We start from the raw sequence: 114,581 nt of genomic DNA on the forward strand, positions 1-114,581 counted from the left end.
CCGTGACTTCGCAGCGCTGGATGAACTGCGCGACTTCGAGCGCAAGCCGAACTACATGACCTACCTGTAGGAGCGGCGCGAGCCGCGACCGCGAAACCACAGCCACAGCGCAGCTTTCGACGTGGTCGACATGCCGCGGTCGCGACTCGCTTCGCTCCTACAAGGGCCGGAATATCGCCACGTCGCCGCATGCGTCAACAATGGCATGCGGCGCACTCGGGACCCGAAATCCGACCTCAAGAGAGAGCCACATGATCACTCTGTAGGAGCGGCGTAAGCCGCGACCGCGAAACCACAACCACGGCGCGAGTTTCGACGTGGTCGATATGTCGCGGTCGTGACTCGCGTCGCTCCTAGGGGCTGCGAGGTCGCAACGTCGCCTCGTACTTCAACTGCAACGCACAGCGCTGACCTCGATCGATGACCGACCGAACTCAAGCCCCGATCGCGGGATCACTGAAACTCGCCGCGCCATTTTCCGCATGCCCGGCAAAGCGCCGCAGGTAACCGGTATCGGTGTCGGAGGTGATGCTCAGGTCGTACCACCGCTGACTCGCCGCCAGCGGCCAGTGATCGCTGAGCTGCGCGCCGGGCGCGAGCGCATACTGACGCGCGGCGGCGGTGCTATAGCGATTGGGTTTCAGGGTCAGGCGGCACGCGGCCTTGCCGGTGTTGACGAAATTCAGGACCAGACGCTCGCCAGCGGCATCGTGACGCACCGAGATTTCCGGATTGGCGCCGGTCGCGCTCAGCGCCTTGTTGAGATCGCCGCGGAACGCGCGCAGGAAACCGTTCGGACCAAACGCGGACAGGTCGTAGATGCCGCCGCTGTACTGCCGGGCGCTCCAGTAATCCGACAGTGCGGTGCCGGCGTCGAGCGTGTAATACCACGGGCCATCGGTGCGATTGCCGGCGTAAACGTTGTAGCAGGCGCCGGCGATGCCGTCGTTGCCGAAGTCCAGCCAGTAGCGGCCGCTCGAGGCCTCGATGCGGCCGTCCACGCGCAACTCGTACGGCAGCGCGCGCGCCGGGCGTTGGCCGCGCTCCTGGCGCGGCATGCGCGGCTGCGCCGGTGCGCTGGGCTTGGCGAGTTTGCAGCTGGCATCGGCGTTGGCCATGCTCGATGCGGTGTTCGGCAGCGCCGGCCACGCCGCGTTGGGATTGGCGAAGTCGAACGCGGTGCTCAGGTCGCCGGCCACGGTGCGGCGCCAGGCGCTGATGTTGGGTTCGGCGATGCCGAAGCGCGCTTCCAGGAAACGCAGCACCGAGGTGTGATCGAACACCTGCGAATTGACCCAACCGCCCTTGCTCCACGGCGAAATCACGAACATCGGCACGCGCACGCCCAGGCCGACCGGGATGCCGTTGTAGTTCTCGGTGGCGGTGTCGACCGTGCTCTTGCCCAGGTTGGCGTTGATCGCCGGCAGCGGCGCCGGCAGGTGATCGAAGAATCCGCCGTTCTCGTCGTAGTTGATGATGAACACGGTCTTCGACCAGACCTCGGGATTGGCCACCAGCGCCTCGAGCAGGCGCGAGGTCAACGATTCGCCGTAGGCCGGCGTCGCCGCCGGGTGCTCGCTCATGATGTAGGACGGCACGATCCACGACACCGCCGGCAGCGTGTTCTCGCGCACGTCCTTGGCGAAGTCGGCGATCAGGTATTCGCCGCGCGACTGGGTCGCGTTTTCCGCGGTGGAACCCGGCGACCACGCCCGCCCGCGCTTGTACAGCTGCGAATTCGTATCGAGCTTGCGGAAGTTGGCGAAGTAGGCCAGCGAGTTGTCGCCGTAGTTGTCGTGTTCCTGATACACCCGCCAGGCGATGCCCTTGTTCTGCAGGCGCTCGGCGTAGGTGGTCCATTTGTGGCCGGCGAAGGTCGGCTTGTCGCGCGCCATGTCGGCGGTCCAGTTGCCGTCGTCGGCGTTGTTGACCGCCTGCGCGCCGAAATCGCCCACGGTCATGCCGCTGGTGCCGGCGAACAGGTGCATGCGATTGGGATTGGTCGGGCCGTGGTGCGAGCAGTAATACGCATCGCACACAGTGAACGCATCGGCCAATGCGTAATAGAACGGCATGTCCTCGCGGGTGAAGTGGCCCATGCACATCGGGCCCTTGACCGAGATCCAGGCGTTGTAGTCCTTCCAGCGCGAATACGCGCCTTTCCAGCTGTGGTCGATGTCGGCCAGGCAGTGCGCGGCGGTGCTCGCGGTGTCCAGGTGAAACGGCAGCACCACGTTGTTCGGATTGGTCGCGGTCTTGGGTTGTTCCCACACCGTCTTGCCGCCGGGCAGCGGGATCGGCCGCGGGTCGTCGAAGCCGCGCACGCCGCGCAAGGCGCCAAGGTAATGATCGAAGGAGCGGTTTTCCTGCATCAGGATCACCACGTGCTGCACGTCCTGAATGGTGCCGGTCACGCGCGCGGCCGGCGTGGCCAGGGCGGCGCGGATCGAGGGCGGAAGCAGGCTCAGCGCGGCGGCGCCGCCGGCGAGTTTGAGGAAGTCGCGACGATTCGAGGAAACCAAGGCCTTGCTCCGAAGCTGGGCGGGCACGGCATCCTGCCGTCGGGAAGCGGATCAGCGTGCGGATCGCAGGTTGCAGGATCATGGCATTGCGGTGAGCGTTGCCAGTCACGCTTTGGAAATTGCGACCTGCGTTGTCGGAGCGATTCAGCATGACGATCGCCGCGGCGTTGCATTGCGTGTGTGTTGCCTCGCTTACATGCCTGCATGACTGCAACAGTGAAACGAAACTGTACGGCCGCGAATTCTTTCGTATTCCGGCGAGCGAGTTGCGCGATGACTGCCGGTGCAGACGCGGTGTGAGTTGCGATCGTGCTGATTGCGCCAATTGCGTGACGTCGCGGACTTCGCGGTTTACCCACGCTGTTCGGGGTTCGGGGTTCGGGGTTCGGCGTTCGTGTTGTTTCGTGGTCGCGGCTTGCGCCGCTCCTACAGTGGGGTGGCGCGCATTCGTCGTTCGCTATGGCGGCGCGGCGGCGACTCGACTCAGGCCTGCAACCACAGCGTCATCAACCGCCGCGGATGCGCGACATAGCCGGCGCGCTCGTAGATGCCGCGCGCGTGCGCGTTGTCGTCGTTGACCTCCAGCCGCAACGCGTCCAGGCCTTCGGCCCGGCACAGTGCTTCGACTTCGGCCAGGGCGCGCTTGGCCAGGCCGCCGCCGCGATGCGCCGGCAGCACGAACAGTTCGTCGAGCAGGCCGAAACGGCCGCCGAATTCCAGGCTGAAACAAAAGCCCAGCACGAAGTAACCGGCGATCTCGCCGTCGCGCAGGATCAGGCGCAGGCGCCCGGCATCGGCGTCGGCAACCAGCACCGACAAGGCGCGGCGCAGGGCCGGTTCGTTCCAGGGCAGATGTTCGACTTCGTAGAACGCCCGCAGCACCGGGATCAGGCGGTTCAGATCGGACTCGGTCGCGGCGGCGAAGACGTAGTCGCCGCTGTTGGCGGCGGTGGGATCGTCGGGGTTCATCGCAGTCGGGTCTCCTCGCCGTAGCGGTCCAGCCACGCGGCCGTGGCCGGGTCGCGTTGATGGCGAGCGCGCAGCTTCGACCATTGTTCGCGTTCGTGCCGCAGGCGTTGCTCGGCTTCTTGCTGCAAGCGCTGCATCGCCTCGTAGTCGGACGGCTCGCCGCCGGAGAAGCCGCGCCGGTCTTCGTGCTCGCTCGCGAACGCGCGCACGTCAGACGGCAGCGCGCACCAGCCCGAGCGATGCATCTGCGGCAGCTGCTCCGGTGTGCGGCACGCCGCAGTCGGGCCGGATGCGGTGTCGTGATCGGGTGCCGATGGCTGGCACCCGATCAGCAGCGCCAGCGCCAGCGTGCAAGCGCACGCATGGACGCCGGCGCCAGTGCGCCGATCAGTCCGCACGGCCGGCGAACTCGCCGGTCGCGGTGTTGACCAGCACGCGTTCGCCGTTGCTGATGTACTCGGGCACCATGATCTCCAGGCCGGTCGACAGCTTGGCCGGCTTCGGGCGCTTGGTCGCGGTGCCGCCCTTGAGTTCCGGCGGGGTTTCGATCACTTCGATCGCCACGCTGGCCGGCAACTGCAGGGCCACCGGCTGTTCGTCGATGATCTGCACGTAGCAGCCGCTGAGGTCGTCGATGATGTAGCCGGCGTCGTCGCCGACCACGTCGGCATCGAGCGTATACGGCGTGTAGTCCTCGTCGTCGAGGAACACGAACGCATCGCCGTCCTTGTACGAATAGGTCACCTGACGACGGCTGAGCTCGACTTCCTTCAGCTCGTCGTCGCCGCCGACGCTGAGGTCGTACTTGGTCCCGCCGGGCACCGAGTACATGGTGAAACGGAACTTGACGTTGCCGCCGCGGCCCTGCGGCGAGCTGCGTTCGATATCGCGCACCTGGTACACGGTGTTGTTGTGCTCGATTACGTTACCTTTTTTTACGTCGTAGGCTTTCATGGGTTTCTGGCCGGGAATGGGGAATCGGGAATGGAGAATGGGTAAGGCAGGACGCGGCGAATCTGGGAGTGGAGACGGAACCGCTTTGACGATTCCCGATTCCCCATTCCCGATTCCCGCCGTTACTTAGGCGCCAACCGGGTAGCGCCATCCAGGCGGATCGTCTCGCCGTTGAGATAGCGGTTGCCGAGGATGTAGGCGACCAGATCGGCGAATTCTTCCGGCTGGCCCAGGCGCGAGGGGAACGGGATCGAAGCGCTGAGCGATTGCTGCACCGAGTCGGGCATGCCGTCGACCATCGGGGTCCAGAAGATGCCCGGTGCGACCGTCATCACCCGGATGCCGAAACGCGACAGCTCGCGCGCCATCGGCAGGGTCATCGCGACCACGCCGCCTTTCGACGCGGAATACGCGGCCTGGCCGATCTGGCCCTCGTAGGCGGCGACCGAGGCGGTGTTGACGATCACGCCGCGCTCGCCGTCGTCGCCGGCCGGGTTGTGCTGCATCAGATTGGCCGCGGCCTTGGCGACGTTGAAGCTGCCGATCAGGTTGACCATGACCGTGGTCTGGAACTGCGCCAGCGGCATCGGCGATTCCTTGCCGAGCACGCGGCCGGCGCCGAGGATGCCGGCGCAGTTGATGGCCGCGTTGAGCCCACCGAGAAATTCCTGCGCGGCGGCGAGGTTGGCGACCACGCCGGCCTCGTCGGTGACGTCGGTCTTGAAATAGCGGGCCTGGTCGGCGCCGAGCGCGGCCACGGCCTGCGCGCCCTTGTCGTCGTTAACGTCGAACAGCGCGACCTTGCCGCCGCGGGCGACGAGGTGCTGGGCCACGGCCAGGCCGAGGCCGGAGACGCCGCCGGTGATCACGGCGCGGGCGTTGTCGAGTTGCATGGGCGGTCCTGAAGGCGGAAAAGTCGCCATTCTAAAGGACCGGGCGAATCGGGGGCGGGGCCGATGGCTGGCGGGGGCGGGCGCCGCCGGGGCCGGCCACGCTGGCAGCCGCCGGCTGGGTCTTCTGGCGGTCCGGTCGCGATCGCCCCGGCCGCGGTGGCGGCCGGGGCGAGCCCGATCAGCGCGCAGTCGCGCGCTCGAACTGAGGATCGGAGAACAATTGCTGCAACAGCTTCTGCACCGTGGCCGTGTAGTTGTCGAACGCCGCGGGAATGGCGATCGGTCCCATGAACGAGGACGGCCAGTGATGCTCGGCGGTCAAGGTGCGGTCGTAGACCTGCGAATCGCCGCGCTTGATCACGAAGCGCGCCTGCACGATCGCATGGCCGTCCCCGGCCGCGGCGCCGCCGCCGTTGAGCCGGTTCTGCAGCAGTTCGCCGCCGATCTCGAGTGCGGCGTTGTCGTCCAGGCGCCCAGCGGTCTTGAGTTCGGTGCTCAAGGCATCGCGCAGGTAAGTCGAGAATTTGCCGTCCTCGCCGCCGCTCAGCGTCGAGCCGCGCACGTTGAGCGGCTTGCCGTCGAGCTTTGGATCGGCGGAAAACGCGCCGACCCGCAACGGTGCCGCGCCGCTTTGACGGCTCAGCACCTCGGCGTTGGCCATGCCGGGCTGGTACTTGCTCGCGACCATGCTCACGCAGGCGCTTTGCAGCGCCAGCGTGGCGATCAAGGCCATGCGGAACAGTGCGTTCACCGGCTTATTCCGCGTCGAACGCATGCTTTTCCGACAACTGCTTGAGGCCGTTCCAGACGATCTGGTCCATGACCTGATGCGCCGCGACCTGCGGGGCGACCGGGGTCAGGCCGGCCGGGCCGGCCTTGTTGCCGATGGTCGAATGGATGGCGTGACGCACCACCGCTTCGGTGGTCTTGCCGTTGGCGGTGTAGCTGACGGTGGCGTTGTAGCCGTCGGTGACCAGCGAACCGGCCAGGCCGAAGGTCAGGCCGGTGCCGAAGCCCTTGGCGGCGGCGTTGTCGGTGACCGGCACGTTGTCGATCATCACCCGCAACTGGCCGGCGCCGGGCGTGGCCTCGCCGCTGACCTGACTGAACAACCCGGACTCGGTGGCCGCCGCCAGCGTGCGCGGCCGCAATTCGGCGGTGGCGCGGGCATTGGCGTTGCCCTTGGTGCGGAACTCGGCCAGCACCTGCACCGGCCTGGGCGTGGCCGGCGCGGCGATGTCCTTCTTGGCGACCGTCGGCAGCGCCGGATCGACATACATCTTCATGCTCAGGCAGCCGGTCAGCGAAATGCTCAGCGTGAGCGCCGCCAGCGCCGCGCGCAGGGCGCGCGGTCGGATCGCGATGGACATTGGTTTGAATCCCCTGTTGATTGTTTGCTTGATTTCCCCGGAACCGCCGTGAGCGGTCCGACGGGCTTTATAGCGTGACGCCGTTCCTTTTCCAATAAGCGAAACGCCACAAATACGCCGGCGATTCTTGCGATCACGGCGAAGCTCGGCTCAAGGCACCAGTGCGGTGTCCAGCCCGATGGATTTATGTGCTGGCGATCGTGATCGCGGGCTTACAACGTGCGCAGATACCAGGTATTGCAGCCGCGCAGTCCGCCGTAGCCCATCGGCGCTTCCAGCAACTGGAAGCTGTTGCTTTCCAGCAGGCGTTGCGCGTCGCTCATGCGGTCCAGGGTTTCGGCATAGCACTGGCCGAAACCGAAGCCGCGCGCGGTCAGCAGGCAGCGCTCCAGCAGGGCCTGGCCCAGCCCCAGTCCGCGCGAGGCCGGCGGCAGGTAGAACTTGCGCAGTTCGCACACCCGGTCTTCGCCGCCGAGCAGCGGCGCGACCCCGGCGCCGCCGGCGAGGCGGCCTTCGCGTTCGACCACGTAGTAGGCGCTGCGCGGCAGGCTGTAGGCGCGCTGCATGGCATCGATTTCGCTGTCGGCGACCGCGCCCGCGCCGAACTCGGCCATCACCTGGCGGATCAAGCTGGCGACGGCGGCATCGTCGCGCGCTTGGATCGGACGCAGTACGACGCCGGGCGGCAGGGTCATGGCGGTTTCCTTATCGCGGATGGCGCATCCTCGCTCAAGCCGGCGCGCTTGCGAAGGGCGCCGCTGCGTCACTGCGCCGTAATCGAGCCCCGGACTTCGACGGCATTCGCATTCCGCGCACCGACGCGCCGCGCTGGCCGGGCCTGCATGGTTTTGACGTTGCGGCGCCGCGCGCGGGCCGGTCGGCGACGAGCGAGTTCGGGCGATCGCTGTTTGATTGCATGCAGCGACCTCGCGAACCGCGAGCGAATGCCGCCCGATCAGCGCATGGCCGATCGATCAATGATACGAAGCGACAAGTTGCGCCGGACTCACCCCCAGCACCCGGCGCATGCACCGCGCCATATGGCTCGCATGCGAGAACCCGGCTTCCAGCGCGATCTCGCCCATGCGCCGTTCGCCCCGCAGCAATAGGAAGCGCGCGCGTTCCACCCGTCGCTCCAGCACATAGCGATGCACCGGCAGGCCGGTGGCGTTTTTGAACAGCGGCTTGAAGTGGGACAGGCTGAAACCGGCCACCCGCGCGAGTTCGGCCAGCGACAGCGGCTGATCCAGGTGCGCTTCGATGTAGTCGAGCACATGACCCAATCGCCACGCCGGTAGCGCGCGCGCCGGCCGCTCGTGCTCGGGCGCGCTTCGGGTCTGCAAGGCGAGCAGGCGCGCGGCCAGGGCGCCGGCGAGGCTGTCGGTGAACAGGCGTCCGCCGGGGTAAGCGTCGCGCTCCTCGGCCTGCATCATCCAGCCGATGCGTTCGATCTGCGCATCGCGCACATGGATCGACGGCGCCAGGCCGTCGCTGCGCGCGCTCGCGCCCATCGCGTCGGCGGTCGCGCTGAGCAGCGACGGCGTCAGCCGCAGCAACAGCGAGGTCGCGGGCCGGGACAGGATCCAGCGGGTCGACGAGCCCGCCGGTACCACGCAGAACTGGCCGTGCAGGCGCAGGCCCTGATGTTCGCGCCCGTCGCGGCGATACGACACCGGCACCGGCTCGCCCAGATGCAGGCACAGCACATGGCGGCCGTCCAGCGGCGAATCGAAATGCCCGCCCGGCACCGGTGAGGTCAGCACGTCGAGCAAGGGCGCGCGGTCGGCGCCAACGATCGGCGGCGGTGGGGCGGTCGTGGGGCGGGGGTAACAGGCGGGCCGGTCGCTCATCGCCTGATGCTTGGCTTGAGCCACACCGCCGGCAAGTGCCGAAAATCATACGTGCGTGTCCGCCACCGGCCGTGGGTGCGCGCGCGTTCGCGATCGGCTCGCCACGATGGGCTCGGTCAATCGTCGCCGGAGAGTGGAAATGCAACGCAGGCAGTTCATGGTCGCCGCCGCGACTTCGTTTTTGCTCGGAGGCGTGATCGGTTCGGTGAGCGGTTGCACGCCGCTGCGCGATGCGCGCCGTGGCGCCACCGCGACCGGCCCGGTCGGGCCGCTGGACGCGGCGGCGTACCGCGCCTCGCGGCGTTTCGCCGAGCTGCCGTTCGGCCGCATCGCCTATATCGAACGCGGCGAGGGCGCGGCCGCGTTGTTCCTGCACGGCGCGCCGCTCAACGGCTACCAATGGCGCGGCGCGATCGATCGCCTGGCGCCGCATCGGCGCTGCATCGCACCGGACTTCATGGGCCTGGGCTATTCGGAAATTCCCGCTGCGCAATCGCTGGCCGCCGACGCCCAGACCGCGATGCTCGCCGCGTTGCTGGACTCGCTGGCGATCGACGCGGTCGACCTGATCGCCAGCGACAGCGGCGGGGCGGTCGCGCAGTTGTTCGCGGTGCGTTATCCGCATCGGGTGCGCTCGATGCTGCTGAGCAACTGCGACGTCGAACCCGACAGCCCGCCGCCGAAGGTGATGCCGGCCATCGAGATGGCGCGCGCCGGCACCCTTGCCGACGCCACCGCGCAATGGTTGACCGACAAGGCGCTGGCGCGTTCGACCTTCGGCGCGGCGGTGTTCCGCGATCCGGCCGGGTTCGCCGACGAAACCATCGAGTACTACGTCAGCCCGCTGGTGGCCTCGCCGCTGCGGCGCGCGCAATACCACGGCTTCCACATCGCGCTCTGGCCCAACCCGCTGGCCGGCATCGAAGCCTCGCTGCGGCGCTGCGCCGCGCCGGTGCGGATCGTGTGGGGCGCGAGCGACGACATCTTCGCCCAGTCCGACGCGGACTACCTAGACCGGCTGTTGCCGAATTCGCGCGGCATCCGACGCGTGGCTGGGGCGAAGCTGTTCTTCCAGGAGGAGTTTCCCGAGGTGATCGCCGAGGAAGCCTTGCGTTTGTGGAAAGGCTGAGTTCGCCCCGCCTCAAATCTCGAAGCGATACGACAGTTTGACCAGCAACTGCTCGCTGTCGCGCAATTCGAACGCGTCGCGGAACTGGCGGCGCGTGTCGAAGCCGCTGCCGTCCTCCAGCAGCGAGCCGCCGCGCACGTAAGCCACGTACAGGTACGACAGCGGCGCAAGTTCGTAGCGGTAGCGGATCTGGAACCCGAGATTGCGCAAGCCGAAGTCGGCGAGCCGGGTATTCACCGCGATCGGTTCCCCGTCCGGCGCTACCCGCCAGCTCTTGCGCGCCTGCGCATCCAGGCCGATCGCTTCCAGTCGCACCCGCAGTTCCTGCCGGTCGTTGATCAACCAGGCCGCGCCGGCATTGAGCATGAGCTGGTTGGAACGGTAAGTGCCCAGCAATCCGACTTCGCGCCGCCACAAGGTCCAGTCCGGGTGGTGTTCCACTCGCACCCCGGTGAACAGGCTCAGCCGGTCGTTGATGTGATAACTCGGCTCGAGGTACACGCTGCGCAGCCCGCGATTCCAGCCGCTGAGGCCATCGGCGTCGTACTGCATCTCCAGGTTGAACGCCCACGGGCTGTCGCCCTGGCGCGGACGGAAACGTTCGAACACCGCGAACACGCGCCGCGGCATGTCGACTACGCCGTTGCCGCGGGTGATCAGGTCGTCGTGGCCCGGGCTCAGCGTGCCGACCTCGATGAATTGATTGCCGCCGTCGCGACGTTCGCTGCGCCGGTTGACCGCGAGCGCGTCGGCGATATGCACGCCGTTGTCGTTGACCCGGTGCGATACCGAGTAATGCCAGTCGTGCGCGGTGAACGGCGAATCCGGCGGCAGCGCGGTTACCCGCCGGCCGAGGTCGTAACGCAGATAGTTGTAGTTGTTGCGTTCCAGATAGCCGAAGTCGTTGAGCTGCAGGTCGCCGCCCAGATGCAGCGCGTACAGCTGATGGCGCCAGCCGTTGCCGCGGTCGTAATCGATCCGCACCTGCGCGCCGCTGTCGCGCAGCCGGCGTCCGCGCTCGTCGACGCTGGAACCCACCACGGTGCTGCGCACCGCCCAGCGTTCGTTCGGGGTCCAGCGGTGATCGAATTCGTACACGGTCGCTTCGCGATCGAGAAACGGCCGCGTCACCTGGGTGACCATCGCGCCGACGCCGTGACGAAGAAAGTCGCGGCTTGCGCGCACGGCGTAGAAGTCGCGCCCGACCGAGTCCGCCTCGCTCGCGGCGAACACGCCGTAGTTGATCCCGCCCGCGCTGCCGTTGAGCTTGACCGCCGCGGCGACATCGCCCGAACCGATCGCGTCGTCGCTAAGGCCGCCGACGCGGCGGGTGTAGATCAGCCGGTTGTTGGGATTGAGCGAACCGAACGGGACTTCGAAGAAGCCCTGGTTCTCGGTGAAGAACGGGCGCTTGTCGTCGAAGAAGGTTTCGACCGCGCCGAAGTTGACCACCAGCCGGTCGCTTTCGACCTGACCGAAGTCGGGATTGAGCGTGGCGCTGAGCTGGAAACGGCCGTTGGGCTTCCAGAACAGGTCGGCGCCCGCGTCGAAATCCGAATCGCGCCCGACGAAATCGCGCACGCCGTTGACGTAGGGCGTGATGGACAGCAGCGATTGCCCGTATTCGGGCACTTCGATCTTGTTCAACACCGACAAAAACCGGGTTTCGGTCAGGCTCACCGCCGGCCACGAGGCGCGTTCGCCGGTGGCGCCGATCACCCGGTCCAGGGCGATGCCGAGCAGGCGCTTGCCGTCGCGCCCGTCGCGCATCGGCGCGATATGCCAGGGGATCAGCATTTCCGCCGACCAGCCGGAGTCGTCCTCGCTGACCGCGTGTTGCCAGTCGCCGTCCCAGTCGTCGTTGAACTGGTTCTCGTTGCTGACCGTGGTGTCGACGATGCCGTCGGCGAGGGTCAGGGTGAAGTTGTAGCCGCCGCGGCCGTCGCCGTCGAAATCGACGTACAGATTGACCCGGTCGACCGCGGCCTCGCTGTTGTCGCGCTGGGTGCGCTGGCGCGTGCGCGGCACCGAGGCGTCCTGCAGATTGCGGAAACTCACCGCCAGGCCCTGCGGCGTCGCCAGCACCCAGGCCTGGGTCGGTTGCGGCGCGGGCAGGCGGGACAGCGGCTGGGTCAGGCGGAAATCGGTGATGCTGCGCGCGTCCTGCCATTCCTCCGGATCGAGCCGGCCGTCGACGACGATGGCGCAGCAGGCGGGTATCGGTGCAGCCATCAAGGTGGCGAAGATCAGCAAGGTGCGCATAGGAATCGGAATCGAGGGCAGAGGGGTAGCGCGCGCGGTCGCGGGGACGCGTGCGGCGGGCGAATGTGGAGCGGGGCGCGCGCGAACGAAGCGTGCGATCGCGTAACAGCGAAGATCAGCGCGCGGCGGTCGGCGTCGACCGCGACGGCACCTCCGGTTCGACCAGCGGCAAGCTCAGCGACGATGCATCCAGCCGCACCGACACCCGCGTGCCCGGCCGATAGCGCAAGGTGTAGCCGGGGTCGCTGGACAGCAGCACCAGGCCGATGCGATGGCCGGCCTTGAAGCGGTAGTCGTTCGGCTGCAGGGTCCAGCGCAAGCGATAAGGTTCGCCGGCGCGAATCGCCTCGCTGCGTTCGCGGCCATGGCGATTGCGCACATCGATCCAGCCACGCGTCACCACCTGATACGGCGTCGATGCGCTGGTGTAGGCGTAGATCGGCCGACAGCCCGAGTTGTTCGGCAGACTGTCGCCGAAGCACCAGGTCTGCGCGGTCGCGGCGAAACCGGTGATGCGCGTGTCTTCGCCGTAATCCACCAGCAATGCGGTGAGATAGGGCGAGGGACCGTCGAGCGTGGCCTGCAGGTCGATCTGCGCTGTGCCGGACAACTGGGCGTCGCGCGTGAGCGGTTCGCTCAGGAACAGCAGTCGATTGGGATCGTCGCGATCGGGCTGGGCGATCAGTTCGGTGGCGCTGCGCGAGGGTGCGTCGACGAATGCGGCTTCTTCGGCGTGGGCGCCGTTGCGATGCTCGGGCGCGCGCCGCAGCGTAAGCGCCGAACCCGCATCCGCCTGCGCCTGCAATTGCCAAGTGATCGCACGCGCGCCCGGACGCGGCCACTGCGGATACGGCTGCCACTGGCCCGGAGCGGTTTCGAGCTGGACCTGCGGCCATGCATCGGTGCCGCTGGCGACGCCGTACAGCGCATGATCCAGCCACGCCTGCACCGCATCCAGCCACGCCTGTCGGCGCACGTTGAGGATGTCGGCGTGACCGGCCTGGTACAGCCACAGCCGGCGTTCGACCCGATGCCGCCCCAATGCGTCCCACAACTGCGCGAACTGGCTCGTGCGCGCGTTCCAGTCGGACAGACCGGCGATCTGGAACACGCTGATGTCGTGGCGTCTGAGCCGGTCGATATGTCGGGTGAAATCGCGCTGCGCCCAGAACCCGTTGTAGTCGCCACTGATGCGATCCATGCGCTGCTCGATCGACGCGATCGCGGCCGCGCACTGCGCCGGCCGCGCGCGGGTCAGCACCACCTTCGCGTGCAGGTCGGCGTCCTCGCCGGGAAAACCATCGGGTTCGACCACGCCGCCGTTGGCGCGGTAATAGTCGTACCAGTTGGAGGTCACCACGTTGGCGACGATGGTCTTGAGCCCGTCGACCCCGGTCTGCGCCACGCCCAGCGCGAGCGTGGCGTTGTAGGCGTTGCCGACCATCGCCACCGCACCGGTCGACCATTCCGCCCGCGCTACGCGGCCATCGCCGTAGGTGGCGCGGGCGCGGCCGGTCAGCCAGTCGACCACCGCCTTCATCGCCTCGATCTCGTCGGGCCCGGTCAGCGAAGGGCAACCTTCGGAATCGCCGGTGCCGAGGCTGCTCGCGGCGACCACGGCATAGCCGCGGGCGACGAAATAATTGTCGTAGTTGGAACGCGCGTAATCGACCGCGGGCTTGGCGTGGGTGGGCGGCGTCCACGGCGACAGCCGCGGTTGGTCGGCGATGTCGACCGGGTGATGCGGCGCTTCGATCAGGCCGCCGAAATACGGGCTGGCTTCGAAGATCACCGCCACCTTATGAGCGCCACCGGACTGGCGCGGCCGGGTCACGAACACCGCGACCCGATCGCGACGGCCGTCGCCGTCGCTGTCCACCGAGGTTTCCACATGCACCACTTCGCGGATCGCGTCGGCATAGGAATACCGCGGCTGGGTGCGGCCGTCGCGGACCACCGCCAGGGTGTCGGCGTAGGCCGGCATGACCGCGGCGGTGAGCACGATGAGCAAGGCGAGCGACGACGGCAACCGCATGGTCAAGTCCTTTTGATGAAGAAGCACGGCGACGGTCTAGGCGACCTTGACCAGCATCTTTCCGAGATTGCGGCCGCTCAACACACCGAGGAACGCATCGACGATGCCGTCGAAACCTTCGACCACGGTTTCCACCGGCAGCAGCCGGCCCGAGCGCAGATGCGGGACCACGAAGTCCTGCAGCTCGCCTTGCAGATGGCCGTAGTTGCGCACCAGAAACCCCTGCAGGCGCAGGCTGCGCTCCACCACTTCGAACAGATTGCGCGGCGCGGGCGGCGGCTGCGTGCTGTATTGCGCGATCGCGCCCGACCAGGCGATGCGGCCGTGCGGGCGCATCTGGCCGATCGCCGCTTCCAGATGATCGCCGCCGACGTTGTCCAGATACACGTCGATGCCGTCGGGCGCGGCCTGCGCCAGTTGCTCGGCGATCGGCGCGTCGCGGTAGTTGAAGGCCGCATCGAAGCCGAGCACCTCGCGCAACTGCGCGACCTTCGCCGCCGAGCCCGCGCTGCCGATCACCCGGCCGGCGCCGAGCAGATGCGCCAACTGGCCGGCCATGCTGCCCACGCCGCCGGCCGCCGCCGAGATGTAGAGCGTTTCGCCCGCGCGCAACTCGGCGATGCGGGTCAGGCCGACATACGCGGTCAGGCCGGTGCCGCCGAGCACGCTCAGCCAATGGCTCAGCGGCACGCCGTCGAGCGCCGGCAGAATCCGCGCCTCGTCGTAGCCGACCAGCGCATGCGTGCGCCAGCCCTGGCGATGGAACACCAGATCGCCGACCGCCAATCGCGGTTCGCGCGAGGCGATCACCCGGCCGACCGAGCGGCCTTCCAGCGGCGCGTGCAGCGGCCACACCGCATCCATGCACTCGCGCATGTACGGATCGACCGAGAGATACAGGTTCTCGACCAGCGCGGTGCCCGCGCCGGGTTCGGGCAAGGGTTGCTCGACCCAGGCGAAGTCGTCCGCGACCGGTTCGCCTTGCGGCCGGCGAACCTGATGCACCGCGCGCGATCCGGACGGACTGACTTGGGAAGAACTCATGCAAAGGCTCCAGGCGAAAAGGTCATGACTGGCTCGCGGCCAGGATCGTGCGCTGACGGGGGCGAAATCCGATCGCGATCCACACGCTGGCCAGCGCGAACGCCGCCATGGTCGCGCCGACACACAAGAACGCACTATCGAGCGACACCCGCGCGGCGTGGCCCAGCCACGGCATCAGCGCGATGGTGCCGATACCGATCGCCAGCAACCGCAGCGAGGCCATCTTCGCCTTGTCGCCGGCATTCGCGTGTTGCTGCAGCGTGGTCAGCAGCCAGGTCAGGCTGTTGAGATTGGCGAAGCCGCCGACGAAGAACGCGAGAAAGTGCGTGGCCGGATCGCGGCTGAGCGCCAGCAGCAGCGCCGTGCCGGCCTGGACCAGCAGCCACAGCGGCAGCAGCGATTGCCGCACGGTGTGGCGGGTCAGGGTGGAGGCCACCAGCATGCCGATGCCGAAGGTCGCTTCCAGCGCGGCGATGTACCAGCTTTGTCCGCCGTAGGAGCGATGCACCAGCGGTACCACCAGGGTGCTCAGGCCATTGGCGAAGAAGAAATCCGCCGCGCACAGCGCGACCATGCCCAGCACCACGGTTTCGTTGCGGTACTGGGCGAGCATCTGCCGCCAGTCGCGCAATGCGTTGGGCAGCAGCGAACGCAACCGGCTGCCGGCCAATAGCGCGCGGTTGGCGTCGGATGCGTCCAGGCGGATCGACGCCATCACCGCCGCCGCCACGCAGGCCATCGCCACGTCGACCAGCAGCGCCCGCGCTGGCGGCGCCACGCTCAGGATCGCTCCGAGCAAGGCCATGCCGGTCAATGCGCCGCCCTGGATGGCCGCGCCGAGCAAGCCGTTGACCCGCACCCGCAACGCATCGTCGATATGCCGCGCGGAAAACTTGAACAAGGCCGCGCGCTGCATGTTGTCGAACACCGCCAGGGCCAGCGCCGCCGCGCCGATCGTCGGCACCGAGGCCGGCGTGCCGGCGATGTCGGCCAGCACGATCGCCAGCACCGTCGCGGCGCGGGCCAGGCCGCAACCCACATAGACCCGCCGGGAATCGAGCGCGTCGACCAGCGGCCCGCAGAACGGCAGCACGCAGACCGCGCCGATGCCCTGCAAGGTCAGCACGATCGCGAACGCCTGCGCGCTGCCGGTCAGCGCGAACAGCATCTGCCCCAGCGCGAGCACGTACACGCCCATGCCGATGCTCGATAGCAGGATCGAGAGAAGCAGCGCGCGGGCCGGGCGGTTGCGCCAGAGCATCAGCCCAGCCTGCGGTCGATGACGGTCTTGACCTTGCCGCTGACCGCGTCGCGGCGCAGCGCGCCTTCGGGGTGGCATTCGACCACCAGCCCGAACACGCTGTCGCCGAAACCGAGCAGGGTGCGCAGCTGATGGAACTGCGCGATCAGATGCGCGCGGACCTGATCGGGGTCGAGCGTGCGCGCCGATTCGATCCGCGCGATCAAGGCCTCGCGGCCGTCGCGCTGGTCGATCTCGACCTGCAGTTGCGACACCTCGAAGGTCTCCAGCGCGTCGTGCAGTTCGCGGTGGCGCACGGTCGAGCCGAGGAACTTGATGATGCCGTCGGATCGCCCGAGGTATTCCATGACCCGGCCCGACAACCCGCAGGCGCAGTCGCGATGGAACAGCCGGCCGATGTCGCCGATGCGGTAACGCACCAGCGGCGCTTCGAACTTCTGCAGGCTGGTGATCAGCAAGTGGCCGACTTCGCCGTCGGGCAGGGCGTTGCCGTCGTCGTCGACCACTTCGAGCAGGTTGTAGTCGTCGCAGATGTGATGCAGCGTGCCGCCCATGTGCGGGCACTGGAAGCCGAGCTGGGCGCCGTCGTTGGCGGCGAGCACGCTCGCCACCACGCTCGTGTCCAGATGCTCGCGCAGCCAAGCCTTGTCGGACTCGGCCATCGGCGTGCCGCCGTACAGCACCTTCTCGATGCGCAGCTCCGGGTCCTGCGCCTTGGCCTTGCGCAGCAGCGGCATCAGCAGGGTCGGCAGGCCGATCACGATGTTGGCGCGGAACCGGTGATGCAGCATCAACAGGTCGTCGACGGTGCAGGCCTGGGTGGTGGTGTAGCACTCCACCGCCATCTGCGAGAACTCGCAACTGCTGGTGATCGAACCGCCGTACAGACTGCCGGCGAACAAAGTGTTGATCACCCGGTCGCCCTTGCGCAGGCCCAGCACGGACCACAGCGGAATCGCCTCGCGCACCATGTTCGCCCAGTCGCTGCGCGAGTACACGATGTAGCGCGGATCGCCCGAAGTGGCGCCGCTGCGCAACACCTCGCCGCTCGGCGGCGCGTCGCTGTACAGGTTGCGGTTGAGCGGCAGCGTATTGGCGTCGAGTTGTCGCTTTTCCAGGATCGGCAGTTGCGCCAGTTCGGCCACGCCATGGATCTGCGGCAGATCGCGGTAGTACGGCGTGCGCCGGGCCTGGCCGATCAGATAGCGCAGCTTGGCGTCGAGGCGCCCGCTGCCGTGCGCGTCGTCGGCTTCGCGCGCATCGGCCAGGCGGGTGCCGGCGAGGTACTCGCGACGGATCAGCGCCCGCGTCCACGACGCGCGTGCATCCAGCGCCGCGACCGAGCGCAGGAAACCGGCGGCGTCCTCGCGCACCGGCACGCCCAGCCGGATCGGCAGATTGCCGGCGTCGTCGAGGTTGTCGCCGTAGAGATCGGGTTCGTTCCAGATCGCCGCGCCCGACGCCGAGACCGGCACGAGGTCGGGCACGTGGATCGCCGGATGTTCGGTCTGCGCGCGCTCGTCGAGCACCGACGCATCCGGCAACGGAAAGCCGTAGTCGCGCAGGATCGTGGTCAGGCCCTGCCAGAACGTATCGCGGCGCGAGCGGATCAGCACGTGGTTGCCCGCGGCCCAGGCGAACAGCAGCCCGCGCAAGGTGTTGGCGACGCGATGATCGTCGATCACGACCGTGCCCACCGGCGACAACAGATCGACGTCGTTGCTGTCGATCAACGGCTGCCACGGGTATTGGCTCAGCCCGCCGAACCACAGGTCGAGCGCCTCGGTCAGTTCGGCGCTGGCGAACAGACCGCCGATCGAACTGAGGTCATGCACGCGCAGCAAGCGCGCGAGTGGCGAGTCCGGGTCGGCGAGCGCGCGTTCGGCGCGCTGGACCGCGAGCAGCAAATCGGTGGGGTAATGGCGTGGCGAGGGGAAAGGGCGGTTCACTGCGGCGCTCCGGCCTGAATCGAAATGGATTGGGCGCACTCGTGCAGGAAATGCCCCAGCGCTTGCGAATCGTGATGCGAGGCCTCGACGAACACCGGCGCCAGCCATTCCTGATAGGTGATCTGATCGGGCAGCGGCTGTTCCGGCGCCAGCTGATGCAGGCGATCGACGCAGGTGTGTTCGCGCAGCGGCGCCGGCACGTCGATGCGATGGCCGCTTTCGCGCGGCAGATGATGGCCAGGGAACACCAGCCAGCCGTGATAACGGCCCGAGCGCGGCAATGCCGGCGGGCGTTCCAGGCCGAGGCGGATGGCGATCTCGTGCGACGGCAGATGCAGGCCGCTATGGCGCTGATGCGCATCGACCACCCCGGCGCCGCCCATGCGATTGGCGACTTCCAGGAACACCAGCTCGCCGTCGCCCGTCTCGAACATCTCCAGATGCAGGCAGCCTTCGCGGATGTCCAACTGGGTGATCACCTGCTGGGCGAACGCGCGATAACGCGGCTCGTCCGGCAACTGGTACGAACCCAACGGTACACCGTAGGCGAAGTCGACCGGCTTGTTGACGTAACGGCTGACCACCAGATCGACCAACACACCGTCGTGGATCAGCCCGTCGGCATGCAGCAGCTCGCCTTCAATGTATTCCTCGAGTTGATAGTCCACGCGCTGCGCGAGCTCGCGCCAGGCCGCGACCGCGTCCGCCGCGCTGGCATGCACGCTGACGCCTTCGCTGGATGCGCCTTGCCGCGGCTTGACCACGGTCTTGCCCGACCAGGGCAGCTGCGCGGCCTCGTCGGGCGCGGAAACGAACCGCGGATAGCGCAGGCCCGAGTCGGCCAGCGCCTGCTTCATCCGGACCTTGTCGCGCACCCGCTCGATCTGCGCCAGCGAGGCGCCGCTGAGCCCGAGGTGTTCGCGCACGTGCCAGGATTCGATCATGCCGAATTCCGACAGCGACAGCAGCCGCTCGAAACCGTCCTCGCGCGAGGTGCGCGCCACGATGCCGGCGACCAAGTCCTCGCCCTGATCCAGCACAAGGCGGGTGCAGCGCAAATCGGCAGGCAGATCGGCCATGCGCGCCGGCTGACCGATGTAGGTCACCTCGTGGCGTTGGTGATCGATGCCCAAGCGGTAATGGATTTTCCGATACGGCACCTGATGAATGATCAGGATCTTCATTGTCGGCACTCCAGCGCGGTGATGCCCCAGCTGAACCCCATGGCGCTGGTGGCGAGCAGGACCCGATCGCCGCGCGCGAGGCGGCGCGCGTCGACCAGATCGCGCAGCGCGATCAAGGTGTCGGCCGAACCCATGTGCGCGAGGCGGTGGTAGTTGAATACGCTCTTCTCGCGCGGCAGTCCGATCGCCGCCAGCACGCGTTCGTGCATGCTCTTGTCGCCGTGGTTGATCAGCAGATAAGCGAAGTCGTCGATCGTCAGGTCCAGCGTGTTCAAGGTGTCGTCGAGCAAGCCGACGAAGTTGTCGACATAAGCTGTCGCCAGACCTTCGCGATGTTCGCCGCGACGGATCACGATGCGCCCGTCGCGGCGTTCGCCGAAGTAATAGTCCGACCAGCTCGGATCGGTGCGCATCGCCGAATGCAGCAAGGCGAAGCTGCAGCGCTCGCCGCCGCCCAGCAGCATGGCGCCGCCGGCGTCGCCGAAATTGAACAGCGCCTTGGCCTGCGGATCGGCGTAGTCGACCATGCGGCTGAGCCGGTCGCCGAGCAGCACCAGCGCGTAGCTGTCGCGATCGCGTCGGTCGAGCGCCATCCGGTCGAGCGCGATCTGCGCCGCGGCCATGCCGGCGTTGCAGAAGTTGCCGACCTCGAAGCAATGCGCCCGCTCGATGCCCAGTTCGTGCGCGACCTTGGCCGCCGGCGACCAGAACGGCGTCTCCCATTCGCCGGCCCCGGCGTAGATCACCTGCGCGATCGCCGCCGGGTCCACGCCGCTGCGGCGCATCACCGCGCGCGCCGCGTCCAGCGCCAGTTCCCAGGAGTGTTCGTCGTCGCCGAGCACCGGAAAACTATCGCAGTGGGTGATCTGCAGAATATCGTCCACCGGCACGCCGCAAGCGGCGTGCATGCTCGACACCTCGGCGCGGGCGCTGGGGAAACTCAGGTCGAAGTCGACGATTCCGTTCATCGGGCGGGTCATGGCGTCAGTGCAGTTCGATGCTGATTCGATGCACGGTGCGATCCACGCCGGGCTCGACGTCGGTGACCGCGTGCAGCGTGGTCTGGGTCTTCCACGCGACCAGATCGTTGTTGCTCCACTCGTGGGTGTAGACCCGCTGCGGCGCCTGGATCAGTTCGTCGATCAGGGCGAAGAACGCCGCGTTGTCGTTGGCGTCCAGGCCGATCACCGAGTCCAGATACTCCGGCGCGCCGTACAGGTACTTGCGGCCGGTGTCGGGATCGATCTTGACCAGATCGTGTTCGACCTTCGGATGCTTGGTCTCGATCCAGGCCTTGAACTCCGCCACCGACAGGCCGACGTGTTCGGCCTGGATGCGCAGCCGCTTGGACACCGTGTGCAGCGCCTTGCGTCCGTCGATCCGCGCCTTCCATTCCTCGGGCAGGCGGTCGTAGACATCGGCCGCGTTGGCGAACAAGGTGTGCCCGCTGTCGCTGGGCACCTTGATCCCGTGCAGCAGGGTGTACGGCGCCGGATTGGCCACGAAGGACGAATCCTGATGCCAGAAATTGCCGACCCGGGCGATGCCGATCGGCTTGTTGTCGCGTACCTCGTTGGAGGAAATCATGATCTCCTCGAACTCGGGATGACGGTATTTGTCCAGCACGAACGGGATCGGCCGGCCCAGCCGCGCGGCCAGTTCGAGCTGCTGCTGCGGGGTCAGCGCGATGCTGCGCACCACCACCAGCTCGCGCTGATGCAGTTGCTCGACGAACTGGTTCCACAGCTCGGGCTGCTGGAAGTCTTCGTAGGTCACACCGGTGAATTCGGCACCGATGAAGGGGGTGATCTGGTTCAAAGCCACGGTCGTTCTCCTTGCGATCGGTGGGTTATTCCTGCTCGAGGCACAGCTGCAGCGTGCTCACGAAGGCTTCGATCTGTTCCGGCGTGCGGAACGGGGCGATGGTGACGCGGAAGCGTTCGGTGCCCTTGGGCACGGACGGATAGGTCACCGGCGCGACGTAGATTCCGAACTCGTCGAGCAGGCGCCGCGACACCCGATGCACGCGTTCGCCGCCGGGCACGATCACCGGCACGATGTGGGTGCCGCCGTCGAGGAAGCGCAGCCCGGCCTTGCGCAGCGCGTTCTTCAGCCGGATCACGTTGTCCATCACCGCGCGGCGCAGGTCGTCGCCGCGCTGCACGATGTCCAGGCCGGTCAGCGTCGCGTCGAGCACCGCCTGCGGCATGGTCGAGCTGAAGATGAAACCCGGCGCATGCGAGCGCACGTAATCGATCGCGCTGTCGGGGCCGGCGACATAGCCGCCCAGCGTGCCCAGTGCCTTGCTGAAAACGCCTTGGACGAAGGTCGCGCGGTGATCGTTGAGCTCCTCGGCCAGGCCCGCGCCGGTCGGGCCCATCAGGCCGATCGCGTGGGTTTCGTCGAGGAAGGTCAGCGCGCCGTGCTTTTCGGCCAGATCGAAGAACGCGCCGAGCGGCGCCACGTCGCCGTCCATCGAATACACCGACTCGAACACGATCAGCTTCGGCCGCTCGCGATCGTACCCGGCGAGCATGCGGTCGAGCGCCTCGTAATCGTTGTGTGGAAACACATGCTTGGTGCAGCCGGTGCGGGCGATGCCCTCGATCAATGAGCGATGGTTGTTGCGGTCCGAGAACACGACCATGTCGGGGATGGCCGCGATCAGCGTGCTCAAGGTTTCGAAGTTGGCGGCGTAACCGCTGGAGAACACCAGCGCGCGGCCCTTGCCGTGCCATGCGGCGATGCGCTTTTCCAGTTCGGCGTGCGAGACGCTGGTGCCGCCGATGTTGCGCGAGCCGCCGCTGCTGGTGCCGTGCAGTTGGGTCGACTCGATCTGGGCCTTGATCAGGTCGGGATGCTGGCCGAGCCCGAAGTAATCGTTGCCGCTCCACACCTGCACGACCCGGCCGCCGTGCGCGGTGTGGCCGGGGTGTTCGCTGATGTGCGAGAACTCGTAGAACGTGCGGTACAGGCCGTTTTCACGCAGATCGTCGAGCTTCTTCTGCAACGGTGCGAACAGCGCCGTCGCGACGTCGAACGTCTTCAACGGAGTTTCAAATACGGCTTCCATGGCGTGCGATCTCCCGGTCGAGCGGCCACTGCGGTGCCGCCGACTTCATGAGTACGAAGTGGGTCTGTGGGGATGGGGCGGGGGAGCGCGCTCCGAACCTTGCGGCTCAGGCGCGGTGCTGCGCGTTGGTCGCGGTCAACACCGAAGGCGGTGCGGCGCGGTCGGTTCGAGGGATTTCGATCTTGCGGACATAACGTTCCTTGTCATGGCTCGGTCATGCTGAGTCTGTCCTTTGCCTTTGCGAATACTGCCAGTTGCGCAGCGGCGTGAAAGTTACTTCGCGCTATTTTCATATGCCACCGAATAATTCGGGAACTGTGACGGCATATCGATCATTCGTCGTAGACAAAAAATAGTTGTGCATCGGTTGTGCTTACGAACGGTATCGCGCTCACTCAATCGCGATCTCTTGCATGAATAACCATCTTTTTCCTGGAGATTTGCGCGGAAGCGTTCATGGTCTTGATGCGAGTGAGAGATCGGTCGGGTGGTTGCATGGGTGAAACACGATGGCGTCGACGCGACCGATACGCGTGCGCTACGCGAGACGGATGCGTATGCGTATGCGGCAAAACATCGAAAGACATCGAATGAAAAATGCGCCGGTCGTTGCGTCTTGGCGACCATCGCCATCGCCGTCGTAGCGAATGCATGCAAGGCGATGGCCGGGCGTTGCGGCATTGGATGATTGCGCATCCGCATCTCATCGGATGAGTCGCCCGATCCGTGTCGCGGGACAACATCGAAACCGCGATGGCATCGATGACCAACTGCGTGCGCTCGCCTCGCCGGCAAGATCCGCTTATCGACGCGGGCTGGTGTCTTGGATTGCGCATACGGCGGTCATCCTTTCGCAACACCGCCGACGCAAATCCGACCCGATACGCAACGCCGCGCCGACCGAGCTGGGCCGCCGCGCCGTGCCGTCGTCGATTCGCGTCGACCCGCCGCGTGGCCACTGCATGGATCGAAACCTGCGCTACGTCACGGTTGTCCCGCGCCGTGGCCCCTGGCCGCGCCCGACCGCGTTAGCAGTTGGAACATCAGGTGGTGAAACAGGGGAGTGGACATGAAGACAGCACTGACCGTGGCTGGAATGCTCGTGTGCGTCGTGGCCGCCGCCGCGCCGCTGGACGTCACCAAGCCCGCCGATCAAGGCGCCGAGCTGCAGCGCAAGCTACTGGCCACGCCCAACCCCGCGCCCTCGCGCTTTCCGAGCTTCGACCCGCACTACCCGCCGCCGCCGGGGACGCCGGATGTATTCCAGCTCAGCCAGGACTACCCGAAGACCTTCAAGCAAGAAACCTTTCCGTGGATGGCGATCGACTTCAAGGCCTTCCCGACCGAGTACATGGGCGCGGTGCTGAGCTACTGCCTGGAAGGCAATGTCGACGTCGATTTCAAGGTGCAGGACAACAAGGTGCGCAAGTGGTACCACGCGCCGTGGCTGCACGACGACGGCGATCAATTCGGCGCCGGCCGCGAGTACCACCACGGCATGACCCGCGAGCGCAAGGCGCGCCCGTTCGAACTGCATCGCAGTCAGAGCGCGCCCGGGCAGAACTGGGCAGTCGGCTTCTATAACGACCGCGGCGGCACCGCGCTGGGCAAAGTCTGGCGTACCGCCAGCGGCTACCCCGATCCGTACGCCTCGACCTTCCCCGAGAACAGCGTCGCCTGCAAATTGCTGTTCACCGACGCCAGCGTCGAACAGATCCCGTACCTCGTCGGCAGCAAGACCTGGACCGCCAACATCTACCCCGACACCGCGTACAACAAACCGCGCGTCGACAAACCCATGCGCCTGCTGCAACTGGACGTGGCGGTCAAGGACCCGCGCGTGGCCGACACCACCGGCTGGATCTACGGCACCTTCGTCTACGACGGCGGCGGCGCCGGCAAGACCGTGTGGGACCGCATGGTGCCGGTCGGCCTGAGCTGGGGCGACGACCGCCAGGACCGCACCGACGCCAACCGCGACGGCGTGTTCGTCAACACCTCGCTGACCCAGGCCCGCATCACGTCTTCATTGGTCGAACAAACCGGCTGGGACTACGGCAACCGCGCCTACGTCCGCCACCATGGCCTCGGCGGCCGCGTCAACGGCCCGATCGACAGCCCGGTGTCCTCGTGCATCTCCTGCCACGGCCGCGCCGGCACCTACGTCGGCACCACCATCGGCCCCAAGAGCGGCCAACCGATGGCGATGGCGTACTTCGCCGCGAGCAAACCCAGCGATTTCCCGCTGAGCCAGTTCGACGAATTCTTCAAACCGATCCCCGGCGGCGCCCACATCGAAGTGCAGAACAACGAACGCTTCGTGACCACCGATTACTCGCTGCAACTCACCGGCGGCATCCGCAACTTCTATCAAAACCTGCGCAGCCAACCGGTCATGAAGACCTTGCATGCGCGCGGGGTGTCGGCGATGGCGGCGAAGGAGCTGCAGGCGGAAGAGCCGTTGCCGAAGGTAGCGCGCGATGCGGATTGAGGCGGGCGATGCAACAAAGCTGAGAACTGCGGCCGACTATGACGGTATCCGTAGTGCGAGCACGGACGTGTCGGAGCGGATATGGAATCCAATCGCGGTATATCGACAGCGGTAACCTGCGGACTGTGTATCGCCTCGGCGCTTGCGGGTGCCGGGGCCTATGCGATCGCGTCCGGAAAGACGGGGAGTGCTTACAAAATACTTTGGAGTGCCGAAGCGGCCGGATGGGCTTCCGCGTTGGGAGCGTTGTTTGCGGCGATTGTCGCGTTGAAGCTGGGCCTGGACGCCATGCGGCAACAGGCGGCGAGTCAAGCGCTCAAGCGCAAAGCCGCAGCCGCGATCTTCATGCGATCGCTGACCGTCGCGATCAACTGGATCAGAACGGTTGACGAGATGGAAGCCAGATGGGCCATCCGCGGCGTGACAGCGGCGGATGTCGACTCGGCGATTCGGGAGTTCGATGCAATGGCCGATCTGATACCCGTGGAATTGGCGCCGTTGTCGCTGGAATTGGATGAGGTCGCCGTAAAGCAACTGGCCCTGGCGGATTTGGCTGTGCGCGAAGCGCGCAAGGGCATGCCCCGTAGTCAAGCCGCGCCGCAAGCGCGGTGGGACGAAGTGCTTGATTACCAGCGTGAGATCAAGACGCATGTCTACGCGGCTGGCGAGCGGGTGCACAAGGAATGTTATGGGCGCGATGCTCCTGTTTCCTGGATGCCATGAACACCGGGCAGGGCGCGCGCATATCTGTACACTGCACTTCGGGTTTTCTTGTTGTCGGCGCTACCTGAGGTGACTGTGGCTATCGTTGATCTGAATGCAGAAGAGTTGGTAATGATTCGCGAGGCGTTGCACTACTCAAAGCGCGCCAAGCGCGACGGCCCCGCGCCGAAAAGCCTGACCGAACAATCCATTCGCACGATAGACAGTGCGCTGGCCAAGTTGGCGGACGCGAAAGAGCAACCGCACCAACAGTAAATCGGCGCATGAAAAAAGCCCCGCTTGGCGGGGCTTTTTTAGTTCGCAGATCGCAAACGAGCCTTACGATGCGCTCGGCGCCGAAGGCTGCACTTCCGGCCGCGCCCGATTGAACCGGGCCGACAAGGTCTTGCGCAGGCCTTCCAGCCCTTCGCCCTTGCCGGAAATCTTCAAGAACGCATAGCCCTCCAGCGCATTGCTCATCAGGTCGCTGCCCAGCGCCATGTGGGTGTCGTTGGCGCGCTCGAACAAGCGCGTCAACCGCACCAGCCGCGGCCGCAGCGCATCGAACGCGGCCAGGTCGCGACGCATCGCCTCCAGGTCGAAATTGCGCGGCAGGATGTTCGGGTTCTGCTGCATCACGTCCACCGCCTGCCGGCAGAACGACTCCGACTTCTCGCCCATCTTGGTCAACTGCCGGCGCTGGTCCACGTTCAAGCCGATCAACGGCGCCAACTGCGCTTCCAACTGCGTGAGCGCCGCATCCACGGCGTCCAGCGCCTCGGCGGACAGATTCAAATCGATCAGGTTCTGACTCATCTTCGTTCCTTGATAGTCCATGTCAGTACGCCGGCCGACACGGCCGACGCGCGCAGCCTAGACCGCCGTCCGCGCGCCGAAACCCGGCCCGCGCCCGCCCGCGAGCCCGCATTCACGCCTCCGAAAGCTTGCGCACACCGCATGCACCCTTGCGTGCGCAGCGCCGATGCCGGCGCGCAAGCCTCCAAGCATCGCGCGCAAGCCTTCGCGCCCGGTCGCAAGGCTCCCAGGCTTGCGATCGCAGACCTCGACGCTCCGACCGCAAGGCTCGCGATCCCAAACGCAAGGTGCAACGCCCCGCGCGCAAGCCTCCAAGCCCGCGCGCAAGCCTCGGACCCTTGCGATGGCAAGCCTTTGCTCTCCACTCGCAAGGTTCCGAGCCTTGCGGCCGGCCCTCAAAGCCTTGCGCACCCCGCCGCGAACCTTGCGCCCGCAACCGCCGACGCGGCGCCTGCGATCCCGGCCCGCAACCCCCGCCTATCGCGTGCCGCGAATGCAGCCATCAGGCACACGCCTGCGCCGCAGCATCCCAAACCCGAAACTTTTTCGGCCGACGCCCGGCCCGGACGCCGGACAACCGCAGCGCCACGCCCCAAACGCCGCCATTTGCGCGGCACGACCGCCGCCCCAACGACGACGGCCGAGCTTGCGAGGGCCGCTAAGCCGGCCGCACCGATTCCAGGCTGCAGTCGACCTGATCCGCCCAGGTCCGGAACACTGACGCCAGCGCACGATGCCGCGATTGCTCGTGCGGACGGGTGGAGGGGCAGGGGGACGTAGCCGGATCGAGCGTGCGGGCCGCGCTCAGCAACTGATCCTGAAACTCCCGCAACTCAAAAAACGCATTCAGCGGCAGCGACACACTGAAACTGTCCAGATCGCCGGCGGACGAAGCCTTCGGGGGCATAGGGCACTCCTTCTTCCTAGGACACAACACCAGGGCCCGCGCTGCGCTAAGTCGCAGGCGGGAAGTCGGGAGGCTCAAAACCGTACAGAGACGGCGGGCTTATTCCCCTTGCGGGTGTTGTATTCGCCGCCCTCCCGACGCAGGAACGCGCCGAGCTTGTGCCCGAACAGCAGACACAAAAAACCCACCGGATATTTCGGAGGTGGGAACCGCTCTGTAAGGAGTTTTGAGTCTCCGGGAGCAAGCATCCGACTATCAGATATGCTAGTCAAGTATCCCGGTAGAGTTGATTTTCAAGGAATGGCGATGCAGTTCGAACTCGCTCGCACGCGTGGCTCAACGCGTCCATTCGTTTTGACGATGAACCATTTGATGCAGGCCCGGCATGGGTAACGGTTTCTCCAACCTCATTTGGGAGTGGGACTACCACACCGACACGCGCGAACTTCTTGCGCTCTACGCGCTCGGCGACGCGCTTGTATCTCTCTCACTGCAGGCCGATCAGCAAGCGGCCGAGATACCCGATTGCGCTTACTGTGACTTGACTCTGGATTTTGGTGCTGCGTATCAAAAATTTCTGGAGCTTATCGCCGGTCATGCGCGACCTGAGCTTCTGCTGGCGTTGCGTGGCATCTCAGACACTTTAGATGAGTTGACTCCCGACGAGAGTCAATGCTTCACGAGCGAAATTTTCCAGCTTGAAAATTGGAGAATAGTACGTGAGCGCTCGGTGGCCGCGCTTGAGGCCATAGAATGGCCGGAACTGTCTAGTAATCGCCATTTTCTGGAGACACTTCAAAAAATAGGTTGGAGTGAGGGGTCTGACAAGGACGTGTTCTAGAAGTAAGAACACGGTGAAAAGTGCAGCTTATGAAGAATTTACTTATGCGAGCGATGGTGGAGTCGGTCGGCAGGAGTTGCCGCATGATTCCGTAATCCTAGGCCGCCACACACAAAATGATACGACGAGATGGCATTCACGCATTACAAAACGCTGGCACTCATCGCGTTCGCGCTGATCGTTGCCTCTGACATGGCAGCAGCCAAGAAATGCGTGCTTCCTGTTGCGGATGGCGGTGACGTCCAACCCTCTGCGGCGTCGTTGATCGGCAAGATCGTCCGCGCAGATCCGGGGCAGGTGATGCTCAAAGTCGATGGCAAGTCCAAGCCCGTTCGAATCATGGTCGCTCCGGATACGGAACTTTTCACGGTGTACGGCGGTGGCATCGATGCCGAGGACCTCGCGCCGGGACAGCACGTCATGGTTTGGTTCGAGGGCTGCGTGCTCCCAAAGCACGCAGAGCCCAGGGCTGCCGTCCTGCAGGTATGCTCGCTCGCCGCAGAGCCTTGCCCCACCTAGGCCGTGAAGCAGGGCCGCTCTCCAGTCAGGCCAACAGGAATCTGAAGTAATCTCGCTGCGGGATTCATCGCCCAACATGCGGCTCTCGGCCCGGCGGGTGTGGCCGTGCCTCAGCCACTCGGCTTACTTACGAAAGAACTCCCAATGCCAGTGATCGAAGATTGCGAACATCTCTGGAACGGTACGGAACCCGGCTGGGTGGTGTTGCGCACGGTGGAAGACCGCGTGCATCTGGTGGCGAACTTCGAAGCGGGAGCGGATGTGCGAGACCTCAAGGCCCTGCGGGCGATCCTGCCATCCCTCGCCGCTGCGCCAGCGGCCACGGTTTTTGCCCTAAAGGGTGTACGCGAGTTCGACCTGGGTGAGCACGAGTCGATGGAAGCGCATCGCCTCAAGACGCTATGCGCCACTCATGGTGTATCGGTGACGTCGCGGGGCTGGCGCGAGGTCAGCCATGGATTGTTCAATGAGTCCACCCAGGTGTATTGGCTTATCGAAGATTCCGCGACCTGCGAAGCCGTGGCGCTCAAGGCGATAGCGCGCGGCGTACCCGTTCGCGAAATCCAATATTAGTTCGGCGCAATCATGGGCGGCGTAAGTTCGATCGTAAGGGCGCATTCAAGGCGAATCTATTCGCCATTGACTTGATTCGAATGTCAGGCAGCTAAATGAACTTGCAACGTTACGGACTTGTGCTGGATATACCGGGTTGATCTTGACTTGCCATTTCACTTCTCAAGACTTCAAGGGCTGGTAGGCAGGGCCGACTACGTGAGTGACGTCGTCAAACGTGCTGAGGCGATCTACGAACGATCGGAAATCATCGAGCAGATGCGGCTTTCCAGCGATCCGGCACTGCATGCGCTTGCTAAGGCGTTGCTCGACTACCGGCACGGAAAAATTGAGCGTGGTCAGTCAGTGTATCTGGATCTGCTGCGTCAGCTTCATCGAAAAATCCTGCCGTTGTTCGCAGATGCCTGACAACTTCACAGTCCTGAGATGGACCAGATTGAATCTAAGCCAGCTTTTTTAGCAAGCTCTGTCCTTGGGATTACGGCTGGAGTAGCGGCGGCTCGATACGGCAAGCTAGTCGTTAGCAAGAAGCGGTTGATCTTTCCGCAACTGGAGTAAAATGCGATGAAAGTCCATTATCTCGAAATCGTAACCAACGAAGTCGACGCCGTATGCGCCGCTTACGCATCAACCCATGGCGTCCAATTCGGCGAACCCGACGCGAGCCTCGGCGACGCGCGCACCGCGCCGTTGGCGGGTGGCGGCTTCGTCGGCGTGCGCGCGCCGTTGCGCACGACCGAGGCGCCGGTGGTTCGGCCTTATTGGTTGGTGAAGGACATCGAGGCGGCTGTCGCTGCCGTGGTGGAGGCGGGCGGTCAGATCGCCGTTGAGCCCATGCTGATCCCCGGGCACGGAACCTTCGCCATTTACCTGCAGGGCGGCAACGATCACGGCGTGTGGCAGCTTTAGTCGAGGATGGATTCGTTCGTCAGTGACAGGGCGACGAATCTTTGAACTGACTTCGCGCAACGCGCGATTCAACTCGCGTACGAACCACCGCCGATCTGCTGTCTGCTACGGCTCAATCCGAACGCACTTGCCGAAGATCTCCGACGCCGCGATCCAGCCGTTGATGAAACCGCGGTTGTTGCCGATCTGAAATTCCCCGGCGTTGATCGCCTTCACCAGATGCAGGTAGTCGTTGCTGTCGACGCGGCACAGCACGATGTCGCCGACGCGGAGCGTGGCGGTATCGACCGGGACCACGGTGCACAGTTGCCCGGACTCGATCTTGCCGGTCATGGAGCCGCCGGTGGGACGAAACGTCACGGTCTCGCCGGCCTGCAGTCTGGCGATGTAGTTCTTGGCCCAGTCCACGATCGATCTCCTTCGGCTCGGCGTCGTTATCCCATCCTCTGGCCGCGTCCGTGCTCGGCTGCGGATTGGGTCTCTTGCGCCGCTGTCTGCGAGCGGGCTTGTTCCTGCTTCATTGCGTCCATCTGTTGCAGCGAGCGGTCGAGCGGCTGATTTAGTGCTTCGACTGTCGATACCCGGGCGACGGCGTTGCGCACGTCGGTCGGGTCCTGACCTTGCACGACGAAAACGAACGAGCCCGCGGCATGGTGCGTGCCCTGTCGGCTGAGTGCAACGTGGTCGGCCGAGTCGATGCCCTGGGCCTTGGCTGCGACGAACGCGCTCATCGCAAGGCGCTCGCTGCCGGCGTCCGGCGTTCGACCCAGTTGGGCGTCGATGCGATGCACGCCCTGTTCGATCTGCGTGTACAGGCGGTGGTCCGGGTGATCCGCGGCGCGCGGATCGGAGGGATGCCGTGCATTGGCGGGCGAGGGCGTAGCGGGCGTTGTGCGCGGCGCGGGAGATGGATCGTGGGACGGCTCGGAGGCGTCGCCAGTCGTGGTAGGGCCACGCTTCGCGGTTTGCGCGTATTGTATCTCTTCAGGCGTGGTCACCGCCGCGATCACATAGGTCTTGCCGTCGGTGTCCAGGCGCAGGCTCGCGATAGGGCTGTCCTGATCGTAGCGGCGGTCGGCGTTGGGCTGCAGTTGCAGGGCCGTGGTGTCCGGGTTTAATCCGTTCGCCGCCCAGGTGGTGCGAACCGCTGTCGCACTCGCCTCGATGCGTTCAGCGCTCGGCGAGACGCCGGCATTGGCATACGCGCCCATGACGGTATCGCGTAAACGGGCCTCAGGCGTGGTCGGCGGCGGCGCTTGCACCGCTTGCGGCGGGGGGAGTGTCGCGCGCAGGACTTCGCGGGTGGCGTTCAATTCCTCGCGCAGATTTCCGCTGGCGGTGGAGTCGTAGATCATGCCGTCGCTGACCCATTCGCCGTCGGCGCGGCGCTGGTAGCGGTTGTCGTCGGAGGCGACCAGGGTGTCCACGTTCGTGCGCGCATGGGTCACGGCATTGGGCATGGGGCCGTGGGCCGCCCAGCCATTACGTGCGTAGGCGTCTTCGTAACGCGCCGCGATGGCCGGCGGGCTGTTGGCGGCATTGTGCAGCACGGTATTGGCGGCGGCTTGATCCAGCTCCGCGGCGCGCTCCGGGCCGGCGGTCTCGATGCGCTTGGGGCTCATGCCGCGCTCGACGAACGCGATGACGACTTCGCGTCGCCATTCGTTGCTGTCGGCGTCACGGGTCCAGCTTGCCGGCGTGATGCTGGGTGTGTCGCTCGCGTTGGCGGATTGAACGAACGGGTCGCGCTGTTTCGGCGGGCCGCCGAGCACCAGTTCGGCCGAGATGCTGGTCGATTTGTAGTTGAGTTCGTTGGCCAGCGCGGGACTGGCTCGCAACTCACTGCGTGCCGGATTGTCGATGCGGTCGTCGCTGGCATCGACCGGCGCCGTTCGCCGCCAGCCGCGATCGGGTTGGTCCGGGTCGTAGTTCCAGGTATTGCCTTGTCCGTCGTCCTGGCGATAGATGCGGCGGTCGTCGGTCCACTGCGCGATCTTGTCGCCTGCGAACACGCCCACGACTCCGCCGATGGCGCCGGTGACCAGCAATCCCGGGCCGGTCTCGACGCCGGCAATAGCGCCGGCCGTCACGCCCAGACCGGCGCCCGCGAAGCCGCCGACGGTGCGGCTGCCGAAATGGATCAGCTCGGAGGCGGCCGCGGTGTCGTTGCCTTCGCCTCGCAGACGATTACTGGTTCGAAGGGTGTCGGCCGCGTCGTAGGCATCGAGCGCCAGACCGGCGATGCCGAGGACCTTGCCTGCATGGATGCGCGTGGGCCGAACCCGGGTGGCATGGTCCACATCCAGCGCCTGCGCCGCGGTGCTGTCGACACGTTCCACAACGCGGTTCGCGCTGCGCTCGACCAGCAGATTCTCGCCGGTGGCCCGGTCGACCTTCGGGTGGGTGGGCAACTTCTCGGGCAGTTCCTGATGCCAGCTCTGCTGTTCTTGCCATGCGTCGCGGAGCGCGCGGGTCAGCACCGGGCCTTTCAGTCGAGCTTCGCGGGCTTGTTCCAGCGCGGCGCCCGGCAACTGTGTGCTGGTGCGACTGTCATAGAGTTCGACGCCTTCGCGATTGAAGATCCGGATGGGTGCGTCGGTCTGCGTGTGAACCGTGTCCAGACTGGCGGGCAGCTTGTCGTATATGGCGTCGCGGGCGCCTTCGGGGACGTGGCGGCCGAAGCCGTCTCTATCTAGTTTATGTGTGAATCGGCGGTCGACGCCTAGTTCGCTTTCTAGCCGATGTGCAGCAATTGCACGTACTTCAACCTCGTAGCCCTTACTTTGCAGGTCCTTAATCAGTTCGGATGTCCATTGACCGTTGCTGAGCGTTGTATCGAAGATCAGGTTTTTCTTGGCCGAGACGGTTGCATCCAGTAGTTCATCCGCCCATTGACTTGCATCAGCGTGTGTCCGTCCTGACCACGTGTACGGCGTTTCGCGGCGAAATTCCGTAACGTGGGGGTGTGCGTCACGAAGATTGTCTGGGTCGATGACAATCGCATCGTTTCGCAACTCGCCGCGAACGGTTTCAACGAGTCCGCCTTTCCCTGCTCCGGGCTGGCCACCTAGAATTACGGCCTTGGGATGATTGAGGGATGTCTTGGAGGCAAGATTCGCATCGACAAGAATTTTTTCTTGGAAGGTTTGAGCATGTTCTTGCTCAGAAATCTTGGCATCGGTCGTGTTCACATCACATCCCTGTGTATTGCTGAAAGTACGCCCGCAAGTCATGGAGATCCGACATTCCTCCGTTAACGGAATGCGCCCGGAACATCAGGACATCCTTAGCTTTCGCCTTTTCAATCGCTTCAGCATTTCCACTGGCTTCGGCTATTTTTAATTCTTCGCGCGCTTCGGAGATAAAGCTCCCTAAAGTGCCTTCAAGCGACCAGATGGCGCCATCAAATGGCATCACCCGAAAAGGGGCGCGGATGTAATCGTTTAGAGATTCTTGCAGTCGCTCGAGATGATCTGGATAGTCTTTTAGAAGTTCACGCAACCTTGGTGGAATCGGTGGCAAAGATGGCATGGGCATTCCCGTGTCTTTTAATTGGTAGGTGTGCGAGCGTCAAAATATTCTGCCAGTTCGCCGAGGTCGTATTGCGACACCAAGCAGGCATGTAGCATCAAGATTTCTTTTTCTTCCGCTCGTGCGATGTCTTGATCATCTCCGGATGCCTTGGCTTGCTTGAGTTCCTTGCGCGCTTCTGAAACGAAAGTGTCGAGCCTTCCTTCAAGCGCCCAGATGGCCCCATCAAACGGCATGACACGAAAAGGCTTTTTGGCGTAGTCACTCAAGGCTTCTTGTAGGCGTCGAATGTGATTTGGGTAGTCTATGAGAAGTTCGCGGATTCCCTGCGGAACTGGGGGTGTCGGCAAGGTGGGCATTCTCGTGTAGTCCTTATGAGCCCGTAAGTTGGCGTGTTTTCCAACGATATGATAGCGCTGGTAGCGCGTACCAGCATTGAGCAAGGGGTTAGGTTAAGAGCGCTCTAGCGGGGCCGTGGATTGGGTATGTCTTTCAGGTGCTTTCGGTGTCTGAGCTGAATGACGAGTCATTCGCGATGCCCCGGGCGCCGAGTGTGTTTCGTCCGCTCATCCTGAGTTCCATGCATCGAAGTAAGTTCGAAGTTCGGACAATAGGCCCATGTCGGCTCGTGCCGAACCAAAGGCGGATCTCTTTGCCCTAGCTAGTGCGATAGCTTCCGGGTCACCGTCGGTCTCGGCATTTCCTATCTCTTGATGCGCTTCGGCTATGAAGGTCTCCAGACTGCCCTCGAGCACCCATATCGCGCCATCGAATGGCATAAGCCGAAACGGCTTTTGGACGTAGCTGTTTAAGGCTTCCTGCAGGCGCTGGATATGGTCCGGGTAGTCCTTGAGCAGTTCGCGCAGTCCCTGCGGAACCGGTGGAGGAGGCAAGGTGGGCATTCCCGTTTCTTCCTTTGAGTGCTCGGATCGACCTGGTCCTTGGGTGTGAGGATAACGTCGGCCGAACGAGACGAGGGGAAGCAATTGATTCGGTTTGACGCAAACAATCATTGTGTGCGAACAAATGTGATTCCGCTGCCGTGTATGGCACAAGCGTTGGGCCGCGGTGTCTGCGCAATCTATCGAGCACCGGAATGAGCGAGCAGTCCGACCGGTTTAGGAGTCTGACTGGCGCCGCCCAAGTCACTCCGTTACTTTCCCGGTATCGGCTCGATGGAGCGCAACCTCAGGACGCATGGCGATATGGAGGTTCCGGAGCATTTGTGGCGGCATCCCACGGCCGCGGCGCTTGAACGGCTTGCCGCTCGGTTCGGATTCGTCGCCGATCCCTCGATGCAGGATCCCGAGGCCGAGTGGGCGGACAGCGGGCGAATCGATGAGTTTCTAGCGGTCTACGAGGCGGGCGAACTCGGTGAGGATGAGCGCTTCCTGCTGATGACGGTGGTGCTGAATTCGTTCGAGTTCGCCGATCGTGCGCTGGCGCATTGGCCGCAATGGCCGCGAACGCTGCATCTGCTGGAACGCGATATCGCGATTCATATCCACTCGGTGCTGTATTTCGCCGGTCCCGGCGGCGGCGAGCGCAACTGGCGCATCGGGCCGGATCTTTGGGCCATCGCCGCGCGGCATGCGGCCGCATTCGGGTATGTTTTGTCTTTCCAGGATGAATCGTCGTGTTTGCCACCTGATCGTTCTTGAATCCACTCATTGGAGGAGTGATGTCAAATCCCACGCGTGGCCATTGCCTGAGCGTCGCCGTTTCGGTTTTGCTGCTGTGGGTTGCCGCCGATGTGTCGGCGCGCCCCGGTATGGAAGAAGGCCGGGCTTCTTCGGCTACAGCTTCGGCGTCGGCCGGGAAGCAGGCATCCATTTTTCCCGATGCGACACGCAAGGCGCCGGCACCGTCGGCGTCTTCTCCGCAGATGACCGCGAAGCTGCAGGCCTTGCGCGATGAGTTCAAGCGCACGGACGGGCTGCGCCGGGCCGATCTGTACCCCAAGCTGCGCGCATCGGCCGATGCGATCCTGGCGGATCGATCGATCAGCGCCTATGAGCGCGCGGTCGCCAACATGGTCGGCGGTTTCGCGGCCGATCGTGTGGACGACCCTGCGGTGATCGACTATCTGACCCGCGCGGTCGATGCCGATGCGCTGGACAACGACGATCATTTTCAATCGATGCTGATGTTGGCGCAGGCCTTGTCCAAGCGCGATCCGGCCAAGGCATTGACCCTGCTGGAACGGTTCGAGTCGCAGACGCGCACGCACGATCCCACCGTGTTGCTGATCAAGGGCAATGTCCTCAATGTGCTGGGGCGCTATCCGCAGTCGATCGTGGCGATCAAGCAGGCCATCGCGGGGTTTGGCGCGAAGGACCGCGACAAGAAGCGCGGCGGCGAAATCATGTTGGCGTCGGTGTACATGAGCGCTGGGCAGATCGGCGAGGCGGACAAGCTGATCGATGCGATGCTCGCCGATCCGGCGCAAGACAGCGAAGGCATGGCCTTGCTGGTGATGGCCTATCTGAAGACGGGCAAGGCCCAGGCGAAGGCGGTCGCGCTGGGCGACAAGGTGCTGGCCAGGAACCCGGGCAACCCGCATGTGCGGCTGGCGCTCGGACAGATCTATCTGCGCGGGCAGCTGGTCGACAATGCGATCGCGCTGCTGGATGAGTTGAATGCGGCGGGTCAACTCGACGACAACGGCCGCTATGCCTTGCTGGTCGTGGCCATGGATGTCTTCAAAGGGCCGTCGGCGCAGGCCGCGAAATTCGCCGACGCCTTGCTCGCCACGAATCCGGGCGACGCGGGGCTCAAGGCCCGAATCGTCGAGTTCGGCAAAGCCAGCCGGCCGTGATTCGGGCTTGACCGGCGCTGCGCTTGCCTGTGCACTTGCGGCCATCCACTTACAGAGCAATCGCGTGAAACGACTCGTACTGGCTTTGTCCTTATTGCTCGCCACGCACGCCGCGATGGCCGGGCAGACGCGCTGTTCCAGCGACGGGTACGGCAGGACCGATTGCCGCAACAGCGACGGCACGACCACGCGCGCGCGGTCCGATGGGTATGGCAACACCACCTATCGCCGCAGCGACGGCACCAGCACCCGCGCGAGCGCCGATGGGTATGGCAACACCTATCTGCGTCACAGCGACGGCTCGGTCACGCGCGGCCGTTCCGACGGGTACGGCAACACCACCTATCGCCACAGCGACGGCACGACCACGCGCGCGACCACCGATGCTTACGGCAACACGACTTATCGCCATAGCGACGGCAGCACCCGGCGATGCCATACGGACGCTTACGGCAACACCAGTTGCCGTTGAGCGGTAGAGCGGCTCGGGGCAGGGACCTTCTTTAGGCCCTGCATTCGCGCGGCGCCCCTAGGAGCATGAGCAGGGCGCCGAATCGTAAGCCCGGCGGCGCGACGCGCAGTAGACTGTCGCGATGGACTCCCTGATCGCCGCCGCCGGGCGCGCACTGGCCGTCGGCGATGCGCTCGGCGCCCTAGACCGTGTCGCGCTGCGCGACGACCCGCCGGCGCTCGCCTTGCGCGGGATCGCGATGGCCCAGTTGGGCGAGTACCCGCGCGCCCGCGAGTTGTTGCGCCGCGCCGCGCGCGGTTTCGGCGCGCGCGAAGCCTTGGCTCGCGCGCGTTGCCTCGTCGCCGAGGCGGAAGTGGCGCTGGCCATGCGCGACCTGGGCGGCTCGCCGCGATCGCTCGCGGAGGCCGCGGCTGTGCTGGAAGCGCGCAACGATCGCGCCAATGCCCTGCAGGCGCGTCTGATCGCGGTGCGCCGGCAGCTTCTGCTCGGCCGTCTCGACGAGGCCGCGGTTTCGTTGGCCGGACTGGATGCATCGGGCCTGCCGCCTTCGTTGGCGGCCGTGGCCGAGTTGGCGGCCGCCGAGCTGGCGTTGCGCTCGCTACGCACGGCGGTGGCGCGGGCGGCATTGGAGCGCGCGCTCGATGCGGCGCAACGCGCGCGCGTGCCGGCCTTGATCGCCGAAGTCGCCGAGGCGCGGGCGGCGCTCGTTCGCAGCGCCGCGCGCACCATTCACGCCGGCCATGAGCAGCCGCTGCGGCTGGATCAGGTCGAAGCATTGCTGGCGTCGGATGCGCTGGTGGTGGATGCCTGCCGGCGTGGCCTGCGCGCTGGCGATCGTTCGCAGTCGTTGGCGCGGCGGCCGGTGTTGTTCGCATTGCTGTGCGCGCTTGCGGAAGGCTGGCCCGGCGATGTCGAGCGCAATGGTCTCATCGCCCGCGTGTTCCGGACCAAGCATCCCGACGAAACCCACCGCGCGCGTCTGCGGGTCGAGATCGGCCGGCTGCGCGCCTTGATCGCGCCGTTGGCGGCGGTCGAGGCGACCGCGGGCGGTTTCGAACTGGTCCCGCGCGACAGCCGCGCCGTGGTCGTGCTGATGCCGCCGATCGACGGCGATCAGGCCGCGCTGCTGGCCTTGCTCGGCGATGGCGCGGCCTGGTCGACCTCGGCGTTGGCGCTGGCCCTGGGCGACAGCCAGCGCACGGTCCAGCGGGCCTTGGTCGAACTGGAGGCGGCCGCGCAGGTGCGCTCGATCGGCCATGCGCGCGCGCAACGTTGGCTGGCGCCGCCGCTGGTGGGATTCACGACGATCTTGTTACTCCCGGCCGCGCTGCCGCCTGAGTAGATTGGCCTCACGGCGCCGCCATGAGCGCCCCAGGAGACGGATGATGAGCAGCAACGACAGCACCACTCGGCAAGTCCCGACCCGCGCGGCCGAAATCGTGCGCGAATACGGCCCGTTCGAGGGCGCCGAACGGATTCACGGCGTCACCCACGACGGCGAGCGGGTGTGGGCCGCGACCGAAGCGAACGTGCTCGCGTTCGATCCCGACAGCGGCCAGGTCGTGCGCAAGCTCGATTGCGCCGCGCATGCCGGCACCGCGTTCGACGGCACCCATCTGTATCAGATCGCCGAGACGCGCATCGACAAGATCGATCCGGCGACCGGCGCGGTGGTCGCGTCGATTCCCGCGCCGGGTAATGGCGGCGATTCCGGCCTGACCTGGGCCGAGGGCAGCCTGTGGGTGGGGCAGTACCGCGATCGCAAGATCCATCGGATCGATCCGGCCACCGGCGCGATCCTGCGCACGATCGAATCCAATCGCTTCGTCACCGGCGTGACCTGGGTCGACGGCGAGCTGTGGCACGCGACCTGGGACGGCGACGACAACGAACTGCGCCGCATCGATCCGGCCAACGGCGACGTGCTCGAACGCCTGGAATTGCCGCACGGCATCGGCGTCAGCGGGCTCGAATCCGACGGCGCGGATCTGTTCTATTGCGGCGGCGGTTCCAGCGGCAAGGTCCGCGCGGTGCGCCGGCCGAAATCGGCGGCGTAATTCCCGCCGAAGCGATGCGCCGCCAGCGCCACGGCGGCCCATCGCGGCGAATGCGCTGACGCGCGATTCGTCGACGACCCAGCCGCAATTACTCAGCGGCTTTCCAACTGTCCTATTCATCCGGTCGATCGACCGGAGACGGCGAAGCCTTGCCCGCGATTGGGCGTGCCGCCCCCCCAATGAAGGCCCGTCGGGCCGAGGAGCACCGCATGAACACCGCGATAGCCGCAACGAACATCGTCGATCACCCGATCGTGTCCAGGGAGCAATGGCTCGCCGCACGCATGAGCCTGCTGGCGCGCGAAAAGGAACTGACCCGTCTGCAGGACGAAATCGCGCGCGAGCGCCGCGCGCTGCCGTGGGTCCGGGTCGAGAAGGATTACGTCTTCGAAGCCCTCGATGGGCCGCGTCGCCTCGCCGACCTGTTCGACGGACGCAGCCAGTTGCTGGTGCAGCACTTCATGTTCGCACCGGGCTGGGAGCAGGGCTGCAAGAGCTGCTCGTACATGGCCGATCACAACGACGGGGCGAATCTTCATCTCGCCCAGCGCGATGTCACCTTGCTCGCGGTCTCGCGCGCGCCGCTGGCCGATATCGAACGTTTTCGTCGGCGCATGGGCTGGCGCTTCCCGTGGGTGTCCTCGCACGGCAGCGATTTCAATCGCGATTTCGGCGTGAGCTTCAGCCAGGACGAGTTGTCCAGCGGCAAGGTCGACTACAACTACGCGCGCCAGCCGTTTCCGCACGAAGAGGCGCCGGGTATCAGCGTGTTCCATCGCGACGAAACCGGCGCGGTCTTCCACACCTATTCGCGTTACGGCCGCGGGGTGGAAGTGATGATGCACGCCTATGCGCTGCTGGAACTCACGCCGAAGGGGCGCGACGAGGACGGGCTGGATTATCCGATGGCGTGGGTGCGCCATCACGATCGTTACGAACCGGCCGCGACCGTGAGCACGGTGCCGACGACGGCTGCGTGTTGCTCGAAGGCTTGAACCTGCGACGCCCGGGCGAGGACGGATCATGGACATGGTATGGGCATGGCTGACCATCGCCGGGCTCGGCGCCGCGCATGGCGCGAGCCCGGCGAACGGCTGGATGTTCGCCGCCGCCTGTGGTGTGCGGGCGCGCGACGAGGCTCAGGCGCGACGCGCGTTGCTGCCGATTGCGACCGGGCATGCGGCATCGGTCGCGATCGTGGTCTGCGCCGTCGCCCAGGGCATGTTGATGGATCGCGCATGGGTGCAGGGTCTGGCCGGCGCCTTGCTGATCGGCGTGGCGATCCATCGTGGGCTGCGTGGCGCCGAGGCGAGTGCGACATGCTCGGCGCTTGCCGGTCGATTTCGCATTCGCGCATCGACCGGCCATGTCGGGATCGCGCTGTGGTCGTGCCTGATGGCCACCGTGCACGGCGCCGGCCTGATGCTGGTGCCGGCGCTGGTGCCGATCTGCATGAGCGGCACGCCGGCGCGGGAAATCACCGCGTCGGGTTCGATCGTGCTCGGATTGGCCGCCGTCGGTGTGCATCTGGCGGCCATGCTGGTCACGACCGGCGCCATCGCAACCGGCGTGTGTCGCGGCATCGCGCTGCGTCCGGGCTGGATGAGCGGGCGCATGCCCGCTCGCGCATGGACGGCCGCGCAGGCCGTCACCGGTGTGGTGTTGATGCTGCGAGCGGGCTAGGCGGCCCGCGCGCCGCGGGTCACTCGCCCTTGGTTTTTTTCGCGACTTTCTTAACGACTTTCTTCGCGACTTTCTTCGTAACTTTCTTCGTAACTTTCTTTGCGACTTTGTTCGTGGCGCCGGCAGGGCGGGGTTTGGCGCGTGCCGCGGTATTGAGCGCCACCGCGGCCCGGATCAGCGTCTTCAAGGCTTTTTCGTTGAGCTTGTCGCCTTCGTGGACATCGATGGCGCGGCGGGTATTGCCGTCCAGGCTGGAGTTGAACAGGCCGGCCGGATCGTCCAGCGACGCGCCCTTGGCGAAGGTCATCTTCACCGCGGCCTTGTAGGTCTCGCCGGTGCACACGATGCCGTCGTGCGACCACACCGGAACCCCTCGCCATTTCACTTCCTCGAGCACATCGGGGTCGGCCTGCTTGATCAGCATCCGGATGCGCGCGAGCGTCTCGCCGCGCCAATCGCCCAGCTCCTGGATTTTCGCGTCTATCTGTGCGGACGCGGAGGTGTTCGCGCTTGCGTCCGCGGCCGTGTCGAGCGTGGTCGTTTTCTTCATGGCGATGGCTTCGTCTGCAGAGGTGTGCGGGGCGATGGGATGGTCCGGCGCGCACATGCTACGCATGCGTCCGGCCGGGGCGGCTCACATTTTCTCACCGGGGAGGCGCCGGGCCTGCTTCACCCAGGCGATGAACTGGGCTTCGTCGATCGGCTCGTCTTCGCGCACGTTGAGGTAGCGCGTGTGCGGCGTCCGGGATTCGCCCGGCGGCACGGGGTCGAGCGAAGCGCCGCGAAAAAAGGCGACTTTCACGTAGTGGTTGAAGGTATGCATGCTGAGGAACCAGCCTTCGCCTTCGATGCCGTACAGCGGCGAGTTCCACTTGACCGCCTTGTAGACCTCGGGAACGGCCCGTTCGACCAAGGTATCGATCTGGCGGCCGATGGCGCTTTTCCAGCCGGGCATCGCCGCGATGTAGGCCTGCACGGGGGCGTCGCCGTAGGCTTTTGCTATCTGCGGATTGCCGCCGGACAGCAGGCGCGGCGTGGCGGTGTTGGCGGGTTGCGGTTTCGCTGCCGTCTTGCGCGGTTTGGGCGTCGTGGCGGCGGTTTTCTTCGCGACTTTCTTGCTGGCTTTCTTCGCGGCTTTTTTTGCGGCGGGCTTGCTTGCGGTCTTCGCTGGCGGTTTCGATGTCTTGCCGGGCATGGTGTGTGCTCCAACGGACAGGTCCCTGTGCGGGCGATGATACCGATTTGGTCGGTGAATGCGCCGCGGGATGCGGATGGCGCGGTGGGCGGGGTTGCGATGTCGCGGCTTGCGCCGCTCCTACAGGGGGCTGTACGGGATCGTCGCAATCGGGATACTTGTCGCCGGGCTCAGGGAGAGGCAGGCATGAAGTACGTTCTGGCATGGCTGGTGATGGGGTTCGCGACGGCGGCGTCGGCGACGTCGGTTCCGCAGATGCCGCTCGAGGACATGGTTCGCCTGGCCGATCACGTGGTGGTCGCCAACGTGACTCGCGTCGATATGGTCGATAGGCGCGGGCGCGCGGTGACCGATCCGCAGGCGCGTACCGGTCCGGGTTTGAAGAATCAGATCCGGTTCCATCTGCGGGTCAAGCAAGTGCTGTTTTCGCGGGCCGGCGCGGTGCCGCCGACGTTGACGGTGCCGCTGTGGACGATGTGGCATTACCAACTGGGCGATATGCAGGAGGTCGTGAGCGAGGAGGACAGCGTTTTCCTGCTCAAGGGCGACGGTTACGAACCCGCGTATCGCAACGGGTTCCAGCGTTCGCTGGACGAAAGGGAACAGATCGAGCAGTTGCTGGCGCCTCGATAAGAATCGATGCGGGTCTGCGCCCGCTTACGGAACAAGCGCGATCATGAGTGTGTACTGGAAGGACATCGAAACCGATGCGGGCCGTTGGTTCGGTCTGGCGCTGGAATGCCGCGAGGACGACGGCGGTCATCGCAAGCCGGCGTTGCGTCTGGAGAGCGGTCACAACGCCCGCATTCGTCTGGTGCAGGATCGGGCGGGCGGCGGCGAGCCGGTGACGCGCTTGTGGGCCACGCCGCTCGGCAATTATTACGGGGTTCTTTTGTTGCGCAGCGATGCGCCAGTGGAGCCGCCGGTACCTGCCTCGGCGCTGGATTCGGCGGTCGTCGAACGGCATGCGGCATTGCCGGAGCCGCAGCGGCTGGCGAGTTGGAGCCGCGTGTTCACGCAGGCGCTGAGCGACGGGCCCGCTTCGTTTCTGCATGCGGGCATGTGGATGTTCATCGGAGTGCGTCCGCGCGCGGACACCTGGAAGTTCGAGGCCGGAAAGCTGCGTCTGAATCATTGGAACTGGCCGGTCAACGGCGTGCGCGACGCATTGCGCGACGATCCGGTGCTGTTCATCGATTGGGGCGGTCAATATCCCATCGATCAGGTGTTGAACCTGCGCGCGCCGTCGTCGTCCGACGACGGCCGGGTCAAATGGTGGCGCAAGAAGGCTCGCGAAGGCGCGCTGCCACCGATTGTGTTGTGGCGGCTCGACTGTCTGCAGGCGTATGTGATCGTCGATGGTCATGATCGTCTGCAGGCGGCGTTGCTGGAAGATCGCCCGCCCGATTTCCTGGTGGCGTGTTCCGCCTACGAGCACCCGGTCGAGCGCGATCCGGTGTCCCAGCAGGCGATGATGGCGTCGCTGCAACGGCATGCGAGCGAGGTGGCCGCCAATATGCCCGGCCGCAAGGCCATTGCGACCGACTCGCTTAACTCCACGCTGATCTCCGCGTTCGACGACCGGCCCATCGTGATGCCGCGGACCTATGCCTGGGCGAGCCGGCGGCCCGAGTCGGAATGGCTGGCCGAGGTCGAAGCGCGGCTTGCGGCACTGGGGCGCAGCGAATTGTTTTGGGAGTTCGAAGCGCGCCGCTGAGCGGTTGCTGTCGGCGTTGCGCCGGCCGAGTGAAGCGCACAGCCGACGGTGCGCGTTCTCGCGCGCACCGTCGGTCCAAGCCAAGCACGCAATCGTTCCTGCTGGCCCGCGTACCCGGACAGCATCCATGCATGCCGCGCTAACGCCGCACTCGCCGATCGCATCGCATCGCGCGGCATCGCATCAGAATGCGATCCACGGCCTCGCCGCGCTGCCCGCGGCTTCATTACCGGGAACGCAGTAGTGGGTGATGTAGGCCATCGGAATCACGGTGAGGAAGGCCGCTTCCACGCCCGGATCGACCGGGCCGCCGGAAATTCCGAACAGGTTCGAGGTGGCCAGGGTGGCGCCGTCGAAGAACACATTGGCCTTGGTCGCCGAGGCCAGTTGAGTGTCGGCGTTGACCGGCGTCACCGCGCCCTGGCCCAGGGCCTGGACGTTGAGGTTGAACGTCATCTGATAGATATAGCCGGTCGAATAACCGCCCGCGTCGATGGTGGTGTCGGTCGACAGGTGGATGGTGCGGCGGGTCTTTTCGGACTTGATGTCGCGCAGCACGTCGATGAGGCTGACGTTCGGCGTGGCCAACAGCGCCTGCAGGCCGGTCTGGTCGGCCGGTGGCGGCAGCGCGGGGACCGGTCCGCGCGGCGGCAGGCAGCGGTTGATGACTTCGCGTCCGGTCGCCAGCGGCGTGACCACCCACGGTTGAAAGCCACCGGCGCCGCGAATGCTGTTGGCCGCGGTGGGGGCCTGGGTGGGGTCGAGCGGATCCGGTGGCCGCGAATCGCCGCGGTACAAAGTGATGGGCATGCTGGAACTCCTGATGGCTGCGGTGCCCCGCAATGCGCGGGGCTTGGGTGCGGATGCGCAACGAGTCGTTGCGAGCGGCTTGGACGAAGCGTGTGCGCGGCCACGGCGTCGCCGATCGCGTCGATCGCACGCGCATTCGTGTCATGCACGACAGTTCAAACGTCGCGATCGCGACGTCGTGAAGTGGGTTGAACGAACTGGGCTCGCTGTCGGAGGATCGCGTTCAATCGCGTTCGATGAGGGCCGGCGCCGACCGCCGGACTCACGACCGCAGGCGCAACTACGCGCCGAAGGTTTTCGCGTCGTCTGGGCGCAATACCGCTATAGATGATCGGCGCCGCATGCGCATCGGTGAATGCGATGGTCGGTCATGTCGGCGCAGGCGAGGATCGCGTCCTTGCCGATGACCGATGCTGAGGCATCAGCCTATGGCGCGATCGCCGCCCAGCGCGATCAGAGCAGCTTCTGCGCCCGGCAGTAATCGCGCAGGTCGTCCGGCGCCAGCCCCGGCGCGAACAGGAAGCCCTGGCCGATCAGCACGCCGAGTTCGCGCAGGAACGCGCGCTGGCGTTCGGTTTCCACGCCCTCGGCGACCATGCCCAGGCCCAGGCTGCGGGCGATGCCGGTGACGGCCTGGCAGACCGCGACGTCGGACTGGTTGTCGGGCACGCCCTGCACGAACAACTGGCTGAGCTTGAGCCCGTGGATCGGCAAACGGCGCAGATAATTCAGGGCGCTGTAGCCTTCGCCGAAATCGTCGATCGACAGGTTGACCCCGAGTTCGCGCAAGCGGGTAAAGGTGCGCACGGTGTCGGGCGCGTCCTCGATCAAGACCCGCTCGGTGAATTCCAGTTCCAGCGCGCTGCCGGGCAGGCCGTATTCGGCCAATGCGGCGCCGACGTTGTTGGCCAGGTCGTCGCCGAGGAACTGGCGGTAGGACACGTTGACCGCGACGCGCTCGATATGCAGGCCTTCGTCGCGCCACGCGCGCAACTGCCGGCAGGCTTCGTGCAGGACCCAGCCGCCGATGCCGACGATGTCGCCAGTGGTTTCGGCATGGTCGATGAAACGGTCCGGGCGCATTTCGCCGAGCGAGCGGTTGCGCCAGCGGATCAGCGCTTCGATCGCCACCACCCGGCCGTCGCTGAGATCGACCTGCGGTTGATAGACCAGATGGAATTCGTCGTTGTGGACCGCGCGGCGCAGATGGGTTTCCAGTTGCAGGCGGTGCAGTTGCTGTTCGGCCAGTTCCGGGGTGAACGCCTGCCAGCTGTTGCGGCCGCGGCGCTTGCTGTCGTACATCGCGACGTCGGCGCTCTGGATCAGCTGCTGCGCGGTGCGGCCGTCGAGCGGCGCCTGGGCGATGCCGATGCTGGCGGTGATGCTGAATTCCTCGCCGTCGACGCGGAAGCTGTCGCCGAAGATCTCCAGGATCGCGTCGGCGAGGCGTTCGCCGCGCAGCGGATCGTCGTCGAGCGAGCACACCAGCAGGAATTCGTCGCCGCCGAAACGCGCGATCAGCGCCTGATCGCCGGCGGCCAGGCGGATGCGGCGCGCGGCCGAGGCCAGCAGGCGGTCGCCGGCGGCGTGGCCGAGCACGTCGTTGACCACCTTGAAGCGGTCCAGGTCGATGTACAGCACCGCCAGCGGCGAGTGCGGGTAGATGTCCAGGCGGCGTTCGAGTTCGGCCTGGACCGCGTCGCGGTTGAGCAGGCCGGTGAGCGGATCGCTGCGCGCCTGGATGCGCAGTTGTTCTTCTTCGTGCTTGCGTTCGGTGATGTCCTGCAGGGTGCCGGTGAGCACCTGCCGGACCGGATCGGCGGCGCTGGCGTCGCCGATCGCGCGGACCCAGAAACCGCCGCCGTCGGACCGCGTGCCCTGCAGTTCCATGTCGATGCCGCGGCCGCCGGCGAGGGTGCGTTCGAGCGCGTTGCGCAGGCGGTGGCGATCGAGCGGCAGCAGGCATTCGAGCAGGTCGTCGATCTGCTCCGGCTCGGCCTCGCGGCCGATGATCCGCGCGGCTTCGAAGGTCAGGTACAGGCGATCGCGGCCGGCGTCCCATTCCCAGCCGCCGATGTGGGCCAGGGCCTGGGCGCGGTCGAACAGGGCGCTGTCGCGCTTGAGCGCGGTAACGTTGGAGAACAGCGCGAACACCTGATGCGGACGGTCGCCGCCGGGCGGGAACTGCGGCACCGCGGTGACCGCGAGCCAGATCAATTCGCGACGTTCGCGGTGATACAGCCCCAGCACGGTGCTGTCGACCACGCGGCCGGTGGCCAGCGCGATCTGCGAGGGGTATTGGTCGGTGGCCAGTTCGTGGCCGCGTTCGTCGACCAGCAGCCAGTCGCCCGAGCTGAGTTCGTCGGCGATGCTCATGCCGCTGTGCAGCGACAGCAGGCGCATCGCCGCGCTGTTGGCGTAGATGATCCGCAGCGAGTGGTCCTGCACGATCACGCCGCGATCGATCGACTCGACCAGTTCGCGGAAACGCAGTTCGGTGTCGGCGCGGCTGCTGAGGTCGCGCGCGACCGCGATGATCCGGCGCTGGCCCTCGTGCTCGAAGCCGGCCGAATGCACTTCGACCGGGAAGCGGGTGCCGTCGCCGCGCTTGTTGGTGACCTCGATGATGTAGCTCTCGCCACGGTTCAAGGTTTCCCACACCGGCGCCAGGTGTTCGCGCGGCAGTTCGGGATTGAGCACGTGGATCGGCTGACCGACGATTTCCTCGCGTATGCGCCGATGCGCGCGGGTGCCTTCGCGATTGATCTCGATCACCGTGCCGACTTCGTCGAGCACGGTGACCAGGTCGGGAATCGCGTCGAAGGCGGCGCGGTACAGCGAGCCGTCGCTGCGGCGCAGCGCGTCGATCGCCTCCGACAAAGTCGCGCGCAGGCTGTCGCTCAGATCGGGTTCGTCGAGTGCGCGTCGCAGCGCGTCGATGGTGGCGTCCGTCGTGTCCGTCGCCGCCGCAGGGGCGGGCGGGATCGGGCGATCGGCGGGCGCGTCGGCGTTCACGCGGCCGCCAGCGCCTTGCCGACCTTGCTGCCGGTCTCGCGTCCGAGCAGGCCGGCGAGCCAGCGGCCGGTGTCGGCCAGTGCGTTCAAGTCCACGCCGGTCTCGATGCCCAGGCCGTGCAGCATGTACACCACGTCCTCGCTGGCGACGTTGCCGCTGGCGCCCTTGGCGTAGGGACAGCCGCCGGTGCCGGACACGGCCGAATCGACCACCGCCACGCCTTCTTCCAGGCAGGCGAGGATGTTCGACAGCGCCTGGCCGTAGGTGTCGTGGAAATGCACCGCCAGCGCCGCGACCGGCACTTCTGAGGCGACCGCCTTGAACATCGCGCGCGCCTTGCCCGGCGTGCCCACGCCGATGGTGTCGCCGAGCGACACCTCGTAGCAGCCCATCGCGTGCAGCGCCTTGGCCACCCGCACCACGTCGCTGACCGGCACTTCGCCCTGGTAAGGACAGCCCAGCACGGTGGAGACATAACCGCGCACCGCCACGCCGTCGGCCTTGGCACGTGCCATGACCGGTGCGAACCGCGCCAATGATTCGTCGATGCTGGCGTTGATGTTGGTGCGGTTGAACGCTTCGGACGCCGCGGTGAACACCGCGATCTCTTCGACCCCGACCGCGCGCGCTCGCTCGTAGCCTTGTTCGTTGGGCACCAGCACCGGGTAATGCACGCCGGGCCGGCGCGCGATGCCGGCGAAGACTTCGGCCGCATCCGCCAGTTGCGGCACCCACTTGGGGCTGACGAAACTCGTCGCCTCGATGCTGCGCAGCCCGGTCGCCGACAGACGGTCGATCAACGCGATCTTGTCGGCGGTGGCGATCTGCGATTTCTCGTTCTGCAGTCCGTCGCGCGGACCGACTTCGACGATGCGTACGGAAGCGGGTTGGGTCATCTGGAATCCTTGCTTTCAGAGGCAGCGCTTGCAGGAGCTGTGCTTGCAGAGGCAGCGCGTTGCAGCACGATCGCCTCCTTCTCGGTGTCGTACAGCACCGCGCCGTGTTGGGTCAGCGCGGTGCGGATGTCCTGCGCCGATCCTTCGATCAGCGCGAATTTCTCGTCGAGTTTACGCCCGCTCAAGGTGCCGGCCGCTATCGCCTCCAACGCGCGTTGCGAGTCCGGAAGCCAGGCCCGGGCCCGGCCATCGTCGATACGGTACAGGATCAGGAACACCGAACCGGCCGGCGAGCCCTTGATCAACGCATCGCCGGGCGCACCGATCGCGCGCTGGGCGACGGACGGCGGCATGACGATGTAGCGGTCGCGGCCCAGGACGAAGCCGGTCAGGTCCAGCGCCATGGTCTGCTCGCCCATGTTCGGCCAGTCTTCGGTGTGGCAGCGCGCGTCGATGCGGATGGTCTTGGCGACGCCCTCGGCCTTGAGCTGCCAGGTGCCGGGCAGGTCGGGGTCGCAGGCAAGTTCGTCGACCGGGGCGCGTTCGAAGGCGACGCAGCCGCTCAGCGTGGCCAGCGCCACGGCGAGCGCGGCGCGCAGCAGGCGGGTGCGTGGCCGCCCAGGCCCGCGCGCGAGTCCAGCTGGGCCGCGGTAGCCCAAGCGAGGGCCGGACGCCGGAACGCGAGGATCGGCGAGGCCGGGGGCGGCGCTGGAGAGGCGGGGATCCGGCAGGGTCATGGCAGCCTCTCAGCGCGCAGCAGGGGATATACGTTTGAAACGATAAACCGTGTCGCCATCGGGCAGGGAGAAAAGCTGCGGATTGGCACGCAATAGCTGGCGAATCTGCTTGGCATCGCCGGTGAGCCAGTCCGGGCGATCGGCCTCGGCGACCGGGGTCTCGGCGTTGCGTTCTTGAACGATGCGCTTGAGCTGATCCGGATTGCCCACATCGACGCTCAGCGAGTCGGGGCCGGCTTGGTAGCGCAGCAGGCTGACCACGTTCGGGTAGTCCTTCGCGGCCTGGTTTCTGGCCGCTTCCGCCTCGCCCTTGCCGCCGGCCAGCAGCATCCAGACATCGGCGAAGTCCAGCCCCAGATAACGATGGCCGTCGGCTTTGTACACGCGCAACTCGATCTGGCGCGGTTCGAATTTCGCCGGCAGGTAGGCGCGGCACTGCGCATCGATGCGCAGGCGGCGTTCGTCGTCGACGGTGAAATCGGTGTCCTCGTCGGCGCGCGTGGACGAGCCGAGGATGCCTTCGCCCTTGACCAGCCCCCACTCGCCGACCAGGGCCGGATCGCAGGCCATCGCGGCCGACGGCGGATGTTCGACCATCAGGCAGCCGGACAGCGAGGCGGACAGGACGATGGCCGCGGCTAACGCGCGCAAACCGGCGATCGGGTGGAAGTGGGCAGGCATTGGGGAAGTCTCCGTAAACAGATGGCGACTGGCGACATGCATTCAAGCCGTATCGCGGTCGTAAACAGGGGATGCGGCGTTGCGCGGATCGTTGCGATCGCGCCGACCGGTTGGGTGGGCGCGCTACGGATTCGCGTTCGCTGCGTTAACGGTTCGCGCGCGGCGCCGGCTTCGTAGTCGCCTTGCGCGGCGGCGCAGGCGAGGCCTTACCGTCGCGTCGCAGAATGACGCCCGGCGTGGCGAAGAACAGATCCTTGCGCGAGGCCAGCAAGGCATCGACCTGCTGGCTGCTGCCTTTCACCGAGGCGGCGATCTGCGGCTCGTCATCGTTCGCCTTCTTTTCGCGCAGCAACGCGTCCAGTTGTGCGGCCGAGGCGATCTTGCCGTCTTCGATTCCGAACTCGGTGTTCTCAATGCTGCCGGGTAGCGTTCCCGCGGCGATCAGGCGCGCCACGCGCAAGGTGTCGACGCTGTGGATGGCGATTCTGTCCGGAGCGACGACATAGCGCAGGATCGTGTAACGCCCTTGTTGCGCTGTGTTGTCGTCCGTTGAGTCGTTATCCGGCATGCCCTGGCACGAAGCCGGTTGAGTCGCGAGCGTGGCCCGGGTCGCGACGATGTACCCGCCGGCGGCATCGGGCAAGTATGAAAAACGATAGCCGACCAGATCTTCGGGACACTCGCCGGTCTTGCGCAGGATCAATCCGCAATCCTTGGGCAGGATGCTCATGCGCTCGGTGTCTTCATGCCCGCGCCTGGGCTCCAGCGCGCCGTGTTCCGTCCATTCGCCGCTGAGCCATTGGCCGACCAGACGCGGATCGCACGCGACCTGGGTGCCGCTAGGCGGCGATTCGAACGTGGTGGTGCTGCATCCGCTCAGCAGGGCCAGCGCGAGGCCGGCGGCGAACAGTTTTCGTACCTGCGACGACAGCGTGCAAAAACGCATGGGACGTCCCTCCATAGAACACACAGACCAGGGGCCGCCGAAGATTCGGCGGCCGAGGAATCCGGCGCTCCCAGCCGGGATTGAAGCGTTTGCGCGGCCATTATTCGGCGCGGATGGGGGTGGTGGTCAAGCGGGTGGGGTTCGGCCGGTTCCACAAGGCCTTCGGCTCCTTGTTTCCGTCACGGCCGTTATCCATTCGTTTCCTTCAAGCCGTCATTCCCGCGAAGGCGGGAATCTAGAGACTTTAGCGCCATCGTTCAGGCCGTCATTCCCGCGAAGGCGGGAATCCAGAGACTTCAGCGAGTTCTCTCCAGGTCGTCATTCCCGCGAAAGCGGGAATCCAGCGACTTCAAAGGTTCTCGCACGAAAGGCACTGGATTCCCGCCTTCGCGGGAATGACGGTAGGAGAGAGCGTGCGAACCTCGTAGGTTCGATCAAAGCCTTGGTCGTGTCGCCAACAGGCAACCTGGCGCGCAGACCGCCGCAGCGATCCGCGCACACACGCACACGCACAAACTCAAACTCAAACAGTCTCCAACGTCACCAACACCGCATCAGCCTCGACGAAATCCCCAGCCGCCGCGCGCACCTCGGCGATCGTCCCCGCGCGCGGCGCCTTCAGGCTGAGCTCCATCTTCATCGCCTCGATCACCATCACTTCCTGGCCGGCCTCGACGCTGTCGCCCGGCGCGGCCTTGACCACGACCACGCGGCCGGGCATCGGCGCGTTGACGTTGTTGCCCGAGCCGGCCGCGGCGCTTTGCTGGTGGTGGTACATCGGCACCGCGTCCAGGCGCAGGCGGCGTTCGCCGTCGTGCATGACCACGCGGGTGCCATCGCCGAGCGCACTCAGCCGGCGCGCGCGGCCGTCGATGCGCAGGCTCAGTTCGCTGCCATGCAGGCGCGCGCCGTTGACCACGTGGGCGGCCTCGGACTGCGCCGGGATTTCGATCCGGTACTCGCCGCCGCTGCCCTGCGCCTGCAGCTCCAGGCGTTCGTCGCGACGCACGAAGGCGAGGCTGCGGCGGCCGCCGTGGCCCAGGCGCCAACCGTCGGCGATCGCCCACGGCGAGCTCGGGTCGTTCGACGCCGAGGCCGCTTCGCGGCTGCGCTGTTCCTGGCTCAGCAGTTCGGCCACGGTCGCGCCGATCAGCAGGTCGCGATCGCCGTTTTCGTCGTCGCCGCTCGCCGCCGGCATGAACTCGTCGAGATGACGGTCGAGATAACCGGTGTCGATCGTGCCGCCGACCACCGCCGGATGACGGGCGAGGCGTTCGAGAAATTCGATGTTGGATTTCGGCCCGACGATCTCGCACTGCGCCAGCGCCGCGCGCAAGCGCGCCAAGGCGCGCGGGCGATCGAGGTCGAACACGATCAGCTTGGCGATCATCGGGTCGTAGAAGATCGTCACCGTGTCGCCTTCGATCACGCCCGAATCCAGGCGCACGTGCGCGTCGGCCGGCGGCAGGCGCAGGCGTTCGAGCTTGCCCGAGCCGGGCAGGAACCCGGCTTCCGGGTCTTCGGCGTACAGGCGCACTTCGATCGCGTGGCCACGCTGGACGATCGCGTCCTGCGGCTGCGGCAAAGGTTCGCCGGCGGCGACGCGCAGCTGCCATTCGACCAGATCCAGGCCGGTGACCAGTTCGGTGACCGGATGCTCGACCTGCAGGCGCGTGTTGATCTCCATGAAATAGAAACCGCCATCCTGGCCGACGATGAATTCGACCGTGCCGGCGTTGACGTAGTCGATCGCATGCCCGGCCATCACCGCCGCCGCGCCCATCTGCGCGCGCTGCAGCGCGCTCAGGAACGGTGAGGGCGATTCTTCCAGCACCTTCTGGTAACGGCGCTGGGCCGAGCATTCGCGCTCGTTGAGGTGGATCACCTGGCCGTTGGCGTCGCCGAAGATCTGGATTTCGATGTGGCGCGGCTGTTCGACGTAGCGCTCCAGCAGCACCCGGTCGCGACCGAAGGCGTTGCGCGCTTCGCGCTGGCAGCTTTCCAGGTTGGCCAGGAATTCGCCGCTGTCGCGCACGATTCGCATGCCCTTGCCGCCGCCGCCGTGCGCGGCCTTGATCATCAGCGGATAACCGATGCGATCGGCTTCGCGGTGCAGATGGGCCGGGTCCTGGTCTTCGCCGGTGTAACCGGGCACCACGGGCACGCCGGCGGCCTGCATCAGTTCCTTGGCCCCGGCCTTGCTGCCCATCTTGCGCATCGACGCGGCTTTCGGGCCGATGAAGGCGATGCCCGCGGCTTCGACCGCGTCGGCGAAATCGGCGTTCTCGCTGAGGAAGCCGTAACCGGGATGGATCGCCTGCGCGCCGCTGCGCCGCGCCACTTCGATGATCGCGTCGCCGCGCAGGTAGCTGTCGGCCGGACGCGGCCCGCCGATCGGGTAGGCCTCATCGGCCTGGCGCACGTGCTGGGCATCGGCGTCGGCTTCGGAGTAGACCGCGACAGTGCGGATGCCGAGCTTGCGGCAGGTGCGGATGACGCGACAGGCGATCTCGCCGCGGTTGGCGATCAGGATCTTCTCGAACATGTCAGGTCGGGTCGCAAGTCAGTCGCGCCGGGGCGCGGTGGAAGGAGGTGCGGACCGCGGAACGGCGCGCGCGATAAGCGGATTCTCGCCGAAATCAGCGGGGTTTGTAGCGCGTGGCGGTCGCGGAATGGGTTTGCGGCACGGCGCGGAGCATCGATCGTGCGTTTTTGGTGCGCTTGGTTGCCGTCGTCGAGCGCGATCTCACGCCGCCGGGCCGCGGTACACCGCTTCGACGTTGTTGCCGTCGGGATCGAGCACGAACGCGCCGAAATAACCGGGCGCGTAGTGTTCGCGCAGACCCGGCGCGCCGTTGTCGCGTCCGCCGGCGGCCAATGCGGCGGCGTAGAAGGCTTCGACCTGCGCGGCGCTTTGCGCGCTTAAGGCGAAGTGCAGGCCGCGCGAGACGTTCGCGCCGGTGCCGATCCAGAACGCGGGCTGCTGGGTCGGACCGAAGGCGTGGCCTTCGTAGCCGCCGGTCTGTTCCTTGGTGATCGACATCACCAGTTTGTAGCCGAGCGGGGCCAGGGCGCGCAGATAGAAATCGTGGCTGCGTTGCAGGTCGGAAACCGAGAAACCCAGATGATCGAACATGGCGTACACCTTGCGAAAGCGGCGGGGGCAGGGCGCGGCTCGCGCGAGCGGGCGTGGCCGGGGACGGTGATGGACGAGGGCTGTCAGCTCAGGGACACCAGTTGGCTTTGCGCTTGTCGAGGAACGCCGTCAGACCTTCCTGGCCTTCGGCGGACACGCGCAAGCCGGCGATCAGCGCGGCGTTGTCGGCGTCCAGGCGCGCGCCGTCGCGTTCGCCGGCGACCCGGCGCACCAGCGTCTTGGCGTGCGCGGCCGCGCGTGGGCCGGCCTTGAGCAGCAGGCCGATCTGCCGGTCGATCGCCGCATCGAGCTGATCGGCGGCGACGACCTCGTGCAGCAGTCCGATGCGCAGCGCGGTGGCGGCATCGAAGATTTCCGCGGTCGCGAACCAGCGCCGCGATTCGCGAGCGCCGATCGCCTCGATCACGTACGGCGAGATCACCGCCGGCAACAGGCCGAGCTTGCTTTCGGTCAGGCCGAACTTGGCTTCGGGCGCGGCGATGGCGATGTCGCAGCAGGCGACCAGACCGACCCCGCCGCCGAACGCCGCGCCCTGAACCCGGGCCAGGGTCGGCTTGGGCAGTTCGTTGAGCGTGCGCATCAAGCGGGCCAGCGCCAGCGCGTCCTCGCGGTTGGCGTCCTCGCCGGCCTGGGCCATGCCGCGCATCCAGTTCAGATCGGCGCCGGCTGAGAACGAGGCGCCTTCGCCCTCGATCACCACCACCCGCACGCTGTCGTCGGCGGCGACCGCGTCCAGGGCGCCGGTCAATGCGGCGATCAGGATGGCGTCGAACGCGTTGTGCAATTCGGGGCGATTCAGGCGCAGGCGGGCGACAGGCCCTTCGCGCAGGCTCAGCAGCGGGTGGCTCATCGGGGATGGGGGAGTTTGTGGGAGTTGGCGAATCATAGCGTTGCGCCCCTCGCATCCGCCCCTGTACGGCGGTCGGTGCTAGAATGAGAACAATTCCCATTTGGGACGCCACCCTTCGTGGAAGCCGCCTCTTGAAGCTGTCCGAACTGCCGCGCCGCACCGCCGCCACGGTCGAGACCGTCGATGACCACACGTCCAACGACACCATCGCAAGACGCCTGCGCGAATTGGGTTTCGTCGCCGGCGAGCGGGTCGAGGTGATGGCCGCCGGGCCGATCTCCGCCGAGCCGCTGCTGGTGCAGATCGGCTACACCCGGTTCGCCCTGCGCCGCAGCGAAGCCGCGCGCGTGCAAGTACGACTGATCGAGGAGTCCGCATGAGCGCCGCCGCCGCCGCTGTCGCCGGTTCGTCGAACAGCGCCGCGCAGCCGATGCGCGTGGCCCTGGTCGGCAATCCGAATTGCGGCAAGACCGCCTTGTTCAATCTGCTGACCGGCAGCCGGCAGAAGGTCGCCAATTACGCCGGCGTCACCGTCGAGCGCAAGGAAGGGCGGCTGCACGCGCCGTCGGGACGCAGCTACGCAGTGCTGGATCTGCCCGGCGCCTACAGCCTGAGCGCGGCCAGCCTGGACGAAGCCGTGACCCGCGATGTGCTGCGCGGTTTCTATCCGGGCGAACGCGCGCCCGACGTGCTGCTGTGCGTGGTCGATGCGACCAACCTGCGCCTGCATCTGCGCTTCGCTTTGGAATTGCGCGAACTCGGCCGGCCGATGGTGATCGCGGTCAACATGATGGACGCGGCCAAGCGTCGCGGCATCGACATCGACCTGGCCGCGCTGGAGCGCGAACTCGGCGTGCCGGTGGTGGCGACGGTCGCGGTCAAGCGCAACGGCGCGCAGGAACTGGTGGCGATGCTCGACCGCATCGCGATCGCGCCGCGCGAACCGCACGAGCCGACCGTGCAACTGCGCGAAGGCGCCGACCTGCACGCCGAGACCCGGCGCTTGCTTGAACTCACCGTGCGCATGCCGACCCGCACCGCCAAGATCGACGATGCGCTCGATCGCTGGCTGCTGCATCCGGTGCTGGGCCTGGTGTCGCTGGCGCTGGTGATGTTCCTGATCTTCCAGGCGGTGTACGCCTGGGCCACGCCGCTGATGGACGGGATCGAGGCGATCACCGCGTGGCTCGGCGGCTGGGTCGGCGCCAACATGCCCGACGGGCCGCTGCGCAGTCTGATGGTCGACGGCATCATCGCCGGCCTCGGCGGGGTGGTGGTGTTCCTGCCGCAGATCCTGATCCTGTTCGCCTTCATCCTGGCGCTGGAGGAATCGGGTTATCTGCCGCGCGCGGCGTTCCTGCTGGACCGGATGATGGCCGGCGCCGGCCTGTCCGGTCGCTCGTTCATTCCGCTGCTGTCGAGTTTCGCCTGCGCGATTCCCGGAATCATGGCGACCCGTTCGATCCAGGACCCACGCGACCGACTGGCCACGATCATGGTCGCGCCGCTGATGACCTGTTCGGCGCGCTTGCCGGTGTATGCCTTGCTGATCGGCGCGTTCATTCCGCAGCAAAAGGTCTGGGGTTTGCTCAATCTGCAGGGCCTGGTGCTGTTCGCGCTGTACATGGCGGGCATCCTCAGCGCGCTGATGGTGTCGTGGGTGATGAAGAAGTGGCGCCGCGACAAGAGCGAGCACGCGCTGCTGCTGGAACTGCCTTCGTACCGCATTCCGCATCCGCGCGATCTGCTGATCGGCCTGTGGGAACGCGCGTGGATCTTCCTGCGCCGGGTCGGCGGCATCATCCTGGCGCTGACCGTGCTGCTGTGGTTCCTGCTGTCGTTCCCGGGCGCGCCCGAGGGCGCGACCTTGCCGGCGATCGACTACAGCTTCGCCGGCCGCATCGGTCATGCGATGACCACGGTGTTCGCGCCGATCGGTTTCAACTGGCAGATCTGCATCGCGCTGATCCCGGGACTGGCCGCGCGCGAAGTCGCGGTGGCCTCGCTGGCGACGGTGTATGCGCTGTCGGCGGCCGACGACGAAGCCGCCGCGCAGGCGCTGACCCCGATCATCACCGACGGCTGGTCGCTGGCGACCGCGTTGTCGCTGCTGGTGTGGTTCATCTACGCGCCGCAGTGCATCTCGACCTTGGCCACGATCCGCCGCGAAACCAATTCGTGGAAGCAGGTCGGTATCAGCGCCGGCTATCTGTTCGCGCTGGCGTACCTGGCCTCGCTGTTGACCTATCAGGTCGCCGTCGCGCTGGGCGCGGGCTGATCGCCATGGACGCCGGCCTGTTCGCGCAATATGTGGTGATCGCGATCGCGGTGCTGGTCAGCGCGATCGTGGTTGCGCGCAAACAGTTTCCGAGCGGCGTGCGCCGGCTGCGCATCGCCTGCGCCTTGCCGCTGGTGCGCGACGGTCGGCCGCGCTGGATGCGCGAACTGGGCAAGCGCATCGCGCCGGCACCGCGCGCGGGTGGGCCGAATTGCGGTGGTTGCGATAATTGTGGGCCGTCGGATTGATAGAGCTACAAGTTCGCCGCGTGCGTGGCGTATTGCACTGTAGGAGCGGCGTGAGCCGCGACCGTCGTGCATGAGATTGCGTCGTAGCTGTGATGTCGCGGTCGCGTTGTGAATTTCGCCGTAAGCGCGGCGTTGCGGTCGCGGCTTACGCCGCTCCTACAGGTAGGCCATGAGGATTTCGGTCGTTCGCCGCGCAAGGTGCGTATCGCACTGTAGGAGCGGCGCAAGCCGCGACCGCCATGCAGGAGCTTGCGTCGCAAGCCCGATGTCCCAGGCGCGACTCAACCGCCACGGCTCTGCATGTAATTCAGCGCTTCCTCGAGATACCCCCGAGCCTCCTGCATGTGCTGCGGAGCACACGTCTCATCGAAACGGCTGCGGCCCTGGTCGATCAGCAGATACGCACTGATCTCGCTGTCGCCCCACAGATAATCGAAGATCAGCACGAAATCGTCGGCGCTCGCCTCGTTGAACGCGGCCGCGCCACGCAGCGGCGTGAGCAGGCGCAGCATTTCGATGTAGTTCTCCGAGGCCTGCAGCATCGCGATGCGCAAGGTGCGGCGCAGTTCGTCGTACTCGACTGGCGGGGTGCCGGTCCATGGGTCTTCGCGCCAGGCCTTGATCACATCGGCCACGGTGGCCGCGTCGAGATCGACCAGCATCTCCGCGCCGACCCGGCCGTCGCCGGCCATCGACCGGCGATCGAACCATCCTTGCCAATCGTCGAACGACGCCGGACGCGCCGGCGTGGAATTCATGAACGCTTCGTACTGCTCATGACTGAGCGTGAATCGCGCATACAACGAAGCGGGTTCCGACATCGAGTGGGGTCCTTTCCTGGCTGGTGGCGCGGCGTGGCTTCAGCGACGCAGCCGTCCCTTGTTCGCGGCCTTGTAGCCGACCGCTTCGAATGCTTCGACCGAGAGGGTGAAGGTGCGTTCGTCGCCGGGAAACAAGGCCCCGACGCCGACCACCTGGCGGGTGATTTCCTCGCCGCGTTCGTTCTTGATCGACAGGACCATCGAATATTCCCAGGCGCCGTCGCTGGGCGGATGGCGAATCGTGCCCTCCACGTGCAGCGGCGAGAATCTCGCCGCCGCGCGCGCGTTCGCATCGGAATCGAAACGCAGATGGTGCCGGCAGGCCGGACAGACGCTCGCTGTTTCCAGGATCGTCGCCTTGCAATGCGGACAAATGCGCGTCGCCCCGGGCATGCCCTGGCGAACGGCGCTCATGAGTCGGCGCTGGTCTCCGTCTTGGCGTTCTTGTCGCCCTTGTCGGACGACTTGTCGGACTTGCCGCCGTCGTTGCGCGCGACCGCCTTGCCGCTGTCTTCCCAACCGAACTCGACCTGGCCGCGGACCCGCGCGCCGGCCGCGACGGTGACCACGCCGGCCTTGACGTCGCCGATCATCACGCCGCTTTCGAGCAGTTCCACCCGCTGCGCCGCTTCGATGTTGCCTTCCAGTTCGCCCGCGATCACGACCTTGCGCGCGCGCACGCCGCCATTGAGCTTGGCGCCGAGTTCGACGGTGAGATCGCCGTCGACCTGCACGTCGCCCTTGAAACGACCGGCGATGCGGATGTGGCCGGAGCCGTGGATCTTGCCTTCGATGGTCAGGTCGGAGGCGATCAGCGACTCCTTGACCACCGGTTGTTCGGCCTGACGCGGAGCCGGCGCGGGCGTCGGCGCGGGCGCGGCGGCGACGGGCGCCGGCGCTGCGGGCTGGCCGAAGGAGAATTCGTTGAGCGTGTCGGGTTCGCGCTTGAGCGCGGTTTCAGGTTGCGGCGGCGGGACCGGATTGTCGCGCTTGGGCGGGGCGGGCTGGTTGAAGATGGCCATGACGCGGTGTTCCTCAGGTCGGGGGATCAGGTGATGACACGCGTGAACTTTGAAGCCTAACACGCTGATACGAAGCGCCCACTGTGATGAATCTCACCATTCTGAGTTGCGGAAAAAGGCGACTCCGATTCAGTTTTCGCAGGCAATGGCGCGAATGCGAAAGCACCCGTAATGACGCGTGTTCAGCCAATCGCGATCGGTTGCCCCATGGCGAAAATAATTCAGAAATTTTTCAGGACGATGAACGGGCCGATTGAGTCGCTGATCGAACCAGCCGTGCTGGGCGAGCTTCGTTTGCGCGCACGGCGGACGATGCGGCGCTAACCATTCGCCATCTTGTACAGCCCCACCGCGATTGCCACGCCCGACACGCCGATCAGATACCAGTACCAGCCGACCTGCGTGCGTGCCTGCGGCACACTGATGCTGCGGAACCACGCATAAGCCACCGAATGGATGATGTGCAGCGCACCGGTGCCGATCAGCGCGTACGGAATGGTCAGGCGCCACGAACCGGTCGTCAGCAACAGCACGGTGCCGAGCGCCGCGCACATCGCGTAGGTCGCGTATTGGGCCAGGCTTCCGTGGATCGGGCTGCGTTCGGAGCCGGCCAGCAGAGCGACTATCAGGCCGAGCCCGCTGGCGACGAAAGGATCGATGGGGGCGAGCACCGCGGCGCCGATCAAGGCCACCGTCGAGAACACGGTGCGACGGTCCAGACGCTCGACCAGGACGGTAGGCCACCAGCGCAGGCTCGCGGCCTGCGCGCAGGCCCAGCCCGCCCACATCGCGAAGGCGACGCTCAGATCGCGCACGGGCGAGGGCGCCAGTGCGCCGATCAACAAATTCATCAGGCCGATCAGGGCGAAGTAATACACCACAATCCGCACCGACGCGATCGCCAGCCGCGGCAGCGACAGCCGAAGCGGATCGGTCGCGCGCTGCCAGAAGTTCACGCTTTCGCCGTCGAGCCGCGCGGCCGCCTGCTGAGGATCGATCCCTTGCAGGGCCTTGAGCGCGCCCATCAGCCGCATTGGCAGCAACGGCACCAAGGCAATGAACAGGCGCCGCGGCCAATGTCGCGGCTGCGCCAGTTCGCGTGTCAGCAAGCGGTCGACCGGTTTGACCCGCGGCGATTGCAGCGCTTCCAGGGTGTATTGGAAGCGCTGGTTGGACTCGGCCCGGTCGCGCGCCCGCGCCGCGTGTTCGTGCAGCCAGGCGTCGAGCTCGCCGACCACGTCGAGCGAGAAGAATTCGAAGATCACCGCGGTGGTTTCGACCGGCAGCGGACGTTCGATCTGGGCCAATACCTGCGAGACCGGCGCGCGCAGGGCGAGCTTGAGGTCCAGCGAATACAGCGGTTCGGATTCGCGCAGCCAGCGCGCCAGGCCGGCGCTGGGTTGATAAGCGGCGCGTTGCAGCAGCTCGTGCATGAACGCGTTGAAGTCGAATTCGCGCATCGGCGGCGTGAGTTCGTCTGGCTCGTGGTCGGGCTTGCGCTGAGCCTCGTGGTCAGGCTCGTCGTCGATTCGTGCTTCGCGCGTACGATCGGCATGGCTCTGCGCTTGCGCGGCGACGTTGGAGTCGTTCGGGATATCGCCGTGTTCATTGGCGTGGTTGGTCAGCGCCGACTCATCGACTCCGACCTCGGCGTCCTGCATCGCCTGCCAACGCACATGCTGCGCATAACTCAGGCAATCCTGATACGCCTCATGCAGGACCTGGAAACCGACCGGATCGTCGTCGGGGCGCACCTGCCTGAGCCGGCGCGCATAAGCGCGCTTGATCTCGCGCTCGTCGTTCGTAGGCGTTAGGTCGAGCAAGTCGAAGGGATTCATTTGAACCCCAGGCGATTGCATATCTCCCACACCATCGTCACTAGAACCGTGCTGAGTAGCAGGAAGCTCGACAGGACCTTTATAATTTCCCAACGGGTTGCCGGTTTCCAGTCAGGCAGGTCGTCCGGATCGAACACGCGCAGGTCCAGGCCTCGCTCGCGCGACATGATGTAGAGCCCACGATAGGGTTGGGGCATGTCGTCGTAGTAAACGTCCGGAATATCAAAACCGAAGTAGCACAGCGTAATGCTTAATTGTTCGAGGTATATGGCCGGATCCCTGCGCCGCAGATGCGCGATCAGTACCGACGCGACGGCACGCTGGTGATCGATCGCATAGAGTTCCGGTCTTTCCCTCAGCCACTCGTGCAGTCGTTTGGCCGGTAGCCTTTGGGCAGCTTGATCGAATTCCTTGAGAAACGTGTGCGGGTTGAATTCGCGTTCCGACGACGCCAGCGCAGTGGCTTCGGCGAACGCCCGTCGCTCCCAGGAATGGTCGGTGGCTCGCGAAGTCCACTCACTGCGGGCGTTATGCGCGCGCGCTAGCGCAGCAACTGCTTCGGGATCTGGCGCTGGCGGTGGATTTGTTGCGAGATCGATTGCCAGATCCGTTGCCCCACGCATGGTGGGCAGCGTGATTGAATCGGAATTGCGCGCGTATTCCAGGCAAAGTTCATAAGCTTCACGCAAGGCCTGGAACGCCTCCAAATCCTCATCCGGTCTTCTGATTTTCAGCTTGCGCGCATAGGCGCGCTTGATCTCGCGCTCGTCCGCGCCCGGCTCGATGCCCAGATGCTCGAACGGGTTCATGACGTACGCGCCGCGCTGAACACGCGCACCAGGGCGACGGCGAGCATCGCCGCGATCCAGAACCAGAACCAGCGCACTTCGCGGCTGCGATAACGCCGATGCGCGGCGGGGCTGCGATGTTCGCCGCGCAATTCAGCGATGACCACGCCGTGATGCAGCGATTGGGTGCGCAGCACGGCCACGTCTTCGTGCCGACGCGGGAAGCCGGGATGGATGGCGTCGAGATCGAAGAACCGCAGCAGCGTTTCCAACGCCGCCAGCGGCAGCGGTGGTTCGTCCAGCAGGTGCTCGACCAGTGCGTTGGCCACGGCCTGCTTGTGTTCGACCGAGTACAAATCCGGATGCGCATGCAGCCAGCGCTCGATCTCCCGCACCGGATGGCTGCGAGCGATGTCGATCAATTCCTCGAGCAGTTCGGTGGATTCGAATTCGTATTGCCAGGCGATGGCGCGGGCTTTAGTCGCGACGGGAATATCGAGGTGCGGCCAGGCGTCGGGGCCGGGTGCGGGCGAAGTCTGTTGGTATTGCCACGGTGCGGACGGCATCGGTTCGGCAAGGTCGGGATTGATCGGCAACGGTGCCGCGGGCGCGGTCAGTTCGATCGTGCTGTGAGTGATTTCGTCCGCGAATTCGGTTTGCGCGACGCGGTCGAGCATGCGCCGGAACTCGTCTTCGTCCAGGCGAAAGCTCAATTCGCCTTCGTTTTCTTCATCGTCATCGGCTTGGTCCGGCGTCCGCCGCGCCCAGGCCAGGCACTGCGAATAGGCGTCGTGCAGCGCCTGGAAGCCCTGCGGATCTTCGTCGGGACGCACGCGTTTGAGCTCGCGCGCGTAGGCGAGCTTGATCTCGCGTTCGTCCGCGTCCGGCGCAAGGCCGAGGCGTTCGAACGGGCTCATGAGTGGCCCGATTCGGACACGGCCTTGAGCATGCGGCCGACCATGACCAGGCCGATCAACAGGTAGAACACCATCTGCGGGGTCATCCGGAAACCCGCCGCGCGCTTGCCCGGTCGCGGGTTGGGGTCGAACTCCAGCTCGCGGAAATCCAGGCCGCGCGCACGCGCTCGCGCGCGCAGGTCGGCGATGCGCGCCTGCAGGGACGAGGTGCGTTCGTGGACGGTGTCGAGGTCGAAGAAATGCAGCACGACATCGAGCTGCCTGAGGTAAAGCGTGGGTTGCTCGCTCAGACAGGTCACCAGCGCCGGCGCCAGCGTCTGTTTGCGCGCGACCGAATACAAGGCCGGACTCTCTCGCAGCCAGCGCTCCAGTTCCTCGGCCGGGCGGGTGTGGGCGATGTGGCTCAATTCGGCCAGGAAGCGTTGGCTGTCGAATGTCGGTTCGTACTCGGCGTCGTGGATCGGCGCCGTTGCCGCCGCGTGCAGATGGGTCGATCGCGGGATCGGGCGCGCAGCGGTGTGCGCGGATGCACCCGCTGCAGCGTTCGGTCGGGCGAACGGATCGGGTGCCGGCGGGATCGCAATGGGACGCGGCGAGGGATCGGGCGGCGCGACGATGCGCGGTTCGTGATCGAACTCGGGCGCCTGCACCTGCGGTTTGGTCGCGATCGGCGTGAACTCGAACGCATCGGCCGCGGTCCAGGCATCGTCGCCCTGCGCGTCGTCCTCGCGGCCCTGCCGATCGTGAGCATCGACACCGGCTTCGTCCGTCGCCAATGCACGCTGCCGCGCCGATGCAAGACAACGTTGATAAGCATCGTTCAATTGCTGGAAACCCGCCGGATCGTCGTCGGGGCGGGTGATTCGCAGCAATTTGGCGTAAGCGCGCTTGATCTGCGCTTCGTCCGCGTCCGCCGACACCCCCAGCCGGACGAACGGGTTCATGTGTAGCCCTGGGATTCGACCGCGTCGAGGAAGCGCACGAATTCGCCGCGGTGCTCGCTGATCACCGCGCTGTCCTGCAGGTCGAGCACGCCGCGGAACTGCACTAGCGCGGCCTGCAGCTGATCGCGCGCCCACAGCAGTTCCTCGTACAGGCGTTCGGCGCGAGCGATCAGGGCGATGTTTTCCTGCTGGTCGCGCGGATGCACCTTGAGCGCGGCCAGCGCGGCCAGGCGTTCGCGGATTTCTTCCTGGCTCAACACGCCCGGGTTCTTTTCCACCAGCACTTCGTGGCGCAGCCCGGTCGAGGCCAGGGTCGCTTCGACCTGCAGCAGGCCGTTGATGTCGTAGGTGAAGCGCACGTCGATCGCGTTTTCGTCGCGGCGCCGCGACGGCAGGTCGATCGAGATCGCGCCCAGGCGTACGTTGTTTTCGACCCGCGGACTTTCGCCCTGATAAATCTGGATTTCGACCTGACGCTGGCCGTCGTGGGTCGGGTAATAGCGCTCGACCCGGCTCACCGGCACGGTGCTGTTGCGGTGGATGATCGGCGAGAACACCCCGGAGGTGTAGCCGCCCTGCGATTCGCGGGTGGTGTTCACGCCGAGGGTGTGCGGGCACACGTCGGTGAGGATGATTTCTTCCAGCGACTGATCGCGCGCCTTCATCCCGGCGGCGACGCAGGTGCCCAGGCCGATGGCTTCGTCAGGATTGACGTGGCGCAGCGGCAGCCGGCCGAACATGCGCGAGACCAGACGCGCGCTGAGCTGCATGCGCGAAGCGCCGCCGACCAGGACGATTTCGTCGAGCTGGCCGGGGCTGAGCTTGGCGTCGCGCATCGCGCGTTCCAGCGGCGCGCGCAGGCGCTGCACCAGCGGTTCGCAGACCCGGGCGAAACCGGCTTCGTCGATCCGCCATTGGCGCGGCTCGCCGGCCAGCGGCAGTTCCAGGGTGGCTTCGTTGCCGCGCGCGAGATCGTGCTTGAGCGTTTCGATCCGGCGTTCCAGTGTGGCCAGTTCGCTCAATGCCAGTTGGCTCGCCGACAGGCCGCTGTCGGTGAGAAACGCATTGAGCAGCGCCTGGGTGAAATCCTCGCCGCCGAGGAAGTTGTCGCCGGCGCTGGCGTGCACTTCCATCACGCCTTCGAACAATTCCAGGATCGATACGTCGAAGGTGCCGCCGCCCAGATCGAACACCAGGTAACGACCGCCGCCGTCGCGTTGCTGCAGGCCGTAGGCCAGCGCCGCCGCGGTGGGTTCGTTGATCAGCCGCTCGACCTTGATCCCGGCCAGCTCGCCGGCGATGCGCGTGGCCTTGCGCTGACTGTCGGAGAAATACGCCGGCACGCTGATGACGGCTTCTTCGACCTTCTCGCCGAGTTCGGCCTCGGCGTCGGCGATCAGCGATTTGAGGATCAGCGCCGACAGTTCCTCTGGTCGGAACCGGTGTGTGCCCAGCGCGGTGACCCGGTCGGTGCCCATCCAGCGCTTGAACGCGGCGACGCTGCGCCGCGGGTGCGAGACCAGCCGCTCGCGCGCGGCGCGACCGACGATGACTTTCTCGTCGTCGCCGACGCTGACCACCGACGGGGTCAACAACGCGCCGAGCGCATTGGGGATCAGGCGCGGGCCGTCGGGCCCGTATACGCCGATCAGCGAATGGGTCGTACCCAGGTCTATCCCGACGATCATGCCAAGCGGTCTCTTGCAGCCGGTTACAGGCGGAACATTACATGCGGAACACGCCGAAGCGTGTGCGGTCCTCGATCGGCGCATTGAGGCTGGCCGACAGCGCCAGACCGAGCACGCGGCGGGTGTCGGCCGGATCGATGATGCCGTCGTCCCACAGCCGCGCGCTGGCGTAGTAGGGGTTGCCCTGGCTTTCGTACTGATCGCGGATCGGCGACTTGAAGGTTTCTTCTTCCGCCGGCGTCCACACCTTGCCGGCCGCTTCGATGCCGTCGCGGCGCACGGTGGCGAGCACGGACGCGGCCTGTTCGCCGCCCATCACGCTGATGCGCGCGTTCGGCCACATCCACAGGAAGCGCGCGCCGTAAGCGCGCCCGCACATGGCGTAGTTGCCGGCGCCGAAGCTGCCGCCGATCACCACGGTGAACTTGGGCACGTGCGAGCAGGCCACCGCGGTGACCATCTTGGCCCCGTCCTTGGCGATGCCGGCGTTCTCGTACTTCTTGCCGACCATGAAGCCGGTGATGTTCTGCAGGAACACCAGCGGGATGCCGCGTTGGTTGCACAGCTCGATGAAGTGCGCGCCCTTGAGCGCGCTCTCGGCGAACAGGATGCCGTTGTTGGCGACGATGCCGACCGGATAGCCGTGGACATGGGCGAAGCCGGTGATCAGGGTCTTGGCGTAGCGCGCCTTGAATTCCTGCAGGTCGCTGCCGTCGACGATGCGCGCGATCACTTCGCGGATGTCGAACGGGCGGCGGGTGTCTTTCGGCACGATGCCGTACAGCTCGTTGGCGGCGTACAGCGGTTCGCGCGAGGGCTGCACCGCGACCGGCAGCACCTTGCGCCGGTTGAGGTTGGCGACGATCTCGCGCGCGATCTGCAGCGCGTGGCGATCGTCCTCGGCGAAATGATCGGCCACGCCGGACACGGTGGTATGCACCTCGGCGCCGCCGAGCGCTTCGGCGTCGACCACTTCGCCGGTCGCGGCCTTCACCAGCGGCGGGCCGCCGAGGAAGATCGTGCCTTGTTCCTTGACGATGATCGATTCGTCGCACATCGCCGGCACGTAGGCGCCACCGGCGGTGCAACTGCCCATGACCACGGCGATCTGCGGGATGTTCTCCGCGCTCAGCCGGGCCTGGTTGTAGAAGATGCGGCCGAAGTGTTCCTTGTCCGGGAAGACCTCGTCCTGCAGCGGCAGGAACGCGCCGCCGGAGTCGACCAGGTAGATGCACGGCAGGTGGTTCTCGCGGGCGATCTCCTGCGCGCGCAGATGCTTTTTCACCGTCATCGGGAAGTAGGTGCCGCCCTTGACGGTGGCGTCGTTGGCGACGATCACCACTTCCTGGCCCTGGACCCGGCCGATGCCGGCGACCATGCCGGCGGCCGGCGCGGCGCCGTCGTACATGCCTTCGGCGGCGAGCGGGGCGATTTCCAGGAACGGCGAGCCCGGGTCGAGCAGGGCGGCGATGCGGTCGCGCGCCAGCAGCTTGCCGCGTTCGGTGTGCTTGGCGCGGGCCTTGTCGCCGCCGCCGTGCGCGGCGCGCGCCAGCCGCGCGTCGAGTTCTTCGACCAGGGCCTGGTGATAGGCCACGTTGTCGCGGAAATCCTGCGAGCGCGGGTCGAGTTGGGAAGTGATCGCGGGCATTGCGTGACAGCCGGATGCTTGGACGCGGCATCAAAGCATAAAGCGTCGCCGCGGGCCAATCACTTTCGGCTCAGGTTTCGCAACGCACGCAAGCGTATGCGCACGGAAGGTGTGTCCGGTGGCGACGAGGCGCGGTGGAGTGGCGTGGGGGTGATCCGTGTTTCGTGATTGGGTGACGGAGTTGATGAAGATGTCGATTGGCCTGAGGCCCTCACCCTAACCCTCTCAGCTGTGCACTTCCTTCGGTCGCCGCAAGCGGGAGAGGGAGCGTGTTCGCGATTTGCATATAGTTGCGCGCGAAGCGGGTATCGGAACTGCTCAGGCAGCGAGAACGTTCCCTCTCCCGCTTGCGGGAGAGGGCTAGGGTGAGGGCCTGCAAGCGTCAGCGTCGCCGCACGTCAGAACAAAGCAATCAAAACAAAACCCGCTTGCGCGGGCCTGATATCTGCGAAAAACCCTCGCCCACAAAAAGAAAGACCCGCTTGCGCGGGCCTTTCAGTGAACGAAACGCAAGCCGATTAGTGCTTGGCTTCTTCCTTCTTGGCTTCAGCGGCGGCAGCGTCGGCCTTGTCGGCGACCTTGTTCGCAGCGTCGGCGGTCGCGTTGGCGGCCTTGGCGGCAGCGTCGGCGGCACCGGCGGCGGCGGAGTCGGCAGCGTTGCTGGCGGCGGCAGCGGCCGAATCGGCGGCGTTGCCAGCGGCAGCGGCGGCGTTGTCGGCGGCGGCGCCGGCATTGGCGGCGGCGTCGGACGCGGCAGCGGCGGCGGCGTTGGCGCCTTCGGCGACGGCGGTGCCGGCGGCGTCAGCAGCCTTGGCGGCGGAATCGCCCGCCTGCTCGGCGGCGGCCGAGGCTTCGGCAGCGGCGTCCTTGGCTTCTTCGGACTTCTGGGCGCAAGCCGACAGTGCCAGGACGGCGGCGGCGAGCAGGACGTAGAGATGGGTCTTCATGAGATGTCTCCTGAGGAGTTGTCTGAGATAAAACGTCTAGTGGATCTGTCAGGCAACGCCAGTGCTCGCAGCGGTCCGGCAAGCCGGCTTCGATCGTTCACTGACCTTACGGAAAAAGCCGCCGGATAACCGGCGGCTTTCCCGTTCGACACGAGGTTTTCGCGTCGGAACTAGCAGTATCGCTTGCGCGATATTACTTCTTCGCTTCTTCCTTGGCAGCTTCCGCCGGAGCGGCAGCGTCCTTGGCAGCGTCGGCAGCCTGGCCAGCGGCGTCGGCAGCGTTCTTGGCGGCGTCGGCAGCGGCGTCGGCAGCAGCCGGGGTCGCAGCGTTGGCAGCGGCGTCGGCCGAGGTGGCGGCGGCGTCGGCAGCCGAGGCAGCGGCGTCAGCCGAAGCAGCAGCGGCGTCGGCGGTGGCGGCGTCGCCAGCGGCAGCGGCGGTGTCAGCAGCGGCCTGAGCTTCGGTCGAAGCGGCAGCGGCGTCGGCGGAAGCTTCTTCGGCCTGCTTCTGGTTCGAGCAAGCGGCCAGGGCCAGGCCCAGAGCCAGGGCGATCAGCGCCTTGTTGAAATTCATGATGTCGGATTCCTCGTCGTTTAGTTAGGCAACGCGCAGTTGCGCGCCGATAACATGATGACAAGCCGGTGACGTGTGTCAAGCGGCATGCCGGTTTTTTTTGTGCAACGCGTTTTTAACTTCTTGCTTACCGCAGTTCTCGCTCACAGCAGCTCGATCGCGATCGCGGTCGCTTCGCCGCCGCCGATGCACAGCGAGGCGACGCCGCGCTTGCCGCCGCGGATGCGCAGGGCGTTGATCAGGGTGACCACCAGGCGGGCGCCGCTGGCGCCGATCGGGTGGCCCAGCGCGACCGCGCCGCCGTGGACGTTGAGCTTGTCGTGGCTGATGCCCAGGTCCTTCATCGGCGCCATGGCGACCACCGAGAACGCCTCGTTGATCTCGAACAGATCGACGTCGGCGACCGTCCAACCGGCCTTTTCGAGCACGTTGGAAATCGCTTTCACCGGCGCGGTGGTGAACCATTCCGGGGCCTGCGCGTGGCCGGCGTGGGCGACGATCCGGGCCAGCGGCTTGAGCCCGCGCGCGGCGGCTTCGTCGGCCGACATCAGCAGCGTGGCGGCGGCGCCGTCGGAAATCTTCGAGGACGCGGCGGCGGTCAGCACGCCGTCCTTGCCGAACGCCGGACGCAGGGTCGGGATCTTGGCCACGTCGATCTTGGCGGGCTCTTCGTCGGCGTAGACGACAACGTCGCCCTTGCGGCCCTTGACCGTCACCGGAACGATTTCGTCCTTGAAATGGCCGCCATTCTGCGCGGCCTGGGCGCGCTTGACGCTCTCTTCGGAGTAGGCGTCGATCGCGGCGCGGTCGAAATCGTACTTGGCGCAGGCGGCGTCGCCGAACACGCCCATGGCCTTGCCGTCGTAGGGATTGGTCAGGCCATCCCAGGCCATGTGGTCGAGCATTTCGGCGCTGCCGTAGCGGATGCCGGTGCGCGAATTGTTGAGCACGTGCGGGGCATTGGTCATCGACTCCATGCCGCCGGCGACGACCAGCTTGGCCGAGCCGGCCTTGATCAGATCGTGGCCCAGCATGATCGCCTTCATGCCCGAACCGCACACCTTGTTGATGGTGGTGCAGCCGGCCGAGACCGGCAGGTTCGCGCCGAGCGCGGCTTGACGCGCCGGGGCCTGGCCGAGGCCGGCCGGCAGCACGCAGCCCATGATGACTTCGTCGATCTGGTCGGCGGCCACGCCGGCCTGCTCGAGCGCGCCGGTGATCGCGGCGCTGCCCAGGGTCGGGGTCGGGACGCCGGTGAATTGGCCGAGGAAGGAACCGATGGCGGTGCGCTTGGCACCGACGATGACGACATCGCTCATGGCGGAACTCCGAAACTGTGGCGTGAGGGCCGGCCCGCGAGGGTGGTGGCCGGAACCCATCGATTATGCGGCGCCATGCTGCGGTGCCGCAAACATCCGCTGCGGGATGGATTTGGATTAGCGGAAAGTTAACGAATTAGGGGTTTGGGGCGGTCGCTAACCGGCGCGCAGCTGAATGGGGAGATTTCCCGGCGGCGCTGCGAAACCGATTACAGGGTCGGCGCGTGGCGGCGAGGGTCGGATTTTGCGCGAATACCGCCGCCACCCATTGCCGGATTTGCCGGCGAATCGCATCCGGATACGGGTTTGGCCAACCGATCAAGCCGTCCCACGCCGTGCTCGAACCTCAGCGCCTGCCTCGGCGATCCGGCCGCGCCAGCCGCCCCGCCCCGACACGCGCATCCGGATTCTCCCGGTTCTGCGTAATAAACCGACGAATCGATTGTCGGTTCGCGGTGCTTGGATTAAAACGAATGCGAGATGCGATCGATCCGCTGGGGAGCGGACGAGACGCGTCGCCAGCGGGGTGAGCCATGAAAAGTTACCGATCGGCAGTGCGGCGTAGTTCGCGGTTGACGCTGTGCGTACTCAGCGTCGCCATCCTCAGTGCCTGCGGCGGTGGTGGCGGAGGTGGCGGCGACAACGTCAAACCCACGCCGCCGCCGACCACGACGCCGCCACCGCCTTCGACCCCGCCGCCGCCGATCGGCGCGCATCTGGACCTCACCAACGCGCGCTCGGCGCAGGCGTTGGGGCTGACCGGGCAGGGCGTGCGCATCGGCGTGGTCGACAGCGGCGTGCGTCGCGACCATCCCGCGCTCAGCGGCCGGGTCGGACCGCATCTGCTCTACACCGATCCGCGCAGCAACAACCATCGCATCGACGACGTGCTCGGCCACGGCACTTATGTCTCGCAGATCATCGCCGGCACTCCGGTCGGCGCCTGGCCCGGCGGCATCGCCCAGGGCGCCAGCATCGTCTCCGCGCGCATCCTCAACGACGTCAGCCCGCCCGACGACGGCAGCGGCCAAGGCAATCAGGCCACCAGCAACGGCGGCCTGGACATCGTCAGCCGCGACCTCATGAACGCCGGCGTGCGGATCATGAACAACTCCTGGGGCGGCCTGTACTGGACCGGCGACAACGTCACCCGCAGTTTCATCGACGCCTACCAGCCCTTCATCGACAACGGCGGCCTGGTGGTGTTCGCCACCGGCAACGAAGCCAAGCCGCAGCCGTCCGACAACGCCTCGCTGCCGAGCCAGGGCGCCGGCGCGAACGTGCTCGAGCGCGGCTGGATCGCGGTGTCGGCGCTGGACACCAACACGCCGACCCAACTGGCGAGTTACTCCAACGCCTGCGGTATCGCCATGAACTACTGCCTGGTCGCACCGGGCAACGTGCAGGCGACCGGGGTCAACGACGCGGTCGGCAATACGAGCTACTGGATCATCCGCGGCACCTCGTTCGCCGCGCCGCAGGTGTCGGGCGCGGCCGCGCTGGTGTGGCAGGCGTTTCCGTATTTCAACAACGATCTGGTGCGGCAGGCGTTGCTCGGTAACGCCAAGGACCTGGGCGCGCCCGGAGTCGATGCCACGTTCGGCCAGGGCCTGCTCGATGTCGGCGCCGCCGTGCGCGGTCTGCGACGGCTGGATTGGGGCGATGTGCGGGTGAGTTTCGACGGCGCATCGACTTGGTCGAACCCGATCAGCGGCGCCGGCGGGCTGATCAAGGACGGCAGCGGCACCCTGCGCCTGGATGCGACCAGCGCGAACACTTACACCGGCGCGACCGATGTCGTCGCCGGCAGCTTGCGCTTGAACGACAACGGCAGCCTTGCGTCGGCGGTGACCATTCGCAACGGCGCGACCTTCGCCGGCGGCAATGGCGCGCGCATCGGCAATCGCGTCGACAACCAAGGCGCGTTGCGCCTGGATGGCGCGGGCTTGCGCATCGATGGCAATTACGCGCAGTCCGCCGCGGGCCAGTTGCAGTTCTTCATCGGCTCCAAGCTCGATGTGGGCGGCAGCGCCAGCCTCGCCGGCGATGCGCGCGTGCTCGGGCAGTTGCCAGGCTATGTACGTTCCAGCCGCGAAGTGTTTCTCAATGCCGGCAGCGTCAACGGCCAGTTCGGCTCGCTGTCGACCGCGCCGGGCGTGTTCCTGACCGCGACCCTGGGCTACAGCGCGACCCAGGCCTGGCTCGACATCTCCGCCCTGAGCATCAGCGCGACCGCGCAGGCGATGGGCGTGCAGGGCGCCGCCGCTTCGGCCGCGGTGCGCGTGGACGATGCCTTGCGCGGGCTCGATCAAGGCGCGGCGCCAATCGGCGCGCCGGGTGCGTTCGGCGCCGCGGCCGGCGCCTTGCAACAGTCGGCGAGCGAACAGATCGCCAGGCAATCGCTGGCCAGCCTGTCGGGCGAATTGCACAGCGCCGATGTCGCCTTCGCGATGATGGCGATGGAAGGCAATCGACATGCGCTGGAATCGCGTCTGGATGCGCAATCCCTGCAACCCCGCGACGGCGCCTGGGCCGATCGCATCGACGCCCAGCGCGCGGCGGCGGGTCGGTTCGACCTGGACGCGAAAGGCTGGATCGTCGGTCACGACCAGCGTTTGAATTCGCTTCGCGTCGGCGCGGCATTGAGCCAGACCGACGGCTACGCCTACACCCGCCAGCGCGGCGACCGCGAACGCAATCGCCAGATCGAAGGCCAGTTCTACGCCAGTTGGGACCGCGCCGGCAGTTACCTGCTGGGCCGCGCCGCGTTCGGTCGCATGGACCGCGACATGCGTCGCGACGTCATGCTGGGCGACAGCCAGTTCGGTACCGGTTCGAACTATGCCGATCGCTATTTCAATGTCGGCGTGCAGGCCGGCCATCGTTTCGAACTGCGCAACGGGTTATTGACGCCGTATGTCGGCGTGCAGAGCCTGCGTCTGCAGCGCGGCGGTTTCGCCGAGGACGGCGCGGCCGGGTTCGGCCTGAGCGCGGACGATTCCAGCCTGAGCGCGACCCAACTGCTGGCCGGCGCGCGGGTGCAGCGCGAATGGCTGCTCGGCTCGGCGTCGTTGACCTTGAGCGGCCGCGCCGAGTGGCAGCGCACCTTGGCCCAGTCGGGTCGCTATATCGATGCGCGTTTCACCGGGCTGGATGTGTGGTCGCCGATCGCGAGCGATCCGTTCGCGCGCGAAGCGGGAGTGCTGGGCCTGGGGCTCAGCGCGCGGTTTGCGCGCGGCGGGGTGTTGAGCCTGGACCTGGATAATCGTTACGAATTCGGGCAGCAGTATCCGCGTGCGTTGGCGAATTGGTCGTTTTCGTTCTGAGTTGGGCGAGGGCGAGGCGGATTCGCTGAAGCGCGCCGGGTGACGCCGCTTGGCGGTGTGGGCATTTGTTGGCTGGCGTGTCGATACGCCGCATCGGCAAGGAAAAGCGAATCTCCCCCAACCCCTCTTTTCCAAAGAGGGGAGCTGATCTTGGCGATCGGGGAGGTTCGTCGGCGCGCTTACGCGCGAGTGAGGTTTCGCTGCTCAAGCGACACGATCGCCGCGAATGCGCTCCCCTCTTTGGAAAAGAGGGGTTGGGGGAGATTCGCTTTTCGAGCGCCGACAAGCTCCAGGCAAAACCAGAAGCCCCACGCTCAACATCGCACCCAACACCAATTATCTAATCCTGCATCCCCAATCCCAAATCCCGAATCCCAAATCCCAAATCCCAAATCCCAAATCCCAAATCCCAAATCCCAAATCCCAAATCCCGAATCCCAAATCCCGAATCCCGAATCCCGAATCCCGAATCCCCAAACAAAAACGCCGCCGCAAAGCCGCGACGGCGTTTCCAGACAGCCCGAGCCGAAGATCCCTCAGCTCTTGCCGTCAAACAACTCCCGCCCGATCAACATCCGCCGAATCTCGTTCGTGCCCGCACCGATCGCGTACAACTTCGCATCGCGCAGAATCCGCCCGGTCGGGTACTCATTGATATAGCCGTTGCCACCCAGAGTCTGGATGGCCTCCAGCGCCACCTGCACCGCCGCATCGGACGCGTGCAACAAGCACGCGGCCGAATCGATCCGGCTCTTGTGCCCGGCATCGAAATCGCGACCGACCTGGTAGGCGAACGCGCGGCTCGACTGCAGCGCCGTATACATATCGGCGATCTTGCCCTGCATCAGGCTGAAGGTGCCGATCGCGACGTCGAACTGCTTGCGCTCGCGCACATAGGGCAGGGCGATGTCCAGCGCCGACTGCATCAGCCCGATCGGGCCGCCGGTTAGCACCAGCCGCTCGGTATTCAAGCCGCTCATCAGCACCTTGACCCCGTGATGCACCTCGCCGAGCACGTTCTCGGCCGGGATCTCGCAGTCCTCGAACACCAACTCGCAGGTGTTGGAGCCGCGCATGCCCAGCTTGTCGAGCTTCTGCGCCGTGCTGAATCCCTTCATGCCCTTTTCGACGATGAACGCGGTCATGCACTTGCTGCCGGCGTCCTTGCCCGCGGTGCGCATGTACACGATCAGCACGTCGGCCTCGGGGCCGTTGGTGATCCACATCTTGTTGCCGTTGGCGACCCACACGCCATCGCGCAGTTCGGCGCGGCAGCTCATCGAGCCGACCACGTCCGAGCCCGCGCCGGGTTCGCTCATCGCCAGCGCGCCCTTCCATTCGCCGCTGCACAGCTTGGGCAGGTACTTCTCGCGCTGCGCCTGATTGCCGTTGGCGTACAGGTTGGACACGCACAGGTTGGAATGCGCGCCGTAGGACAGACCGACCGAACCCGATGCGCGCGAGATTTCCTCCATCGCGACCAGATGCGCCAGATAGCCCATTTCGCTGCCGCCGAATTCACCCGGCACGGTCATGCCGAGCAGACCCATCTCGCCCAGTTTGAGCCACAGGTCTTGCGGAAACGCGTTGTCGTGATCGATCTGCTCCGCGCGCGGAGCGATCTCGGCGTCGGCGAAACGGCGCACGGCATCGCGCAGCGCGTCGATCTCTTCACCCAGGGGAAAACTGCGCATATCAGCCCTCGTAACGAATCAGCGGCCGCCCGTTGAGCGGTTGGATGTTGCGGTTGTTGCGGCGGTAGTGGCTCAGGAATGCGTCGATCTGCTTCTTCGACATGGTCACCGGCGCCGGCATCACGTACCACTCGACATTTTCGGTCAAAGGCGGGGTCGTAAGCGAGCCCAGGTAGTGGTAATAGCCGCGCGACTTCGGCAGCAGGCCTTCGATGTCGATCTCGTGCTGGGCCGGCTTGGCCTTTTTCTTCTTCGGCTTGAGGTCGTTGAGCACCTCCTGAGCGACCGGATTGGCCGCGCCGATGTCGTACATCACCCCGACCACCGCCAGGCGTCCGTCCTGAGCCTTGAACACGAAATGGCCTTCGAGCGGGAAATGCTTGCCGTCCAGGGTGTGCTCGCTGGCGGCGTGGAAGTGGAACTGGGCCAGGGTGAAATGGCGGCCGCGGATCGTCGCTTCGGTAGCGTGAGTGTCGACCTGCACCGCGTGGCCGTTGTCCTCGACCGCATCCACCGCGCCGCGGGTGTGTTCGAACTGCAGCGCGCGCGGCTCGTTGTCGGCGGCGTCGACCGCACTGGTGGTGACGATGTCGATCGGCGACTGCGACTTGTCGTGCGCGGCCTGCCACTGCTCCTGATGTTCGTAATCGATCGCGTCGTGATGGGCCGGCGCGGTCGGCGCGGCCTTCTTAGCCGGCTCGGCGGCATAGGCGGCGAACGCCAGATTCAGTGCCACGAAGGTGGCGAGTGCGTGTTTGCGCATGTCGAATGTCCTATACGTTTGCACAACATTGGGAGGTGTATCGCACTACAGCGCGCAGGTCGCGCCGCTCCCGCGCATTCATTTCAACGCAGACCGACGCGAAAACCCTACGCCGGATACGACGACGGGGCCGATGGCCCCGTCGAAGTGACTCAGTGGCCGCCGCGGATTCGTCCGCGGAAGCTCGGGGCCGAACGGCCCATCGGCAGCTTGAGCTTGCCGATCGCGGTGATGCGCTCTTCGGCCAGACGATCGGCCGCGGTGTAGGTCGGGATGCTGTCGCGCTCGGCGATCTCGAAGATGCGGCCGAGGTTGTGATAGATCGTGCGCATCATGCGCATGGCGCGCTCACGGTTGTAGCCGTCGAGTTCCAGCGCCACGTTCATCACGCCACCCGCGTTCACCGCATAGTCCGGCGCGTACAGGATGCCGCGCTTGGCTACTTCGTCGCCGATGGCGTTGTTGGCCAGCTGGTTGTTGGCCGCGCCGCAGATGATCTTGGCCTTCAGGCGCGGCAAGGTCTGCTCGTTGACGGTGCCGCCCAGCGCGCACGGCGAGTACACGTCGGCGTTGACGTCGTAGATCTCGTCCAGGCCGACCGCTTCGGCGCCGTACTCGGACACGGCCTTGTCGACCAGGCCCTTGTTGATGTCGGTGACGAAGATCTTCGCGCCGCGCTCCTTGAGCAGCTTCACGAATTCCATGCCGACATGGCCCAGGCCCTGTACGGCGTAGCTGTACTTGCCGACTTCCTCATCGCCGAAACGCTTGTTCAGCGCCGCCATCAGGCCCTGCAGGGTGCCGTAAGCGGTGAACGGCGAGGGATCGCCCGAACCGCCGTGGACCTGATGCACGCCGGTGACGTACTCGGTCTCGCGGTACACGTATTCCATGTCGTTGACGTCGATGCCGACGTCCTCGGCGGTGATGTAGCGGCCGCCCAGCGAATCGACGAACTTGCCGAACGCGCGGAACAGCGCCTCGGACTTGTCGGCCGACGGATCGCCGATGATCACCGCCTTGCCGCCGCCGATGTTCAGGCCGGCGACCGCGTTCTTGTAGGTCATGCCGCGGCTCAGGCGCAGCACATCGTTGAGCGCGTCCTGCTCGGTCTTGTACGGCCACATGCGCAGGCCGCCCAGCGCCGGGCCGAGCACGGTGTTGTGGATCGCGATGATGGCCTTCAGGCCGGCGTCCTTGTTATGGCAGAAGACGACCTGCTCATGGCCGAAGGTGTCGAGGGTTTCGAAAATCATCGGGTGCTCCGGACCGGGCGGGATTGCGCGGGATTTTCCGCCTGCGCGTCACGCCTGGGTGTGGTTAAGTCGTTGAAAAGAAATGAATTCGCCTGTGCGGCGGCGCCGTGCTGCCCGTCGCAGGGGCGCTAGTCTAAAGCAATCGGGCAATACGGCTAGGTATGCGTGGCGGGCCAGGGCGGACAGGCCGATAAACTTTGCCAGGATTGCCGTTTGACTCGATCCAACGGGAGTTGGCCATCGCCAACACGGCATCGCGGGCAGGCCCTGGGCGACAGGACGCGCAGCCCGCGCCGTCGGGTCAACGCCTGGGCGCGCCGCCGAACATGCCCGCTTTGGGGTTGTCCTTGTCTTCGGGCGCGCCGACGCGTTTTTCCAGCTCGAAGTAGCCGAACACTTGGCTTCGATCTTCCGGGTCCGCGTTGTCGGCCGGCTGCAGCCACGCTAGCGCGAGATACCCGCTCGGCGGCTGACCGGTCCGCCAGACCATCGCGGTGACGTCTTCGTTCGCCGTCGGTGCGTCCAGCCACACGCCGCCCATCCTGGTTTCGACATGGTCGCGGGCGCCGTGCTGCACGGCGATCCAGTCGCCGTCGCCGCCGAGCACGAACAAACGTTGCGTTCGAATGCTGAAGCGCCCGTCCAGCAAGGTGGCCACGCCGCGTGACAGGCGCTGCTGATCGAGCGCGCGCTCGTCGGCGGTCAGGGGATGTACGTTCGCAGCGCGCGGGGTGGGCAGTTGATCGATCAAGACAGCGTCCTCGGTAGGCGGGCGTTGGGCGGCGCGCGGCGACGCCGCGCAGGCCAGCAAGGCGCCGCACAACGCGGCCGGCACCAGCCATCGAAATGAGATTGCAAAGGCGCGCGATACGGCCGCGAGTGGAGCGCTCGATGGCGGGCGCGCCGAACCTGTGTTCGGGCAGGGTGGGGTTTCGATCGGCTCGCTGCCGATCGGACGGTCGCTGATTGCTGCGCTGCTGGCCGGGATGCAGTTCACGGCGTGCGGCTCAACGGCTCATGGCGCGCGCAGGCGCTTCCATGACCGGGGCTTCCTGCGCCGGTTGGGGCGTTTGCGCGGGCTCGCGTTGCAGGGTCTGTTCATATTGCGCGCGGCTTTCCTCGCGCAACGCCTGGCCGGTGGGCGAATCGTGCAATTGCCGCATGGCCTGTTTCAATCCATCGGGATCGTTGACGTTGGCGAGCAATGCATCCACGTACGCGTTGCCGGTGCTCGCCGCCGCGCCGGGTGCCGCTCCGGACTCCGTCCGCCCGGTCGCCGGCGCGGTCGCCGGTGCACTGGGCGCGCTCTGCGTCTGCGCGGGCGGCAACGGCGCGGGCCCTATGTTGAACAAGGTCGAATCGCTCAGCTTGAGCGTATTGAGATTGACGCTGACCGTCGGCCCCGTCGGATCGTTGCCTTCGCCTGCGCCGTTGACGGCCAGCGGATTGCGTAGATCCAGGAACATGTCGTTGCCGACCTTGCGCACACCCTCGACCGCGTACATGTGCCGGTCCTGCAAACCATCCTGCGGAAACCCGGGATTTTCCACATACGCGCCCAACGTTACCGGCCGACCTTCGCCCAACGCGGTCTGAAGGCGCGTGTAAACCTGATCGGCGCTGAGCGCCGCGACTTGTTCGCGGGTGATGTCCTGGCCCGATTCGCCGGTCATCGCGTACATCGCCGGGCCGGGCATGCCGAATTCGATCGCCGCATAATTCGCGTTGCGGCTGCCCTGATTCTGCATTTCGGCGTACGCGGTTTCCATCACCGCGGGCCACAGCGGGCCGTCAACATTGCTGCGGTTGTCGACCGTGCTGCCGCCCTGGCGGCGCAGATTGTCGAGGACGTCGGCCTGGCTGACATCGATCGTCACCGCTTGCGCCGCGCCGTCCGCGCCGGGTTGATACATGCGCACCTTGAACGACTGGCTGGCCTCATCGTAGGAAATGCTGTCCTGCAGGCGCTGCGGCTGCAATCGCGCCAATCCCGCCATCGGCGCCAGCAGGTAGCAATCGTTGAGGCGATCCTGGTCGATGTCGGTGGCCTGCGGCCGGCCGCTCGGCCCGTACAGATCGTTGGCGGTGAAGCGCGGCTCGGTCATGGCCGTGGTGTCCTTACGCTGAGTGGCCGATTCGGTCGGTCCCGTCGACGGCCAATGACTCGGCGCGCCCGTCCTGTGCGCCTAGCCTAGGACGGTTTGCCGCCGCCGTCGAATCGCCGCCTCGATGCGCCCGCATCGTCGCCGTGCCGCGCGGCCGGCGCGTACCGTCCTGGGTGATACGCGCCGGCCGGTTACCGCATTTCGCGGTGCTGGAATCAACGACGCTCCCAGCGTCCCGGATGCAGCCGCCACGCCGGCCCATGCGCATTCCAGCGCGGCGCGACATACACATACCCGCGGCGTGCCGGTACGTAATTACCGCCGATCCAGTAGTAACGCCGGCCGTCCCAGCGCCAATGCCCCGGCGTCCACACATAGCCCGGCCGCACCCGCACCCGCTCGTAGCGCGGCGGTGGCGGCGCCACCCGCACATCTACGCCCACGTACGTACGCGCCTGCGCTTCGGGCGCATGCACACCCGCCAGCGACGCCACACCGATGATCGCCGCCAACACCAAAGGACGCATTGCCATGACCCTTCTCCTCGACTCGGCGGCCACCCGCCTGTGTCGATGGCAACGTCGTGGCTGCAGTACTGTTGACGCAGGCGCTGGAAGCGTTCATGACCACGCCAGATTGCTGAAGGCCGGCTGCATGGATTGAGGTGACGAGGTCATTGCGAAACCTCCAGTCGTCATTCCCGCGAACGCGGGAATCCAGTGACTTTCGCGCGCCATCGACAGCGACGCAAACAACTTCGGCCTGCGTCAATACCGCCTTTGACTACGGGGATCTTCAGGCCTTCCTTGTGGGCACGTTTGAAGTCACTGGATTCCCGCGTTCGCGGGAATGACGACTTGGGAGATGCGCGCGGCCAACCCCTGTCGCGTCAGAACCGAAGCCAATCACTAAATGCACCCACCTGCGATCAAAGCGGTCAAGCCACCAAAGGCGACCGAAGCGTCCAACCCACCAACGGCGAACGCAGCGGCCCAAGCGCCAGACCCCCATCACCGCCAACCCCGCCACGCTTCCACCAACCCCCGCCACCCCAAACCCCATTGACGCCGGCACCTGACCTGCCGTAACGCAGCCGCCCATCCTGCACCGCACGGCCACCCGCCAAACCGCGCCTGCTTCACGGAGCTACAATACGCACAGCCCGTACTGCGTATCGAGACCGCCATGAGCACGACTGCAGCCAACATTCCCGCCGCCCAGGCCGACGCCACCCCGTTGCGCTTCGTCACCGCCGCCAGCCTGTTCGACGGCCACGACGCCGCGATCAACATCATGCGTCGCCTGATCCAGGGGCAGGGCGCCGAAGTCGTCCACCTCGGCCATAACCGCTCGGTCGAGGACGTCGTGCGCGCCGCCTTGCAGGAAGACGCCGACGGTATCGCGCTGTCCAGCTACCAGGGCGGCCACGTCGAATACTTCAAGTACATGGTCGACATGCTGCGCGAACGCGGCGCCGGCCACATCCGCGTGTTCGGCGGCGGCGGCGGCACCATCACGCCCGAGGAAATCCGCGAACTGCAGGCCTACGGCGTCGAGCGCATCTACCATCCCAACGACGGCATGCACATGGGCCTGGTGGCGATGATCGAAGACGTCGTGCGCCGCGCCAGCGAAGGCCGCCTCGCCGACACCACGCCCGACAAGCCGGCCGCGATCGACGACGAAATCACCATCGGCAAGATGCTCTCGGCGATCGAGGAAGGCCTGCTCGACGAAAGCCAGCTCGCGCATCTGCGCAAGCAATGGCAGCTCGCCGGCGGCAAGACCCCGGTGGTCGGCATCACCGGCACCGGCGGCGCCGGCAAGTCCTCGGTCACCGACGAACTGCTCAACCGCTTCCTCGCCAACTTCCCCGACATGCGCATGGCGGTGATCTCGGTCGACCCGACCCGTCGCCGCACCGGCGGCGCCTTGCTCGGCGACCGCATCCGCATGAACTCGCTGCGCAGCCCGCGCGTGTATATGCGCTCGATGGCCACCCGCCGCCAGCACTCGGCGACCAACACCGTGCTCAAGGACTGCATCGGCTTCCTGCGCGGCCTGGGCTACGACCTGGTCATCGTCGAAACCGCTGGCATCGGCCAGAGCGATTCGGAAATCGTCGACCTCGTCGACTTCCCCATGTACGTCATGACCAGCGACTTCGGCGCGCCGAGCCAGCTGGAAAAGATCGACATGCTCGACTACGCCGAACTGGTCGTGCTCAACAAGTTCGACAAGCGCGGCGCCGAAGACGCCTTGCGCGACGTGCGCAAGCAATGGAAGCGCAACCGCGTCGCCTTCGCCACGCCCGACGAAGACGTGCCGGTCTACCCGACCATCGCCAGCCAGTTCAACGACCCCGGCATCAGCTGGATGTTCGTCAACCTGTGCCGCCTGCTGCGCGAGAAGCTGTCGCTGCCGGCCGAGAAGTGGACGCCCGAGGTCGACACCTCGCTGAAGGAGCCGCGCGCGACGGTGCTGATTCCTGGCGCGCGTGTGCGGTATCTCGCTGAGATTGCGGAGCAGGGCAGGTCGATCAATCGCCAGATCGAAAGCCAGTCCGAAGTCGCCGATCGCGCGCAGTCCTACTGGCAATCGCTGCATGACTTGAACGATCCGGAGTTGCCGAAGGCCCTGGACCTGTTCGCCGCCGATGCGCTGTTGCCTTCGCACCCTCACCCCAGCCCTCTCCCGCAAGCGGGAGAGGGAGCAGGAGCCGCGTCGAATACCCCAACTGCGTCGAATACCCCAACTGCGTCGAATACCTCAGCTGCATCGAATACCTCTCCCGCTGGCGGGAGAGGTCGCGCCGAAGGCGCGGGTGAGGGCAGCCCGATCACCGCAGACCGCACCCTGCTGACCCTGCGCCAACGCTACAACGACGCCGTCCAGACCCTCTCGTCCGAAGCCCTGAAACTCCTGCGCGACTGGCCCGCGCGCCTGAAATCCATCACCGACGACATCACCGAATACGAAGTCCGCGGCAAGGCCATCCGCGTAGAAAACTACCGCGACTCCCTGAGCCACCAGAAAATCCCGAAGATCGCCGCGCCCACCTACAAAAGCTGGGGCGAACTGCTGACCTTCCTGCAAAAAGAAAACCTGCCCGGCTACTACCCCTACACCGGTGGCGTGTACCCGTATCGCCGCACCGGCGAAGACCCGATCCGCATGTTCGCCGGCGAAGGCACGCCCGAGCGCACCAACCGCCGCTTCCATTACCTCAGCGTCGGCCAACCCGCCGCGCGCCTGTCGACCGCGTTCGACAGCGTCACCCTGTACGGCGAAGACCCCGCCGTGCGCCCGGACATCTTCGGCAAGATCGGCAACTCCGGCGTCAACATCGCGTCCCTGGACGACATGAAGAAGCTGTACTCCGGCTTCGACCTGTGCGCGCCGACCACGTCGGTGTCGATGACGATCAACGGCCCCGCGCCGATGCTGCTGGCGATGTTCATGAACACCGCCATCGACCAGCAGGTCGAGAAATACCTGCGCGAAGACGGCGCCCGCTGGGACGCCGCCCACGACAAGATCGAAGCCATCTTCAAGGATCGCAAGCGCCCGCAATACAGCGGTCTGCTGCCCGAAACCAACGACGGCCTCGGCCTGGGCCTGCTCGGCATCACCGGCGATCAGGTCGTCGACGCCGAAACCTACCAGCGCATCAAGGACAAGACCCTCGCCACCGTGCGCGGCACCGTCCAGGCCGACATCCTGAAAGAGGACCAGGCCCAGAACACCTGCATCTTCAGCACCGAATTCGCCCTGCGCATGATGGGCGACATCCAGCAGTATTTCGTCGACAAGAACGTCCGCAACTTCTACTCGGTGTCGATCAGCGGCTACCACATCGCCGAAGCCGGCGCGAACCCGATCAGCCAGCTGGCTTTCACCTTGAGCAACGGCTTCACCATCGTCGAGTACTACCTCGCGCGCGGGATGAAGATCGACGACTTCGCGCCCAACCTGTCGTTCTTCTTCAGCAACGGCATGGACCCGGAGTACACCGTCATCGGCCGCGTCGCCCGCCGCATCTGGGCGCGCGCCATGCGCGAGCGCTACGGCGCCGATCCGCGCAGCCAGATGATGAAGTACCACATCCAGACCTCGGGCCGGTCCCTGCACGCGCAGGAAATCCAGTTCAACGACATCCGCACCACCTTGCAGGCCCTGTACGCGCTGTTCGACAACTGCAACAGCCTGCACACCAACGCCTACGACGAAGCCATCACCACCCCGACCGAAGAAAGCGTGCGCCGCGCGGTCGCGATCCAGATGATCATCAACAAGGAACTGGGCCTTAACTTCAACGAAAACCCCTGGCAGGGCAGCTTCGCCGTCGACTACCTCACCGACATCGTCGAAGAAGCCGTGTACAAGGAATTCGAAGCCATCAGCGAGCGTGGCGGCGTGCTCGGCGCCATGGACACCATGTACCAGCGCGGCAAGATCCAGGAAGAAAGCCTTTACTACGAACACAAGAAGCACGACGGCAGCCTGCCGTTGGTCGGCGTCAACACCTTCCTGCCGAAGGACCACGGCGGCGACATCGTCACCGAGATCGAACTGATCCGCTCCACCCCGGAAGAAAAGGGCCAGCAGATCGACAACGTGCTGTCGTACCAGCAGGGCCGCAACGACTACGCCAGCGAAGGCCTGCGCGGCCTGCAGGCGTCCGCGCGCGACCGCAAGAACGTGTTCGCGTCCTTGATGGAAGCGGTGAAGACCCACAGCCTGGGCCAGATCAGCCATGCGCTGTACGACGTGGGTGGTGAATACCGCCGCAACATGTAACCCCGCCACGCCGCGCGCGTAAATCGGTAAATCGGTGCCCACTTTGTAAAAGGGGGCGAGCGCCTGCGAAAGTTGGTACCGCAGAAGTAATCGGTGGGCGGGGGATTCGCGTTTATCGCGGCTAGCGCGGTGATCGGGTCGAAAAAGCGAATCCCCCCAGCCCCCCTTTTTCAAAGGGGGGAAGAGCCAAAGCCGAGCACTTAGGTAAGACGGCTCCAAAACTAAGTGCTTAACCTGAAAGGCCCGCATCCGCGGGCTTTTTTGTGAGCGCAGGATATGGACGAACGCACAGGCGAGCTCGATCTGCCGCCTTAACCTCGCGAATCCTCGCATCGATTCCAGCCTGAACGCCGCCGGCCGCTTCGTTAACACCGACGTACTGCCCTAGGGCTGACCCCAGGCTGCCCCACGCAGCCCAAGCGACTACCGTCGAATTCGATACGACCGCGCACGCCGTCCCCCTATGCGCCGTCGTCATCGTCCTGGAATTCACAGCAAAGGAGAGCTCCCATGTCGATCAACGGTGTAGGCGGTGGCGCAGGCGCGTCGGCGGCCTCAGGCGCCAACAGCAACAACGAAAGCAAAGCGGCCGAGCATGCGGCGAACGCCGCCGATGCGGCCGACAAAGCCGAAGCGGCCGCCGGTTTCGCCGAACGAAGCGTGGCCCACAATCAGTCGCAGCCCGGCACCGAAGCGGCCGAGAGCTACGCAACCAATTCGCAAGCCGCCGCGCAGCAAGCCCACGAGCATGCGGTGGAGGCGACCAACGAAGCGAAGAAGGCCGCCGCTGCGGCCAAGGCCGATCCCAGCGAAGAAAACATGGCCGCCGCGGAAGAAGCGCGCGCGTCCGTCGCCGCCGCCAACGACGCCGCCGATCGCGCCGAAGCCGCGGCGAAGACCAACCGCGATATCGCCGACGGCAAACGCTCGTGGTCCGCCGCGGCGGCCGACGTGCTCAACAGCATCGGCGCATCGCCCACGCCGCAGCTCATGGACGCCATGCCGACGACCATCTCCGCGCCCGCGCCCGATTTCGGCAACGACATCGCCCAGCACACCATCGACCAACTCGACACCATCGCGGTCCAAGGCAGCTCGCAGACCTATGCGAACGTGGCGCTGGGGCGGCCCACCTGAGCGAAGCCTCGTTCAAGCGGTGTTGCAGCTTGCGTAGCCGCTGCAACACCGCCGTGCGACCGATCACGTCGGATCGAATACGCCATCGCCGAGCATGAGTCACCGCGCCTGTCCTGTCGTTGCGCCCGACATAAAGACCGAGGCGGACGTGCTGGAGATCGAAGCGAAACTGCCGCTGCGCTGAGCACTTGAGGGATTGAACAGGCGTTTCGGTCCAGACGCCGCGAGTCGACCACAGATGCGCTGAAGCATTGGGCCGACCCACGCCGCAACCCCGTTCCCACCGCACCGATTTACACTCGCGGCAGTCACCCAGTTCGCAGCCGGCCGCCGCCCATGCCTTCATCGACCTACGACGACTACCTGCTGCGCCAGAAGCCCCAACTGGCGCAGTTGTCGCAGTACTACGCCGCACTCGGCCTCGATGCGCCGCTGCTGTGGGCCAACAGCGAACTGTCGGGAGAGCCGGCGGTCGCCACGGCCGCCTTGCTGCATGCCTTGCTCGCCCAAGTGACCCCGGCTGACGATCACGCCTGGTGCGCGGCCGTGCGCGCACGCGACGTCAATGTTGAGAACGAAGACATGCTGGCCCAGGCCGATGCCGCATTGCGCGCGTTGGAGGCCGCGAACGTCGACCTTCGCCTGCTGACGCCGCTGATCCGGGTGATGCAGGCGCAGGCCGTGCGCAATATCGCGGCCTTGCTCGATCAAGGGCCGCAGATTTCATGCATCCCGTTGCCGCCAGGCCGCGAAGCGCATTGGCAGTTGTTCTCGATGGACGCCGGGCAATCGCCGGATCGCGAAATCAGCGGACTGTACGCATGGATCGATGGCTCCGGAGCGATCTGATCGATTGCCGCGCATGCCCGGCAGCATCGAGAGATAACCGCGAGCACCGCAGCCATCGCCGAAAAGGCGACCCCTGCGCGACCCCATCCGCGGATGCAAGCGCGCCGTCACCTGAGAACACAGAGCGGTCGACCCGCCCCAGACGGCCCGGCGCGTGCTGCCCGATAATCCCCCCATGACCATCATCCTCACCGACTTCGCCCGCGCCCGCCTGTTCCCGCGCGAACCGCGCCGCAACACCATCCAGGACATCACGCCCGAGCAATTCGAGCGCCACCTCAACGCCGTCCCGCCGCTGACCGTCCTCGACGGCTACGCCCCGTTCTGCAAACTGCACGTCCACCGCAACTGGACCAGCACCCGTTGCCTGACCGCGCCGATCACCGACGCCAACCGCCACCTGCTGCGCAGCGACTACGAGGCCCGCACCAAGGACGAACTGCCCGTGCTGGTGCGCTGGTTCGAAGGCCTCGACCCGCCCGTGGCCGATTACCTCATCGTCATCCTCTACAGCCGCGAACAACTGGCGAAAGAGGGCACCGACACCACCGCCGACTGGGGCGTGGTCGGCTGCATGTACACCGCCGAGCCGATCGAGACGCCGATGGCGCCGATTACGATGATGCGTAATGCGTTAGGTGTGGAGGAGGGCGGGTCGGGGGTGGGGTTGGATCGGGCGGCTTATTGGCGCAGCGTTGAGTTTTGGCGGATGCATGCTAATTGGCGGGGGTAAGGCGAATCGAGTTCACTAAATACAGCGAATCAATTCACGAATAGCCCCGCTTCGGCGGGGCTATTGCTTTATGGGTAAGTTGATGGCCATCAGGCACACTTCCATAAGCGCTCGCTGCCCATGCGCAACTAGCAGTTGCGCTAATGCACGATTGCGACGGCTAACAGTCAGTTTCTTTGCAGATTTCCAGCCGAATAGTCTTGCAACCCCGGCCGTAATCGATGATGTTGCGATTGTCCCGGCATCAGCGCTCAGGAAGAGATCGCCATGAAGCACCCAGGTCCGCGCATCAATGGATACAGGTTCTGGATGGTCTTTGCGTTATCCCTGGTATCCGCATGCTCGGCTGCATCGGTGGACGAAACTAGCGATCGGGGCAAAAAGCCAAAGGAAGCAACGCAGACCGCAATAAGCACCGATCCCGGTGTGGCCCGTCTGGCCAAAGAGTTCGAACCCCGCATCTTGGCCGTGATGCAATTGATCGCTCGCGACAAACGCATCAGCCGCGACGCAGTTGAGACGATGCTGGGCGCGAAACTAAGTCCCGAAGCGTCGCCACCCGGCCGTTCCAATGTCTGGGAACTCAGCGGTGCGTTAACGTCCGGCCATGGATTCCGCATTGCGTTGAAGTCCCGCAAATCCGATGTCCTATTGTCGATTTACGTACCCGCGTCAAGCGCGTCTGGCTGCTGTCTAGGCCTCGCCCGATTACGCCCGGCACTGGTCAAGCAATCGCACATGGTGCGCATGAGCGGCCCATCCAGGAACTTAGGTCGCACGTGATGTTCACCGAAGGGTAGGCGGTTGCCCCGAGCACGATAATGATATGGCTGTTCGATCAATACGTTACATCGCGACGGTGTGTCCACATGCTCAATGTGTCCGCTCCAGGAGCATGGCATGACTGATCCGGGAGCGGTAGTCGATCTCACCTCGCCCAGTTTGAGCCTGCTGCACCTCTGCGCAATAAAGGCTATTCGGCGAGTGGACAAGCAGCTGTCCGGAATGGTGTGCTTTTCGCGTTCATGGACACAGCTAAAGCGAGCGCTGTCGGTGTCGCAAACGACGCTTTTGAATCGCTTTCTCCCCCAGGCTTGTGATCCTGATTTGCTTAATATGGAACTGTTTTGTGGCAGTTGCGCGAAATGTTTTCATGGCTCGGGTAAGTTAAAGCGCTTTTGCTTGGTCATCGACTGCCGAAATGAACGTCTACAGCTAATATCTATATGAGTATATTATGAGAATAAATAAATTTAGTGCTCGCGGGGTTTATGGTTACTTGCGATTTGATTTCGATTTTTTGCGAAACCCTACGATTCTGACTGGTCCCAATGGTAGTGGAAAGACGACTGCCTTAAGAATGATGCAGGCACTTTTGACGCCTTCACTAAGAGATCTTCTATTCATTCAATTTGCTGAGGCCATGGTCGAGTTCAGCGATCAGGGAGGCGTGAGAGCTATCATCGCTCGAAGGCAGCGTGACAAGCTTGTGATCTCGATTTCTAGCGAAAGCACTCCTTTAGAGATCTCAAGAAGTTTAATGGAAAGTATTGAGCCTGAATTGGGTGATGCAAGGCGCGTTGCTGAATCCAATCGAATTATGAAGGTGAAGTTTTCAGATAACCCGACTTATCGGGCAATTAGTGATCTTCAAGCGCCTGTTTTTCTTGGTTTAGATCGGCGCCATATGGGGTTTCAAGATGAGTATGCGTCAAGCCCAGATAGTGAAGGATTTATTATAAGAGAGTACGGCCGAGTGGCTAGGCCCATTAAAGGTTCTCTCGCAGCAGGCCTTATAGAAACACAGGCTTTGGTGTTAGATGCTTTTCGTCGTGTGCGTCAAGTTAAAGATCAACAGTCAGAGCGATTAAGAAGAAAATTACTATTGACTGGCTTCAGGTATGTAGAGGTTTCGAAGGAGAAGATATTTGATCAATTCAGACTCGGTTCGCAGATTGCCTCAGTGGAAGATTTGGCCAGCCAAAGAAATGCATTGATTAGAGCGCTTATTTCTGTCGGCATTGATGAGGCGGAGTCAAAGAAAGAGTTGGACCCGTTCTTCCAGCAAGTAACGGAGCTCTCCAAAAGGCTCAAAAGACCAGGCCCTAGACGAAACGAAGATGATGCAGGAGACGCAGTGTTTGAGGCACTGCTTAATCAATCCAACCTCTTCCGATTAAAGGAGTTAGTAGAGACTGTCAGAGAGTTTGATGTGAAAAGCGATCAGCTGTCAGCTCGCTTCGTTTCTTTCGTCGCCTGTGTTAATCGCTTTTTCTCGGATTCGGGAAAATCCATTAATATAGATGCGGTGGGGCAGATAAAAGTGCATCGCCCCGATGCAACTGAGGTTCCTCTTGGCGCGTTAAGCTCCGGTGAGCGACAGCTACTTGTAATGTTTGGGCATATTTTCTTTAATTCTTTTGGCCGGCGAAGCAATGTATTTATTATTGATGAGCCCGAATTATCTTTGCATCTTCGCTGGCAAGAGATTTTGCTAGGGGAAATGCTTGAAAGCAGCGCCAGAGCTCAATTCATAATTGCGACTCATTCTCCAGAAATTGTTGGGGACTTTGTCAACAACTGCGTGAGTGTTTGAACCATGCTACAACGTAGCGCGGCAGCGAAATATGCGAAGCATGTCTTCTTCACTTCATTTAACGATGTCGATATTTTTATTGAGGATACCGCGATTGAGTCAAAAAAAATTTACATGGAAATTATCCGGCGTGCTATAGGGCAAGAAGTGTCCCTCGCTCAAATATTTCCCATTGGTAGTAAATCGAAGGTGCTGGCTCAGTGTGCAGCTGATCAGGGCGCGCGAGAAAGAAAGTGTGTGTGTATAATTGACGGAGATTACGATGTTCTCCTAGGAACTCCGAAGCCAAGTTTAATTAGATTGTTTAGGTTAAGCCGTTATTGTATTGAAAACTACTTAATCGACGAGCAGGCTATCCTTTCAGTTCTAGATGAAGAAGTCGTTTCTATGGATTTGAGTTCCATACGTAAAATTTTCGACTTTTCCCAATGGGTTGAGGCTGTATCGCGTCATTTATCAAAATTTGTCGTGGCGAGTGGAGTCGCATGTCAGAGACGATGCGGCATTGCTACTGTGAATATTCCTCTTTCTGAGTTGTCGACCTGTTACACAGGGCATGTAGACCAGATAAAAATTTCTCAAAAGATAATTGACTTTGAAGTTGCGACAGATGCTAAACACGGCACCGGTATTTTTGCGGCCGATTGTGCGCAAGTTAGAAGGCGGCATTCAATTGGCGATGATGAATTGACATTATTTTTTTGCTCAGGAAAAAATCTACTTCTTCCTCTTTTGAAGAGAAGACTGCAAAAATCTTTCGCGATAACGACCAGTTCGGCAAGCTTTAAACTTAGAGTTGCCAAGCGATGTAATATTGATGATTTTAAGCTGCTTGCTACAGTAATAGCTTAGGTTGTTTGCTCTTGCTGATGTGGTGGATTTGGATGGATGGAATACACCTCAAGACTGCAAATGGAGCGAATTTACTGAGCAAGGAAAAATGCGGTGAGGTAGATAAAGAGAGGCCCGTCATTTTTCTGCATTCAAAGCATAGTTTGATGGATTAATGTGTCGTTGGTTGAAGAGGTGATCGCGTAATTTCTGGCCTTTGGGTTTATTGAGGGCTATATATTTTTAGGGCGTGTAGATACATCTGTAAGCTTGCAGCAAATTTTATTTTATTCATGTGTTTTATCGTGAGGGTGTCGGTTTTTTAAGGGGGCGGTATGGCGGTCATTAGGGGCGTTGTAAATGGGATAACTGCGTATCTCAATTTTGAATTTGCGTGTGACCGCGGTTATGCCTTCTCCGAACGAGGAATGGCGTCGGCGCTTGCTCAGCTTATCCATGCGGCAGAGAAGGTCGATAGCATAGAATTTGAGGCAAAACATCCCGTGCTTGTAAGTAATAAGCGGGGGCGGCCGAGATCATGTGATATTCGATGGGCCAAGGATGGCGGGAATAGATGGATTGAATACAAATGGTTCGGCTACTCGTCACCTACCTTGCACATGATACTGAGGGATATTTATCGCATGGGCGTTATAAGTCGCGCGACAGGGGACCCGACTTTTTTCTTGATGTGCGGAATGAAAAGGTCTGTTGCCGGCTTCCTTGCGCGCTCAGAAAATCAAAGGGTTGTAAGAAAAAAAGCTTACTCGCTTGTGCGGGATAGTAACTCCTTATTTCCTGTCTTAAGACCCGAGCATCTGCCAAAAAAGATTCTTTTGAAGCTTGAGAGTGAATTTGGAGTGCCCCTGCCTTTTATTTCCATGGAGGGAATCACTTCAACTGTAAAAGATGAGTCAAATGCCGTCGCGCGTTGCTGTGCTTTGGGATTTGAGGTGAAAGGGAAATAATTATTATCGTGGGCTGCCGCTTTGGCGCGGAATTTGATTGCTTAAGAATTTTATTCTAATTTTGAATGTTGAATGAATTCAGGTAGTGTTTGTGAAAAATATCTGGATTTAGATCACATGCAAATCAGACGTGGCACCTCAAGCTCTACCACTCAAGGCTATCTTTTATCTAGGACCGCCTACCAAGCATTAACCCAAACCCGCGATCACCTGCGTCTACTCGCCCAGCTCACCGAGCCTCAAGGCCAAGCTGGCCCCGACGTAATCTATCTCTCGGCGCAAGCGTTGGCCGATTGCTTTGATCGCTTAGCCGACGACCTAGACCGGATCGCCGAGGCCGTTGGTCCGTCCGCGTTGTAGCGCGGCATTTCGGCTATCGATTCGCGGCTGGCTGAACGCCATAGCGGCGCAGGCCGCGTCGACATTCCGACATGCCGCTGGTCGCCGGTCTGCCTCTGGCGCGGGCAGGGCGCTACGGATGCTTCGCGAATGTGCCGAGTCACGGCGTGCGATGCGCACGCAAGCCGTCTGTGCCTGTTTGCACACGTTTTAACCCAAGGAAAATCCGACACCGCAATGCGGATCTCGCTGACTGCTCATCGCGCCGGCGCTTCGCCAGGATGCCCGTCGCCGTCGTTTCGACGTGCGTCCGCATCGACAAGGAGATTCGTCATGAGCGTGAACCTGATTCAATTAGAAGTGTCCGACGAGCAAGTCGCCACCGCGGTGGCGGCGCTGGATCAACTGGAAACGGCGCTGGCGGGGTTGGTCTCGCTGTCGCCCGACGACCGCCGCCGGCTGACCAAGATGGGGCCGAAGTCCGAGGTGTTCTGCCGTCAGGCCCTCAGCGTGCTGGAACAGAATCGCCAGATCGTGCCGCCCAGCCTGGACCTGCCCGGCGCGCAGTTGGACCTGCGCACGCTGGACCGCCTGCGTCCGCTGCTCGACCGCCTGCAGCGCCTGGCCGAGCGCGGCGAGGACACCGAGACCGCGCTCGGCGCGGACCTGATGGCGTTCGCGCTGGAGGGCTACGGCCTGCTCAAGGTGTCCGGCAAGAACCAGGGCCTGGACGGCCTGCGTAAGGAGATGGGCGCGCGTTGGGCCAAGGGCCGCCGCGATGCCGCCGCGCCGCCGGCGTGAGCCGCCGCCTGTCGCGACCTCCACGCACCGATGTCCCAGCAAGCCGCCTTCGGGCGGCTTTTTTGTGCGCGCGTGGTGCGATGCGTCGTTCGCTTGATGGGGGCGGGGCCGATGCAAGGCGGTATCGCTTCGACGCTGGTCCGCCAGGGCCTTCGCGAACACCGCGCGGCGCTTCCCGAATCCCGATTTGCTGTTCCCGAAGCCCGCGGAGAGGTTCGCGAATACGATCGAGCTGCACCCGAATCCCGCGACGGCCTTCGCGAAGCCGAATTTGCCCTTCGCGAACACCGATTTCGCTTAAGCGAGCAGCAATTTCGCCTTAGCGAAGGCCCGGCCCGGCTTCGCGAATCCAAAATTCGTATTCGCGAGCACCGATTTCGTCTTCGCGAATCCCGAATCCGTGCTCGCGAAGCCCGGCGCGGGCTTCGCGAATACCGATTCGGGCTTCCGGAATCTCTCCGAGCCCTTCCGGAACACCGCCGAGTCATTCCGGAGCAGCTCGCCGGGCCTTCGATGGTGAAAATTTGTCCAACGCAGGCGCTTTGGACCGTTCGCGTACAAGCCCGCGTTCGTCGCTCGACTCGCCCCGCCAGGGCCGCGACCCGCAGGCGGGCGACAGCCACCCAGCCCGTCCTCGCCTTGCCGCATTTCACGTTTTCAAAAAGACGTGGCACGCCGCGGCACACGCGCTGTGTCTGCTTCCAGGCAGGCCGTTTCCGCGGTGCTAGCGTCGGCCCTGCGCGCAAACCGCGCGCATTCACAGGACAAAGGACCATGTCGAAGAAAGACGTCCACGTCGTACCCCATCCCGAAGGCTGGGCCGTCAAGCGCGAAGGCGCCGACCGCGCGAGCTCCGTCCACGACCGCAAAGCCGACGCCCTGGACGCCGGCCGCGACCTCGCCCGCAAGGACGAAGTGGAACTGGTCATCCACGGCCAGGACGGCAAGATCCAGGACAGCGACAGCTATGGGAATGATCCGCATCCGCCGAGGGATGAGAAGCATTGACGGGGGCGAGGTAAGAGGCGAGGGCAGCGTCATGCCCTCGCTTCTGTTCTGCTTTGGGAACTGACGCATAAACCGGTTTGCATCGCTGTTGCACCATCGCCTTATCTCACCCAAGGATGGATGATGCGCCGATGAGCAATCTGATTCTGTTGCTGGCTTTGATGCTGCCGACGATACTCGTGGTGGCGGTGCTGTTCCTCTATCGGGCGCTGAGCCGTCGCGATCGACGGCGCTCGCCGCTGACGTTCAAGGTGATCAATCAGCCGGGTGAAGGCCTGCGTCGGCAGATCGCCAAACACGACGATGCCATCGCCGAAGCCCTCACCGTCGTGGCGATGGCGGGGCCCACACTGTTCTCGGCTTGGCTGTTGGTCCGTATCGACCGTGTTGTTCCCGATTGGTCCGGCATCCGGTTCGGATGGGGCGATGCGTTCTTCGCGCTGGTCCTGATCGTGATACTGGCGTGGGCCACATGGAAACTAATTCGCCATATACGCAGACGCCGACGTTACCGCGAAGGTTTGTACGCCGAACTGGCCGTCGCGCAACGCCTCTATCCGCTGGCCTTGCACGGGGTGATGGCGTTTCATGACTTCCCGGCCGACAAATTCAACATAGACCATGTAGTCATCGGTCGCGGCGTGGTGTTCTGCGTGGAAACCAAGTCGCGAAAGAAACCCGAGGCCAAGGTACGCGAATCGGCGCGAGTGGAGTACGACGGGAAACGGCTAGCCTTCCCGTCGCACGTGGAGACCAAGCCCCTGGAGCAGGCCGCGCACCAGGCGAAGTGGTTGCAGAATTTCTTAAGCCAAGCGGTTGGTGAGACGGTGCGTGTTGTGCCTGTGTTGGCATTGCCGGGCTGGTACATTGACGACACCAAAGCACCGCGCCGCACCGACGTCATCGTTACCAATGCCCACGCGCCGAACTTCATGCGAAGTGAGGGCTTCGGCGCGGCCTACGGCCCGGAAATGCGCAGCCGGATCGCGCATGTATTGATGGAGCGATATCCGGGGCTTGCCGATCCATAGCCTCTTGATCTAGCTCATCTCTGCGTGCAACAGCGTGTGAGTGCCCGCCGCGATAGATCAATGCGGTATCGGGCCGGCTCATGTTTGGTCAAGTTAATATCGGTGAGGTGTTCAATCTTCCCGTACGAATCTGTAGTGGGAAACGACCTGTCGGCAGCGCAGGCAGTACCACATGGCGACGGTGTCGCCCGGACATACGGTGCCTTGCGTGACGCAAGGGGTGGCATGGGCGTTGGGAAACGGGGGCTCACGCTCGGCAAGGTGGGTGCCGCCGGTATCGGACGGTGTCGCGAAATAGTTCTATGCCGGCATCGAATTAAGTCCTGCCCGCGCAGGCAGAGGCGAAGCAATGAGCCTAATTGCGGTGACTTGAGAGAATTTCGTGCGCAGTCGAATAAAGCAATATCACCGGTCGCGAATATGGATGCGGCGCCCAAGTCCGAAATTTATTGTTTTTTGCGTTTAGACATGGGTAGGCAAAACCCGGAAGGCGCAATTGCATGCGGTACCTAAGCAATGCTCCACGATCAGCACTTATGCGTGTAGCTAGGTGCCGAACAATATTAAAACGATCGTTCAAAGGATGAGCATGAAAGGACAGGAATTGCTGGACGAACTTGCCAAGCGTCATCAGCGCTTGAACGGCCTTGGCCATATCACCGACTCCGCGCTCGCGAAAACTCTTGGGGTGACACCACCTGCTTTGGTCAACTATCGCAAAGGTAAGCTGACTTGCAGGCAGTTTGTTAATTTATTGGAGAGCTATTCCAAGGCGAGGATAGACGAGTTGATCGTGGCGACCGTGGTGCCGGTTGTGGAGTTCTTCGAAATTGAATATCACGACACAGGATCGCGGTATCTCGTGTTTTCGGATCGCGCCGAAAGCGGTGGTAAGCACCCTTACCTGGAAGGCTTGAAGCAGCGCCTTGATGGGAAACGCGGAATCTACGTTTTCCACGATAGCCGCGGTAGGGCGATCTATGCGGGGAAAGCTCAGAAGTTAACTCTATGGGACGAGTTGAACAACGCTTTCAACCGGGACCGGAGGGAGGTCCAAAGCATCAAGCGCGTGTCGCATCCACAGAAACGGGTCAAGTACAAAGGGCCGGAGGAGAAAAAGCGACAGATTGTTCGGCAGAACGTGCCTTTGCATGATATCGCGGCTTACTTCAGTGCTTATGAGGTTCCTGACCGGCTCATCGGAAAGTTCGAGGCGTTGATTGTTAGAGCGTTCGCCAATGATCTGTTGAACGTGCGAATGGAGAAGTTCTGAGGATAAGGGGATGGGGCGCGCTGTTCAGTTTGAGGAACTGCTTGCGTCCTAAACGAAGAAAAACTGATGTTCTTCAGTCTACCAGGGGAAAGAGATGCGCAACCTTGCAGCAATTGCGTTGTTGTGGCTATGTGGATGCGCGATGCATCCGCTGCGGCAAGCGCCGCCGATCGAGCCCGGTCAGCACGTTCTGATAAGGCCTTACATTCCGCAGATCAATCAGGACGGGTTGTTTCATTTGTCCTGTACGGATCGCTATCCCGATAACCGAAGTGCGTACGCGGCGTTTGACCAGGATGCTGCCGATGTAAATCGTGTTGAACTGGCGAAGCGGCATTTTATTCACGCCGCCATGGCCAATAATGTCTATCTGGACCCCGACAAGAAACCCGTGTTCCGGTTGCCTGGATGGACCTTGCATGAGTCGTGGATCAGCGAGACTGGGCTAGCTCTGCAGGTGTATGGCGATGGCGCCACCTTGGCCGGCAGCTCTCGTATCGTCGTTGCTTATCGTGGTACGGATTTTGATTCAGGTATCGACTGGTTGAACAATTTCGCGCTGCGCGATCCGCCGCAGTACCGACAGGCGTACAAACATCTGAAAGAATTGCGCGCGCATTACCCGAACGCCAGGATCACAGTGACAGGCCACTCCCTGGGTGGCGGCATCGCCATGAATATGTCCTTGCGGGTGTCCGGTGTCGAAGCGGTTGGGTTCAACATGTCACCACGCGTGCGTTTCGGCCGTACGCGTGCATTCGATTCGTATCGGGCCAGTATTTTTGAAGTGGGCGAGATCCTGACCGGCGCCACGAAGTTTTATGCAGCGGTCATGCTTCCCGACAATACTCACTACGGCAATTATAATTTTTTAGACTATCGCTTGTTCGCCTTTAGTCCTGTGCCGGAGCATGGTATCTACGAACTGACGCGAGCCCTGACTGTGGTGGCGATGACTCGCGAAAGCCAACAGGCGCGGGAGTTTTTTCGGGTGAACATTGGCGAGGAGCAGGCACGAAAGGTGGATTGGGAGCATTGTCAGGCGATTTTCCGGTAACGGGGACGGCCTTGCCGGTTTTAATCGTGACGGCGAGAGACTCGGAAAATCTGGTCGGATCGAACCTGACATTTGCCGCTTCGATTCTAGAAAAGAAGCGCCCCGGAACCCGGGGCGCTTCAACTGACACTTCAACCACTTCGACTTACGGGCTGGTCCGCAACGTCAACGAATACGCGCTCAGAATCGACTTGATCGGCGTGTAGTAGCTGTTGCCGCCGCCGTTGTTGCCCTGGCTGCCCGAGNAAATAGGGGTCAGAGTGCAATTTAGCCACTCAGAGAATCGCACTCTGCGCCCTATTTCAACTCTATCCGGCAGTCACTTCGGTAGCGGATAGATATGAATCGCCGTGACGCAGCGGTAGGTGACAGGCGTCGTGTTGATGCGCACGGCGATTCCGTTGCCGCTGGCGTCGTACTGCTTGCCACGGTCTACCCCATGGGCATCTTGGTACACCGGGTTCAGTGAAGCTCCAGTAATAGCGGCCGCCCAATCGGGAGCCACGCATGAGTCCGGGTCGACGCCGATATCAATCTCGCCGGACAGCTTTCGAATATAGGCGAAGCTCAGTATGTGGCCATCTGTTAGCCGCACAGGGCCTTGCCCGGCGAACTGCGACGCGCGTAGGTGCTTCATCTGGAACAGCCGATCCAATGCTTGGATGACTTTCTCCTTGCTGGCCGCTCCTTCCAACGGCCAGCGCAAAAGATTTTCTATCGTCACCGGATCAGTGCGAAGGCTGGGCGTCGCGGCCGGTGCAGGGGATTGCGGTCGCTTGTTCTTGCTGAGGCCGACAGCGCTACACGCTTGCAGCATTATCAGCGCGAGGGCCAGCACTGGGGCGATCATTCGCAAGCGCAAAATCCTTGTTTTCTCGTCGTTGGCGTTTGATGCGAACTGCGGCTCAAGCTGGGTCAGCGCATATGCGTGAGTTTGGTCGTCTCTTGTGATTGCGATGCCTCTTGCTGCTGTTGTCGGTGGAGCTGTTCAGCCGTCCGGGTCTCATTGAGTGTTTCCGCCTTCTGGAACGACGTCTCTACCGGGGTCGTTATAGCTTGCAATGTGCTCATGTGCGCCCGTAGATTCGCGGGGTCGTTCAATTCGCCTTGAACCACGAACACGTGTTCGCCAGGATTCAGGCGATCGCCACCACGGCTCAGCACGACGTGGTCGACCCGCGACAAGCCATTCTCTTTCGCCAGCAAGGTGATGCTTGCAGCCAGCCGTTCGCTGTCGGCATCGAATGATTTACCTGCTTCACGATCTAGCGCGCCGACGGCTTGCACGCTCTGTCGATAGAGCGCGTTATCGGGATGCGCTTCATCCTTCATCGTCGTGGCTGAGGTCAGGTGGCTCTTGTTTTCGCGGGCCTTGGATGTGTGCTCGATTTCCAGGGGCCGCCGCTGCGGGTCGCTGCTGTCGATCAGATAGAAGGGGCCGTCTCGGTGAGGGCCCAAGTCGAACTCCTGTTGACGGAGCTTCTCTCGATCTAGACCCAAAGCCTTGAAATCGATCTCGGCCCCCATGCGCGGGTGGTCGGGATCAAGTTTGCGCGCCTCGAATTCCTTCTGCGCGATCACTGAGAGCGCATGAGAGGCCGATTCGTAGCGGTATTCGGAGGTGGGGCGAGGAATGTCATAGAAGCACCGCGCTACGGCTTCGATGTTATGCGCGTCAACCGGTATGGTCTTGCTGGTCGCATCGAATCGTATATCAGGATCGAACGCGGGCGGTCGCCCGCTTACGCACGAGGCGTATCCCGAGGCGCGTCGAGCTAGGCTTTCGGCCGTCACCTCATTTCCGGCATGCTGCATGCGGTCGGCGATCGTATTCAAACCGTTCAATTCAGCCAGTGTTTCCTGCCTTCGATCGGTTTGTATCTTTCCGTCGACCAGCGTGGTGTAGTCCCGCCGCGAATCGCCGGTTTGCGCCAAACGCTGTACGTCCGCAACAAAACGAACTGACGCCGCGTAGGCGTCCGCACGTTGCATTGCATGCGAAACTTCATGGCCCGTGGTCGCGGCCAGACGATCCAGCACGGCTTGGGTCGGGGCGCCATTGAGAAGAGCCGCCTTGAGATTCAGCGTGCGATGGGTTGAGTCATAGGTGCCGCCGGCTGTGGAGTCCGCCGGGAGATATCCGAGTTGGGTGACATCTCCCGTCTCGATAACGGCGGTCAGCTCTCGGTTGAGTTTAGGCGAACTGCCGATGGCTCGCGCTAGGATATCGAGTTGCTGTGGTGTCGCGCCTTGCCTTCCAAAGTCATGAAACACGGATTTTTGTCGATCCATGACGACACCTTCATCAATCCAGGATGGCTTCTATCATGACGTTCGAAATGCAGCGGGCGCCGCCCGCCGCCGCGGGGTCGTTGTACGCGTAGTCGATCACCAGCGATTGTCGGCCCTTCCAGAATTGCCAGGCCTGCGGCTTGCCGTGGGGGCCGAATAGTTCGCTGTCCTGGTACCCCATCGCTTTGAGCCGACCGTGTAGGGCCTGGAAGGCGAGGGCGCAGGGTTGAGCTTTTGCGGGGTTGTAGCGTTGAGCGGAGCCGGTTTGTATCTGCACGCGTCTGTCGCCCGACGAGTATTCATCGAAGCCGAACGCGTAGGTGTCGCCGTTGCGGATGCTGCCTTCCACGACCCAGAATTTGTTCGATCCAGGCGGCGTGGCGGACAGGCTAAGCCCGGTCAGACGTTCGACAGTCGCTTTGCTGAGCGCTTCCGGTTGTGTGATGCCTTGGATAAGCGAGAACAGTTTGGCGTCGAACTCTTCAGCGCTCAGTTCGGGGCCTCGCGACGTTGCTGCGCTTGTCGAGGGCGTCATGGCGGCGGTTTCCTGTCCTTGGGATGCAGACGGCGAGGCTCGATCTTTGAGTGCGGCAGAGGTTGCGGTGTCCGTGTGCGTGGCTGTCGCCGAATCCGTGCAGGCGCTGATTGCGAGGCACAGTGTCAGCGCGACGGGCATCTTGCGGATGGTTGCACGCGGTTGATTTACGTTCGAAGCCAGAGGCATGCGACGGACTCTTGTCGAGCTGACCACGGATGGTCGAAGAGTTCCCGATTTTCGTATTAACCGCAAGGGCAACCAGGAGTTGCGCTCAGACTACCCACCACGGCACATCTGATGCGGACAATTGCGATGCATGCAGAACGTGCTCGGCAAAAAAAAGCGCCCCGGAACCCGGGGCGCTTCAACTCACACTTCAACCGCTTCGACTTACGGGCTGGTCCGCAAGGTCAACGAATACGCACTGAGAATCGACTTGATCGGCGTGTAGTAGCTGTTGCCGCCGCCGTTGTTGCCCTGGCTGCCCGAGNNNGGAACCGCCGGAATCGCCGCCTTCGGCGCAGGCGCTGGTGCGGGTCAGGCCGGTGACGGTGCCGTCGGGGTTGCCGTTGTCGTCGACGTAGGAGACGGTCATGTTCTTGCTGCGGATGGCGCCGCAATGCCAGCCGCTGGTGCGGCCGGAGCGGCACAGCGCGGCGCCGACGGCGGCTTCGGTGCTGCCGCGCACGGTGACGTCGCCGCTGCCGTAGCCGTAGACGCTGGCCGACAGGGTGTGGGTGGTGTCGACCTTGACCCAGCCGCGGTCGGGGCCGGTCTGGTTGCCGCTCGGCATCGACGAGGCGGAGAACGTGCCGACGCGAACGCCCGGGTTCCACTGGCCGGCTTCCTGATAGACGATCTCGCCCACGTCGCCGCAATGGCCGGCGGTGGCGTAGCCCGGGGTGCTGCCCTTGGTCACGGTGAAGCCGACCGAGCAGGCATACAGGTAGCCGTCGCCGGGTTCGCGCAACATGCCGCGGCCGCCTTGCACGGCGATGCGGCGCTGCGGCGCGTCGTTCAAGGTTTCGAAACGCACCACGCTCGGGTCGAGGCCGCTGCGCGCGACGAAGTCGACGCCGGCCTCTTCCGCGCCCGGGGCGACACCGACGATCACGCTGTTGCTCGGCAGGTCGACCGTCCAGCTGTACACGCCCTTGGGTACTTTCGCGCTGCGCGTGAGCAGGCTGTCGAGTTGGCCTTTCGCCGCGTTGAGCGCGGTCAGGCTATGACGCGCCTGACGGGTTTCGACGCCGGCCACGGCCTGGGCGTTCTTGATCGAGGTGCTGGCCGCGACGAAGCCGAACGAACCGTCGGCCTTGCGCTCGAGCCACGCGCCGGCGAAGTTGCGGCCCAACTGCGCCTGCACGGTTTTTTCCTGCTGCACGGCCAGTTGTTCGGCCTTGAGGTATTGCGTGAGCTGCGTGCTGGACAGACCCAGATCGCGCTGCATGGCCGTCTTCAACGCGGGGGCGAGATCGTCGGCGGCGAAGGCCGCGCCGGATACGGCCATGGCCGCGGTGACGGCGAGGATCGACATACTGAACTTGCGCATATCCAAAAACTCCTTGAGCAAAAAAGAGAGGGATGCAGCAGTCGCGGCAGATCTGGGGCAGGGCTTGGGCGATGCGTTCATTTTCAAGAACGCTCAGTCGTGCCGCACTGACTAGAACGAGCCGCGGTTTGCGCGTCCCTACGTCGAAAAGTGAGACGTCCTGGGTAGTTCGCGGCATCGATTTGGAAAAGTGAGGACGTGGTCGGATTCGTTTGTCCGCATGCGGCGTGGCGCATGTGACGTGAAGATGGTTTTCATGCGATCGACAGCGGTGCGCGCAAGGCCATCGTTGAATACCGCAATCAATGCGATGCGCTGATGTGCTGCATTGATAAGTAAATGGTCTTCAGCGGTTCGGTGCCCGATGAAGACATCGCGCATTGCATGGCCGCGCGCGTATAGATTTCTTTGGATGGCCAAATCTATGGCCTGCGTTGTAGCTATCCGATGGAAAGGGAATGAATCGTTCACGTTGAAGGCTCGGGCGCGGTTGTCGAGCGACGTCTTTATGAGCCGATCACGATGCAGCCATGCAGCACTGTGTCGAATAGTCCTTGTCGAGCGCAGGCAACGCGTCCCCCGAGTGGCTCATCGCTGAACGCACGCGATGAACAGGGTGATGTTCGCAGTCCGTGACGACGGCGGGACGCGGGCACGACTTGCCGTTAACCGCCTGACGCCCAGCGTGGGCTATCGCCGATACCGATGGTCGGGCCGGCGTCCTACGAGGGCGACTGAGATGGGCAACGATACTGCGGGCCGGAACCGGTCCGATCACGACGCGAAACAAGCCGCGCAGCACGGCAAGCCGGACGATCAGGCGCGGCCGCCGGACGGCCAAGGCCATCAACCTCTGCCGGGCGAAAACCCGTCCGCCGGTGACGGACAGGCCAAGCGCAAGCATGTCCAGAACGCGGATCTGCCGGAAGGCGAGGGCCATCAGCCGTTGCCCGGCGAGGATGCGCCGCAGGACGACAGCGAAGAGGATTCAGACGATCGGTGAGTCGCGCTCGCGGACACCAGCTGACCGGTTCTGATCGGGACGACTGGTCGCCCGTCATCGAGACGACGCTTTAGTCTTGCGGCGCGCGATGGCTCAGGTCGTTTTCGTTGCGTCGATCGAAGCGACCAGTGCAGACAGCCACTGCCCGTGGCGATGCGAGGAATCGAGCTGATCCTCCATCGCGACGCGGCTGTCGAGTTGCATCCGCAGGAATCGATAACCGACCGTCTGGGCGATGGCGTGAAGCGTTTCGATCTCCATGTCCAGCTCATACATGAAGTCGAACTGAGTTGCCCAGAATCCTTGCTCGGTTGTCGCCAGCTGCTCGACCTCGTCGGGAGCTTCGATGCTGAAGCAGATGTATTCCAGGTCGCTTGCTTGCGCGCGGATCGCGATCACCTGATCGCCGATGTCCCACAAAGGCAGCACTTGCGGGCCGTCGGGGGCCTCTGCGCCGTGGTACAGGTAATAGGGCGGTCCGGAGGAACAGCTGGCGAGCGCGGGATGGGGAAATTGGCCGGCGGCCATCTGCAGCAAGGCGGGCGACACGCCGAACTCGCTGAGCGCGGGGATCCGTCGGGATTCTTCGATGACGTTGCTGGGCATGATGGCGATTATGCGCGGTGGGTAGAGGAACTGGCAGCGGGGGCGGGAGGCTGGCGAATGCCATTCGCGCATTTCGCTCGGGGAACACGCACTCTTATCGTGCGTGAGGTGTCTGCAACCGGCGAACGTCGAATCCCGCGCGGGTCAGCGTCGCTTCGGTCAACGCGGTCGTGCGTTCGTTGCCGCAATGGACGATCAAGGCGGCGTCCGAATGCTCGGGGAAACGCAACGCGGTTCCGGGAAGTCGGTCCTTGAGTGCTTGATAGGTCGCTTCGTCGTGTCTGGAAACAAAGCCGCGCGTGACCCGATTGGGTTCCAGTTGAATCCAGCCGCCGTCGAGAAACCAGCGCAAGAACGGATATCCGTAGAGGTCGTCGGGCTCGCGGGGTTCCGATGGACGTGAGAACACAGCGTCGAAGCGGCTTGCGCAGTCGTCCAGCGACAGGTCCGTGATCAAGCCCAGCTTCGTCTCGTCGTGTGCCCGCAACATGGCCAAAAACGTGGCCATGTTCGCGGCCACCGCTTGCTCCGCCTGTTCTTCGAGATCGAAATAGGTGACGCAAGGCTCGCTGCCGTTGCGATAATCGAGACAGAGATACCAGTGCCCGTCGCTGTCGAACGGCACGAGCCGCCGCGGTTGTTCCGGAAGCCAGCCATCGGCGGGATACCACGCCTCGGGCTCGTCCAGCAGCCTCCACCAATAGTTGTAGCCGAGGCTTTGCGCGCGCGGCCCGATCCCCCAGATCATCCGGTTGCCGCTGTCGGGCAGCGTGCGCCGCAGATAGCCGCCGTTCTGTTCTCGCAGCATCGCGATCAAGGCCGCGGGCAGCACGATGCCGAGTCGGGTCTCGACCTCTGCGATCGCCTCATCGGTAAGCTCGGCCTGAAGCGCCGGCAGGAAGGCCGGGACGTTCCAGATGGATGAGTTGCTGGCGGGGTTATCGCTCACGAGTCTGTTCCTCGGTGATGAGGTGTATCGCGGTCGCCGAATTTCGCTCTCGGTCGGCAGATTAGCGTCATAACGATCCGGCTCAACGATGACGTTTGTAAGACGGAATCGGAATGGCTGCTATTCGAATGATTTTTCGTCGTATCGCCTCTTGAGCCTAAGCGAAGTACAGAGCGGCTTCACTGCGCGCTTACTTCGTTTTCACAGCCACTTTCGTGTCGCGTGCTCGAATGCATGCGTTCAATCTCGTATCGGGAGAAATGACGATGAAAAGACCCAATATAGCCGTGGCTCTGTCGCTGCTTTTGCTTGTTTCGGGCTCGGCCCTGGCCGCCGTGGTACACGTCAGCGGCCACGGTCAAAGCTACGACCCGGGCATCGCGCTCGCGGACGCGCGCGCCGATGCCGCTGCTGAATGCGTCGCGCAATCGGGTACGCCGATCCAGGAGGTGTACAACCACGTCACTCGCGCCAATCTGTGGCTCGCCGATTCGATCTGGACTTGCGAGGTGCCTTGAGGCCACGCGCGATTCTGAGCGGCGAGCGATTCAGCGCTTGGTGGCCAAGACGCCATCCAGCGCCAGCTGCGCCTTGAACCCGGCCTTTTCCAGCCGTTTCGCGACTTCGCGCGGCACGTCGCGGCCGCTGGTGAGTTTGTTCGGGCTGCCGGTGTAATGAAACAGGCGCCCGCCGCGGCGCAGCACGCGCGCCAGGTGGTCGTAGAAGGTTTGCGAATACAGTTCGCCGGCGATGCCGAAACGCGGCGGGTCGTGCAACAGGGCATCGACCGAGGCATCGCCGATCTGCGCGATCGCCTGCGACACGTCTGCATGGGTGAGTCGCAGGCGTCCGCCGCTGCTATCCGCGTCGGGGTCGGGCGACCACGGGTTGAGCGTGCGCAGCCACAGCACGTCTTCGTTTTTTTCGAACGAGTGGATGGCGGTCGCGCCGGCCTCCAGGCAGCACGCGGCGAAGTAGCCCAGGCCGCCGCAGGTGTCGAGTACGACCTTGCCGCGCGGTTCGACCAGCGCGACCTTGGTGCGCGCGTCCTCGATCGGCGAGGCCTTCATCGTCGGCAGCATCTTGATGCCGTCGATCTCGAACGTCGGCGCCCCCCACTGAGTCGGCACCAGCTTGATCAGCGAGCCGGAGAAGCGCGATACCGGCGCGAACTCCTCGCCGTCCCAGTGGTAGATCGTGCGGTCTTTGAGCTTGGCCGCATACGGATAGCGCTGCTCGCGCCAGGTCCACGTTTCGGCCTCCAGCAACGCTTCGCCATGCGATCGGCCCAGGTCCATCGAACCGGTCCAGGCGCCGGTGCCGGCATCGCGCGCAGCCTGGAGTTCCTCGGCGACGGGGCGGGTGAGCAGGGGGCCTGAGTAATGCGGCACGGCGGGTGGTTCCTTTAGAGTGCGGAGTGTTCGCGGGCGTAAAATGGGCAGATTCCTGTCGCGACAAATACAGCGTCCCATTCGTTCGGGAGTGCTGCGAAACTGCGAGCGTTCGGGGCGTCGTCCAGTGAATCCGCGCGCATGATACCTGCCGAATCCCAACGGATACGGCGATGAGTGAGTTTGACCCGAACCGAATCGAAGTGTTGTCGGTCTCGGAAGCGGTGCGCAGGCGTCCTGGCATGTATATGGATCCGGGGTTGCCCGGGTTGGCCAACATCCTGCCGGTGCAGACGCTGTGCCATGCCGTCGATGAGGCTATTGGCGGGCGTTGTACGTCTATCCGGATGCAGGTCGATGGAAAAAAGGTCAGCGTTCACTATGACTGTGGCATGCCTTTGCATTCGGACCACGAGTACCCGGATTGGACCGTCTACCGATCGTCCGAACGGTACCTGGATGGAATTCAGCCTCGATACGAGCGTGATTGCCGGTCCGGTGCTTAGGGAAGAAGCGCTGCGGACCTCGTTCGCCGATTTAGCGTTGCATTTTCCGCAGTTGGCGCTTTCGCTGGAGTTCAACGACTGAATGCCATGACGGTCGTGGCGGCTATCATCGCGAATGCTCTCCTTCGGCTTCCTTCCGGGCTCACCTCACGCCGCTTCCAGATGCTGTCGGACCTGGGCGATCGCATTGCGGACCTTGTCGACCATCGGAGCCGGCCGGTGGTGCAGCATGACGAGCTTACCCAGGGCACGGGTCATCGCGACGTAGAGCAAGCGTGCTTCACTGGCCCGGGTTTCGAGATCTTCGCTGGTCGAAATCCCGCATAGACCGGGAACAAAAATAGTGTCGAATTCCAAACCCTTGCTGGAATGGATCGTCATCACCTTGACGCTGGCCGGGCCGTCGAAAAGATGGCGCTTGGCGTCGCCGCCAGCCAGCACGCAAGGGATGCCGGTCTGGATGAGCTTGCCGGCGATCCGCTCACCGATTTGACGGGATCGGCAAACGATGCCGAAATTGTCGGGACTGGCACCCTCGCGAAGCGCCGCGCTGATGCGATCAGCGATGGTCGTAGCTTCGTCCCAAGGCGTCCGGCATTGCAGCAGTTCCGGCATCGGTCCGCGACGACCGGCACTTTCCGGGGCGATCAGCGGAACGTGGTCGTCGTCGCTCTCGTGCTCGCTCACCAAGTCGTGAGCGAAAGCTTTCGCGGTTGCGAGAATTTCCAAGGTATTGCGGTAATTCAGACGCAGAATCGTGGTGCGGCCCTGAGCCTGTATGCCCACGCTGGCGAAGCTGAATTTCTTGCGGCCCTGGCCTTCATAGATGTTTTGCGCGTCGTCATACAGCAGCAACAGGGAGTTGGTCTGTGGATCGACCATCTGCACGATCAGTTGCAGCCATTCGGGTTTGAAATCGTGGCCTTCGTCGATCATTACCGCCGCGTACTGCGCGCGTGGAATCGCCTTGGTGTCCACGCCGCGAATGACCGCTTCCACCATCGCATCGGCATATTCGCCGGGCGGCAGATTGGGCAGCGGCTTCCTGACGGCATACGCGGACAGTTGCTGGCTACACCAGCCGTGAAAATGCGCCACGGTTACTTTGTCGCTGACGCCCGCAGTGCGTATCAATTGTTCGAGTCTGGCGGCGAGCGTCTTGTTGAAGCACAACACCAGCATCGGTTTGCCATGCCGCTTGGCCAGTTCGATGCAGCGATAGCCGAGGATCATGGTTTTTCCCGATCCGGCCACGCCATGGATCACGCGATGACCGTCGCCCATTGACCGGGCCAGAAGTTCCTGTTGCAGGTCCATGACCCGTATGAGGTCGGGAACGTTGGCCAGTTCCGCAGTGGGTTCGACCGGCGCGTCGAACATCTTTCCCTGCTCGGGGACGCGTAACTGCGGAAACAGCGACCAGCGGAAGCGATCGATCTGCGGCAGGGTCAGCTGGCAGGGAAAGGGCATCATGAACATATCCGACAAGGCCTTCTGAAAGCCTTCGGGATTTGCCGACTCAGTGATTTCATCCTTGCACAACACCAGATGGGCAGGAATGAAGTTTTCCAGCTCGGCTTCATCGAACTGGCGGCGGGTGATATTGGCCAGGACCACGCCCCAACCCCAGGGAATGATCAGCTTGCCGCCGTGGCGGTGACCTTCGGGATGGCGCAGAGCCGCGTCGCGTTCAAGCAGGTTTTTGACTTCCATCGCGCAGGCGCGCGCTTGCATCAGCGGATTCTCGACCACCGATCGGCCGCGCTCGGTATGAAGGGTTACCCTGGAGCGGTCGATCTCCGCGATCGTGTCGAGCTTCCAGTCCTTTACTTCCAGGATCAGAAAGCCGCAACTGGGATGCAGGACGACGAAGTCTGGATAACGCTGGCGGGGGCCCACTGGCACGTCGTACCAGCACAGGTAGTCTTCATCGAGCTTGTCTTCCAGGCGGTGTGCCAGACGTCGCTCGCCCGGATTCATCCTGGGCAGACATGCACTGCGGTTGGGAATGAGCTTTCCCATCGTTTTCTCCCTGCGCTGGGCGCCTTCCTGTTGGCTTACCAGACCATACAGCCAACCGGTTATCCGGGTACAGAGATAGCCTGTTGGAAGCAGAGAATGCTGCGGAACCTGAGGGATAGGACTCATTTTTTGTGAGTCCAGCGCTCGGGACCCTTCGCGCTCCGGCCCGACTAACCGACCGGTTCAAAGGACCTCGCTGGGGACGAGAGCGGAGCCTGGCTCCCAACCAACGGCCCACGACACCCCCGCACCCACTGAGCTAGTCTCCTGTCTTTCCACCGGGGACCGCCCATGAAGCCTTCACGTTTGAGTCTTAGCCTGGCGCTGGCCGCCACACTCGCCGTTTCGTCCGCCCACGCCGCCGGCAGCGGGGCCAAGGGCAAGCCGCAGTTGGGCAGCTTCGGCGTCGACCTGAGCGCGCAGGACAAGAGCGTCAAGCCCGGCGACGATTTCAATCGCTATGTCAGCGGCCATTGGCTCGACAATTATCAGTTGAAGGACTACGAGACCTCGTACGGCTCGTTCAACATGCTGCGCGATCAGTCCGAGGCGCAGGTGCACGCGATCATCGAATCGCTGCGGCAGCGCAAGGACCTGGCGCCCGGCAGCGACGCGCAGAAGCTGCGCGACTACTACGCCAGCTACATGGACCGCGCCGCGCGCGATGCCGCCGGGATCGCGCCGCTCAAGCCGGTGCTGGACAAGATCGCGGCGATCGATTCGAAGGGCGCGTTGGTCGATGCCTTCGGCGCCAACGACCTCGACGGCACCACCTCGCCGCTGCGCTTCGGCGTCGATCTGGATCGCAAGGACCCGGATAAGTACCTGGTCGGTCTACGCGTCGGCGGCCTTGGCTTGCCGGATCGCGATTACTACCTCAATCAGGACGCGCGTTTCGTCGGCATCCGCACCGCGTATCTGGCGCATATCGAACGCATGCTCGGCTTCGCCGGAGTGAAGGACGCCAAGGCGCGCGCGCAGGCCGTGCTGGCGCTGGAAACCGAACTGGCCAAGCCGCAATGGGAACGCGCGCAGTTGCGTGATCGCGACAAGACCTACAACGTCGCGACCTTCGCCGAACTGGGCACGAAGTACCCGGGTTACGACTGGGCCGCGCAGGCCAAGGCGCAAGGTCTGCCGGCGCTGGATCGGGTCAACGTGGTCACTCCGAGCGCGGTGGAGCCGGTGGTGCAGGTGATCGAACGCACGCCGCTGCCGGTGTGGCGCGATTACCTGAGCTTCCACGCGGTGCGCAACAACGCCTCGCTGCTCAGCCGCGAGATCGACGATGCGGCGTTCGCGTTCAACGGCACCGTGCTCAGCGGCCAGAAGGCTCAGCGCGACGATTGGAAGCGCGCGGTGGCCGCGGTCACCGGCAGCGACGGCCTGGGCGATGCGATGGGCAAGCTCTACGTCGAGAAGCATTTCTCGCCGCAGGCCAAGGCGGCGATGCAGGAATTGGTCGAGAACCTGCGCAAGGCGCTGCGCAGCAATATCGAGAAGATCGACTGGATGGGCGATGCGACCAAGGCCGAGGCCTATCGCAAGCTGTCGACCTTCCGTCCGAAGGTGGGTTATCCGGACAAGTGGCGCGACTACGCCAGCGTCAGCATCGTGCCCGGCGATCTGATGGCCAACGTGATGCAGTTGCGCCGTTACGGCCGCAACGATCAGGTCCGTCGCATCGGTACCCGTCCGGACCGCGACGAGTGGTTCATGACGCCGCAGACGGTCAATGCGTACTACAACTCGACCTTCAACGAGATCGTGTTCCCGGCCGGCATCCTGCAGGCGCCGTTCTTCGATCTCAACGCCGATCCGGCGGTGAACTACGGCGGCATCGGCGCGGTGATCGGCCACGAAATGGGCCACGGGTTCGACGATCAGGGCAGCAAGTCGGATTCGGCCGGCATCCAGCGCAACTGGTGGACCGACGCCGACCGCGCCGGTTTCGAACAGCGCACCAAGGCGCTGGGAGCGCAGTACAACGCGTTCTGTCCGCTGCCGGGCCAGTGCGTCAACGGCGCGCTGACCATGGGCGAGAACATCGGCGACCTCGGCGGCATTTCGATGGCCTACACCGCGTATCAGCTCAGCCTTAACGGTAAGCCAGCGCCGGTGATCGACGGGCTGACCGGCGATCAGCGTTTCTTCCTGTCGTGGGGCCAGATCTGGAAGGGCAAGTACCGCGACGAGGCGTTGCTCAATCTGATCAAGACCAACCCGCATTCGCCGTCGCAGTACCGCGCGAACGGGCCGCTGCGCAATTTCGATCCCTGGTACAAGGCGTTCGATGTGAAGCCGGAGGACAAGATGTTCGTCGCGCCGGAGCAGCGGGTGCGGATCTGGTGATTCGGGCGCGGCCTGGGGTTGCGGGTCGCGGGTGAAGGCGAGGGGGCGGGTTTGCCGGCCGGTGGGGCGGTGGATTCGCCCTTTCGTTTTTTTGGTTTGTGGGTTCTTGGAGATAGGGCGGTGGCGGGGTGGTTGCGGGTTCGTGGTCGCGGCTCGCGCCGTTCCTACATGAGCCCCTGGTAGGAGCGGNNCACCGACGTCACTGCAAGCATCCAATGGTCTATCTGGGATTGTTCGCTGCGGCCTTCATTGCCGCCACCTTGCTGCCCGCGCAATCCGAAGCGCTGTTGGCGGGCTTGATCGTGGACGGCTATGCGCTGTGGGCGTTGCTGCTGGTCGCCAGCGTCGGCAATGTGCTGGGTTCAATGCTCAACTGGTGGCTAGGCCGCGAGTTGACGCGTTTCAGCGACCGGCGCTGGTTTCCGGTCAAGCCCGGGGCGCTGGCGCGCGCCCGGGCCTGGTACGGCTGCTGCGGAAAATGGAGCCTGCTGCTGAGCTGGCTGCCGGTGGTCGGCGATCCGTTGACCTTGGCCGCTGGAGTGATGCGCGAACGCCTGTCCACGTTCCTCGTGTTGGTGAGCATCGCCAAGACCGCGCGTTACGCGGTCGTGGCGGCGATCGCCTTGCGCTACGTCTGAAGTCCGCTCAGACCAACGCGTCGTAGATCCGCTTCGCCACGGCCTTGTCGTCGAGGTAGCCGATGATCCCGTGCTGGTTGTCGGTCCAGTTGTCGACGTCGCCCTTGTTCTCGATCGCCGGAGTGATCGCGAAGTTGTCCTTGTCCAGCGGGTTGAGCGAGACCACGTCGTCGGGATCGTAGGCGTTGAACCACGCCGTCACGCTGGCCGGATGGCCGATCGGGCGCAGCTTGCTGCGCAGGGCGCGGATGCCCAGCGGCGATCCGAGCGTGACCAGCAGCGGCACGCGCCAGGCCTGGCCTTCCTTCTCCAGCCGGCGCAGCAGGGTGTAGCCGACCACTGTGCCCAGCGAATGCGCGACCACGACGTTCTCCTGCGCCAGGTCCATGGCCTGAAGCACGCCGTCCTCGATATGCGCGCGCAGGTTCGCCTTGCTCAGGTATTGATGCACATCGTTGGTCAGCAGGGCGATCATCGCGCTGCCGCCGTTGGTGCGTTTGTCGATCGCGCGCAGCACCGCCTGCACCCAGGGCCAGTTCTGCGGTCCGCGTTCGATCACCGCGGCTTGCGCGGGGTCGAGCTCCTGTTCGATCTCTTCGTCGCTGATCTCGGCCGCGTCGATGTACTCCTGCAGCATCGCCGACAGAAAGGCCTGCGCCGCCGCGTCGTCCTTCGCGCCCTTGACGATGATCTTGGCCGCGTCTTCGGCGCTGGCGCCATCGACCATCTGCTGCAGAGTGTCGCCATAAAACGGGAAGCGGATGCGATCCTCGGGGATCGGCAGTTCCAGGCCGCTCTTGGCCAGACCCTTCTTCCACGCATCGATCCAGGTCGCTTTCAGCGTCGCCGCGTCCTTGCCGGCTTGCGATCGTCCGTGAATGAACACCAGTTGCTTCATGACATGGCTCCGAGAGTGAGATGTGAGGACTGTTCGGCGGCGCGGCGCATCCATGCGCGGATGGCCTGGACGCCTTCGGGGGTGTACAGCGACCACAACGACGGCCGCAGTTGCTGGCGCAGGCCGTCGAGTTCGGTGGGAATGCGTCCGCTCAGTGCGCCGGTCAGGGCCCAACCTTGCGACAGCATCGGCAACGCGGGCATCACGGCATCGGCGAGCCCGGCGTCCTTGAGCAGGCCGCGCGAGAGCAGGGCGAGGTCGTACAGGCGCACGTGCATGCGCTCTTGCAGATAGCCTTGCATCTGCTCGATGCGACGGAACTGGCCGATGTCGTGATACGCGTACGCGGCGTACACGGCCAGCGCGGGGTCCTGGAACTTCAGGTTCTGCATGCGCACCGCGAGCGCGTCGGCGTCGTCGGATTCGAGCGCGAACACGCCCAGCGACGAGGCCTTGAGGATCGCCTGGCGCAGGTAGTCGAGTTCCTCGCGGCTCAGCGACGCATCGGATTCGTCGGCCGGTTCGTACCAGACTTCGTCCAGGCCGCGCTCGTGCAGGCGCAGCACGCCGACGAAGCCGGCGATGACCGGCAACAACACGCCGCTGCCGTCGTCGAATTCGATCAGCGCCTGGCTCTGGCGTTCGTCGGTATCCACGCTGACGGTGACGGCATCGCCTTCCTCGCCGAGATGGGCGGCGCCGTCGGTGCAGGTCACGCCGGTCACGCCGCGGCCGTGGATCTCGAAGCCGGGTTTTTCCGGCAGCGGTTGCGGGCGCCGATCGCCGAGGACGCGGGCCATGCTCTTGAGCATCACGGTGGCGTTCTTGGAAATGCCGCGGCCGGTGAGAGTCTTGACCTCGACCGCGGTGGTCGCGGCGCGGCCGCGGCTGTCGTTACGCAGGGCTTCCTCGACGACCAACTGCGCGACTTCGCGGGTCGACAACGGCGCCGCCGTGTCCGGCGGCGTCGCGTTGATCTCGTCGATGTCCGGCGGTGTGGTGGTGGCGGGCACCGACGGCGGCAGGCTGGCCAGCCAGGCTTCGTCTTCGGAGGTGATGCGCGCGTCGGGCGTCTGCGAGGTCGACAGCGACAAGCCGCTGGTCTTCAACTTGTCCCAGACTTTTTTCGGCAGCGCTTTCTTGAGCGGGCGCGGCCGCACCCGGCCGCCGCGGATGGCTTCGGGAATCTTGCCGTTCAAGGCGTCGAGCAGCGCCTCGGTGAACATCGCCTGGTATTGCTGGCCCTGTTCGGACTGCTGTACCTCCAGCGCGGGCGCGCCCAGCGAGGTGGCGAAAAAGATGTCGACCGAGCGCTCCAGCTCGGCGTCTTCGATGTTGGGAAAGATGTCGCTGCCGATGATGCGGCCGTATTGCACGCCCTGAGTCGGGGTCCTGCAAGCATCGGACAGGAACACCACGTGCTCGAACGCGCCGGCGCGGGCCAGCGACACGTTGCCTTCGATATTGACCGCGGCGGCGGCGTTCACCGGCGCGTCCGACAGCAGCCAGTACTCCTGGCGGTTGTTGACCACGCCGTGGCCGGAGAAGTACACGATCAGCTGCTCGATCGTGTCGCGGTCGGCCAGCGCCTTGATGTCGTTGAACAAATCGGCGGCGGTCACTTTGAGGCCGCCAGCGTCGGTGCGGCGGATGATCTGGTCGTCGGGAATGCCCTGGCGCCTGGCCCAGGCCTCCATCTTGTCGATCGACGACTCGACCGCCTTGAGCTTGCCCAAGCCGCCGGCCTGGCTTACGCCGATCAAAAGCACTGCTCTGTTCATTGTCGCCCGTCCCTGCGAATGCGCGTCCGGCCTCAATCATGACGTAAGCGGGGCCGCATTTCGGCCACGCCGCGGGAGGCCGCGACGACGATGGTAAAATGCCGGTCTTCCCGCCAACCAGCCAGAGCGACGCGATGACCGCCCCAGCCTTCTATCCGATCGGTACGCCCGGCCAGCCTTGGACCGCCGCCGAGGTCGCGCAGTGGCGATCGACCCAGATCCGCCAGCGCAGCTACGAGGCCGACGTGCTGAGCGTGATCGAGACGCTGCGCCCGCGTTTCGAAGTGGTGCAGTACGGTCGCCTGGACTACGCGCCCGACAGCTATCCGCTGTTCGCGCTCAAGAGCCGCGACTGGCGCGACGACCTGCCGACCATGCTGGTGACCGGCGGCGTGCACGGCTATGAAACCAGCGGCGTGCACGGCGCGCTGTTGTTCGCGCAGCGTCATGCCGCCGACTACGCCGGCCGCGCCAATGTGTTGATCGCGCCATGCATCAGCCCTTGGGCCTACGAGCGGATTCACCGTTGGAACGTCGACGCGATCGATCCGAACCGCTCGTTCCGCGACGACAGCCCGGCGCGCGAATCGGCCGCGCTGATCGAACTGGTCGCGCCGCTGCGCGCTGGCGTGCTGATGCATATCGACCTGCACGAGACCACCGACAGCGACGAATCCGAGTTCCGTCCGGCGCTGGCGGCGCGCGACGGCAAGCCGTACGAGCCGGGCGAAATCCCCGATGGGTTCTACCTGGTCGGCGACAGCGAGGACCCGCAGCCCGAATTCCAGCAGGCGGTGGTCGCGGCGGTGGCGCTGGTCACCCACATCGCCCCGGCCGACGCCAACGGCGAGATCATCGGCGCCACCGTGGTCGCGCCGGGCGTGATCAATTACCCGGTGCGCTCGCTGGGCCTGTGCGCCGGCATCACCGACGCGCGCTACCGCACCACCACCGAGGTCTACCCCGACAGCCCGCGTGCCACGCCGGAGCAATGCAACGCGGCGCAAGCGGCGGCGGTGTGCGCGGCGATTGATTTCGCGCTGGCGAAGGGTTGATCGCGGCGCGCTCGATGATTGAGGCGTGTGGCGCGCCTCAATCACGCCTCAATCGCGGCAACCGAGCGGTTTGCGAAACGCGTGCAGGTCGGCCGCGGCAATCTTGCTGGCGGTTTCGTTAGACACCTGACCCTCCTCCTCGCGCACGAGGCGGTAGCTGCCGTCGGCTTCCCGATACCACATCGCGTAGCCGCAGTAGAAGCCGGCGTGTCGGTAATCGCCGCGGTAGTCGGCTGCGACATAGCGGCCTTTGCGTGGCGCGCCCTGCGGATTGTCGTACCAAGTCAGGCGCACGACTTGGCGCTCGGCCGGCTGGCCGGCCTGCTGGTTGAAAGCCGCGCGCGACTCGCTCCAGTCCGGGGGCATGGAGAGCTTGGCTTCTTCGGTCTGCATCGAACGCGCCTTGGCGAAATCGCCAGTGTCCTTGGCCAAGAGGTAAGCCAGCGTGGTTTCCCTCACCCGACGTTCGTCGTCCGCCGTGGCGGGGGCGTTGGGCGCCGCAACGGCCGTGGGGTCCGGCGTCGCGGCAGCGCCGCAATCCACCTGTTGAGTAAAGGTCTGTTCGCCCGCCTGCGGCTCTTCGG

The 114,581-nt window shown here is 64.5% G+C and carries 105 protein-coding genes and 1 pseudogene (1 of these 106 only partly in view); 41 read left to right on the top strand and 65 right to left on the bottom strand.

What is annotated here, in order from left to right; translation table 11 throughout:
* Positions 1-434: 434 nt before the first annotated feature.
* The 9 genes from ASD86_RS15080 to ASD86_RS15120 all read right to left on the bottom strand — a co-directional run bounded on the left by ASD86_RS15080 (position 435) and on the right by ASD86_RS15120 (position 8,558).
* A complete protein-coding gene (locus tag ASD86_RS15080) occupies positions 435-2,522 on the bottom strand; it encodes a phospholipase C, phosphocholine-specific (protein ID WP_082578414.1) in 2,088 nt (695 codons plus the stop codon).
* A 483-nt stretch (positions 2,523-3,005) separates the two neighbouring features.
* Positions 3,006-3,491, bottom strand: a complete 486-nt coding sequence (locus tag ASD86_RS15085) for a GNAT family N-acetyltransferase (protein WP_056111977.1) — start codon at positions 3,489-3,491, stop codon at positions 3,006-3,008.
* Complete coding sequence (locus ASD86_RS27285) at positions 3,488-3,736, bottom strand: hypothetical protein (protein ID WP_162253673.1); 249 nt, start codon at positions 3,734-3,736, stop codon at positions 3,488-3,490. The genes ASD86_RS15085 and ASD86_RS27285 overlap by 4 nt, the downstream gene beginning before the upstream one ends.
* A gap of 142 nt (positions 3,737-3,878) precedes the next feature.
* Positions 3,879-4,445 (bottom strand): elongation factor P-like protein YeiP, encoded by a 567-nt coding sequence (gene yeiP / locus ASD86_RS15095; protein ID WP_036108330.1) that lies wholly within the window; start codon positions 4,443-4,445, stop codon positions 3,879-3,881.
* Between the two features lie 122 nt (positions 4,446-4,567).
* The gene (locus ASD86_RS15100; RefSeq protein ID WP_056111984.1) at positions 4,568-5,338 is read right to left on the bottom strand and encodes an SDR family NAD(P)-dependent oxidoreductase; all 771 of its coding nucleotides are present in this window, start codon (positions 5,336-5,338) and stop codon (positions 4,568-4,570) included.
* A 178-nt stretch (positions 5,339-5,516) separates the two neighbouring features.
* The gene (locus ASD86_RS15105; protein ID WP_157476665.1) at positions 5,517-6,089 is read right to left on the bottom strand and encodes a hypothetical protein; all 573 of its coding nucleotides are present in this window, start codon (positions 6,087-6,089) and stop codon (positions 5,517-5,519) included.
* A 4-nt stretch (positions 6,090-6,093) separates the two neighbouring features.
* Complete coding sequence (locus ASD86_RS15110) at positions 6,094-6,708, bottom strand: hypothetical protein (RefSeq protein ID WP_056111989.1); 615 nt, start codon at positions 6,706-6,708, stop codon at positions 6,094-6,096.
* 212 nt (positions 6,709-6,920) lie between these two features.
* Positions 6,921-7,403, bottom strand: a complete 483-nt coding sequence (locus tag ASD86_RS15115; RefSeq protein WP_056111993.1) for a GNAT family N-acetyltransferase — start codon at positions 7,401-7,403, stop codon at positions 6,921-6,923.
* Positions 7,404-7,682: 279 nt separating this feature from the next.
* Positions 7,683-8,558: an AraC family transcriptional regulator gene (locus ASD86_RS15120; protein WP_056111997.1), complete on the bottom strand. Its 876-nt coding sequence runs from the start codon at positions 8,556-8,558 to the stop codon at positions 7,683-7,685.
* Between the two features lie 139 nt (positions 8,559-8,697).
* On the opposite strand from ASD86_RS15120, the gene ASD86_RS15125 reads away from it, so the two are divergent.
* Positions 8,698-9,687, top strand: a complete 990-nt coding sequence (locus tag ASD86_RS15125) for an alpha/beta hydrolase (protein ID WP_056111999.1) — start codon at positions 8,698-8,700, stop codon at positions 9,685-9,687.
* A 12-nt stretch (positions 9,688-9,699) separates the two neighbouring features.
* Here the strand turns inward: ASD86_RS15125 and ASD86_RS15130 are convergent, their stop codons facing one another.
* The 9 genes from ASD86_RS15130 to hemA all read right to left on the bottom strand — a co-directional run bounded on the left by ASD86_RS15130 (position 9,700) and on the right by hemA (position 22,495).
* On the bottom strand, positions 9,700-11,949 hold the full coding sequence (locus tag ASD86_RS15130; RefSeq protein ID WP_056112002.1) for a DUF5916 domain-containing protein: 2,250 nt from the start codon (positions 11,947-11,949) through the stop codon (positions 9,700-9,702).
* Positions 11,950-12,064: 115 nt separating this feature from the next.
* Positions 12,065-13,984 carry a Xaa-Pro dipeptidyl-peptidase gene (locus ASD86_RS15135; RefSeq protein WP_056112006.1) on the bottom strand — a complete coding sequence of 640 codons (1,920 nt, stop codon included), beginning with the start codon at positions 13,982-13,984 and terminating at the stop codon, positions 12,065-12,067.
* Positions 13,985-14,020: 36 nt separating this feature from the next.
* The gene (locus ASD86_RS15140) at positions 14,021-15,028 is read right to left on the bottom strand and encodes an NADP-dependent oxidoreductase (RefSeq protein ID WP_056112010.1); all 1,008 of its coding nucleotides are present in this window, start codon (positions 15,026-15,028) and stop codon (positions 14,021-14,023) included.
* Positions 15,029-15,050: 22 nt separating this feature from the next.
* Positions 15,051-16,289, bottom strand: a complete 1,239-nt coding sequence (locus ASD86_RS15145; RefSeq protein ID WP_056112013.1) for an MFS transporter — start codon at positions 16,287-16,289, stop codon at positions 15,051-15,053.
* Positions 16,289-18,238 carry a phenylacetate--CoA ligase family protein gene (locus tag ASD86_RS15150; protein ID WP_056112014.1) on the bottom strand — a complete coding sequence of 650 codons (1,950 nt, stop codon included), beginning with the start codon at positions 18,236-18,238 and terminating at the stop codon, positions 16,289-16,291. The genes ASD86_RS15145 and ASD86_RS15150 overlap by 1 nt, the downstream gene beginning before the upstream one ends.
* A complete protein-coding gene (locus ASD86_RS15155) occupies positions 18,235-19,422 on the bottom strand; it encodes an ATP-grasp domain-containing protein (protein WP_056112018.1) in 1,188 nt (395 codons plus the stop codon). The genes ASD86_RS15150 and ASD86_RS15155 overlap by 4 nt, the downstream gene beginning before the upstream one ends.
* Positions 19,419-20,390: a 3-oxoacyl-[acyl-carrier-protein] synthase III C-terminal domain-containing protein gene (locus ASD86_RS15160; RefSeq protein ID WP_056112812.1), complete on the bottom strand. Its 972-nt coding sequence runs from the start codon at positions 20,388-20,390 to the stop codon at positions 19,419-19,421. Before ASD86_RS15160 ends, ASD86_RS15155 begins: the two co-directional genes overlap by 4 nt.
* 16 nt (positions 20,391-20,406) lie before the next feature.
* The gene (locus ASD86_RS15165) at positions 20,407-21,246 is read right to left on the bottom strand and encodes a TauD/TfdA family dioxygenase (RefSeq protein ID WP_082578371.1); all 840 of its coding nucleotides are present in this window, start codon (positions 21,244-21,246) and stop codon (positions 20,407-20,409) included.
* A 25-nt stretch (positions 21,247-21,271) separates the two neighbouring features.
* The gene (hemA, locus tag ASD86_RS15170) at positions 21,272-22,495 is read right to left on the bottom strand and encodes a 5-aminolevulinate synthase (protein ID WP_056112024.1); all 1,224 of its coding nucleotides are present in this window, start codon (positions 22,493-22,495) and stop codon (positions 21,272-21,274) included.
* A 1,069-nt stretch (positions 22,496-23,564) separates the two neighbouring features.
* Between hemA and ASD86_RS15175 the strand changes: the two genes are divergently transcribed.
* The 3 genes from ASD86_RS15175 (at position 23,565) to ASD86_RS26830 (ending at position 25,964) form a co-directional block, all read left to right on the top strand.
* Positions 23,565-24,986, top strand: coding sequence for a hypothetical protein (locus tag ASD86_RS15175; RefSeq protein ID WP_157476666.1), 1,422 nt, complete (start codon positions 23,565-23,567; stop codon positions 24,984-24,986).
* 81 nt (positions 24,987-25,067) lie between these two features.
* Positions 25,068-25,709 carry a hypothetical protein gene (locus tag ASD86_RS15180; protein WP_157476668.1) on the top strand — a complete coding sequence of 214 codons (642 nt, stop codon included), beginning with the start codon at positions 25,068-25,070 and terminating at the stop codon, positions 25,707-25,709.
* Positions 25,710-25,784: 75 nt separating this feature from the next.
* Entirely contained in the window at positions 25,785-25,964 is a 180-nt protein-coding gene (locus tag ASD86_RS26830) for a hypothetical protein (protein ID WP_157476670.1), read from the top strand.
* Positions 25,965-26,027: 63 nt separating this feature from the next.
* Here the strand turns inward: ASD86_RS26830 and ASD86_RS15185 are convergent, their stop codons facing one another.
* Together ASD86_RS15185 and ASD86_RS15190 are read right to left on the bottom strand one after the other, a co-directional pair.
* Positions 26,028-26,504, bottom strand: coding sequence for a hypothetical protein (locus ASD86_RS15185; RefSeq protein WP_056112031.1), 477 nt, complete (start codon positions 26,502-26,504; stop codon positions 26,028-26,030).
* A 658-nt stretch (positions 26,505-27,162) separates the two neighbouring features.
* Positions 27,163-27,411: a hypothetical protein gene (locus ASD86_RS15190; RefSeq protein WP_157476672.1), complete on the bottom strand. Its 249-nt coding sequence runs from the start codon at positions 27,409-27,411 to the stop codon at positions 27,163-27,165.
* A 385-nt stretch (positions 27,412-27,796) separates the two neighbouring features.
* On the opposite strand from ASD86_RS15190, the gene ASD86_RS15195 reads away from it, so the two are divergent.
* The 5 genes from ASD86_RS15195 (at position 27,797) to ASD86_RS15215 (ending at position 30,253) form a co-directional block, all read left to right on the top strand.
* Complete coding sequence (locus ASD86_RS15195; protein ID WP_056112036.1) at positions 27,797-28,252, top strand: hypothetical protein; 456 nt, start codon at positions 27,797-27,799, stop codon at positions 28,250-28,252.
* A 129-nt stretch (positions 28,253-28,381) separates the two neighbouring features.
* Positions 28,382-28,771, top strand: coding sequence for a hypothetical protein (locus ASD86_RS15200; RefSeq protein WP_056112039.1), 390 nt, complete (start codon positions 28,382-28,384; stop codon positions 28,769-28,771).
* 144 nt (positions 28,772-28,915) lie between these two features.
* Positions 28,916-29,344: a hypothetical protein gene (locus ASD86_RS15205; protein ID WP_157476673.1), complete on the top strand. Its 429-nt coding sequence runs from the start codon at positions 28,916-28,918 to the stop codon at positions 29,342-29,344.
* A gap of 198 nt (positions 29,345-29,542) precedes the next feature.
* Positions 29,543-29,752 carry a hypothetical protein gene (locus tag ASD86_RS15210; RefSeq protein WP_157476675.1) on the top strand — a complete coding sequence of 70 codons (210 nt, stop codon included), beginning with the start codon at positions 29,543-29,545 and terminating at the stop codon, positions 29,750-29,752.
* A 156-nt stretch (positions 29,753-29,908) separates the two neighbouring features.
* Complete coding sequence (locus ASD86_RS15215; RefSeq protein WP_056112048.1) at positions 29,909-30,253, top strand: hypothetical protein; 345 nt, start codon at positions 29,909-29,911, stop codon at positions 30,251-30,253.
* Between the two features lie 105 nt (positions 30,254-30,358).
* Here the strand turns inward: ASD86_RS15215 and ASD86_RS15220 are convergent, their stop codons facing one another.
* From ASD86_RS15220 to ASD86_RS15240, 5 genes are all read right to left on the bottom strand, one after another.
* Positions 30,359-30,661, bottom strand: a complete 303-nt coding sequence (locus ASD86_RS15220; protein WP_056112051.1) for a hypothetical protein — start codon at positions 30,659-30,661, stop codon at positions 30,359-30,361.
* A gap of 26 nt (positions 30,662-30,687) precedes the next feature.
* Positions 30,688-33,444 carry a zeta toxin family protein gene (locus ASD86_RS15225; protein ID WP_162253674.1) on the bottom strand — a complete coding sequence of 919 codons (2,757 nt, stop codon included), beginning with the start codon at positions 33,442-33,444 and terminating at the stop codon, positions 30,688-30,690.
* 1 nt (position 33,445) lies between these two features.
* On the bottom strand, positions 33,446-33,790 hold the full coding sequence (locus ASD86_RS26020) for a hypothetical protein (RefSeq protein WP_235567768.1): 345 nt from the start codon (positions 33,788-33,790) through the stop codon (positions 33,446-33,448).
* 11 nt (positions 33,791-33,801) lie between these two features.
* Positions 33,802-34,143, bottom strand: a complete 342-nt coding sequence (locus ASD86_RS15235) for a hypothetical protein (RefSeq protein WP_157476677.1) — start codon at positions 34,141-34,143, stop codon at positions 33,802-33,804.
* A gap of 207 nt (positions 34,144-34,350) precedes the next feature.
* Complete coding sequence (locus tag ASD86_RS15240) at positions 34,351-34,686, bottom strand: hypothetical protein (RefSeq protein WP_056112065.1); 336 nt, start codon at positions 34,684-34,686, stop codon at positions 34,351-34,353.
* Positions 34,687-34,959: 273 nt separating this feature from the next.
* On the opposite strand from ASD86_RS15240, the gene ASD86_RS15245 reads away from it, so the two are divergent.
* From ASD86_RS15245 to ASD86_RS15275, 7 genes are all read left to right on the top strand, one after another.
* The gene (locus ASD86_RS15245) at positions 34,960-35,445 is read left to right on the top strand and encodes a hypothetical protein (protein ID WP_157476679.1); all 486 of its coding nucleotides are present in this window, start codon (positions 34,960-34,962) and stop codon (positions 35,443-35,445) included.
* Between the two features lie 224 nt (positions 35,446-35,669).
* Positions 35,670-36,602, top strand: a complete 933-nt coding sequence (locus ASD86_RS15250) for a tetratricopeptide repeat protein (protein ID WP_056112071.1) — start codon at positions 35,670-35,672, stop codon at positions 36,600-36,602.
* A gap of 64 nt (positions 36,603-36,666) precedes the next feature.
* Positions 36,667-37,074, top strand: coding sequence for a hypothetical protein (locus ASD86_RS15255; protein WP_157476681.1), 408 nt, complete (start codon positions 36,667-36,669; stop codon positions 37,072-37,074).
* A gap of 121 nt (positions 37,075-37,195) precedes the next feature.
* A complete protein-coding gene (locus ASD86_RS15260; RefSeq protein ID WP_056112077.1) occupies positions 37,196-38,416 on the top strand; it encodes a hypothetical protein in 1,221 nt (406 codons plus the stop codon).
* A 43-nt stretch (positions 38,417-38,459) separates the two neighbouring features.
* Positions 38,460-39,131: a PQQ-binding-like beta-propeller repeat protein gene (locus ASD86_RS15265; RefSeq protein WP_056112815.1), complete on the top strand. Its 672-nt coding sequence runs from the start codon at positions 38,460-38,462 to the stop codon at positions 39,129-39,131.
* A gap of 209 nt (positions 39,132-39,340) precedes the next feature.
* Positions 39,341-40,126: a thioredoxin family protein gene (locus ASD86_RS15270; RefSeq protein WP_056112079.1), complete on the top strand. Its 786-nt coding sequence runs from the start codon at positions 39,341-39,343 to the stop codon at positions 40,124-40,126.
* A 28-nt stretch (positions 40,127-40,154) separates the two neighbouring features.
* Positions 40,155-40,814, top strand: coding sequence for a hypothetical protein (locus ASD86_RS15275; RefSeq protein ID WP_082578374.1), 660 nt, complete (start codon positions 40,155-40,157; stop codon positions 40,812-40,814).
* 133 nt (positions 40,815-40,947) lie between these two features.
* Here ASD86_RS15275 and ASD86_RS15280 read toward each other — a convergent pair.
* Positions 40,948-41,364, bottom strand: a pseudogene (locus ASD86_RS15280) (DUF1801 domain-containing protein); the annotation flags it as partial.
* An 84-nt stretch (positions 41,365-41,448) separates the two neighbouring features.
* Positions 41,449-42,009 (bottom strand): DUF1801 domain-containing protein, encoded by a 561-nt coding sequence (locus tag ASD86_RS15285; RefSeq protein WP_082578376.1) that lies wholly within the window; start codon positions 42,007-42,009, stop codon positions 41,449-41,451.
* A gap of 186 nt (positions 42,010-42,195) precedes the next feature.
* On the opposite strand from ASD86_RS15285, the gene ASD86_RS15290 reads away from it, so the two are divergent.
* Positions 42,196-42,642: a hypothetical protein gene (locus ASD86_RS15290; RefSeq protein WP_056112084.1), complete on the top strand. Its 447-nt coding sequence runs from the start codon at positions 42,196-42,198 to the stop codon at positions 42,640-42,642.
* A gap of 43 nt (positions 42,643-42,685) precedes the next feature.
* Positions 42,686-43,726, top strand: a complete 1,041-nt coding sequence (locus ASD86_RS15295) for a hypothetical protein (RefSeq protein ID WP_157476683.1) — start codon at positions 42,686-42,688, stop codon at positions 43,724-43,726.
* 183 nt (positions 43,727-43,909) lie between these two features.
* On the opposite strand, the gene ASD86_RS15300 is transcribed toward ASD86_RS15295, so the two are convergent.
* The 9 genes from ASD86_RS15300 to ASD86_RS15340 all read right to left on the bottom strand — a co-directional run bounded on the left by ASD86_RS15300 (position 43,910) and on the right by ASD86_RS15340 (position 54,818).
* Positions 43,910-44,536 (bottom strand): hypothetical protein, encoded by a 627-nt coding sequence (locus tag ASD86_RS15300; RefSeq protein WP_056112089.1) that lies wholly within the window; start codon positions 44,534-44,536, stop codon positions 43,910-43,912.
* 453 nt (positions 44,537-44,989) lie between these two features.
* Positions 44,990-47,551 carry an EAL domain-containing protein gene (locus tag ASD86_RS15305; RefSeq protein WP_157476685.1) on the bottom strand — a complete coding sequence of 854 codons (2,562 nt, stop codon included), beginning with the start codon at positions 47,549-47,551 and terminating at the stop codon, positions 44,990-44,992.
* A complete protein-coding gene (locus tag ASD86_RS15310; RefSeq protein WP_056112092.1) occupies positions 47,548-48,447 on the bottom strand; it encodes a hydroxymethylglutaryl-CoA lyase in 900 nt (299 codons plus the stop codon). Before ASD86_RS15310 ends, ASD86_RS15305 begins: the two co-directional genes overlap by 4 nt.
* Positions 48,444-49,184 carry a hypothetical protein gene (locus ASD86_RS15315; RefSeq protein WP_157476687.1) on the bottom strand — a complete coding sequence of 247 codons (741 nt, stop codon included), beginning with the start codon at positions 49,182-49,184 and terminating at the stop codon, positions 48,444-48,446. Before ASD86_RS15315 ends, ASD86_RS15310 begins: the two co-directional genes overlap by 4 nt.
* 9 nt (positions 49,185-49,193) lie before the next feature.
* Positions 49,194-49,865: a hypothetical protein gene (locus tag ASD86_RS15320; RefSeq protein ID WP_056112097.1), complete on the bottom strand. Its 672-nt coding sequence runs from the start codon at positions 49,863-49,865 to the stop codon at positions 49,194-49,196.
* Positions 49,866-50,010: 145 nt separating this feature from the next.
* The gene (locus tag ASD86_RS15325; RefSeq protein ID WP_056112101.1) at positions 50,011-50,811 is read right to left on the bottom strand and encodes a hypothetical protein; all 801 of its coding nucleotides are present in this window, start codon (positions 50,809-50,811) and stop codon (positions 50,011-50,013) included.
* A gap of 523 nt (positions 50,812-51,334) precedes the next feature.
* Positions 51,335-53,356 carry an acetyl/propionyl/methylcrotonyl-CoA carboxylase subunit alpha gene (locus ASD86_RS15330; RefSeq protein WP_056112103.1) on the bottom strand — a complete coding sequence of 674 codons (2,022 nt, stop codon included), beginning with the start codon at positions 53,354-53,356 and terminating at the stop codon, positions 51,335-51,337.
* A gap of 201 nt (positions 53,357-53,557) precedes the next feature.
* Entirely contained in the window at positions 53,558-53,947 is a 390-nt protein-coding gene (locus ASD86_RS15335; RefSeq protein ID WP_056112106.1) for a VOC family protein, read from the bottom strand.
* A gap of 88 nt (positions 53,948-54,035) precedes the next feature.
* The gene (locus tag ASD86_RS15340) at positions 54,036-54,818 is read right to left on the bottom strand and encodes an enoyl-CoA hydratase-related protein (RefSeq protein ID WP_056112109.1); all 783 of its coding nucleotides are present in this window, start codon (positions 54,816-54,818) and stop codon (positions 54,036-54,038) included.
* Between the two features lie 131 nt (positions 54,819-54,949).
* Here ASD86_RS15340 and ASD86_RS15345 point away from each other — a divergent pair, with 131 nt between their 5' ends.
* From ASD86_RS15345 to ASD86_RS15355, 3 genes are read left to right on the top strand one after another with little or no spacing between them, the layout of a single operon-like run.
* Positions 54,950-55,198, top strand: a complete 249-nt coding sequence (locus ASD86_RS15345; protein WP_046656967.1) for a FeoA family protein — start codon at positions 54,950-54,952, stop codon at positions 55,196-55,198.
* On the top strand, positions 55,195-57,096 hold the full coding sequence (locus ASD86_RS15350) for a ferrous iron transporter B (protein WP_056112113.1): 1,902 nt from the start codon (positions 55,195-55,197) through the stop codon (positions 57,094-57,096). Before ASD86_RS15345 ends, ASD86_RS15350 begins: the two co-directional genes overlap by 4 nt.
* Positions 57,097-57,101: 5 nt before the next feature.
* On the top strand, positions 57,102-57,344 hold the full coding sequence (locus ASD86_RS15355) for a DUF6587 family protein (protein ID WP_056112116.1): 243 nt from the start codon (positions 57,102-57,104) through the stop codon (positions 57,342-57,344).
* Positions 57,345-57,625: 281 nt separating this feature from the next.
* Here the strand turns inward: ASD86_RS15355 and ASD86_RS15360 are convergent, their stop codons facing one another.
* The 12 genes from ASD86_RS15360 to ASD86_RS15415 all read right to left on the bottom strand — a co-directional run bounded on the left by ASD86_RS15360 (position 57,626) and on the right by ASD86_RS15415 (position 69,847).
* On the bottom strand, positions 57,626-58,165 hold the full coding sequence (locus ASD86_RS15360; RefSeq protein ID WP_056112118.1) for a hypothetical protein: 540 nt from the start codon (positions 58,163-58,165) through the stop codon (positions 57,626-57,628).
* 39 nt (positions 58,166-58,204) lie between these two features.
* A complete protein-coding gene (locus ASD86_RS15365; protein ID WP_036108424.1) occupies positions 58,205-58,579 on the bottom strand; it encodes a hypothetical protein in 375 nt (124 codons plus the stop codon).
* The gene (locus ASD86_RS15370) at positions 58,576-59,187 is read right to left on the bottom strand and encodes a polymer-forming cytoskeletal protein (protein WP_056112122.1); all 612 of its coding nucleotides are present in this window, start codon (positions 59,185-59,187) and stop codon (positions 58,576-58,578) included. Before ASD86_RS15370 ends, ASD86_RS15365 begins: the two co-directional genes overlap by 4 nt.
* Positions 59,188-59,507: 320 nt before the next feature.
* Entirely contained in the window at positions 59,508-61,025 is a 1,518-nt protein-coding gene (locus ASD86_RS15375) for a J domain-containing protein (protein ID WP_056112125.1), read from the bottom strand.
* Positions 61,022-61,834, bottom strand: coding sequence for a hypothetical protein (locus tag ASD86_RS27430; protein WP_056112130.1), 813 nt, complete (start codon positions 61,832-61,834; stop codon positions 61,022-61,024). Before ASD86_RS27430 ends, ASD86_RS15375 begins: the two co-directional genes overlap by 4 nt.
* Positions 61,831-62,730, bottom strand: a complete 900-nt coding sequence (locus tag ASD86_RS15385) for a J domain-containing protein (RefSeq protein WP_056112133.1) — start codon at positions 62,728-62,730, stop codon at positions 61,831-61,833. The genes ASD86_RS27430 and ASD86_RS15385 overlap by 4 nt, the downstream gene beginning before the upstream one ends.
* A complete protein-coding gene (locus ASD86_RS27435) occupies positions 62,727-63,674 on the bottom strand; it encodes a hypothetical protein (RefSeq protein ID WP_056112136.1) in 948 nt (315 codons plus the stop codon). The genes ASD86_RS15385 and ASD86_RS27435 overlap by 4 nt, the downstream gene beginning before the upstream one ends.
* Positions 63,671-65,362: a molecular chaperone HscC gene (locus ASD86_RS15395; protein ID WP_056112143.1), complete on the bottom strand. Its 1,692-nt coding sequence runs from the start codon at positions 65,360-65,362 to the stop codon at positions 63,671-63,673. Before ASD86_RS15395 ends, ASD86_RS27435 begins: the two co-directional genes overlap by 4 nt.
* Positions 65,363-65,399: 37 nt before the next feature.
* Complete coding sequence (locus ASD86_RS15400) at positions 65,400-67,010, bottom strand: carboxyl transferase domain-containing protein (RefSeq protein WP_056112148.1); 1,611 nt, start codon at positions 67,008-67,010, stop codon at positions 65,400-65,402.
* Between the two features lie 518 nt (positions 67,011-67,528).
* The gene (locus ASD86_RS15405) at positions 67,529-67,957 is read right to left on the bottom strand and encodes a hypothetical protein (RefSeq protein ID WP_082578377.1); all 429 of its coding nucleotides are present in this window, start codon (positions 67,955-67,957) and stop codon (positions 67,529-67,531) included.
* A gap of 193 nt (positions 67,958-68,150) precedes the next feature.
* On the bottom strand, positions 68,151-68,528 hold the full coding sequence (locus ASD86_RS15410) for a hypothetical protein (protein ID WP_056112151.1): 378 nt from the start codon (positions 68,526-68,528) through the stop codon (positions 68,151-68,153).
* Positions 68,529-68,671: 143 nt separating this feature from the next.
* Positions 68,672-69,847, bottom strand: a complete 1,176-nt coding sequence (locus tag ASD86_RS15415) for a thiolase family protein (protein ID WP_056112155.1) — start codon at positions 69,845-69,847, stop codon at positions 68,672-68,674.
* A gap of 533 nt (positions 69,848-70,380) precedes the next feature.
* On the opposite strand from ASD86_RS15415, the gene ASD86_RS15420 reads away from it, so the two are divergent.
* On the top strand, positions 70,381-73,173 hold the full coding sequence (locus tag ASD86_RS15420; RefSeq protein WP_082578378.1) for an autotransporter serine protease: 2,793 nt from the start codon (positions 70,381-70,383) through the stop codon (positions 73,171-73,173).
* A 536-nt stretch (positions 73,174-73,709) separates the two neighbouring features.
* Here the strand turns inward: ASD86_RS15420 and ASD86_RS15425 are convergent.
* The 6 genes from ASD86_RS15425 to ASD86_RS15450 form a co-directional block, all read right to left on the bottom strand.
* On the bottom strand, positions 73,710-74,867 hold the full coding sequence (locus ASD86_RS15425) for an isovaleryl-CoA dehydrogenase (protein ID WP_056112161.1): 1,158 nt from the start codon (positions 74,865-74,867) through the stop codon (positions 73,710-73,712).
* A 1-nt stretch (position 74,868) separates the two neighbouring features.
* Positions 74,869-75,630: a carbonic anhydrase family protein gene (locus ASD86_RS15430; RefSeq protein WP_056112164.1), complete on the bottom strand. Its 762-nt coding sequence runs from the start codon at positions 75,628-75,630 to the stop codon at positions 74,869-74,871.
* 152 nt (positions 75,631-75,782) lie between these two features.
* Positions 75,783-76,886, bottom strand: a complete 1,104-nt coding sequence (locus ASD86_RS15435; protein WP_036110968.1) for a Glu/Leu/Phe/Val dehydrogenase dimerization domain-containing protein — start codon at positions 76,884-76,886, stop codon at positions 75,783-75,785.
* A gap of 301 nt (positions 76,887-77,187) precedes the next feature.
* Positions 77,188-77,697, bottom strand: coding sequence for a hypothetical protein (locus tag ASD86_RS15440; RefSeq protein WP_157476689.1), 510 nt, complete (start codon positions 77,695-77,697; stop codon positions 77,188-77,190).
* Positions 77,698-77,893: 196 nt separating this feature from the next.
* The gene (locus ASD86_RS15445; protein ID WP_056112169.1) at positions 77,894-78,991 is read right to left on the bottom strand and encodes a C2 family cysteine protease; all 1,098 of its coding nucleotides are present in this window, start codon (positions 78,989-78,991) and stop codon (positions 77,894-77,896) included.
* Positions 78,992-79,206: 215 nt separating this feature from the next.
* Positions 79,207-79,524, bottom strand: coding sequence for a YXWGXW repeat-containing protein (locus tag ASD86_RS15450; protein WP_056112171.1), 318 nt, complete (start codon positions 79,522-79,524; stop codon positions 79,207-79,209).
* 652 nt (positions 79,525-80,176) lie between these two features.
* Between ASD86_RS15450 and ASD86_RS15455 the strand changes: the two genes are divergently transcribed.
* From ASD86_RS15455 to ASD86_RS15500, 13 genes are all read left to right on the top strand, one after another.
* Positions 80,177-83,791 (top strand): methylmalonyl-CoA mutase family protein, encoded by a 3,615-nt coding sequence (locus tag ASD86_RS15455; RefSeq protein ID WP_056112174.1) that lies wholly within the window; start codon positions 80,177-80,179, stop codon positions 83,789-83,791.
* Positions 83,792-84,301: 510 nt separating this feature from the next.
* Positions 84,302-84,928: a hypothetical protein gene (locus ASD86_RS15460; protein ID WP_056112177.1), complete on the top strand. Its 627-nt coding sequence runs from the start codon at positions 84,302-84,304 to the stop codon at positions 84,926-84,928.
* A gap of 336 nt (positions 84,929-85,264) precedes the next feature.
* Positions 85,265-85,777 (top strand): hypothetical protein, encoded by a 513-nt coding sequence (locus ASD86_RS15465; protein ID WP_056112179.1) that lies wholly within the window; start codon positions 85,265-85,267, stop codon positions 85,775-85,777.
* Positions 85,778-85,952: 175 nt separating this feature from the next.
* On the top strand, positions 85,953-86,510 hold the full coding sequence (locus ASD86_RS15470; RefSeq protein WP_056112182.1) for a DUF3228 family protein: 558 nt from the start codon (positions 85,953-85,955) through the stop codon (positions 86,508-86,510).
* A gap of 267 nt (positions 86,511-86,777) precedes the next feature.
* Positions 86,778-87,293, top strand: coding sequence for a hypothetical protein (locus ASD86_RS26845; protein ID WP_157476691.1), 516 nt, complete (start codon positions 86,778-86,780; stop codon positions 87,291-87,293).
* A gap of 454 nt (positions 87,294-87,747) precedes the next feature.
* Positions 87,748-89,106, top strand: coding sequence for an AAA family ATPase (locus tag ASD86_RS26025; RefSeq protein WP_082578379.1), 1,359 nt, complete (start codon positions 87,748-87,750; stop codon positions 89,104-89,106).
* Between the two features lie 3 nt (positions 89,107-89,109).
* On the top strand, positions 89,110-89,958 hold the full coding sequence (locus ASD86_RS26030; protein WP_082578380.1) for a DUF4435 domain-containing protein: 849 nt from the start codon (positions 89,110-89,112) through the stop codon (positions 89,956-89,958).
* A gap of 314 nt (positions 89,959-90,272) precedes the next feature.
* Entirely contained in the window at positions 90,273-90,905 is a 633-nt protein-coding gene (locus tag ASD86_RS26850; RefSeq protein ID WP_157476692.1) for a hypothetical protein, read from the top strand.
* Positions 90,906-91,577: 672 nt separating this feature from the next.
* Positions 91,578-92,045 carry a hypothetical protein gene (locus tag ASD86_RS15475; RefSeq protein WP_056112185.1) on the top strand — a complete coding sequence of 156 codons (468 nt, stop codon included), beginning with the start codon at positions 91,578-91,580 and terminating at the stop codon, positions 92,043-92,045.
* Positions 92,046-92,819: 774 nt separating this feature from the next.
* Entirely contained in the window at positions 92,820-93,053 is a 234-nt protein-coding gene (locus ASD86_RS15485) for a DUF2188 domain-containing protein (protein WP_056112191.1), read from the top strand.
* A gap of 131 nt (positions 93,054-93,184) precedes the next feature.
* Complete coding sequence (locus tag ASD86_RS15490; protein ID WP_162253675.1) at positions 93,185-94,084, top strand: nuclease-related domain-containing protein; 900 nt, start codon at positions 93,185-93,187, stop codon at positions 94,082-94,084.
* Positions 94,085-94,673: 589 nt separating this feature from the next.
* Positions 94,674-95,357 carry a hypothetical protein gene (locus ASD86_RS15495; RefSeq protein WP_157476694.1) on the top strand — a complete coding sequence of 228 codons (684 nt, stop codon included), beginning with the start codon at positions 94,674-94,676 and terminating at the stop codon, positions 95,355-95,357.
* 94 nt (positions 95,358-95,451) lie between these two features.
* Positions 95,452-96,414 carry an Mbeg1-like protein gene (locus ASD86_RS15500; RefSeq protein ID WP_082578381.1) on the top strand — a complete coding sequence of 321 codons (963 nt, stop codon included), beginning with the start codon at positions 95,452-95,454 and terminating at the stop codon, positions 96,412-96,414.
* Positions 96,415-96,733: 319 nt separating this feature from the next.
* Here the strand turns inward: ASD86_RS15500 and ASD86_RS15505 are convergent, their stop codons facing one another.
* From ASD86_RS15505 to ASD86_RS26855, 4 genes are all read right to left on the bottom strand, one after another.
* Complete coding sequence (locus tag ASD86_RS15505; protein WP_157476696.1) at positions 96,734-97,270, bottom strand: hypothetical protein; 537 nt, start codon at positions 97,268-97,270, stop codon at positions 96,734-96,736.
* 59 nt (positions 97,271-97,329) lie between these two features.
* Positions 97,330-98,706, bottom strand: a complete 1,377-nt coding sequence (locus tag ASD86_RS15510) for an XVIPCD domain-containing protein (RefSeq protein WP_056112205.1) — start codon at positions 98,704-98,706, stop codon at positions 97,330-97,332.
* A 13-nt stretch (positions 98,707-98,719) separates the two neighbouring features.
* The gene (locus ASD86_RS15515; RefSeq protein ID WP_157476698.1) at positions 98,720-99,430 is read right to left on the bottom strand and encodes a hypothetical protein; all 711 of its coding nucleotides are present in this window, start codon (positions 99,428-99,430) and stop codon (positions 98,720-98,722) included.
* Between the two features lie 1,504 nt (positions 99,431-100,934).
* On the bottom strand, positions 100,935-101,267 hold the full coding sequence (locus ASD86_RS26855) for a hypothetical protein (protein WP_157476700.1): 333 nt from the start codon (positions 101,265-101,267) through the stop codon (positions 100,935-100,937).
* Positions 101,268-101,535: 268 nt separating this feature from the next.
* Here ASD86_RS26855 and ASD86_RS15525 point away from each other — a divergent pair, with 268 nt between their 5' ends.
* Entirely contained in the window at positions 101,536-101,799 is a 264-nt protein-coding gene (locus ASD86_RS15525; RefSeq protein ID WP_056112215.1) for a hypothetical protein, read from the top strand.
* Between the two features lie 93 nt (positions 101,800-101,892).
* Here ASD86_RS15525 and ASD86_RS15530 read toward each other — a convergent pair whose 3' ends face one another.
* A complete protein-coding gene (locus tag ASD86_RS15530) occupies positions 101,893-102,477 on the bottom strand; it encodes a hypothetical protein (protein WP_157476702.1) in 585 nt (194 codons plus the stop codon).
* 22 nt (positions 102,478-102,499) lie between these two features.
* Positions 102,500-103,354, bottom strand: coding sequence for an SMI1/KNR4 family protein (locus tag ASD86_RS15535; RefSeq protein ID WP_056112221.1), 855 nt, complete (start codon positions 103,352-103,354; stop codon positions 102,500-102,502).
* Between the two features lie 230 nt (positions 103,355-103,584).
* On the opposite strand from ASD86_RS15535, the gene ASD86_RS15540 reads away from it, so the two are divergent.
* Positions 103,585-103,872 carry a hypothetical protein gene (locus ASD86_RS15540; RefSeq protein ID WP_056112224.1) on the top strand — a complete coding sequence of 96 codons (288 nt, stop codon included), beginning with the start codon at positions 103,585-103,587 and terminating at the stop codon, positions 103,870-103,872.
* Between the two features lie 30 nt (positions 103,873-103,902).
* Here ASD86_RS15540 and ASD86_RS15545 read toward each other — a convergent pair whose 3' ends face one another.
* Positions 103,903-104,745, bottom strand: coding sequence for an MnmC family methyltransferase (locus tag ASD86_RS15545; protein ID WP_056112227.1), 843 nt, complete (start codon positions 104,743-104,745; stop codon positions 103,903-103,905).
* A gap of 459 nt (positions 104,746-105,204) precedes the next feature.
* Here ASD86_RS15545 and ASD86_RS28200 point away from each other — a divergent pair, with 459 nt between their 5' ends.
* Positions 105,205-105,333: a hypothetical protein gene (locus ASD86_RS28200; RefSeq protein ID WP_255357293.1), complete on the top strand. Its 129-nt coding sequence runs from the start codon at positions 105,205-105,207 to the stop codon at positions 105,331-105,333.
* Between the two features lie 65 nt (positions 105,334-105,398).
* Here ASD86_RS28200 and ASD86_RS15550 read toward each other — a convergent pair whose 3' ends face one another.
* Entirely contained in the window at positions 105,399-107,273 is a 1,875-nt protein-coding gene (locus tag ASD86_RS15550) for a nuclease-related domain-containing DEAD/DEAH box helicase (RefSeq protein ID WP_235567769.1), read from the bottom strand.
* 291 nt (positions 107,274-107,564) lie between these two features.
* Here ASD86_RS15550 and ASD86_RS15555 point away from each other — a divergent pair, with 291 nt between their 5' ends.
* Positions 107,565-109,625: a M13 family metallopeptidase gene (locus ASD86_RS15555; RefSeq protein ID WP_056112234.1), complete on the top strand. Its 2,061-nt coding sequence runs from the start codon at positions 107,565-107,567 to the stop codon at positions 109,623-109,625.
* A 215-nt stretch (positions 109,626-109,840) separates the two neighbouring features.
* The gene (locus ASD86_RS15560) at positions 109,841-110,263 is read left to right on the top strand and encodes a YqaA family protein (protein WP_056112237.1); all 423 of its coding nucleotides are present in this window, start codon (positions 109,841-109,843) and stop codon (positions 110,261-110,263) included.
* A 7-nt stretch (positions 110,264-110,270) separates the two neighbouring features.
* Here ASD86_RS15560 and ASD86_RS15565 read toward each other — a convergent pair whose 3' ends face one another.
* The gene (locus ASD86_RS15565; RefSeq protein ID WP_056112242.1) at positions 110,271-111,161 is read right to left on the bottom strand and encodes a hypothetical protein; all 891 of its coding nucleotides are present in this window, start codon (positions 111,159-111,161) and stop codon (positions 110,271-110,273) included.
* Complete coding sequence (locus tag ASD86_RS15570) at positions 111,158-112,942, bottom strand: caspase family protein (RefSeq protein ID WP_157476704.1); 1,785 nt, start codon at positions 112,940-112,942, stop codon at positions 111,158-111,160. Before ASD86_RS15570 ends, ASD86_RS15565 begins: the two co-directional genes overlap by 4 nt.
* Positions 112,943-113,076: 134 nt before the next feature.
* On the opposite strand from ASD86_RS15570, the gene ASD86_RS15575 reads away from it, so the two are divergent.
* Positions 113,077-113,997 (top strand): M14 family metallocarboxypeptidase, encoded by a 921-nt coding sequence (locus tag ASD86_RS15575; protein ID WP_056112821.1) that lies wholly within the window; start codon positions 113,077-113,079, stop codon positions 113,995-113,997.
* Positions 113,998-114,045: 48 nt separating this feature from the next.
* Here the strand turns inward: ASD86_RS15575 and ASD86_RS15580 are convergent, their stop codons facing one another.
* A protein-coding gene (locus ASD86_RS15580; RefSeq protein WP_056112248.1) for a DUF4019 domain-containing protein crosses the window boundary here: on the bottom strand, positions 114,046-114,581 show its 3' portion. 244 nt of this gene lie beyond the right edge of the window; only the last 536 of its 780 coding nucleotides appear in the window; the start codon falls outside the window, past its right edge; the stop codon is at positions 114,046-114,048.

Source organism: Lysobacter sp. Root690, assembly GCF_001427785.1.
In the GTDB taxonomy this organism is placed as follows: Bacteria; Pseudomonadota; Gammaproteobacteria; order Xanthomonadales; family Xanthomonadaceae; genus Lysobacter.

Bases quoted from the DNA above. Each gene is read 5' to 3' on its own strand.
- ASD86_RS15465 (WP_056112179.1), top strand. From the start codon at position 85,265: ATGCCTTCATCGACCTACGACGACTACCTGCTGCGCCAGAAGCCCCAA.
- ASD86_RS15260 (WP_056112077.1), top strand. From the start codon at position 37,196: ATGGACTCCCTGATCGCCGCCGCCGGGCGCGCACTGGCCGTCGGCGAT.
- ASD86_RS15240 (WP_056112065.1), bottom strand. From the start codon at position 34,686: ATGCCCACCTTGCCTCCTCCACCGGTTCCGCAGGGACTGCGCGAACTG.
- ASD86_RS15515 (WP_157476698.1), bottom strand. From the start codon at position 99,430: ATGCCTCTGGCTTCGAACGTAAATCAACCGCGTGCAACCATCCGCAAG.
- ASD86_RS15300 (WP_056112089.1), bottom strand. From the start codon at position 44,536: ATGCCCATCACTTTGTACCGCGGCGATTCGCGGCCACCGGATCCGCTC.
- ASD86_RS15235 (WP_157476677.1), bottom strand. From the start codon at position 34,143: ATGCCCACCTTGCCGACACCCCCAGTTCCGCAGGGAATCCGCGAACTT.
- ASD86_RS15310 (WP_056112092.1), bottom strand. From the start codon at position 48,447: ATGACCCAACCCGCTTCCGTACGCATCGTCGAAGTCGGTCCGCGCGAC.
- ASD86_RS15180 (WP_157476668.1), top strand. From the start codon at position 25,068: ATGGAATCCAATCGCGGTATATCGACAGCGGTAACCTGCGGACTGTGT.
- ASD86_RS15565 (WP_056112242.1), bottom strand. From the start codon at position 111,161: ATGAAGCAACTGGTGTTCATTCACGGACGATCGCAAGCCGGCAAGGAC.
- ASD86_RS15485 (WP_056112191.1), top strand. From the start codon at position 92,820: ATGTCGAAGAAAGACGTCCACGTCGTACCCCATCCCGAAGGCTGGGCC.
- ASD86_RS15145 (WP_056112013.1), bottom strand. From the start codon at position 16,289: ATGCTCTGGCGCAACCGCCCGGCCCGCGCGCTGCTTCTCTCGATCCTG.
- ASD86_RS26030 (WP_082578380.1), top strand. From the start codon at position 89,110: ATGCTACAACGTAGCGCGGCAGCGAAATATGCGAAGCATGTCTTCTTC.
- ASD86_RS15195 (WP_056112036.1), top strand. From the start codon at position 27,797: ATGGGTAACGGTTTCTCCAACCTCATTTGGGAGTGGGACTACCACACC.
- ASD86_RS15290 (WP_056112084.1), top strand. From the start codon at position 42,196: ATGAAGTACGTTCTGGCATGGCTGGTGATGGGGTTCGCGACGGCGGCG.
- ASD86_RS15085 (WP_056111977.1), bottom strand. From the start codon at position 3,491: ATGAACCCCGACGATCCCACCGCCGCCAACAGCGGCGACTACGTCTTC.
- ASD86_RS15500 (WP_082578381.1), top strand. From the start codon at position 95,452: ATGCGCAACCTTGCAGCAATTGCGTTGTTGTGGCTATGTGGATGCGCG.
- ASD86_RS26845 (WP_157476691.1), top strand. From the start codon at position 86,778: ATGAAGCACCCAGGTCCGCGCATCAATGGATACAGGTTCTGGATGGTC.
- ASD86_RS26020 (WP_235567768.1), bottom strand. From the start codon at position 33,790: ATGCCCATGCCATCTTTGCCACCGATTCCACCAAGGTTGCGTGAACTT.
- ASD86_RS15155 (WP_056112018.1), bottom strand. From the start codon at position 19,422: ATGAAGATCCTGATCATTCATCAGGTGCCGTATCGGAAAATCCATTAC.
- ASD86_RS27285 (WP_162253673.1), bottom strand. From the start codon at position 3,736: ATGCATCGCTCGGGCTGGTGCGCGCTGCCGTCTGACGTGCGCGCGTTC.
- ASD86_RS15400 (WP_056112148.1), bottom strand. From the start codon at position 67,010: ATGCCCGCGATCACTTCCCAACTCGACCCGCGCTCGCAGGATTTCCGC.
- ASD86_RS15495 (WP_157476694.1), top strand. From the start codon at position 94,674: ATGAAAGGACAGGAATTGCTGGACGAACTTGCCAAGCGTCATCAGCGC.
- ASD86_RS15575 (WP_056112821.1), top strand. From the start codon at position 113,077: ATGACCGCCCCAGCCTTCTATCCGATCGGTACGCCCGGCCAGCCTTGG.
- ASD86_RS15140 (WP_056112010.1), bottom strand. From the start codon at position 15,028: ATGAGTTCTTCCCAAGTCAGTCCGTCCGGATCGCGCGCGGTGCATCAG.
- ASD86_RS15420 (WP_082578378.1), top strand. From the start codon at position 70,381: ATGAAAAGTTACCGATCGGCAGTGCGGCGTAGTTCGCGGTTGACGCTG.
- ASD86_RS15560 (WP_056112237.1), top strand. From the start codon at position 109,841: ATGGTCTATCTGGGATTGTTCGCTGCGGCCTTCATTGCCGCCACCTTG.
- yeiP (WP_036108330.1), bottom strand. From the start codon at position 4,445: ATGAAAGCCTACGACGTAAAAAAAGGTAACGTAATCGAGCACAACAAC.
- ASD86_RS15320 (WP_056112097.1), bottom strand. From the start codon at position 49,865: ATGCCTGCCCACTTCCACCCGATCGCCGGTTTGCGCGCGTTAGCCGCG.
- ASD86_RS15250 (WP_056112071.1), top strand. From the start codon at position 35,670: ATGACCGCGAAGCTGCAGGCCTTGCGCGATGAGTTCAAGCGCACGGAC.
- ASD86_RS15455 (WP_056112174.1), top strand. From the start codon at position 80,177: ATGAGCACGACTGCAGCCAACATTCCCGCCGCCCAGGCCGACGCCACC.
- ASD86_RS15425 (WP_056112161.1), bottom strand. From the start codon at position 74,867: ATGCGCAGTTTTCCCCTGGGTGAAGAGATCGACGCGCTGCGCGATGCC.
- ASD86_RS15110 (WP_056111989.1), bottom strand. From the start codon at position 6,708: ATGTCCATCGCGATCCGACCGCGCGCCCTGCGCGCGGCGCTGGCGGCG.
- ASD86_RS15410 (WP_056112151.1), bottom strand. From the start codon at position 68,528: ATGAATTTCAACAAGGCGCTGATCGCCCTGGCTCTGGGCCTGGCCCTG.
- ASD86_RS15365 (WP_036108424.1), bottom strand. From the start codon at position 58,579: ATGAGCGCCGTTCGCCAGGGCATGCCCGGGGCGACGCGCATTTGTCCG.
- ASD86_RS15120 (WP_056111997.1), bottom strand. From the start codon at position 8,558: ATGAGCGACCGGCCCGCCTGTTACCCCCGCCCCACGACCGCCCCACCG.
- ASD86_RS15175 (WP_157476666.1), top strand. From the start codon at position 23,565: ATGAAGACAGCACTGACCGTGGCTGGAATGCTCGTGTGCGTCGTGGCC.
- ASD86_RS15450 (WP_056112171.1), bottom strand. From the start codon at position 79,524: ATGGCAATGCGTCCTTTGGTGTTGGCGGCGATCATCGGTGTGGCGTCG.
- ASD86_RS26850 (WP_157476692.1), top strand. From the start codon at position 90,273: ATGGCGGTCATTAGGGGCGTTGTAAATGGGATAACTGCGTATCTCAAT.
- ASD86_RS15540 (WP_056112224.1), top strand. From the start codon at position 103,585: ATGCATGCGTTCAATCTCGTATCGGGAGAAATGACGATGAAAAGACCC.
- ASD86_RS15375 (WP_056112125.1), bottom strand. From the start codon at position 61,025: ATGAATCCCTTCGACTTGCTCGACCTAACGCCTACGAACGACGAGCGC.
- ASD86_RS15525 (WP_056112215.1), top strand. From the start codon at position 101,536: ATGGGCAACGATACTGCGGGCCGGAACCGGTCCGATCACGACGCGAAA.
- ASD86_RS15200 (WP_056112039.1), top strand. From the start codon at position 28,382: ATGGCATTCACGCATTACAAAACGCTGGCACTCATCGCGTTCGCGCTG.
- ASD86_RS15130 (WP_056112002.1), bottom strand. From the start codon at position 11,949: ATGCGCACCTTGCTGATCTTCGCCACCTTGATGGCTGCACCGATACCC.
- ASD86_RS15245 (WP_157476679.1), top strand. From the start codon at position 34,960: ATGGAGCGCAACCTCAGGACGCATGGCGATATGGAGGTTCCGGAGCAT.
- ASD86_RS27435 (WP_056112136.1), bottom strand. From the start codon at position 63,674: ATGAACCCGTTCGTCCGGCTGGGGGTGTCGGCGGACGCGGACGAAGCG.
- ASD86_RS15265 (WP_056112815.1), top strand. From the start codon at position 38,460: ATGAGCAGCAACGACAGCACCACTCGGCAAGTCCCGACCCGCGCGGCC.
- ASD86_RS15415 (WP_056112155.1), bottom strand. From the start codon at position 69,847: ATGAGCGATGTCGTCATCGTCGGTGCCAAGCGCACCGCCATCGGTTCC.
- ASD86_RS15325 (WP_056112101.1), bottom strand. From the start codon at position 50,811: ATGCGTTTTTGCACGCTGTCGTCGCAGGTACGAAAACTGTTCGCCGCC.
- ASD86_RS15470 (WP_056112182.1), top strand. From the start codon at position 85,953: ATGACCATCATCCTCACCGACTTCGCCCGCGCCCGCCTGTTCCCGCGC.
- ASD86_RS27430 (WP_056112130.1), bottom strand. From the start codon at position 61,834: ATGAACCCGTTCGAGCATCTGGGCATCGAGCCGGGCGCGGACGAGCGC.
- ASD86_RS15100 (WP_056111984.1), bottom strand. From the start codon at position 5,338: ATGCAACTCGACAACGCCCGCGCCGTGATCACCGGCGGCGTCTCCGGC.
- ASD86_RS15460 (WP_056112177.1), top strand. From the start codon at position 84,302: ATGTCGATCAACGGTGTAGGCGGTGGCGCAGGCGCGTCGGCGGCCTCA.
- ASD86_RS15330 (WP_056112103.1), bottom strand. From the start codon at position 53,356: ATGTTCGAGAAGATCCTGATCGCCAACCGCGGCGAGATCGCCTGTCGC.
- hemA (WP_056112024.1), bottom strand. From the start codon at position 22,495: ATGGAAGCCGTATTTGAAACTCCGTTGAAGACGTTCGACGTCGCGACG.
- ASD86_RS15315 (WP_157476687.1), bottom strand. From the start codon at position 49,184: ATGACCCTGCCGGATCCCCGCCTCTCCAGCGCCGCCCCCGGCCTCGCC.
- ASD86_RS15350 (WP_056112113.1), top strand. From the start codon at position 55,195: ATGAGCGCCGCCGCCGCCGCTGTCGCCGGTTCGTCGAACAGCGCCGCG.
- ASD86_RS15530 (WP_157476702.1), bottom strand. From the start codon at position 102,477: ATGCGCGAATGGCATTCGCCAGCCTCCCGCCCCCGCTGCCAGTTCCTC.
- ASD86_RS15215 (WP_056112048.1), top strand. From the start codon at position 29,909: ATGAAAGTCCATTATCTCGAAATCGTAACCAACGAAGTCGACGCCGTA.
- ASD86_RS15205 (WP_157476673.1), top strand. From the start codon at position 28,916: ATGCCAGTGATCGAAGATTGCGAACATCTCTGGAACGGTACGGAACCC.
- ASD86_RS15340 (WP_056112109.1), bottom strand. From the start codon at position 54,818: ATGAGCCACCCGCTGCTGAGCCTGCGCGAAGGGCCTGTCGCCCGCCTG.
- ASD86_RS15385 (WP_056112133.1), bottom strand. From the start codon at position 62,730: ATGAGCCCGTTCGAACGCCTCGGCCTTGCGCCGGACGCGGACGAACGC.
- ASD86_RS15295 (WP_157476683.1), top strand. From the start codon at position 42,686: ATGAGTGTGTACTGGAAGGACATCGAAACCGATGCGGGCCGTTGGTTC.
- ASD86_RS26025 (WP_082578379.1), top strand. From the start codon at position 87,748: ATGAGAATAAATAAATTTAGTGCTCGCGGGGTTTATGGTTACTTGCGA.
- ASD86_RS15445 (WP_056112169.1), bottom strand. From the start codon at position 78,991: ATGACCGAGCCGCGCTTCACCGCCAACGATCTGTACGGGCCGAGCGGC.
- ASD86_RS15135 (WP_056112006.1), bottom strand. From the start codon at position 13,984: ATGCGGTTGCCGTCGTCGCTCGCCTTGCTCATCGTGCTCACCGCCGCG.
- ASD86_RS15510 (WP_056112205.1), bottom strand. From the start codon at position 98,706: ATGGATCGACAAAAATCCGTGTTTCATGACTTTGGAAGGCAAGGCGCG.
- ASD86_RS15285 (WP_082578376.1), bottom strand. From the start codon at position 42,009: ATGCCCGGCAAGACATCGAAACCGCCAGCGAAGACCGCAAGCAAGCCC.
- ASD86_RS15125 (WP_056111999.1), top strand. From the start codon at position 8,698: ATGCAACGCAGGCAGTTCATGGTCGCCGCCGCGACTTCGTTTTTGCTC.
- ASD86_RS15550 (WP_235567769.1), bottom strand. From the start codon at position 107,273: ATGGGAAAGCTCATTCCCAACCGCAGTGCATGTCTGCCCAGGATGAAT.
- ASD86_RS15270 (WP_056112079.1), top strand. From the start codon at position 39,341: ATGAACACCGCGATAGCCGCAACGAACATCGTCGATCACCCGATCGTG.
- ASD86_RS15355 (WP_056112116.1), top strand. From the start codon at position 57,102: ATGGACGCCGGCCTGTTCGCGCAATATGTGGTGATCGCGATCGCGGTG.
- ASD86_RS15435 (WP_036110968.1), bottom strand. From the start codon at position 76,886: ATGATTTTCGAAACCCTCGACACCTTCGGCCATGAGCAGGTCGTCTTC.
- ASD86_RS15370 (WP_056112122.1), bottom strand. From the start codon at position 59,187: ATGGCCATCTTCAACCAGCCCGCCCCGCCCAAGCGCGACAATCCGGTC.
- ASD86_RS15430 (WP_056112164.1), bottom strand. From the start codon at position 75,630: ATGCGCAAACACGCACTCGCCACCTTCGTGGCACTGAATCTGGCGTTC.
- ASD86_RS15360 (WP_056112118.1), bottom strand. From the start codon at position 58,165: ATGTCGGAACCCGCTTCGTTGTATGCGCGATTCACGCTCAGTCATGAG.
- ASD86_RS28200 (WP_255357293.1), top strand. From the start codon at position 105,205: ATGGAATTCAGCCTCGATACGAGCGTGATTGCCGGTCCGGTGCTTAGG.
- ASD86_RS15405 (WP_082578377.1), bottom strand. From the start codon at position 67,957: ATGAAGACCCATCTCTACGTCCTGCTCGCCGCCGCCGTCCTGGCACTG.
- ASD86_RS15335 (WP_056112106.1), bottom strand. From the start codon at position 53,947: ATGTTCGATCATCTGGGTTTCTCGGTTTCCGACCTGCAACGCAGCCAC.
- ASD86_RS15115 (WP_056111993.1), bottom strand. From the start codon at position 7,403: ATGACCCTGCCGCCCGGCGTCGTACTGCGTCCGATCCAAGCGCGCGAC.
- ASD86_RS15395 (WP_056112143.1), bottom strand. From the start codon at position 65,362: ATGATCGTCGGGATAGACCTGGGTACGACCCATTCGCTGATCGGCGTA.
- ASD86_RS15490 (WP_162253675.1), top strand. From the start codon at position 93,185: ATGAGCAATCTGATTCTGTTGCTGGCTTTGATGCTGCCGACGATACTC.
- ASD86_RS15160 (WP_056112812.1), bottom strand. From the start codon at position 20,390: ATGAACGGAATCGTCGACTTCGACCTGAGTTTCCCCAGCGCCCGCGCC.
- ASD86_RS15570 (WP_157476704.1), bottom strand. From the start codon at position 112,942: ATGAACAGAGCAGTGCTTTTGATCGGCGTAAGCCAGGCCGGCGGCTTG.
- ASD86_RS15555 (WP_056112234.1), top strand. From the start codon at position 107,565: ATGAAGCCTTCACGTTTGAGTCTTAGCCTGGCGCTGGCCGCCACACTC.
- ASD86_RS15475 (WP_056112185.1), top strand. From the start codon at position 91,578: ATGAGCGTGAACCTGATTCAATTAGAAGTGTCCGACGAGCAAGTCGCC.
- ASD86_RS15190 (WP_157476672.1), bottom strand. From the start codon at position 27,411: ATGCCCCCGAAGGCTTCGTCCGCCGGCGATCTGGACAGTTTCAGTGTG.
- ASD86_RS15275 (WP_082578374.1), top strand. From the start codon at position 40,155: ATGGACATGGTATGGGCATGGCTGACCATCGCCGGGCTCGGCGCCGCG.
- ASD86_RS15185 (WP_056112031.1), bottom strand. From the start codon at position 26,504: ATGAGTCAGAACCTGATCGATTTGAATCTGTCCGCCGAGGCGCTGGAC.